Below are 113,557 nucleotides of genomic sequence, written 5' to 3' on the forward strand. Positions count from 1 at the left end.
CGCGGCGGTGGACTCCCGCTCCGCGAGGTCGGGCTCGAAGTCGAGCCGGCCGGCCGGGATGGCCCCGCCGTGCACCCTGCGCACCAGACCGGCCCGGTCGAGCGCCTTCAGATCGCGCCGGATGGTCTCGGCGGTGACCTGGAACTCGTCGGCGAGCGAGAGCACCTCGACCCGGCCGCCTTCACGGGCGAGACGGAGGATCTCCTGCTGGCGCTCCGGTGCGTACATGCGGGTGTACGTCCCTTCTATGCCCGAACCTGTGGTACCGGCGCCAGCCTACGCCCCGATTTCCCCAAAGTAAACATACTCGGACTTGAAACGGGCACAGTCGGGCGCCCCGGCCGGAGATGGCTCCCGAAGCTCCCGGCCACCGGACCGCAGCCGACCGGGCATGTGCCGGAGTGCGCACGGCCGTCGCCGCCGCGCACCGGGCCTGCACCCGTCGTACGGGCCGGGCCGTGGACGACGAAGGCCCGGTCCCGGGTTTCCCCGGCACCGGGCCGCGCGGGGCGCAAGCGGCAGCGCCCTCGGACCGGACGGCTCAGTGCGACAGCGCCGGCTGCTGCCGTTCCCCCTCCGCCCCCGCGTCCGGGCCCCCGTCCGCCGCCGTACCGGAGTCCGCCCCGGAGGCGCTCTCCTCCGTCCCGGCCGTGCTCCCCGCGCCTTCGAGGTGCTGAGCGGGGCGCGCGGGCAGGGCGAACATCATCAGGAAGATCACGGCGAGCACCGCCACGACCCACCACAGCGAGCCCTGGAAGGCGTCCGCGAACGCCCGGCCCACCGCGCTCTGCGAGGTGAGCGGCGTCTTGTCCACGACCGTGAAGAAGACGACCGAGACCAGGCCGAGGCCAAGGGCGTTGCCCATCTGCCCCGTGGTGTTGATCAGCCCGGACGCCGAGCCCGCGTGCTCACGCGGCACGTCCGACAGGACCGCGTCCGTCAGCGGCGCCACGATCAGCCCCATCCCCAGGCCCATGATCACCAGCGGTGCCGTCATCTGCCAGGGCTCGATGCCCGTGCCGTACCGGCCGGCTTCCCAGATGTAGAGGAGCAGCCCGGACGCCATGGTCAGCGCACCCGCCTGCAGCACCTTCCGACCGAAGCGCGGCACCAGCTTCTGCACGGAGATCCCGGCGGCCAGCGAGACCGCTATGGAGAACGGCACGCCGGTCAGTCCGGCCTTGAGCGGGCTCCAGCCCAGGCCGATCTGCATGTACAGCGTCCACACCAGGAAGAAGATGCCCAGGACCACACCGAAGGTGAGCTGCACGGCGACACCGGCGGCGAAGCTCTTCACCCGGAACAGCGACAGTTCCACGAGCGGGGAACCGTCCTTGCGCGTCTTGTGCCGCTCGTAGGCCACGAACGCGGCGAACACGAGCGGGCTCGCCGCCATGCACAGATGACCCCACAGCGGCCAGCCGAGCTCCCGTCCGCGCGTGAGCGGGTAGATCAGCATCAGCAGTCCGGTGGTCACGAGCGCGACACCGACGAGGTCGAGCCGGAGCGCCTTCTCGGCACGGGACTCGGTGATGAACTTCCGGCCGAGCAGGAGGCCGGCGACACCGACCGGCAGGTTGATCAGGAAGATCGGCCGCCACTCCAGGCCGAACAGGTTCCACTGGGTCAGCAGGGCGCCGAGCAGCGGACCGGAGACCGCTCCGAGACCGACGACCGCCCCGAACATCCCGAAGACCTTGCCGCGCTCGTGGGCGGGGAAGGTCACATGGACGATCGCGAGGACCTGGGGGACCATCATCGCGGCCATCGCGCCCTGCAGAAGCCGCGAGGCGACCAGCATCTCGGGTCCGGCGGCCAGTCCGCAGAGCGCCGAGGCGATCGTGAAGCCGCTGATTCCGATCAGGAAGAGCCGCTTGCGGCCGTAGATGTCACCGAGCCGCCCACCAGTGATCAGGCCGGCGGCGAAGGCGAGTGCGTAGCCGGCGGTGATCCACTGGATCGCGCCGAACGACGCACCGAGGTCGTGCTCGATCGACGGGATCGCGATGTTGACGATGGTCACGTCGACCAGGTCCATGAAGGCCGCGGTCATGACGATGGCGAGGGCGGTCCAGCGGCGCCGGTCGGGAGCGGCCGTGAGGTCGGGAGCCGTATCCGGTACGGCGGCGTGGGAGCTCATGCGGAGGAAGCTAGTGCGGATGTAGGACAGTCTGTGTCCTAGAAGCCTGGCAGTCTGGCACCCATGACGGATACGCCGGCACGACTGCTGAATCTGCTGTCCCTCCTCCAGACGCCGCGCGAGTGGCCGGGCAGCGAACTCGCCGAACGGCTTCAGGTCAGCCCGCGCACGATCCGCCGGGACATCGACCGGCTGCGTGACCTCGGCTATCCCGTCGAGGCGACGAAGGGAGCGGTGGGCGGGTACCGGCTCGTCGCGGGAGCCGCGATGCCGCCGCTGCTCCTCGACGACGAGGAGGCCGTCGCGATCGCCGTGGGGCTGCGGGCAGGCGCCGGCCACGCCATCGAGGGCGTGGACGAGGCTTCCGTACGGGCCCTGGCCAAGCTGGAGCAGGTGCTGCCGGCCCGGCTGCGCCACCGCGTGTCCAGCCTCCAGAACGCGACCATCCCGCTCACCCGCGGCGACGGAGCCACCGTCGACCCGCGCACCCTGACCGCCCTCGCGGCGACCGTGACCGGACGGGAGCGGCTCCGGTTCGACTACCGCTCCGGGGAGGGCGCGGAGTCGAAGCGGCTGGTCGAGCCGTACCGGCTGGTCTCGACCGGGCGTCGGTGGTACCTGGTGGCGTACGACCTGGGTCGCGAGGACTGGCGGACGTTCCGGGTCGACCGGGTCCGGGACCCGTTCGCGACCGGTGCCCGCTTCACCCCGCGCGAGCTGCCGACGGGCGGCGACGCGGCGGAGTTCTTCTCCGCCTCCATGGCCCGCAACCAGCCCGAACTGGCCCTGGACATCAGCTTCGCGGCACCGGCGGAACGCGTCTCCTCCCGGCTGCCCGGCTACCTCGGCACTCCGGAGCCGACGGGGCCGGACACCTGCCGGCTGCGCAGCCGGTCGCAGGACTCACTGGAGTGGATCGCGCTGCGGCTGGCCCTGGTCGACTGCGAGTTCACCGTCCACCACCCCCCGGCGCTCTCCGAGCACCTGAGGGAGATGGGTGCGCGCCTCACGCGGGCGAGCGCCTAGGGAGTGCTGCGGAAGGGGATCGCCTGTCAGACCCGCCTGGGATGCTCCGAGCATGGAGATGACCGTGCAGCTGACGATCGACTGCTCCGATCCGCAGAGAATGGTGGCTTTCTGGGCCGAGGCCCTGGGCTACGTGCCTGAGCCTGCGCCGGGCGGGCACGCCACGTGGCGTTCCTACTGGGCGGCAGTGGGGGTGCCCGATGCAGAGTTGCCGGCCGGTGCCGGGGACATTCCGGAGTCGATCATCGATCCCGCAGGACGTGGACCGAGGGTGTGGTTCCAGCAGGTCCCCGAGCCGAAGGTCGCCAAGAACCGGTGGCACTTCGACCTGAAGGTCGGTGGGGGCCGTGACGTCCCGCTGGACGTCCGCGCACAGCGGGTCAACGCTACGGTGGAACGGCTGGTCAAAGCTGGTGCCACCGTGCTGCGGATCAAGGATGAGCCGGACATGGGGCTCTACGCCGCCGCCATGCAGGACCCCGAGGGCAACGAATTCGACATCGTCTGAGGGCCGTTGCAGCGGCGCTGGTCACAGCCGCTCCATGAGGGCTGCGAGCAGCACGGTCGCTTCGTGGCGGACGGCGGGTTCGTCGTACCGAGTGGCAACGGCCCGTCGGCGCTCGAGCCGGTTGGTCCCGCACTCGACCGCGTGCCGCTGCTTGGGCCGGCAGACGGTGGAGTCGACGTTGACCTCCCACGTGGTCACGCCCTTCGCGCCCGCCTCGGCCTGGAGCTGGGTCAGGATCCTCGCCCAGGTGCCGTCCCGCTGCCAGCGCCGGAACAGGTGGCGAAGACCCGCGGGAAAGCAGCGGGAGAGCACGGGAGCGCGAAGGCCGCCGGGGCGGCGGCAGGAGTCGACGGGATCCGGACGGGAAGACCCCGACACCGGGCATTCGGACAGCGGAAGACCCCGGCACCGGGGGGGAAGGGTGCCGGGGTCGTTCAGGGGGTGGCAGGGGCACGGCCCCCGCCGCCGTCATGCCGCTTCGTCGAAGCCCGTGTCACGGGCCATCCGCTTCAGCTCCAGCAGAGCGTGCTTCTCGATCTGCCGGATGCGCTCACGCGTGAGGCCGTGCTCCTTGCCGACCTCGGTCAGCGTGCGCTCGCGGCCGTCCTCGATGCCGTACCGCATCCGGATGATCGAGGCGGTGCGGTGGTCGAGCCGGTCGATGAGGTCGTCGAGCTCCTCACTGCGCAGCAGCGTCAGCACGGACTGCTCCGGGGACACCGCGGAGGTGTCCTCCAGCAGGTCGCCGAACTGCGTCTCGCCCTCGTCGTCCACGGACATGTTGAGCGAGACCGGGTCGCGGGCCCAGTCCAGTACGTCCGTGACCCGCTCCGGAGTCGAGCCCAGCTCCTCCGCCACCTCGGCCGGCTCGGGCTCGCGGCCGTGCTCGCGGTTGAACTCGCGCTGCACTCGACGGATCCGGCCCAGCTCCTCCACCAGGTGGACGGGAAGCCGGATCGTGCGGGACTGGTCCGCTATCGAGCGGGTGATGGCCTGGCGGATCCACCACGTGGCGTACGTGGAGAACTTGAAGCCCTTCGTGTAGTCGAACTTCTCCACCGCGCGGACCAGGCCGGCGTTGCCCTCCTGGATCAGATCGAGCAGTGGCAGTCCACTGCGCGGATAGCGCCGCGCGACGGCCACCACCAGGCGGAGGTTCGACTTGATGAAGATGTCCTTCGCGCGCTCGCCCGCGGCGACGAGCGCCTCGAGCTCCTCGTGCGTGGCACCGGCCGCGTCGCTCTCCACCTCACCGTCGAGGATCTGCCGGGCGTAGACACCCGCCTCGATCGTCTGGGAGAGCTCGACCTCCTTGGCGGCATCCAGCAGCGGCGTACGCGCGATCTCGTCGAGGTACATGCCGACCAGATCGCGGTCGGCGATCTCCCCGCTCGTGGAACGAACGCTGTCTGCTCCATCAGCCCCGGTCCCCTTGGCGGGCTTACGACGGGCGACGGCACGGGTTGCCATGCGTGCTCCCTTGCTGAGTAGGTCGCGACACCCTTCCGGGTGCCCTGCATCCGAGGGAAACAACGACTGGAATCCGGACAGAATTCCCACGGGTGCATGGATTTTTGTGATCTTGCAGTACCCTGCCCCCGCCGCGGCGCTCATCCGTGCCGTCGCCCCTCCGGCAGACCCATCGCAGGCGCAGGTCAGAGGCACCTCTCGCCGCCGCATCCCCCACTCGTCAAGACGACGCGGGCCGCACTCCTGGTTGCTCCGTATACCCAGAAGGCCGGGATCATTCCGCCACCCGGGCGATCGCCCGCGCCGCCGCATCGGAACGGTCGCTCAGCCGAACTGGACCGAGCGCTTCGCGAGCCCCATCCAGAACCCCTCGATGACGCTGCGCCCGCTCGGAAGATCGCCCTCGGAGGCGCCGAGGGTGACGAACAACGGGGCGAAGTGCTCCGTACGGGGGTGGGCGAGCCTGCCGGCCGGCGCCTTGCGCTCGAAGTCCAGCAGGGCGTCCACGTCCGCGGCGGCCAGCGCCCGCTGCCCCCAGTCGTCGAACTCGGCCGACCAGCCGGGCACTCCCGACTGCCGCAGCGCCGCCAGGTTGTGGGTGAAGAACCCGCTGCCGACGATCAGCACACCCTCGTCGCGCAGCGGCGCGAGCCTGCGCCCGATCTCCAGGAGCCGCTGCGGGTCGAGCGTCGGCATGGAGACCTGCAGGACGGGAATGTCGGCGCCGGGAAACATCTCGACGAGCGGGACGTAGGCCCCGTGGTCGAGGCCGCGGTCCGGGACGTCCTGCACGGGCGTACCCGGGGCGCGCAGCAGCTTGCGCACGGACTCGGCGAGCTCGGGCGCGCCGGGCGCCTCGTACCGCACCCGGTAGTAGTGCTCGGGGAAGCCCCAGAAGTCGTACACGAGCGGCACGGTCCGCGTCGCGCCGATCGCGAGGGGCGCCTCCTCCCAGTGGGCGGAGATCACGAGGATCGCCGTGGGCCCGGGCAGGGACGCCGACCAGTCGGCGAGCTCACCGGGCCACACCGGGTCGTCGGCGAGGGGCGGTGCGCCGTGCGAGAGATAGAGGGCGGGCATCCGTTCCGCGGGGGCGGCGGCGGTGATGCCGGCGGTGTCAGCAGCGTTCACGCGGGAGCCTCCCGGTACATGGACCGTAAACTTGAACCTTCAAGTTCCTCACCATGCACCCTACGCCGAGCTAGTTCAATATTCAAGAATTGGCCGTACGATAGATGCATGACCACGGCACCGAACTCGGGCGAACCCCGCTGGCTCACCGACGAGGAGCAGCGTGTGTGGCGCTCGTACCTGCACGCCACCACTCTTCTCGAGGACAGTCTCGACAGGCAGCTCCAGCGGGACGCGGGCATGCCACACGTCTACTACGGCCTGCTCGTCCAGCTCGCCGAGGCCCCGCGTCGCCGTTTGCGCATGACGGAACTCGCCAAGGACGCCAAGATCACCCGGTCCCGGCTCTCACATGCGGTCGCCCGACTGGAGAAGAACGGCTGGGTACGACGCGAGGACTGTCCGAACGACAGGCGGGGGCAGAACGCCTGCCTGACGGAGAAGGGCTTCGAGGTCCTGCAGAAGGCGGCGCCGGGTCATGTCGCGGCCGTACGGCAGGCGGTCTTCGACCGGCTCAGCTCCGAGCAGGTGCGCCAGCTGGGCGAGATCACCCGGATCATGGCCGAGAGCCTCCAGCCGGACGGCACCGACGTCGACCTCCCCTGGCTGCGCTGACCGAGGGAAGGACCTGGTCCGTACCGGACCGGGGTGTTTGACCAACGTGGCCCTCGGGGCCGTTCACTCCGTACGGGTACGGACGGAGTGAACGGCCCCGAGGGAGCGGCCCCCGCGCACCGTCGGCACCCAGCCTCAGCACGCGGCTCAGCGCTCGGCGCCACGGCGGCGTCTCACGACTCCGTGTCACGGGTCCGTGTCACGGCTCCATGCCACGACTCCAAGCCACGGGTCCGTGTCACGGCTCGGCGTCAGTGCGCGATCACCGGGATCTTCACGTCGTCCTCGGAAGCCGCTCCGGAGGACGCCACGGTCGTGGAGCCGGGGCGCCCGGAGTTGATCAGTGTGAGGGCGATGACGGCCGAAGCCGCAAGGATGCCGACCGCCCACCAGATGGCGCTCGCGTAACCGTGCACGATGCCCTCCAGCTGGAGGAGCCGCTGCGCCTCGGCACCGGTCACGCCGGCCGCGTGGGCGGCGAGGTACGAGGTGGTCGCGGAGGCGGCGACGGTGTTGAGCAGGGCCGTGCCGATCGCGCCGCCCACCTGCTGCGAGGTGTTCACCATGGCGGAGGCGACTCCCGCGTCCCGCGCCTCGACGCCGTGCGTCGACAGCGACATCGCCGGCATGAAGGCCGTACCCATGCCGAGGCCGAGCAGCAGCTGCGCCGGGAGGATGAGGCCCGCGTACGAGGTGTCGACCTCCAGCTGGGTCAGCAGCAGCATGCCCGTCGCGGCGACCAGGAAGCCGGGGCCCATGAGCAGCCGGGGCGGCACCCGGGTCATCAGCCGGGCGCCGATCTGGGTGGAGCCCGTGATCATGCCCGCGATCATCGGCAGGAAGGCGAAGCCCGTCCGCACCGGCGAGTAGCCCTTCACGATCTGCAGGTAGTAGGTGAGGAAGAGGAAGAGGCCGAACATCGCGATGACGGCGAGCCCCAGGGAGAGGTAGACCCCGCCGCGGTTCCGCTCGGTGAGCACGCGCAGCGGCAGCAGCGGCGACGCCACCCTGGCCTCGACCGCGACGAAGGCGGCGAGCAGTACGGCGGAGGCGACGAACAGCCCGACGGTCGTCGCGTCGGTCCAGCCGTGGGACTCGGCGCGGGTGAATCCGTAGACCAGCGCCACCAGGCCGAGGGTGGACAGGAGGACACCGGGGACGTCGAGCGGCGAGCGGTTGCGGCCGCCCGCGGGCTCGCGGATGACGAGCCAGGCGCCCACGGCGGCGACCACGGCGAAGGGGATGTTGACGTAGAACGTCCAGCGCCAGTCCAGGTACTCGGTGAGGAAGCCACCGAGGATCAGACCGACGGCGCCGCCGCCGCCGGCGATCGCACCGTAGACGCCGAAGGCCTTGGCCCGCTCCTTGGCGTCGGTGAACATCACGGCGAGCAGCGACAGGGCGGCCGGGGCGAGCAGCGCGCCGAAGGCGCCCTGGAGGGCGCGCGATCCGAGAAGCATGGCCTCACCGGTCGCGGCACCGCCGAGCGCGGACGCGGCGGCGAAGCCCGCCAGACCGACGACGAAGGTGCGCTTGCGCCCCCACAGGTCGGCTATGCGGCCGCCGAAGAGCAGCAGCCCGCCGAAGGCCAGGGCGTAGGCGGTGATGACCCACTGCCGGTTGCCGTCGGAGATGCCCAGGTCCTGCTGGGCGGAAGGGAGGGCGATGTTCACGATCGTCGCGTCGAGCACGACCATCAGCTGGGCGAGGGCGATGAAGACGAGCGCTCTCCAGCGGCTCGGATCGGGCCCGGTGGAGCCGTCGGGAAGGCGTGTCTCGGCGGTTTTCGACATGGAGGTAGCCACCTAGGTGTGCGAAGCGGAGAAGACGAAGAGAAGGAAGGAAGGAGTGGAACGACGGTGAGGCGGCGACGCGGCCGGCTCCGGCAGCCCTCGCCCCCTTCAGCGGACGGTCAGGGGGTCACGAGGCAACGAGTTCACGAGTCGCACGGGTCGCACGGGTCGCACGGGTCACGTGAGTTCACGGGTCGCACGCGTCCACGTATTCACGAACGCATCACGAGCACATGAAGTAACGAGGACACCGAGTCACGAGGACGCGAAGTCATCCGTCTCACGGCGAGCGCCTCAGATCCTCCAAGGTCACGGCCGTACCCGGCAGTTCGGAGCGCGCCGGCGCTTCGAGACCGTCGAGGAACAGCTGCAGATGGCGGTGCGTGAACTGGTCGATGGACAGGCAGGCGGTGCCCGGGAGCGGCCGGGTGAGCTGGGAGAGCATGACCATCAGATCCCCGACCGCGACGTCGGCGCGCAGCCTGCCCGCCTCGTGAGCCTCGTCGACGAGCGTCTGGACGGCCCCTTCGAGCCGGTCGCGCTGGGCGACCAGGTCGGGATGGTCCTTGTCGAAGTCGCCACTGAGCAGCGGGCAGAGGGCCGCGACCCGCTCGTCGGCGGCCGCGTGGGTGAAGCGGCTGAGCGCGGCGAAGGGATCCGCCTCCGTCACGGCCGCCTCCTCGGCGCGCTCGGCGGTGCGCCGGAGGACGGACAGGACCACCTCGTGGACGAGGGTGGAACGGTCCGGGAAGTTCCGGTACAGGGTCGCGTTGCCGACGCCGGCGCGTCGGGCGATCTCGTCGAGCGGCACCTCGGGGCCGAACTCGACGAACATCTCCCGGGCCGCCGTCACGATCCGCTCCCGGTTGCGCAGGGCGTCCGCCCGCGGCCGGGTGGCGCGGCGCGCCGCGGTGTCGGTGGCGGGGCTCACGGCTCCACGTCCTCTCGGTCGACTGGGTGACACGGCCCCTGACTGCGGCCGCGTTCCGGTGCCCGCCGGGAACCGGGGAACGCCTCCCCGTTTCCTGCGGACATCCACGGCAAACGGGGAACCAGTCCCCGGTTATTTCCCGTACCCCGAATGACCCAATGTGATCTGAATCACGCTGCCGTTCCGGCGTGTCCCACGATCGGACCTCCCGGCGCGCGCCCCGTCACACCTCCGAACAGGCTGAACAGCACGAGCGCAGCCCGGGCCCGGCCGGCTGCCGCCGAGCCGAAGGCGGACGACCGCATGCAGCAGACCCGCCGACGGATACGCAGACCCGGCACGCTCGGCGCCCTCGCCGTCATCACCCTCGCCACCCTCACCTCGGCGAGCTCGATGCTCCCCGGCGGCTCGCGGAACACAGCGGGCCCCGTCGCCACGGCAGAGGAATCGGCGCTCGAACCGTGCCGTCTCACCTCCACGACCGGCGTCCAGATGTCCGAGGGCGTTCCGACCCCGTCCGGGTACGTGCGCTCCACGGGCGAGATCCGCGCCCTCAACCTGATGATCGACTTCCCCGACGCGGAGGGGGCGGGCTCCGCCCTGGACCGGTTCGCGGAGTTCTTCCCGCAGACCGAGCAGTGGTTCGCCACCAGCTCCTACGGGAGGCTCGTCTACCGGCCCGAGACGCCACTGCCGGGGTGGCTGCGGATGCCGATGGCGTTCAGCGCGTACGGGATCGACCGCGGTTCACCGTACGAGCCGGGCTACCGCCAGCTCGTGCAGGACATCGTGGCCGCCACCGACCACCGGGTGGACTTCAGCTCGTACGACCTGGTCAACGTCCTGGTCACACCCAACGCCGGGCCGTCCGCGCTGGACACCGTGCTGTCGGTGACGTTCTCGGGCAACCACGAGGCGCCGTACGCGGACGGGGTGCCGCTCGCCAACACGAGCTTCGTCTACAGCCGCCAGGACGACGGCTCGGGCAGCTACTCCGAGACGGGTTACCGGGTGCTGCCGCACGAGAACGGCCATGTGTTCGGCCTGCCCGACCTCTACACGGCCGAGGGCGGCGGGGCGGTCGGCCACTGGGACATCATGTCCGAGGACTGGGGGGCGAACAACGACCTCCTCGGCTGGCACAAGTGGAAACTGGGCTGGCTCGACAACAGCCAGATCCAGTGCGCCGCCGCGACCGGCAGCAGCGAGTACAACCTGACCCCGCTGGCCCTCAAGGGCGGCCGCAAGCTGGTGGTCGTCCCGCTGGACTCCGAGTCCGGCTACGCCATGGAGGTCCGTACCCGGGCCGGCAACGACGAGGCCGTCTGCAAACCCGGCGTCCTCGTCTACCACGTCAAGACCGACGTCGACACGGGCCAGGGGCCGGTCGCCGTCGCCGACAGCGACAAGAACAGCGGGGGCTGCACCCGCCGGCCCAATGTGCACGCGGAGCTGTCGGACGCCCCGTACCGGCCGGGCGAGACGTTCGTCGACCAGAAGCACAGGGTCCGCATCACGGTGCTCTCGGAGAACGCGAACGGGACCTACCGGGTGCGGATCACCCGTACCTGACCTCGCGAGCACCCCGGCACGGCCCGGGTGACCACCCCCGCGGCATCCGCCCTCCCGCGGGTCGGCGCGACCACCGCCACGACCCTGGGGCGGCCCGCCGTCATCTCCGGACCGCGCGCCTCATCCGCCCCGTACGCCACGTTCGCCGCACGAACGCCACACCGTCCCCGTACGCGCGTCGGCGCGGCTCACCCCCGGCTGCTGCTCCCGGCCTGCCGCGTCAGCCGCCCGCGCAGCTCCCGCTTGAGGATCTTCCCCGTGGGGTTGCGGGGAAGTGGTTCCTCCCGTACGAGCACGTGGGCGGGGACCTTGAACGGGGCGAGCGTCCGCCCGACGTGCGCCCGGAGCTCGTCGGCCGTGACCGCGGCGCCCGGGCCGAGCTGGACCACGGCCGCCACCTCCTCACCGAGGACGGGGTGCGGCACGCCCAGCACGGCGGCGTCGACCACCGCGGGGTGCTCGTGCAGAGCGGCCTCGACCTCCACGCAGTACACGTTCTCGCCGCCACGGACGACCATGTCCTTCAGCCGGTCGACGATCGAGACCCGGCCGTCCCGCAGGGTCGCGAGGTCGCCGGTCATGAACCAGCCGTCCGCCGTGAAGGCCTCCGCCGTGGCGTCCTCGTCCCGCCAGTAGCCGCGCACCAGGGACTGGCCGCGCAGCCACAGCTCGCCGACCTCCCCGTCCGGGAGCGGTCCGCCGTCCGGACCGGCGATCCGCGCCTCGACGGCCGGGGTGGGTCGGCCGACGCTGTCCGGGAACTCCCGGTACGCGGCACCGAAGTTGGCCGTCACGCCGCCGCAGGTCTCGGTCAGGCCGTAGCCGTTGCGGGGCTCCACGCGCTCGCCGAAGCGCGCGGTGAGCCGGGCGACCAGACCGGGCGGGGCGGCCGCGCCACCGGTGTTGAGATGGGTGAGGCTCGGCAGCGGGCTCCCGTTCCGCTCGGCGGCGTCCAGCAACTGGAGCGCGGTGGTCGGCACTCCGGAGTAGTGGGTGACGCCGTGCCGGTCGATCAGCGCCGGGGCCTGCTCGGCGTCCCATTTGCGCATGAGGACGAGCGTGCCGCCGACCGCCATCACCGAGTAGACCGTGGTGAACGCGGCCACGTGGAAGAACGGGAAGGTCATGAGGCTCACCGGCGCCGGCCCCTGCCCGGGGAGGACGCCCCTGGCGAGGGCGGACGCGGCGGCCGTGTAGCGGGGGTTCATCGCTGCGCCCGCCTGGGCGAGCTGGGTGGCGACGGCCCCCTTGGGCCGGCCCGTCGTGCCGGAGGTGTAGATGATCGTGGCGTCGTCCTCGGGGCGCACGTCCACGTCCGGCGGCGCGGTGCCCGGGTCCGGTACGGGCAGGTCCCCGTAGCGCTCGACGCCCGGGGCCGGCTCGCCCGCACCCTCACCGGTCGGCCCCTCGTCGTGGAAGACCACCACGGGGACCCGGTGGCGTGACGCCCACGCCCGGACCCTGGGCAGCCGCTCGCCGTCGACGAGCAGCACCCCGGGCTCGCAGTCGTCGAGTGCGTACGTGAACTCCTCCTCGGTCCACCACGCGTTCAGCGGAACCGACACCAGTCCGGCCAACTGCGTCGCCCAGAAGGCGATCTGCCACTCGGGGTGGTTGCGCATCCCGACGACGGCGCGGTCGCCGGGACGGAGTCCGTGCACCTCGACGAGACGGTTCGCCAGCGCGGAGGCGGCCGCGAAGAACTCCCCGTACGTGTACGTGCCGGTCTCCGCGACCAGGAACGGCCGGTCCCCGAACGCCCAGGTGGCCTCGACGAACTCACGCAGCGTGCGCGGGCCCGACACGTACACCCCGCCGTCGACCGCGAACGGGGCGCCCGGCGCCGTGAGACGGTCCGAAGGGTCCCCGGAGAACGGCATGTACGGTCCCTCCCCAAGCGCCTGCTCAGCTCGCGGGCCGACGCTATGCCGCGCCCCGCGACCCGTCAAGGCAGGCCCGCCCCGCGCCGGGACGCCCGTACCGGCCGGTGCCCCGTCCGTCCTCGCCCCGCCCACCTGCGGTGACGTCGATCACCCACACCTCGGCGTCCTCGTACGGCCCCGCACGACGAGGCCCGCCGACAGCTCCGCAGGGGCGCGGTCAGGGCGACGGGCACCGGGGCGGCGATCACCATTCCCCCGCACGAAGGACTGACGTTTCATCAACTCCTGCCGTTAGCTTGTCCCTTGCATCCGGACAGGCCGACCGACCTGGAGACGAACCCGTGACCGAGCCCCCGGCAGGCCCCGAAGTCCTGCGCGACAGGGTCAACACCGCACAGCCGCACACCGCCCGCATCTGGAACTACTGGCTGGGCGGCAAGGACAACTACGAGATCGACCGCGAGACCGGGGACCAGATCCGCACACTCCACCCGGGCATCGGCGACTACGCCCTCGCGGACCGGCAGTTCCTCGGCCGCGCCGTGAGCCACCTGGTGAGCGAACGCGGCATACGCCAGTTCCTCGACATCGGCACCGGGCTCCCCACCGCCGGCAACACCCACGAGGTCGCCCAGCGGCTGGCCCCGGAGTCCCGCGTCGTCTACGTCGACAACGACCCGCTGGTGCTCGCGCACGCGCGCGCCCTGCTCACCAGCACCCCCGAGGGCAGCACGGACTACCTCGACGAGGACCTGCGCAACGTCGACAGCATCCTGGAGCACGCGGCGAAGACCCTTGACCTCAGCCGCCCGGTCGCGCTCATGCTGCTCGGCGTCGTCATCTTCATCGGCGACCACGAGGACCCCCACGGCCTGGTCCGACGCCTCATGGACGCCCTGCCGCAGGGCAGCCATCTGGTGCTCTCCCACACGATCACCAGCCCCGCCATGCCGGACGTCGACGAGGCGGTCGCCTTCTGGAACGAACACGGCACCCCGAGACTCACCCAGCGCACCCCGGCCGACGTCACCCGCTTCTTCGACGGCCTGGACCTCCTGGAGCCGGGCGTCGTCTCCTGCAACCACTGGCGCCCGGACGGGGCCGACGAGCCGCTGCCGGACGAGGTGGCGATGTACGGCGGGGTGGGCCGGAAGGCCTGACCGGCACCGGGGTTCCCTCACCCGAAGCCGGCCCCACTCCACCCCGCACCGACCCCGTACACCCCCTGAACAGGCGAAACGTGAATCTTGCCGGGCGGCTGCCGGGATCCGCTAGGCTAGACGCCGGATCTCACGGAGATCCACGCCTTCGTAGCTCAGGGGATAGAGCACCGCTCTCCTAAAGCGGGTGTCGCAGGTTCGAATCCTGCCGGGGGCACAGCGCATTACATCGCTGACCTGGGTTTCCTCCCCAGGGAGGCGCTCTATTCGGCCTCGGACTCCTCGTCCGGGGCCGTTTGTGTGAGCGGTGCGTGAGCGGACGGGGAGTTGATCTCCCGAATATCGCCCAACGCATCAGCATCATCCGGCGCGGACACCGGGTCGGGCTTCTTCGCCTCGTCGGACTCTGGCTCCGCTTCGGGAGCGGTGTTCTCGGAGGTGGTGCGGGCACGCGGTACGAGCCGGGCTGCGGCCTCGGCGATCGCCAGATCCGCCTCGGGCAGCAGGCTCGGTGGATCCGGGTTTTAGTACTCGACTTCGCGGAGCCGCTCTGGGCGCACCTTGGACTCCACGAAGGCCGCGAGCCGGCCGAGGGTGTCGAAGGTGTCACCGACGATCTCCATCTCGATCTCGATCCCGAACCGTTTCTGCAATGCGACGATGAGCTTGACGACGGTGAGCGAGTCGAGCTCAGGAAGACTGCCGTACAGTCCCGTCTCCGGCCCGAGGTCATCGGCCTGGTCCTCGATGTCCAGCGTGACCACCACGACGGCCTTGACGTCCTCGAAGATCGCCTGCGAAATCTCTGGCGAGCGAGTCATATGGCTTCTCCTCATCGGTCGTGCAGACCCGGCGGCCTGCGATCTACACCAACACCTCCGTCGGTGTCGGATGCCCGAGGAACGCTGTGGGACTGGCCGTCATCCCGTAGGCGCGGGCCTGAAAGACCGCCACAAGGTCGCCGATCTCGCCACGCGGGAGGCAGACATCACGTGCGAGCCGCCGCCGAGGCGCACGCCCGAGCCCTTGACCTGGAAGTCGGGGTTGACGCGGACCGCGACGCGGGGCCGCACACCCAGCCACTCCCCGATGGCCGCCACCCGCAACGCTTCAGTCTCCGATTCGAGGCTGATCGTCACCCTGGCCGCCACGGCGCGACTCAGCTCCGCAGGAGTCTTGCCTGGTTCTGCGAAGCTCACTCGGTCAGCGGCGAACGGCGTGTCCAGCGCGACAGCCTTCTCGCCTGCCGATGCAACATCGAAGCCGTCGACCTGCCTGCTGAAGTGCTGCACCCCGGCGGGCATCGGATCGGCCTTGACCGCGTGTCTGAGGTGGATGCCGTCCGGCAGGGCGCGGCGCAGTTCCTCGACACGCCGGGTGAGGCCGGTGCGCTCGTAGGTGAAGAACGGGGTGGCACCGGCGCGCTCAGCGAGCAACCCCACCGGAAGGCCGCCGATGCGGAGCATGCCGTCGGCGATCGCGAACCGGCTGATCGTGGGGTGCGCGTAGGCGCCTGCGGTCATGCGGGCTCCTGAGGGCGGGAGGCGGTGAGCTCGTGGCGAAGGAATGCCCGGTCGAACTTGCCGTTCGGCGATCGGGGCAGGACACCAAGGACCACCACCTCGGCGGGCACCATGTAGCCGGGTAGTTCCTGCCGCAGGCGTGCGGTCACCGCGGCCGGGTCGAAGCCGGCGGGATCGCAGGGTGTCACGACGAGGACGACCCGGTGGCCAAGTGCCTCGTCCTCGAGGCCGAGCGCGACGGCATCGTGGACCAGGCCGGTCTCGTACGCCACTTCCTCGATCTCTTGCGGACTGACCCGATATCCCGATGTCTTGATCATGTCGTCACGCCGTCCGATGAAGTACAGGAAGCCCTCCTCGTCGCGGACGACGACATCGCCGGACCAGACCGCCAGTTCGGGCGTACACAGCTCGACCGGACGGTTCGGCGGCGGCCGGAACCGCTCGGCCGTGCGCTCCGCGTCATTCCAATAACCCAACGTGACAAGCGGACCTCGGTGCACCAGCTCACCCGGTTCTCCCGGACCACACAGGCCGCCGTCCTCCCGGACCACGAGGATCTCGGCATTCGGGATGGCCTTGCCGATCGAATCGGGCCGTCGGTCGACCTCCCGGGGATCGAGGTAGGTGGAGCGGAACGCCTCTGTCAGGCCGTACATCAGGTATGGCGTTGCGGTCGGGAAGATCGCTCGCAGTCGTTGCAGGGTAACGCGCGGGAGTCGCCCCCCAGTGTTTGCGAAGTAGCGCACCCCGGCCACGGCCTCGGACGGCCACGTCTGGGCTGCGAGCTGGATCCACAGCGGCGGTACGCCCACCAGCCCGGTGATGCGGTGCTTCGCGCACGCCCGGACGACATCCCCCGGCAGCAGGTAGTTGGCGAGCACCACATGGGCGCCGACGCAGAAGCCGGTCGTCAATTGGCTCAGTCCGGCGTCGAAGCTCAGCGGGAGAACGGCCAGGATTCGGTCCTCCGCCGTGTTGTTCAGGTAAGTGCTGACGCTCTCCGCGCCGACGACGAGGTTGCGGTGCGACAGCACGACGCCCTTCGGGGCCCCGGTGCTCCCCGACGTGTAGAGGATCGCGGCCACATCCGTGTCGACGCCGCCCGTCGGAGGACACACGGCCTGGCTCGCGGTCTCGGCGACCTCCGACCAGGGGAGCACGCGGTAAGGGGCTTCCTCGTCCTCAACAAGCGAGTCGCCCTGCACGAGGACGTGGGAGAGTGACTTGCAGGATGCGAGCTCGGCGCGCAGGGTCCGCAGCCGGTCCGTGGAGGTCACCAGTACCTGCACCGCGCAGTCGTCGAGGATGTGCCTCACTTGCCTGGCCCGCAGCACGGGATTCACCGGGACGAACACGCCACCGGCCCGCGAGCAGGCGAGCAGCGCCACGACGGTCTCGATCCCCTTGTTGAGGAAGACCGCGACGCGCTCGCCACCATCGAGGCCGAGACCGCGCAGGCCGGCGGCCGCGAGCTCCGTCCGCTCGTGCAGTTCGGTGTAGGAGATCGTGGTCGTCCGTGCGGTCAGGGCGGGCGCGCCAGGGTTGCGTTGGGCGGACCTCGCAACGAGGTCCGGCAATCGGGTGATCATTTCGGCGGATTCCTTTCTGCCGCTTTTGCCTGGCAGCCGACGAATCCCAGCCCTGTGCCCTGCGCCGGCTCGTCTCCGAGGGCAGGGCCAAATACGGCTCGATCGGTAGACACGTGCCACCGGCCTTGAAGATCGAGATGACGGAGGCCATCCAGTCCAGGCTCCGCTCGGTCACCACCGCGACCACGCCCTCGCGGCGCAGGCCACGCGCCAGCAGCGCCCGCGCCAGCTGGTTGGCGTGCGTTGAGCTCCCGGTAGGTCCACTGCTGCTGGTTGCGGTGCACGGCCGCGACGGCGTCCGGGTGCATCCGCACGCGCTGCTCGAACAGCTCGTGGAACCGGCGGTCCGGCAGCTCCCGGCGCGGCCCGGCCAGCCGGTAGAGCTGGAAGCGCGGCTCCTCGTCCGACGGCAGGCTCGCCCGCCCGTGCTCGGCGCCCGGGTCGGCGACCATCAGCGCGAGGGCGGTGAGGTGGTAGCCGGCGATCCTCTCGGCGCTGCCCGCGTCGAGCGCGTCGGTGCGGTAGTGCAGGTGCAGCGCGAGGCGGCCGCCGGGGGTCGCGAGCGCCACCCGGAGCACGGCGTCCTCGGCAAGGTCAGTGCTGATCTTGCCGCCGGTGTCGAGGCTGCCGATCCGGTCGAACTCGGTCTCGAACGCCGGCCCGGCCACGCCCAGCTCGCGCTTGAGCTCGTCCACCGCGAAGTCCCTGTGCTGGAGCAGGTCCGACTCGACCTGAGCGGTGTCCTGCAGCAGCGACCGCCGGGAGCGGGCTTCGGTCGTGAGCGGGCAGGGCAGCGGCCGCCCACCGGGCCTGGCCGCGTAGCCGATCACCACGTCCTGCTCGCCGGACAGCGCCGCCAGCACCTTCGAGTGCGCGGCCAGCGCCACCGAGTGCAGCGGCAGCTCCAGCTCATAGGCCAGCCGGCGCACGCCTGCCGCGAGGTCGTCATCAAGGGTCGCGACGTGCTCGGCGACGCCCGGTGCCGGGTCGAGCGTCCACCGCGGGATCGCGGCCGCGCCGCCCGCCCGCAGGACAGCCCGCCAGGACTCCCGGCCGGTTTCAACCCGATTGTCCATCGAATCGTCCCTACGTTCCACGTTTGCCCGGTGTCAGTCGCCGCGGACGAGCACGGCGGCGCAGTCGTCGAGACTGATCCCGCGCACCTGAAGGTCAGCCGACTGCTCGCGCATCTTCTTGGCGGGGTTTCCGCCCCACAGTTCGTGCGGTGGCATTTCCTCGCCCTTCATGAGGAAGGAGGCGGTGGCCAGCACCGCGCCGTCGCCCATCGTCACGCCGTAGTGGACCCATGCGCCGACGCCGAGCGTGCAGCCGGCACCGATCGCGGTGCGGTCGGACTTGAATCCGCCGTCCTCCTGCGAGTGGCACTGGATGACGCTGTCCGCATTGAGGGTGCAGTCGTCGCCGACCGTGGCGAACGTCCGCTCGGGCGCGCGGAAGCCGTCGTCGAAGACTCGGCGGCCGATTCGCATACCCGCCAGCCGCCAGAGCACGTTCTTGAGCGGGGTGCCGTTGAAAACGTTGAGATAGTTGTTGTTAGACAGCTTCCAGAAGCGTTCGTGCCGCCAGAAGGCGCGGTCGTAGATCGAGCAACCCTGCGGCCGCAAGGCCTGCAACGGCCGGATCAGCTGTTCGATCAGGACGTTGTAGGCGACAGTGAAGACGAAGATCCCGGCGGTGGCCAGTGCGAACGCGAGCACACCCAGGGAGGCCCAGAGGTCGATGGCGGCCAGGTAGAGCACCGTGCCGACGAAGAACAAGATCCAGCGCATCAGCAGCAACAACGCCATGGAGATGCTGTTGTGGACGTTCTTGGCCCGGAGGCGGTCGCGCAGCTCGTCCTCGCTATCCACCTCCAGCTGCTGGTCGCGCTTGACCGACCGCGGGATCTCGAAGCTGGGCGCGCCGAGCAGGCCTACGCCTTCCCGCAGCTGTCCGTCGAGGGGAACCAAGACCTTCGTCGCGAGGAGGCAGTTGTCGCCCGTCTTGCCCTGCGCGGTATAGGTGATCATGTTCCCAAGGAAGTTCTCTGCCCCAATCGACACGCGGGACAGCCGGAACGACGTGTTCGAGAAATCGGCATTGATGAGGGACAGCCCGTCCGCGACCTGCGTTCCGCTGCCGACCGCGCTGAGGAACGGGGTGTCGTGCTTGACCATTTCGCCGAAGTTCGAACCGGTCTGCCGCACCCCGCGAAGGTCGTAGCCCAGCCAACGCAGGTAGTGGACGATGTAGGAGGTGCCGCCGAAGAGAACGTTGTAGAACTTGACGTTCGTCGTGCGGGCGATCGCGCGGTGGATCCAGTAGTGGAATCCGTACAGCGGGTAGACCTTGTCCGGCTTGATGAAGAGGTTCAGCACGCGCGGAACGGTTCCCACGAACACGAGGCCGACGAGCAACGCGCCGAAGAAGGACACGGCGGATATGACCAGCGCGTCGTCGCGGTAGAACGCCCAGCTCGTGAAGGAGACCGGTCCCGCGGCCAACAGCGTGACGAGCTGCGGGATCTTCGTGAGCGCGCGGACCACGACGAACGTCAGCGGCGTACCCACCAGAAGCAGGTTCACCAGCTGCAAGGTCGCGAAGACGACCCGTCGCCGGGTGCTGACGTCCATCGTGGGGATCCGCTGGCAGTCAACGTCGGTCGGCTGCGCGGGGGAGCCGTGCCAGCGCTCCCCGTCGGGCACGGTCTGTCCGGCGTGCAGCGAGGAGGAGTGCCCCAGCTGGGCCCCGTCACCCAGCGAGGTCCAGATGTCGAGCACCGTCATCTCGCCGACAAGCGCGTCCTTGCCGAGGCTGACCGCGCCCGTCTGAATAATGCCGTTGTGGGCCCGGTAGCCGTTGAAGAACGAATCCTTCCGGATCACCGCGCCGTCGCCGATGCTGAGCAGGTCGGTGCACACGGGCACGTTCCTGGAGAAGATGACGGCGCCGCGCCCGACCTTCGCGCCCAGTGCCCTCAGGTAGAGAACGTAGAGCGGTGAACCGACGAACAGCGCCATCGGGTTCCGCTGGACCAGGGTCTTGACGAGCCAGAAGCGGAAGTACGCCATGCTCCAGACGCGGATCTGCTGCCGCTTCCACCGGCCAATGAGCACCCACTTGAGCAGGATCGGAAGGGCGCAGAGGCCGAGGAACATCGCGCCGCCGTACGCGACCGCCCGCAGGTAGGTGTCGACCAGGTTCGGGCTGGCCGAGACCCATTCGTAGCCCTTCACCGCGACGCTCACGGTAAGGGCGGGATAGCCGAGGAGGAACAGGAGCTGCAACGCCCCGCAGAGGACGTACTCACCATTGCGCGCCCGCCTCGGCGGCTCACTGAGAGCCACCGGAGTTGCTGGCTGCGAGGCAGGCCTGGTTTTGGTGTCGGTTTTGGGGTCGGTTTTGGTGTCGGTTTTGGTATCGGCGAGGGCGGCCGCAAGCCCTCGAATCGTCGGGTGCTTGTAGATGTCCGGCATCGACACCGAAGGCAGATCGGCCTGCTTGCGCACCCGGGCGCAGAAGCGGGCCATCAACATCGAGTCGGCACCGAGATCATCAAAGAAATGGCTGTCAACCGACACGTGCTCGGTGCCCACGATATCGGTCAGCACCTCCGCGAAGCGTTGCTCACATTTGGCGAGAGTGATCAGATTGCCAGCCGGATCAGCGATCAAGACGTCGCCGGCGAGGGCGGCCGCAAGCCCTCGAATCGTCGGGTGCTTGTAGACGTCCGGCATCGACACCGAAGGCAGATCGGCCTGCTTGCGCACCCGGGCGCAGAAACGGGCCATCAACATCGAGTCGGCACCGAGATCATCAAAGAAATGGCTGTCAACCGACACGTGCTCGGTGCCCACGATATCGGCCAGCACCTCCGCGAAGCGTTGCTCACATTTGGCGAGAGTGATCAGATTGCCAGCCGGATCAGCGATCAAGACGTCGCCGGCGAGGGCGGCCGCAAGCCCTCGAATCGTCGGGTGCTTGTAGACGTCCGGCATCGACACCGAAGGCAGATCGGCCTGCTTGCGCACCCGGGCGCAGAAACGGGCCATCAACATCGAGTCGGCACCGAGATCATCAAAGAAATGGCTGTCAACCGACACGTGCTCGGTGCCCACGATATCGGCCAGCACCTCCGCGAAGCGTTGCTCACATTTGGCGAGAGTGATCAGATTGCCAGCCGGATCAGCGATCAAGACATCGTGGGAGTTCCCCATCAGCTGGGTCCCTTGCAAAATCAGAGTGGTCGATGCAGGCGCGCTGAACTACATGAAAGAGGTCCACGCACTTACATGGACTGCTATGGGAGCTGGGGCCGGAACACAGCTAAGTGATCGCCCACCTTGACCGTGGCGGTTTTGGCTGGCCTTACTCAACGGTCTGATCCGGCCGACTAGATCGACAATCACAACGCTTCCCTCGGCCGCAGCGGAAAGGGGCTGGCCATGCATCTTCCGCCCCCATCGGCAACCGCCGCTGCCGTTCATCCAGGTGCGGAAAGATCACACCGAACTTCGCGGCCAGTCCCGCCTCGATCTGCCCCGTCCCCGTAGCCAATCCTGGTCTCCTGAACAGTGGCCGCCAAACAGAAAACCACGGTCTTTGTCTCAGGGTACGACTGTGTGCGGTACGCGCAAGAAGGCGAGCTGACCCCCGCCGAGCAGGAGAGGCAAAAGCGGGTGCGGCTGGAGGCGGCCGAGCGGTTCGATGCCGCGGAACCTGTAACCGGGTGATCGAGGTGCCGCCTCGTCAGGCTGGCATGTAGTCAGCCCGTAACCTCGGGGTTTCCACCCCGGCCTATGAGCCCAATGCCGGAAGGTTACGGCCTGCGGATCATTGACTCGCTGTCTTGATCTTTGATGGGAGGGCGATGCCGGTCGCGCTCGCGTGGTCGTAGAGGTGTTCCAGGGCGGTGAGCTGGCAGTCGGCGGGTTCGGCCCTCGGCTGTGCGGTGAGACACATGAGGGGCAGGGCGGGTCCACTCCACGGCTCGGCCTGCGGTGCGCATCAGTTCACGGATCTTGTACCCGTAGGTCTCGGCGAGACCCTCCACGGCGTAGCACAGCACCTCGTCGCCGTCGTAGTCGCCTTCGCAGGCGTCCAGGCCGTCGAGTACGCCGAGGGCCACGGCCTCGGCCGCGTCAGGCATGCCCAGCGCCGGACGGCGACGGACATCGGCCTCGTACTGCTCGATGATCGGCTCGATCAGACGGCTCACGGCCTCGTATCCGTCGGTGTACCCGAAGCCCGGGCGATATCCGGTGCCCAGATGGTCGCTGTCCAGCGTGCGCAGGGCCTGCTCGACCTCGGCCGCCGTCCCCTCCTGAAGAGCGGTTAGTTCGACGCGGGCACGCGGGGCGAGCAAGTGGACGGCCAATCCGTCGGGATCCCGCCGTACCTGACAGGCGGCCGGGGCGCATCACCTGTCCGCCGTGAGCCGACTGCAGGGAACGGCTGCGACGTTCGCGACCAGCGAGACAGCGATGCCGGTTCGAACACTGGCGGGTTGGCACTTCAAAGGTGTAGACGGCCTCCACGGTGATCCGCGATCGCAGTGACCACCGCACACCACCGCCACCCCGCCCCGATCCCTGCCCTCGCGACCGTCCGGGGCCAACGCCGGGCACGCACGCACGAATGAAAGCCCACTCTTGAATAAGTCCAGGTTGGCGCGCCGGCTTATGACGGGGCGGATCGCGGTTAGCTCACACGGGTCCCGCCGCCGGGCCGGCCCCCGGGCGCCACGGCAGTATCTCCAGTTCGAGCTGAAGACTCAGCGCCAGCTGTGCGGTGCCCGGAACCCGGGCTCGCGCTCCAGGCGGCGCCAGCCCGCCTTCGCGCGGCCCCGGTGGGCCGGGGTCGGGGCGGAGGGCCGGACGGCCGCGCGGGCGAGCAGGATCGCCGTGATGGCGGCGACTTCCTCCGGCTCGGCGTGACCTTTCTCGACGCGAATGTCAGGGAGGTTCATGGGTGTCAGTCTCCGTGGACGAGGTTTCCGCGGGGGTACCGCGAAGGATCCGCTGGGTTACTGCGGGGGGTTGCCGTGCTTGCGGGACGGCAGGTCGGCGTGCTTGGTGTGGAGCATCGCGAGGGACTCGACGAGGACCTCGCGGGTCTCCGCGGGGTCGATCACGTCGTCCACCAGGCCGCGCTCGGCCGCGTAATACGGGTGCATGAGCTCGGACTTGTACTCCTTGACCATGCGGGCCCGCATGGCGTCGGGGTCGTCGGCCCCGGCGATCTGACGGCGGAAGATGACGTTGGCGGCGCCCTCCGCGCCCATCACGGCGATCTCGTTCGTCGGCCAGGCATAGGTCAGGTCCGCGCCGATGGACTGGCTGTCCATGACGATGTAGGCGCCTCCGTACGCCTTGCGCAGGATCAGCGAGATCCGCGGCACCGTCGCGTTGCAGTAGGCGTACAGCAGCTTCGCGCCGTGCCGGATGATCCCGCCGTGCTCCTGGTCGACACCCGGGAGGAAGCCCGGCACATCGAGAAGGGTGAGAAGCGGGATGCTGAACGCGTCGCACATCTGCACGAAGCGTGCCGCCTTCTCGGACGCCTCGATGTCCAGCACACCGGCCAGCACCTGCGGCTGGTTGGCGACGATGCCGACCACCTGGCCGTCCAGCCGGGCCAGCGCGCACACGATGTTCCGCGCCCAGCGCTCATGGACCTCCAGGTACTCGCCGTCGTCGACGATCTCCTCGATCACCCTCGCCATGTCGTACGGCCGGTTGCCGTCCGCCGGGACCAGGTCCGGCAACACCTCGCTACGACGGTCGACCGCGTCCGTGCACTCCACCCGGGGCGGGTTCTCGCGGTTGTTCTGCGGCAGCAGCGACAACAGGTAGCGCACCTCGGCGATGCACGTCTCCTCGTCGTCGTACGCGAAGTGGCACACACCGGAGGTCTCCGCGTGCACGTCCGCGCCGCCCAGGCCGTTCTGGGTAATGTCCTCGCCCGTCACCGCCTTGACCACGTCCGGGCCGGTGATGAACATCTGCGAGGTCTCGCGGACCATGAACACGAAGTCCGTCAGCGCCGGGCTGTACGCCGCGCCGCCCGCGCACGGGCCGAGCATCACGCTGATCTGCGGGATCACCCCGGACGCCCTGGTGTTGCGCTGGAAGATGCCGCCGTAACCGGCCAGCGCCGAGACACCCTCCTGGATACGGGCACCCGCACCGTCGTTCAGCGACACCAGTGGCGCGCCCGCCGCGATGGCCATGTCCATGATCTTGTGGATCTTCGTGGCGTGCGCCTCGCCCAGCGCACCGCCGAAGATCCGGAAGTCATGGGCGTAGACGAAGACCGTACGACCCTCCACCGTGCCCCAACCGGTGATCACACCGTCGGAGTACGGCTTCTTGGCCTCCAGGCCGAAACCGGTCGCGCGGTGCCGGCGCAACTGCTCGACCTCCCGGAAGGAGCCCGGGTCCAGGAGCAGCTCGATCCGCTCCCGGGCGGTCAGCTTGCCCTTGGCGTGCTGCGCCGCGGTCGCCTTCTCGCTCGGGCCGGCCAACGCCTGCGCACGGATCTCGTGCAGCTCGGCGATCCGTCCGCGCGCGTCGGCGGGCATCGTTTCCGTGGTCACCGCGTCGCCTCCATGTCCTCGTCCGTCGTCGTCGGTGGGTCGGTCAGGTGACGACGGCGTGCAGTCCGCCGTCGACGTGCAGCACCTCACCGGTGGTCATGGGCAGCCAGTCCGACAGCAGGGCGACGCACGCCCGGGCCGCGGGAGCGGGATCGTGCACGTCCCAGGGCAGCGGAGGCCGGCTGCTCCAGATGTCCTCCAAGCGCTGAGAGCCCGGGATGGCCCGGGCGGCCATGGTGCGGACGAAGCCGGCCGCCACGAGGTTGACGCGGATGCGCCGCGTGCCCAGGTACAGCGCGAGATAGCGGGTCACGGACTCCAGCGCCGCCTTGGACACCCCCATCCAGTCGTATCCCGGCCACGCCTGCCCGGCGTCGTAGTCGAGCCCCACCACCGAGGCCCCCTCGGACATCACCGGCAGGCAGGAGGTGACCAGGGACTTGAGGGAGTAGGCCGAGATCTCCAGTGCCGTCGCCGCGTCGGACCAGGAGGTGTCGAGGAAGGCCCCGCCGAGCGCGGTCTGCGGGGCGAAGGCCACCGAGTGCAGGATGCCGTCCAGGCCGCCCAGTTCGGCGCGCACCGCCTCGGCCAGTCCGGCCAGGTCCGCCTCGTCGGTGACGTCCAGCCGGAGCACCTGCGGTGGCTGCGGGAGCCGTTCGGCCATGCTCTGCGTGATGGACATCGCGCGCCCGAAGGAGGTGAGCACGATCCGTGCGCCCTCCTGCTGGGCGAGCCGGGCCACGTGGAAGGCGATCGACGTCTCCGTGAGGACACCGGTGATCAGCAGCCGTTTCCCGGCGAGCAACCCGGTCACGAGCCCATCCCCAGGCCGCCGCCGACCGGGATCAGGCCGCCCGTGACGTAGGACGCCTCCTCGCCGGCGAGAAAGCGGACCACGCTCGCCACCTCCTCGGGAGTGCCCGCGCGTCGCAGGGCCGTCATGGAGATCAGCTCCTCGCGCCGACGGTCGCTGACCCCGGCCGACATGTCGGTGCTGATGAATCCGGGGGCGACCACGTTGACGGTGATCCCGCGTCCGCCCAGTTCGTGGGCGAGGGACCGGGCCAGCCCGATCAGCCCGCTCTTGGACGCCGCGTAGTTCGCCTGCCCGGGGGAGCCGAGCGTGCCCATGACGGAGGAGACGAACACCATCCGCCCCCAGCGGTTCGCGAGCATGCCGGGAACGGCCCGCCTCGCCACCCGGAACGTCCCCACCAGATTGGTGTCGAGCGGGACGGTGAAGTCCTGGTCGGTCATCTGGACGGCCAGCTTGTCGTGGGTGACTCCTGCGTTGGCGACCAGCACGTCGACCGGCCCGTGGACCCGCTCGACCTCGGCGAACGCGGCGTCCAGCGAGGCGGCGTCGGTGACGTCGCAGCGGACACCGAGGACGCCCTCGGGCGCGGGTCCGTCGCGGTGGCTCACCGCCACTTGGTCGCCCTGCTCCGCGAAAGCCCGGGCGATGGCCAGGCCGATGCCCCGGTTGCCTCCGGTGACGAAGACCGACCGGTCGCTCATGACGCGCGGAAGGCCGTCGTGACGGCGTCGTACAGGTCGGCGACGGTTCCGCTGGTCTTGAGGTCCTCCGTCGGCACGTCGAAGCCGAACTGCTTCTTCACCGCCAGCGCGACCTCGATGAGGGCCAGGGAGTCCAGCTCCATGTCCTCGAGCACGGCGTCGGAGACGATCCGGTCACGGGGCACGTCGAACTTCTCCACGATGATCTCTGCGATCTGCTCGAACGTCGGCTGCGTGGCGTCACTCATGTCGGTCGCCCTTCCAGGTGGCGTGAACGTGTGGGATCAGTGGGTTTTCAGACGGTTCTCAGGGAGGGCCAGGTCAGTGCCGTGGCTCCCCAGGTCGCGCCACCGCCGAAGGCGGTCAGCACCACGCGGGCGCCGGGGAGGAGTTCGCCGGCGGACTGGCCATGGGCCAGGGCGAGCGGGATCGACGCGGCCGCCGTGTTGCCGACCTTGTCGAGATGGATCACGATCCGGTCCCGGGGGACGTCCAGCTGCTCCCCCACCGCGTGCAGGATGCGCGAGTTGGCCTGATGGCCGACGAGCCGGTCCACTTCCTCCGTGCGCCATCCGGCGTCCGCGAGCGCCGTGCGGGACGCCTCGGCCATCCGGGTCACCGCGTGGGCGAAGACCTCCTGCCCCGCCATGGAGAAGTGGGCGTCGGCACGGGTGGGCGGCACGTCCGTCGAGCGTGTCTCGGAGCCGCCGGCGCGCACGGTGATCAGGTCGGTGAGCGACCCGTCGGCGCCCAGCTCGACCCGGCCGACCGCGCCCGGTTCCGCCGACTCCCCCGCGCGCAGCACGACCGCGCCCGCGCCGTCGCCGAACACCACGGCCGTGGACCGCTCTTCGGGGTCGACGATCGTGCTGAAGGCATCGGCGCCGATGACCAGAACGCTGTCGGCCGAGCCGGCGGCGATCAGCCCCGACGCTGTGGAGAGCGCGTACAGGAATCCCGTGCACACCGCCGACACGTCGAACGCGGGCCGCCCCGTCAGGCCCAGGCGGTGCGCGACCAGCGGAGCCGTGGCCGGGCACGGCCGGTCCGGGGTGGTGGTGGCGAGCACGACGGCGTCCACGGTTTCGAGCCCGGCCGACGCCAGGGCGCGCGCGCCGGCCTCCGTCGCCAGCCGGGAGGTCGGCATGCCCGGGGAGACGAAGTGCCGGGTGCGGATTCCGGTGCGCGAGCGGATCCATTCGTCGGAGGTGTCGATACGGGCGGCCAGCTCGTCGTTGCCGACGGCCCGGGGCGGCAGCCACGCGCCCAGCCCGCAGATCACCGCGGCCCGTCCGCCGCCGGAGGGGGAAGTACGCATGCCGCGAGCATCACCAGCGGCGCTGAACGGGAACTCGACATCCGCTCGAGGCCCCTGCCGCCGGACGCCACCGCGGACCGCGAACCGAGGTGCGTCGAGCGGCCCTTGAGCGCGACTTCCCACTCTCGGTCCTCATGGCACCCGAGAAGGGGCGGGGCCGACCCATCGATCGAGGCCCTGACGGGCACCGGGAGAAGAACGGGATGAAAGTACTCAACTTCGCACTGTCCACCGTGGCCTACGGGGACACACTCATCGGCATCGGCCTCACCAATCAGCTCCGCACCGCGGGCGTGGAGAGCCATTACGTGATCTCCCGCGCGGCGGAGGCACTGATCCGGCACCACGGCTATCCCTACACGGTCGTCGAACCGGAGCAGGGGCGGAAAGTCCGGGACGTCATCGACTCGGTGGTGCGCGAGGTCCAGCCCGACGCCTTCGTGCTCGCCGACTACCTCAACTACTGGGGCACCCTGATCCGCCGGTTCCACACCGATCCCTGGTTCCTCGACGACTACCAGCTGCCCGTGCTGCCCATCGACATCTGGGAGTGGGAGAACACCTCCTTCCGCTTCGATGTGTGCGGCCGGGAGTACGAGCGCGAGGTCAGCCGGCGCATCCTCGACATGCCCGCCCATCTGCGGCCGGTCCCGGTGTGCCACCTGGACGCGGGGGCCTCCGGGCGGGGCTTCCCGTACCGGATCCTGCCTCCCGAGCAGCGGTTGTCCGAGGCCGGTCGGCGGGCGGTCCGTGCGGAGCTGGGCCTTGCCGCGACGGACCGGCTGCTGATGGTCCCGGTGTCCGCCTGGCAGCAGCCGGGCAAGGACGAGCCCGGCATGACGGAGATGATCACCCGGCTCGCGGACGGCGTGCCGGGGCTGCTCGCCTCCTATCTGCGCCGGCTGCCCTCGAACACGCACTTCCTGTTCATCGGGCAGCATGTGCCGGCCCCGTTCCGGGCGCTGCCGGCCGAGCAGTTGCACCTGCTGCCGCTGTGCCCGCCGGACCGGTACCACGCGCTGCTGTGCGCGTCGGACGCGGTGCTGTCGCTGACCACCAACGCGGTGACGGTGATCAGGGCGCTCCTCATGGACATCCCGGCCATGCTCCTCACCAACCGCTTCCATGTGCCGGACGCGGCGGCGATCGAGGCAGTGGACGGCGAGCTGGGCGGGCTCGGCCCTGCGGCCCGGACCTGGCTCGGGCACACCGTGCCGATCGAGCCCTTCCGGCTGTGGCCCAAGGGCCTGCACGCGTTCATGGAGCCGCTGCTCAAGGGCAACGGCTATCCGGACGCCATCGCGCGCCGTGAACTCCTCGACGAGGAGGGGGTGGTGAGCGGTCTGGAGGCGCTGCTGCACGACCCGGCGACCCGGGACCGGCTCGCGCAGGACCGGGCCCGCTACGTGGCGGCGGTCGAGGCGCTGCCGCCGACGTACGAGGTGTTCGCCGCCGCCGCCCGACGGGCGGGCCTGCCGTCGAGGGCCCTGTGAGGGGATGCCGGTCATGAAGACGCCTCTGCGGATCGGGCTGCACGGTCACGGCTGGTGGGCCCAGCGGTATCTGCTGCCGCCGCTGCTGGCATCGGACGAGGTCGAGGTGCGGGCGGTGTGCGGTCGCGACGCCGGTCGCGCGGCCGCCGCGGCCCGGGAGAACGGCATCCCGGAGTCCTTCGACGACCTCGACACCATGCTGGAGAAGACCGAGCTGGACGCCCTGCTGATCGGCTCGTCCCCCGCGGCGCACCCGGCGGCCGTCGCCGCCGCGGCCCGCCGCGGGCTGCACGTCTTCTGCGAGAAGCCGCTGGCCGGGAACGCCGAGGACACCGCACGTATGGTGCGTGACTGCGCCGGCGTACGGACGATGGTCGGTTTCACCCAGCGCTGGCATCCCGCGGTCGGCACACTGCGGCGGCTGGTCGTCGAGGGTGAGATCGGGGAGATCCGCCATCTGCGCTACGTCACCCGGGCCGCGCTGTCGGGGGATCCGTCGGCGCCGTGGACCTGGCGTTACGACGACGCCGAGTACGCGTACGGGGTGCTGAGCGATCTGGGGCCGCACGCGGTCGACCTGGTGCGCTGGCTGGGCGGGGAGATCAGCTCGGTCAGCGCGGACGCCGTCACGGTCGTCGCCGAGCGCCCGGACGAGTCCGGCCGCCCGGTGCCCGTGCGCAACTGGGACGACTGCACCGCCACGCTCCGACTGGCCTCCGGCATCCGGGCGTCGGTCGTGCTGAGCAGGATCCTGCCCCCGACGCCCCACCGGCGCTTCCACCACGAGCTGGACGTCGTCGGCAGCAGGGGCGCGGTCACCTTCACCTCGGACCGGCCCACCGAGGTGGTGCTGGCCAGGGCCGGCGAGGGTCCCGTCGTCGTACCCGCGGACGGGGTGGACACGCGGGGGACACGGCCGGGCTCGTTCGAGGAGCTGATGCTGGTGCACCGGACCGGCTCGGCCCGGCAGGCGGCCGACATGATCGCGGCCTTCTGCGGCCGGGATGTGCCGGGCCTGCCGACGATCGGCGACGGGCACCGGGGCCAGCAGGTGCTCGACGCCGCCGCCCGTGCGGCACGCGAGGGGGGGTGGTCGCCGTGTCCGTGACCAGCACCCGTGCCACGCCGGCCGGGCCGCGTCCGGCGCGGCGCGGCGACGGCCCGGAGCGCCGGTTCACGCTCTCCGCGCTGGCCGACTGCGGCAGGGTGGTGACGGACGCTCAGTTCCACGCGTGGCTGGGTGAGATGGGCCGCCGCGAGGCGTCGCACGTCGAGCGCATCGCGTTCAAGGAACTCGACCAGTGGAGTTTCGACGACGCGACGGGAAACCTGGGCCACGACAGCGGGCGGTTCTTCACCGTCGAGGGCGTGACCGCGCACACCGGCTCGCCCGCCCACGGCGTATGGCGGCAGCCGGTGATCCATCAGCCGGAGGTCGGCATCCTCGGCATCCTGGTGAAGGAGTTCGACGGCGTCCTGCACTGCCTGATGCAGGTCAAGATGGAGCCCGGCAACGTCAACCGGCTGCAGTTGTCGCCGACCGTGCAGGCCACCAGGAGCAACTTCACCACGGTGCACAAGGGGAAGACCCCTCTGTACCTCGACCACTTCACCAGGCCCGGCAGTTCCACGGTCCTGGTGGACGTCCTGCAGTCGGAACAGGGCTCCTGGTTCTTCCACAAGCGCAACCGCAACATGGTCGTCGAGGTGACGGGCGACCTGCCCGTGCACGAGGGCTTCTGCTGGCTGACGCTGGGACAGCTGCGGCGCCTGCTGGCCGTGCCCGACCTGGTCAACATGGACAGCCGGTCGGTGCTGTCGTGCATACGGTTCACCGACCCGTGTGAACTCGGCGACCTTTCCGGCGCCACCGCCCTCCAGGCGGTGCTCCGCCGCTCGCTCGCGCCGGGTGACGCGGGGGCGCTGCACACCACCGTCTCGCTCGCGAGCCGGATCAACGACACCCGGCTGCGTCACCCGCTCACCGCCCGGCGCATTCCGCTGGCCGAGGTCCCCGACTGGCACCGGTCCGCGGACGAGATCGCCCGCGAGGACGGCAGGTTCTTCCGCATCGTCGCGGTGTCGGTGCACTCCGGCAACCGCGAGGTGAGCAGCTGGACCCAGCCGCTGCTGGAACCGAACGGCGTCGGTGTCGTCGCCTTCCTCGCCCGCAGGATCGACGGCGTCCTGCACGTACTGCTGCGCACGACGGTGGAGCCGGGCTGCCGCGACACGGCGGAGCTGGGCCCCACGGTGCAGGCGAACCCGCACGACAACCTCGCCCCACCGGACGACGACCCGCCGTATCTGCGGTACGTGCTCGACGCGCCGCGGGAGCGGATCCACTACGACGTTGTCCAGTCGGAGGAGGGCGGCCGCTTCCACCACGCCCGCAACCGCTATCTCGTCGTCGAGGTGGACGACGCCTTCCCGGCCGAGGTGCCCCCGGACTTCCAGTGGGCGACCCTCGGCCAGCTCATGGAGCTCCACCAGCACAACGGCTACGTCAACATGCAGGCCCGCAGCCTCGTCGCCTGCATGCACTCCCTCTGGTAGCCCGGAGGGGACCACGCGCCCGCCGGCCCGTCCGCGGACCTTGAGGCGCCCGCGAGCCGAGTTCGATCGCCCAGCCCCATCGTGAGGCTGGGAACCGTCACAAGAGAGGCAGGGTTTCATGTCCGAACAGCAGCCGATCGCCGGCGAGCTGGAGACCGCCAAGCTGGCAGACGGCCGGGAGATCGTCGCGCCGAGCGCGGAGCAGGCGGTCATGCTCTGGCACGCGGTGAAGGGCGACGAGTACTACCTCGAAGGGATACGCGGCCTCTCCAAGGGCGATGTCGTCCTCGACATCGGCGGCAACATCGGCCTGACGGCCATGGTGTACGCCGACCTGGTGCCGGGCATCCGCATCATCTCCGCCGAGCCGGCCCCGTCGTGCTTCGCGGCCCTGCGGCGCAACCTGGAGCGGTACGTGCCGGACGCGGTCGCGGTGAACGCGGCCGTGGGCAAGGCCCCGGGGACCATGGAGCTGACGTACTACCCGGAGTCGCCCGCCAACTCCACGCTGTACGCCGATGTCGAGGACAACATCAACATCAGCAAGGCGTACATGCGCACCACCGGGATGCGCGAGGAGTTCATCGAGCTGCACCACGACTCGATCGCGGCGACCTTCGAGAAGGGCATCGTGTCCACCGTGGACGTGGTGACCGTCGGTGAGCTGGCGGAGCGGCACGGGGTCGACGAGGTCGCCCTGCTGAAGATCGACGTGGAGCGGGCCGAGCTGGATGTGCTCGAGGGCGTGCCGGAGCAGCTGTGGCCGAAGGTCCGCCGGGTGGTGACCGAGGTGCACGACGTCGAGGGACGGCTCGCGTACGTCCGCACGCTGCTCCAGGACAAGGGATTCACGGTGAAGGACGGCCAGGAGGACCTCATGGCCGGCACCAATGTGCACATGCTCATCGCCACGCGCGACTGATCGTCCGATCACCGCGCAAGCGGCCCGGCCCGCCGGCTCCCCTTCCCGGCGGACCGGGCCGCTGTGCTCTGCCGTCACCTGCCGCGCAGCATCCGTTCCAGCTCCGCCGGGAAGGGCTCCGCGCACAGCCGTTCTGGATGGCCCGGTGGGGGGCCGTCGAGGCGCTGCCAGAGTGCGGCGACAGCCTGCGGATCGTACGGGTGGAGCCAGTGGGGCTCGCCCGCCATCAGCCGCCCCTGTACGACCAGCCCCGCCCAGAACGGCCGTACGCACCGGTCGATCAGCGCCTCCGCGCACCTCGACCACGTCCTGCCGCGCTGCTTCATCCATGCCTCCTCGTCGAGCCGCGGAACGCTCCGATGCACGGGTGCGGGAGTGTCGGCACCTGCGCATGAGGACAGTGCGCCGGGCCGCTCGCGCGGCGCTCGACGGGGCCAGGGCCCGTCGGCGGATCACGCCGCCGTCGCGGGGCATGGCGCGCCCCTCTGCGGCGTCGCCGCCGGTCACCGGCTCCCCCACTCTCGACTTCGCTCGAGCGGGGGACCCCCTCGCGTCGCCCGCCGCGGCTGCGGCGGATGTCACAGCCTCCTCCGCTTTGCAACCGGACGCACCACGCCCCGCTCACCTGCGTGGACGAGATGCCGTTCCTTTGCGGCCGGCGTGCTCCGCCGGACAGTCCCTGGACCGCTCAACCCAGGGTTGACGCCGGTTCGAGTCCGCAGTGCCACCTTTGACGACCACGTGCCCGGCACCACGGAGGAGATCATGTCCGACACCGATGCCCCGGTCAGCCGTGAGCGGCTGCTCGAGATGATGACGGCCTTCAAGGCGACGTATCTGCTGCGCGCCGCGATCCGCCTGAAGGTCTTCGACGCGCTGGCCGCGGGTCCCGCCGATCCCGACGACGTCGCCGCGATCCTGCGGACCGACCCCAGGGGCACCCGCGTCCTGCTGCGGGCCCTGGCCGCGGCCGGGCTGCTGGTGGCGGAGGGGGAGCAGTTCAGCCTCCCCGAGGGCGCGCGCGAGCTGCTCGTGACCGACAGCCCGCAGTACAGCGGCGGCATCGTGAACGTCGCGGCGAGCGACTGGGAGTGGGACACGATGCGTGACCTCGCCGACGTCGTCCGCCACGGCGGCACGCTCCTGGACACCAACGGGGAGTCGCCGGACTTCCCGTACTGGGTGGACTTCGCCACCCATCTGACCTTCGCGACCCGGCCCGGAGCCCAGTTCGTCGCGGACACCGTCCTGCCGTGGGCGAAGGAACGTGACTCGCTCGACATCCTCGACATCGGCTGCGGGCACGGCCTGTTCGGCTTCACCCTGGCCGAGCAGGACCCCCGGGCCACGGTCGCCTGCCTGGACTGGCCGCAGGTGCTCGAGGTCGCGAAGGGGCACGCGGAGCGGGCGGGGCTGGCCGACCGCGTCCGCTATCTGCCCGGCGACGCGTTCGAGACCGACCCGGACGGGGAGTACGACGTGATCGTGCTCGGCAACTTCCTGTTCCAGTTCTCCGCCCGGCGCTGCATCGACCTGGTGCGGCGGCTGGCCGAGCGGCTCAGGCCGGGCGGCCGGGTGGTGGTGGTCGGCTTCACCACAGGGGATCGGCCGCCCGCCCGGGACTACCACGCCCACATGCTCAACCTGCTGATGCTGGCCTGGACCCGGGAGGGCGAGCTGCACTCCCCGACGATGTACCGGAAGATCCTCGCCTCGGCCGGGCTGACCGGTCTGGAGACCGTCGAGCGGCCGGGGCTCCCGCTGCGCATCGTCGCGGGCCACCGGGCATGACCGCCGACGCCGAAGACACCACCCAGGAAAAGGAGTTGCCCATGACCCCGGACGCGGGGAAGAGCACCGGGGCGGACGCCGCCGCCGACCTCACCACGGACGTCGTGATCGCGGGCGGCGGCCCGGTCGGGCTGATGCTCGCCTGTGAGCTGGGCCTCGCCGGGGTGCGGGCGGTGGTGCTGGAGCGCACCGCGGGGCGGCCCACCGTCGCCCGGGCCTGGGGGCTGCACGCCCGTACCGTGGAGACCCTGGACCGCCGCGGGCTCCTCGACGGGCTGATGCACGAGAAGGCTCCCTGGCCGAAGATGCCGTTCGCCGGGCTGTGGCCGCTGCTGGAACTCGACAGGATCGACGCCGACCATCCGTATCTGCTCAACGTGCCGCAGACGAAGGTCGAGGAGGTCCTGGAGGCCAGGGCGCGGGCGCTCGGTGTGACCGTCCTGCGGGAACACGACGTGGTCGGCCTGGCGCAGGACACGGACGGGGTGATCGCCGAGGTCGCCGCTCCGGACGGCGAGCGCCGGGTGCGCGGCCGCTGGCTGGTGGGCTGCGACGGCGGGCGCAGCACGGTCCGCAAGCTCGCCGGCATCGCCTTCCCGGGCACGGACGCCACGGTGGGCGGGATGCTCTGCGACTGCTCCCTGCCGACGATGGCCCAGGAGCGGCGCGGCATCACCCGCACCGAGGTCGGCACGGTCAACATCAACCCGCGGCCCAACGGTGTCGTACGGATCGTCACCAACGAGTTCGGGCGCCCCCACCCGGACCGCGACGCCCCGGTGACCTTCGAGGAGTTCCGCGGCGCGGTCCGCCGGATCCTCGGCCGCGACCTGGCGATCACCGACCCCACCTTCATGACGCGGTTCGGCGACACCACGCGCCTGGCGGAGCGGTACCGCGCCGGACGGGTGCTGCTCGCCGGTGACGCGGCGCATGTGCACTTCCCTTACGGCGGGCTGGGGTTGAACCTCGGTCTGCAGGACGCCGCGAACCTCGGCTGGAAACTCGCCGCGCTGGTGCACGGCTGGGCCCCGGAGGGGCTGCTCGACAGCTACGAGACGGAGCGGCGGCCGGCCGCCGAGGCCGTCCTGGACTACAGCAGGACCCAGCTCGCCCTGCTGAACCCGGACCGCAATGTCACCGCGCTGCGCACGCTGTTCTCCAGGCTGCTGGAGTTCCCGGAGGTCAACCGCCATCTCGCGGAGCTGGCCACCGGGGCGGCCACGCGCCTGGAGCCGACCGGGGACCACTCCCTGACCGGGACGTTCGCCAGGGATCTGACGCTGAAGACCGCGGACGGCGACACGAGCCTGGTCCGTCTGCTGCACTCGGGCCATGGACTGCTGCTCGACTTCTCCGGCAAGGCGCAGGGCGTCGCCGAGGCCTGGTCGCCCCGAGTGCGAGCGGTGCGGGCCGACGGCGTCGCGGCCCCGCCGGCCGACGCGCTGCTGATCCGGCCCGACGGCTACGTCGCCTGGGCCGCGGGTCCCGGGGACACGGAGCCCGAGGGGCTGCGTGAGGCGCTGACCACCTGGTTCGGGTCTGTCCGACGCCACACATGAAGCCGCAGGGGGTGATCCGGTGACGTGGTCCCGGATCACCCCCTGCACCTACGAGCGGCACGGCGTGCCGGTCAGCCGTCGCGGTCGGCGCCGGCTTGCTTGCGGTGGGCGGGGTGGCGTGATCCCGCCACCCGGCCGGGCCGGAAGATGCCCTCCAGTCGCGCGGTCTGCTCCACGGACAGACGCAGTTCGGCCGCCGCGGCGTTGTCCGCCAAGTGGGCGGGCCGCCTGCTGCCGGGGATCGGGACGATGTCCTCGCCGCGGGACAGCAGCCAGGCGAGCGCGAGGCGGGCACGGCTGACGCCCAGCTCCGCGGCGGTCTCGGCGGCCTCGTCGACCATCGCGCGGTTGTGCCGGAAGTTGTCTCCCTGCCAGCGGGGGTGGTTGCGGCGGTGGTCGCGCTCGCCCAGTTCGCCGGGGCTGCGCAGAGCTCCCGTCAGGAAGCCCTTGCCCAGCGGGGTGTGGGCGAGCAGGCCCACCCCCAGCTCCCGGGCGGCGGGCAGGATGTCGCCCTCGAGGTGCCGCTCCCACAGCGAGTACTCGCTCTCCAGGGCCGTGACCGGGTGCACCGCGTGCGCTCGCCGCAGTGTCTGCGCGGACACCTCCGACAGCGCGATGTGCCCGATCTTGCCCTCGGTGAGCAGTCCGGCCAGCGCCCCCATGCTCTCCTCGACCGGTACGTCGGGGTCGACCCGGCCCAGGCAGTAGACGTCGATGTGGTCGACGCCGAGCCGCCGCAGCGAGGCCTCGCACGCCCGGCGCAGGTAGGCGGGGCTGCCGTCGAGGACGGTGGGCGGCCCACCCGGGGTGCGGGCGCGCACGCCGCCGCGGGTGACGATCACCGCCTCGGCGCGGCGGCCGGCCAGTGCCCTGCCCAGCAGCCGCTCGTTCTCGCCGTCGGCGTAGAAGTCGGCCGTGTCGAAGAGGGTGATTCCGAGGTCCAGCGCGTGCCGGACGGCGCGTACGCACTCGCCGGGGTCGGCGGCGCCGTACCCGCCCGACATCCCCATGCAGCCCAGCCCGATGGCGGACACCTCGGGTCCGCCGGTTCCCAGCTTTCGTTCCTTCACGGTGCTTCCCGTCCCGAGTCGATGGTGTATCGACCCCACGGTCACCGGCCCGTCTCGATCCGGGCTCGAAGCCTGCCGTCCGCCCTGCCGGGCCCGGCAGACGGGCGTCCAGCACGCCTGGAGCCGGTCTCGAGCGGGGCTTGGCAGATTCGCCCTCCGAGCGCCGCATGTTCGTGCTTGCCGTCGCGGCGCCAACGCGTAGAGGAGCGAATCCGTGTCGAGCATCACCAAGGGCTCCGCCCACTCCGTCACCGTCGAGGCTCCGGTCGAGGTCGTCTTCGACCTGGTCGCGGACGTGGAGCAGCACAGGCGGATCTTCAACTCGGTCATTCACACGGCGTACGCGGAGCGCGGCGAGGACAGCGACCGGGTGGAGCGGTGGTCCTGGATCCAGCCGCTCGACTCGGTGCGCACCTGGCGTGCCCACCGGGAACTGGACCGCGCGGCCGGGCGGATCACCTTCGTGCACGAGAACCCCGCCGCCCCGCTGACCGCCGCCACCGGCGAGTGGTCCTTCAAGCCGCAGTCCGGGGGCGTCACCGTGGTGGAGCTGCGCCACGAGTACACCCTCGACGGCACGGCGGCCGGCGGCGAGGAGGCCGTCCAACTGCTCGACCGCGGTGCCACCGCCCAGCTTGAGCAGCTGAGGAGCTTCGTCGACGCCCGCGACGACATCGCCGAGCTGGAGGTCTCGTACGAGGCGCAGTTGGTCATCGACGAGCCGATCGAGGACGTCTACAACTACTTCTACGAGGTGGACCGCTGGAACGAGCGCATTCCGCACTGCCTGAGCGCCTCCGCCAAGGAGGACGTCGAGCACCTCCAGGTCGTGGTGATGGACGTGCAGGTGCCCAGCGGCGCCCTCCACACGACCAAGCAGGCCCGGGTCTGCTTCCCCAACGAGAAGATCATCTGGCGGCAGCTGGAGGGCCTGCCGCCGCTCGACGACATGCTCTACGGCTACATGTACTTCGAGCAGACCCCTGAGGGCGTGCTGGTGCGCACCGGCCAGACCGAGCTGCTCAAGCGCAACGGCGTGGCCAAGCGCGGCTGGACCGTGGAGGAGGCCAAGGGCCATGTCGCCGAGGTGCGCGGCGGACGCAACCTCGATTCCCTCAAGAGCGCCCAGGAGTTCCTCCGGCGCCGGCGGGCCTGAGGCTGGAGGACACAGACGCCATGGCTGAGTCAGTGGCACAGCGCGTCCGGCACTCCGTGACCGTGAAGGCGCCCGCCGAGGCCGTCTTCGCGCTGATCGCGGACGTGGAGCGGTGGCCCTACGTGTTTCCACCCACCGTGCACGCCGAGCGGCTCGAGCTCACCGGCTCCGACGAGCGGATCCGGCTGTGGGCCCTGGCCAACGGCGAGGTGAAGACCTGGACTTCGCGCCGCAACCTGGACCGCGACCGGCTGTCGGTCCGGTTCCGCCAGGAGATCACCCAGCCGCCGGTGGCGGCGATGGGCGGCGAGTGGGTGCTGGAGCCCAGGTCCGAGCAGGAGACCCTGGTCGTCCTGCACCACGACTACCGCGCCGTCGGCGACGACCCCGAGGGCCTGCGGTGGATCCGGCAGGCCGTCGACCGCAACAGCCGGGCCGAGCTGGACCGGCTGCGGGGCGCCGCCGAACTCGACGGCGGGATCGAGGAGCTGACGCTCTCCTTCGACGACTCCGTAAGGATCCGCGGCGCGATCGGCGACGTGTACGCCTTCCTCGCGGACGCGGCGCGGTGGCCGGAGCGCCTGCCGCATGTCGCCCGTCTGGAGCTGCGCGAGGATGTCGCGGGCATCCAGGAGATGGAGATGGACACCCGCACGGCAGACGGCACGACGCACACCACGCGTTCGGTGCGGGTCTGCTTCCCCGAGCACCGCATCGTCTACAAGCAGACCGTCGTTCCCGCGGCCATGGCCGGCCACACCGGCGAGTGGCTGCTGCGGGAGCAGCCGGACGGCACCGTCCTGGCCACCTCGCGGCACGTGGTGCTCGTCGACCGGGCGGGTGTCGCCAAGGTCCTCGGCGACCAGGCCACGGTCGACGAGGCGAAGACGATCATCCGTACCGCGCTGGGCAAGAACAGCCGGACCACGCTGGAGCACGCACGTACGTACGCGGAGGAGCGCGCCCATGGCTGAGTCCGTCACCACCGTCGACGACCTGCTGTCGGCCGCCGCCCGCGCCCACCCGAGGAAGACGGCGATCCGCGCCGAATACGGCGACATCACCTACGCCGAGATCGACCGGGCCGCGACCATGTGCGCCGCGGCCCTGCGGGGTCTGCTGGGCGAGGAGCGCTGTGTGGTGGCGATCGCCTCGCCACTGCACCCCGACTTCATGGCGGGGTTCTACGGGATCATCCGCAGCGGCAACATCGCCGCGCCGATCAATCCGATGCTGCCGCCGCACGTCCTGCACCACCTGCTGTCCGTCTCGGGCGCCCGGCTGGCCCTCGTGACCACCGAACTCTTCGCCCAGCTGCGCCGGGTGCGGGACCGGCTGCCCGAGCTGCGCGAGGCGGTCCTGGTGGGTCCGGGACCGGTCTCGGACGCCAACGACATCCGGACCATCGACGACCTGAGCGCGGCCTACGAGGTGCGCGGCAACGCGATGGCGGCACCACCCGCGATGTCGCCCGAGGACGTGGCGTGCGTGCAGTTCACCAGCGGAACGACCGGTCTGCCGCGCGGAGTTCTGCTCACCCACCGCAATCTGACCGTCAACGCCGCCCAGGTGGCCGAGGCGCACGGACTGGGGCCGGACTCGGTGGTCCTGAACCACCTGCCCAAGTTCCATCTGATGCACATGAACGCGGTGGTCCACGCCGGTGCCGTCCATGTGCCGTGCACAGCGCCGGAGAACCGGGCGGCGATCGAGACGGCGAACGCCGCGGGCGCCAGCCACTTCTACACGATCCCGATGAAACTGAACCGGCTGGCCACGGACCCGGAGCTGCCGGAGCTGCGCCTGGACACGGTCAGGATGATCGCCTCGGGGGGCAGCGCGCTCTCGCCCCGGGTCGGAACCCGGCTCGCGGAGCACTTCGGGATTCCGGTGTTCCAGGGGTACGGGCTGGCCGAGACGTCCCCGCTGACCCACTCGGCGGGGCCCGGCGACCCTCGGCCGGGCTCGGTGGGTCCGGTCGTGCGGGACACCGAGTGCCGGATCGTGGACATGAGGACGCGTCAGGTGCTCGGACCCGGCCGGCGCGGCGAGGTGCTCGTCCGTGGGCCGCAGGTGATGAAGGGCTACCTCGACCCCGAGGAGCCGAGCCCGGTCGACGCCGACGGCTGGCTGGCCACGGGAGACATCGGGTACCTCGACGAGGACGGCTTCCTGTTCGTCGTCGACCGCATCAAGGACCTGTTCAAGTGCGACAACTACATGGTGTCGCCCGCCGAGATCGAGGAACTCCTCGACGCCCACCCGCTGGTGAAGGAGTCGGCCGTCATCGGCTATCCGGACGAGGTCAGCGGCGCGGTCGCCCATGCGGTGGTCGCACTGCGGGAGGTGCCGGACGGGGCCGACGCCCTCGCCCGCGCCCTCGCCGCTGTCGCCGAGGACACCGGCCGGGACGTCCCGCACTACCAGCAGGTGCGCCACATCGAACTGGTCGACGCCGTGCCGCGCTCGCCCAACGGCAAGGTGCCGCGGCGTGAGCTGCGCGCGGAGCTGATCACGCGCAAGGAGCTGACGGTGCGGCCGGCTGCCGGGGCGCCGGGCGGCGCCCGCCGGGGCACGGCGGTCCTGGACGAGACACGGGACCTGAGCGGTCTGATCACCGTGGTCGCTCGGTTCGCCACCAAGGGGAACCCGAAGGACTTCGAGAAGTTCTTCCTGGAGCACGTGGAGTTCATGCGCACCCAGGAGGGCTTCGCCTCCCAGCACGCGCTCACCCTGGCCGACGACCCGTCGGTGTACCTCAACTTCGGCTGGTGGCACAACCAGCGGGCGTTCCAGGGCGTCGTACAGAGCGTGGAGTTCCGTGAGCACCAGGTGACGATGCGGTCGATGCTCGAGGACGCCGCGGTCGATCCGTGCAAGAACCTCTTCCGGGTCCGCCCGCCGGAGCCGGCGGGGGAGCGCGACGAGCCGCGGGCGCCGCTGATCGAGGTCACCACCTACCGGCTGACCGGATCGGCCGAGGAGCTCGAGTCCGCCTTCGTCGATCACGCGAGGACGATGCGGACACTGCCGGGGTTCGGCTACGCGGACCTGAACCGCTCACTGCAGAGCCCCGACCACTACACGGGCATCGGCTACTGGTGGGATCCCGCGGACCGCGACCGGGCACGCGAGGACGCCTCCTGGCACCGCCTGGAGGGCTTCGCCGACGTGCGCACGGAGCGGCTCACCCATGTCGCCCGGAACGCACCCGCATGAACCGGAACACACACACGAGAGGGCGGTACTGATGACCACGGCTCACGAGGACCACGACACCACCGGCTCCGCGCAGGAGGCCGACTCCGACGAGGGAATGGTCGTCTTCTGGCATCTCAGGACCCCGGACACCGACGCCGCCCGCGCCTTCTACGGCGAGCTGTTCGGCTGGCAGTTCCACGAGATCAACTACCTGACCTTCGCGGTGCTGAACCGGGGTCGGATGATCGGCTGCATGGTCGCGGACAAGGACCGCTCAGAGGCGCCGGGCAGTGTGCTCTACGTCCAGGTGGCGGATCTGCCGGGCGCGTTGAAGCACGCGACCGCGCTGGGGGCCGCGGTGGTGACCGAACCGATGAACGTTCAGGGCACCCAGGCCTTCGCCGATCTGCGGGACCCCACGGGCACGGTCTTCGGCCTGTGGACGGAGAACTGGCAGGGCTGACGGCACCCGGGCCGCCCGGCCCGGACCCGCGTCCGGGCCCACGCCCCCGGAGGCCCGGACGCGGTATTGGTTCAGACCTCTTGTGCCGGTACCGGCCTCGTCGGACGCTTGTGACGAGGCCGGACCTCGGCGAGACTCAACCACCACAGCTTGGCGAACGGGGACGAAAGAGATGGACAAACGGGGGAATGCGGTCCGTGTTCTTATTGCCGAAGACATGCACATGCTGCGCAAGGCGCTGGTGTCGCTCCTCGAACTGGAGTCCGCCATAGAGGTGGTGGCCGAGCTGGGGGACGGGGCGCAGATCGTGCCCCGCGCCCAGGAGGTCCGCCCCGACGTGGCCATCCTGGACATCGACCTGCCCGGCATGGACGGACTGACCGCCGCGGCGGCGCTCAAGACCGCGGTCCCGGAGTGCCGCACGCTGATCCTGACCAGTCTCGGGCGGCCGGAGAACCTGCGCCGGGCCCTGGCGGCCCATGTGTACGGCTTCCTGCTGAAGGACAGTGACCCGGAACAGCTCATGAAGGCCATCCACGCGGTGGCCGAGGGCAAGCGGGTCATCGATCCGGAACTGGCGCTCGCCGCGCTCGACGCCCAGCCGCATCCGCTCACCGCGCGCGAGCTGCAGGTACTGCGGCTGACGGCCGAGGGCGAGGGAGCACGGCAGATCGCCAAACTGCTGACCCTGTCGAACGGCACGGTCCGCAACTACCTGTCGACCATGGTGACCAAGCTGGGCGCCCGCAACCGCGTGGACGCGATCCGTATCGCCAGGGAGGCGGGCTGGCTCTGACCGCCCCCTGGCTCCGGCCATCCCCCGCGGGCAAGGCCGCGGACGAAATCCTTGCCGTGCTCGGGCGGCCGGCCGCCCTGCCGCGGCCGGGTCACGTCGCGGGGACCGGTCTGCGCATCACCCGGTCCGAGCCCGTCCGCCCCGTACTTCCAGCGGGAGGCCATCAGGGAGGCAGGCCATGCGCGGGGCGTCGAACCGGCGTCGAAGACGACCAGGATGCCTCGGTCCCCCGTCTCCCACTGGCCACCATGGGTCGGGGCGGTGACGACGCCGCGGACCTGGGCGGCGGTGACCTCGGCGGCATCGTCGTCGGGGCCGACGCGGACGGCGTCCAGCAGCCGGCACCACGACGTACTGCCCGTTTCCAGGGCGGCGACGAACGAGTACGGCCGGCCGGGAACGCAGTGGTCGCTGAAGCGTCCGTTGCGCCCGTGAACAGGGCAGAACAGGCGGTCCGGGCCGGTCGGGGCGTCCGGGCGAAGCAAGTTGCTCACGTCGACGGCGGGCCGGTCGCCGGCGGCTTGGGCCGTGGCGGAACCGTCAGTGCCCGCCGTGACCCGTCCACGTCGATGCGGCCGTGGTCCAAGGCGTCGTCCCCGTCGTTCGCCCGGGGGGCGGGCGCCGCGGCGTCTGGTGCGTGCGTGCCGGGCATCGCGGCACGGGCGGGGATTTCCTCACGGGCTCTCAACGGCCCTTGAGCGAGGCTCGACCGTCGCCCAGCACGCTGCGCAGGCAGGCGGACAGGACCGGTAGGGGCGGACGGGGAGGAGGCTGCGATGGCCTTCGGCGACAGGGTGGTGGTCTTCGGCGGTACGGGGTTCGTGGGACGCCATGTGTGCACGGCGCTTCGCGCCGCGGGCCACGAGGTGGTGACCGTGGCGAGGCGGCCGCCGCGGCCGACGCCGGCGTACCGGTTCGCCGCGCTGGATCTGGGCACCGCCGCCGTACGCGAGACCGCCGCGTTCCTGGCCGCCGAACGGCCGCCGGCCGTGGTCAACTGCGTCGGCAGCATCTGGGCCCGGAACGACGAGGCCATGTGGGCCGGCGCCGCCGAGCCCACCTTCCGGCTGCTCGACGCGCTGACGCTGCTGCCGCGGCGCCCCCGACTGGTCCACCTCGGCTCAGTGCTGGAGTACGGCACCCTGCCGCCGGGCAGCACGGCGGGCGCGACCACCCCGACCGGCCCGACGACCGCGTACGGCCGGGCCAAACTCGCCGCCACCCGCGCCGTACTGGAGCGCGCTCGGGCCGGGCAGCTCGATGCCCTCGTGCTGCGCATCGCCAATGTGGTCGGACCGGGGACACCGGCGGTGAGCCTGCTGGGCCGGGTCGCCGAGCGGCTGCTCGCCGCCGACGCGCACGCGAACGGCCCGGCGGTCGTCGAACTCGCGCCGCTGCGCGCGCATCGCGACTACGTCGACGTACTGGACGTGGCCGACGCGGTCACCGCGGCCGTGGCGGCCTCGGTGACCGCGGAGGTGCTGGACATCGGCCGTGGCGAGGCGATTTCCGTCCGCTCCCTGGTCGATCTGCTCATCGAGGTGAGCGGGGTGCCCGCCCGGGTGGTGGAGCGCGAGGAGCCGGCCGGGGTGCCGTCCGGCGGCCGGGCGGAGGACTGGCTCCAGGTGGACGTCCGGCCGGCCGAGCGGCTCCTGGGCTGGCGGCCGCGCCGCACCCTCACGGACGCCGTGCGCGCCCTGTGGCAGGACCTCGCCACCACCACTCCGACAACCACAGCGCATTCGAACCGCATTGGAGGCTGAGGCCCGCATGCCCACCTATGTATGGGACTACCTGCCGGAGTACCACAACGAGCGCAAGGACATCCTCGACGCGGTCGAGACCGTCTTCGCATCCGGACGACTCGTGCTCGGCGCGAGCGTGCAGGGGTTCGAGGAGGAGTTCGCGGCGTACCACGGTGCAGGGCACTGCGTGGGCGTCGACAACGGGACCAACGCCGTCAAGCTCGGGCTGCAGGCGCTCGGCGTCGGTCACGGCGACGAGGTGATCACCGTCTCCAACACCGCGGCACCCACCGTGGTCGCCATCGACGGCTCCGGCGCCACACCGGTCTTCGTGGACGTCAGGGCCGACGACTTCCTGATGGACACCGAGCAGGTCTCCGCCGCGATCACGCCCAGGACCAAGGCGCTGCTGCCGGTGCACCTTTACGGCCAGTGCGTGGACATGGCGCCGCTGAGGCGCCTGGCCGACGAGCACGGGCTGCACATCCTGGAGGACTGCGCCCAGGCGCACGGCGCCCGTCACCACGGCAGCCCGGCAGGGACCCTGGGCGACGCGGCCGCGTTCTCCTTCTACCCGACCAAGGTCCTCGGCGCGTACGGCGACGGTGGCGCCGTGCTCACGGACAGCGCGGACGTCGAGCGGGCCCTGCGCAAGCTGCGCTACTACGGCATGGACAAGGTCTACTACGTCGTCACCACGCCGGGCCACAACAGCCGGCTCGACGAGGTGCAGGCGGAGATCCTGCGCCGCAAGCTCACCCGGCTCGACGCCTACATCGAGGGCCGGCGAGCCGTGGCCCGCCGCTACGAGGAGGCGCTGGCCGACCTCACCGGCGACGGCGGTCTCGTCCTGCCGTCGGTCAATCCGGGCAACACCCACGTCTACTACGTCTATGTGGTGCGCCATCCGCAGCGTGACGAGATCATCGAGCGGCTGAAGCGGTACGACATCTCGCTGAACATCAGCTACCCCTGGCCGGTGCACACCATGACGGGCTTCGCCCACCTCGGCTACGCCAAGGGCTCGCTGCCGGTCACCGAGGCGCTCGCCGACGAGATCTTCTCGCTGCCGATGTACCCCTCGCTGCCCGAGAGCCTCCAGGACCGGGTCATCGAGGCGCTGCGCACGGTGCTCACCTCGCTGTGACGGCGGTCCCCGGGCATGGGCCGGCCCCGTCTCCACCGCACGGGCGGAGAGACGGGGCCGGCTCGTGTCAGGGATCAGTCAGTCCGGGGCGTTCAGGACGGGGATGAGCTGCTCCTCCTCGTAGGTGAAGTGCTCCTCCAGATCGGCGGTCAGCCGTATCACCTCCTGAAGCACCGCCTCCGGCTCGGCCTCACCGGCCTCGAACGAGGCCACGAGGGCCCGCAGTTCCGTCAGGGACCGGGCCACCACCTCGTGCTCCTCGGTCAGGCGGTCGATGGCGGGGCCGAGCTGCGGGAACTGCTCCTTGAAGTAGCCGAAGGCGCCGTCCTCGTGGGTGTGGTGGCCCGACAGCAGATCGCACACGGCAAGGCAGTGGAAGGCGAGCTGCGCCCGGATGCCGGGCTGTGGCGCGGGCTTCACGGGTCGGCCGGCGACCACGTCCTCCAGGTCCCGGCGGATCGTGGCGAGCTCGCGCCGTAGATCGGCGTGGACACGCAGGAGGAAGTCACCCGCGGCCTGAGCGCGCTCCCCCGTCTGTGACTCTGGCATGAGGGCTCTCTCTCGCAGGATGAGTGGTGAGTATCCGTTGGGGCGTATCAACCCGTGGTGCTGTCCACCACGAGGACCGGGGTGTGCCCGGCAGAGTCGGCCGGACAGCCCCTGGGGCGGGTGGCGAAAGTCCCTCCTGGCCCGCGCCGCCCGGCTCGCACGCTCGCTGCGTCGCCGGAGTCATCCGAGCACGTCCAGGACGAGGACGTGCGCTCGCACGCACCGGACGCCGCAGGCCCCGCCCTGCGGGCGGACGGAGCTGCTTTCGCCACCCGCCCTAGGCGGAGCGCTCGCCGCTCCCCAGCCGGGGGAACGGCGAGGTCGAGAAGACGACCTCGACCGGCACCTCGAAGTACTCGGCGATGCGCAGGGCGAGATACAGGCTCGGGCTGTACTCGCCCCGCTCGAGGTAGCCCACCGTCTGGTAATGGATCCCCAGGGCCTCGGAGAGCTGCCGGCGCGAGATCCCGCGTTCCGCGCGCAGCATGGCGATCCGGTTGTAGACGGTGTCACTCATCGTGGTTCGTGCGTTTCTCTTTCGTTCAGCCGACACGTTGCATGGCCTGCTGCCGTCGCTGCTCCATCACCGACCCGGATTCGCGGCGGGCCATACGGCGCAGGATCGTGGGTGCCAGCAGGAGCCCGACGACCGCCCACGCCCCGATCACGCCGAGGGTCTCCAGGTGCCGCCAGGAATCGCCGATCTCCGCCGCGGCGGCGGAGTCCGGCAGCAGGGCCGAGCGCGTGCCGAGCCCGAGCCAGTAGATCGGGAAGATCTGGGCGATCACCTGAAGCCAGTCCGGCAGTCCGGAGATCGGGTAGAAGATACCCGAGATGCCGGTGATCGCCATGATCGGCAGCATCGTGAAGCCGAAGGGTGAGGCCTGGGGGCTCTTGGCCAGCGAGCCCATGATCACCCCCCACGGCAGGGTGGCGAGCAGCCCGAGGGCGAGCACCCACACCAGGGTCAGCCAGCCCGTGATGCCGGCCTCCGACAGTTCGTGGACCAGGAACAGGCCGGGGATGAGGATGATCAGCATGCTGACGATCGTGTCCAGCGACACCTGGACGACCCGGCCGACGAGATAGCCGATCATGCCGTTGGGCACGGCCTTGGCGCGCAGGAGCGTGCCGTCCTCCCGGTTCGTCGACAGTTGCGAGGACGCCCCCGCGAAGCCCCCGAAGGCCACCAGCATGCCGAGCATGCTCGGCAGCGTCACCGCGGCCAGCGACACGTCGGTGCCCTCCAGCTCGGCGTCGCGCTGGAAGACCAGCACCGTGACGAAGACGACGGCGATCAGCACGTTGAACATCTGGTCCGCGCTGGCCAGGGTCTGGCGGAACTCGTGCCAGCCGCGGCTGACGCCGACCCGGACGGCGTGCGTGGTCGTGTTCACAGCGACGTCTCCTCCTCCGCCCGGCCGCTCTCATGGCGCTGGACCAGGGCCATGTACGTGTCCTCCAGGCTGCTGCGCCGCACTTCCAGGTCGGCGATCTCGTCGCCGTACTGGGCGAACAGCTCGCGCACGAACCGGGTGGCGTCGTCCGTGGCGTGGGCGAACCGCTCCCCGGCCCGGCTCCACCGCACCTCCGCCTGCCCGGCGACCTGCCGGCTGAGCTGGTCGGCGCTGCCGTTGGCGATGATCCTGCCGCCCGCGAGGATGACGATGCGGTCGGAGAGCTTCTCGGCCTCGTCCAGGTCGTGCGTGGTCAGGAGGATGGTCATGTCCTCCAGGTCGGCCAGCCGGTGCACCAGGTCGTGGAAGTCCCGGCGCGCGTGCGGGTCGAAGCCCGCGGTGGGCTCGTCCAGGAAGAGCACCTCCGGCCGCCCGACGATGCCGATCGCCACGTCGAGCCGGCGGCGCTGGCCGCCGGACAGCGAGCTGATCTTCTTCTGCGCGTGATCCTCGAGCCCCACGGTGCGGATCAGCTCGTCGGTGTCGAAGGGCCGCTTGCGCTGCGGTGTCGAGTACGGCACGTAGTAGCGGCCGAGATGGTCCAGCAGCTCCCGCACCCGCCACCGGCCGTGGTCGCGCCAGGACTGCAGCACGACGCCGATCTTCGAGCGCCAGGCCTCGCCGCCGTTCGCCGGGTCGACACCGAGCACGCTCACCTCACCCGCCGAGCGCATGCGAAAGCCTTCGAGGATCTCGATGGTCGTCGTCTTGCCGGCTCCGTTGGGCCCCAGCAGGGCGAGCACTTCACCGCGGTCCGCAGTGAAGTCCACCCCGCGCAGCACGTCCTGCGAGCCGTAACGCATCCGCAGGTCGCGCACCTCCAGGGCCAGGTCCTCATCCGGTCGGGACTCGCCACGCGCTCCGGCCAGCTCTGTCACCTCGATCAAGTGCACTCACCCCCATTCCTCCAGTGCTCTTACGACAAGCTATCCAACTACCCGTGTGTTCCGTAGTAGGACTACTATCGACTTGTATAGCACACCTCGTACATTCCGTACGAGAGAGACTGAGAAGGGCAGAACAGAAGCGCCGGAACGGCGAGCGTCCCCATGCGGCGCCCGGCCGCATGGGGACACGTCGGTGGCGGCGCGGTCAGGGAGTCCAGGAGAAGACCCCGTCGACGCGCCCGTCCTTGCGGCCGCTCACCCGTGAGGCGACGTCGCGCACGGGCCCCCGCAGCACCGCGGCCCTCTGGTCCCGGGCCCCTGCCGGCGCGACTGCAGGACGATCTCCCGTTGAGCACCACCGGCACGGCGCCGTCGCCGTGGTCGACCCGGACGGCGGCCGCCGTCCGGGTCGACGACCGCCGGCCGGTCGGTGCCGAGTGCCCGTCCGTCGCCGTGGACCGGCCACCGCCCGTCCGGGCCTCCCTGGCACTGCAGCCGGGCCACCTCGACCAGGTCGTGCCCGGACGCGAGGCCGCCCACGTGTCCATCGTTCCGGCACCTACCGTGGCCCCTCGAAGTGGCCGTGCGGGCGGGTCAGTCGCGGGTCGCCTCGATCACGCTCACGGTGGCCTCGCCGGTCCAGGCGGGCCGTGCGGGCACCACGCGCGTCAGGCCGAGTCCGGCGTCCGCCAGCAGCTCGGCGTACTCCCGCTCGCTGCGCTCCGCACCGCCGCCGAGCAGCATGCCGAGGTGGCTGTACGCGGTCAGGGTGCTGGCGACGCCCGTGTCGAACCGGGCCGGGCGCACGCTCTCCACCAGCAGCAGCCGGCTCTCGGGCTTCATGGCGTCACGGATGTTGCGCAGCAGGGTCAGACTGCGTTCGTCGTCCCAGTCGTGCACCACGTTCTTCAGCAGATACGCGTCGTGGCCGGCGGGTACGGCGCTGAAGAAGTCCCCGCCGAGCACCTCGCCGCGTTCGGCGAGCCCCGCGTCGGCGAGGGTCCGCTCCCCCGCCGCCACGACGGACGGCAGGTCGAAGAGCACGCCCCGCAGCGCCGGTGTGGCCCGGAGGATCGCCGCGAGCAGGGACCCCTCACCGCCGCCGACGTCGACGAGGCTGCGGAAGCCGCCGAAGTCGTAGGCGTCGATGACCGCCTGGGCGGTGTGGCGACTGAAGAAGGTCATCGCGCGGTTGAAGATCGCCGCGATGTGGGGTGGCATCTGCGCGAACGGGTTGGCGCCCTCCTCCGCCCCGCGGGTCTTCGGGGCCGACTTCAGCCGCTCGCCCAGCTCGAACAGACGCTGGACGTGCCCGGGCCCGGCGTGCATCAGCGCCACCGCGTGCAGCGAGTCCTCACCGTCCTCGCGGAGCAGCCGGCCTGCCTCGGTGAGGGAGAAACACCCGTCGCCCTCGTCGGTGACGAGACCGGCGGTGGCGAGCAGGCACAGCAGCCGCAGCAGCGACTCCGGATGGGTGCCCGTCCGCTCCGCCAGCACGGTGTGGCTCACGGCCGGCTCGTCCATGGCATCGGCCAGGCGAAGTCCGGCCGCCGTGTGGATCGCGGTCGACAGATAGTGGCCGGTGATCATCTGGAACACCGCGGCCGTCGTGGTCGGCGCCTCGGGAATGGATACGTCCGCACGCGTCATGGTCGCTCGCCCTCAGTCGGAAATCAGCGACCGCACTGTCGGCCGAGCCGCTCGACACCGGGTGGAACGCGTCTCGAAACGCCGCCCGCTCCTCTGGCACGCGGCGCCGGCCGGGCCCCCTCAAGTGGCCCTCGAAAGGACGTTGAGACCGGCCTAGGACAGTCGGGCGAGTTGCCGCATCGCTTGCAGGAAGGCTGAGAATGTCGCAGGAACACTACCCTGTCCTGGTCGTGGGTGCGGGGACGGTCGGCTTGTCCATGGCCGCCGCCCTCTCCCACTACGGCGTGCCCGTGCTGCTCGTGGAGCGGCACGCCGGAACCACCGCACACCCCAGGGCCACCGGGGTGCAGCCTCCGGTGAAGGAATTCTTCCGGAGCATCGGACTCGACGACCGCATCCGCGCGGCCAGCGGCGATCTGTTGCCCAGCAACGGCAAGGTCGATGTCGAGACCCTGGCCGGCACCGACCTGGCCACGGCCCCGCGCATCCCGACACCGCCCAAGGACGTGGCCGAGCTGACGGCGAAGATCAGCCCGACCCCCATCGGCCCCATCGCCCAGGACCGCATCGACCGGGTGCTGTGCGAGGCCGCCACGGAGCACGGCGCGGTGATCCGCTTCAACACCCGGCTCGTCGCCGTGGAGCAGGACGAGACCGGTGTCACGGCGACCCTCGCCGACACCGACGGCGGCGAGCCCCGCACCGTCCGCGCCGACTACCTGGTCGCGGCCGACGGCTCCGCCAGCGCCGTACGACGAGCCCTGGGCATCGAGATGAAGGGGCCGACCGGCCTCGGCAATCCGATGATCAACGTGCTGTTCACCGCCGACCTCGCCGAGTTGGTGAAGGGCAACGAGTTCGCCTTCGCGCAGATCACCAACCCCGACTCGGAGGGGATCCTCCTCACCGTCAACAACCGGGACCGGTGGATCTACCACATCAGCTACAAGGAGGGCGAGGAGGAGCTGTCCGACTACCCGGACGAGCGCTGCGTGGAGCTGATCAAGGCCGCGATCGGCCGCGACGACATCCCCGTCGAGATCGTCAGCACCATTCCGTGGCGCATGTCCGCACGGGTCGCCGAGCGGGTCGTCGAGGGCCGGGTGATCCTGGCCGGCGACTCCGCCCACACCATCCCGCCGATCGGCGCCTTCGGCATGAGCAGCGGTGTGGCGGACGCCTGCAACCTGGCCTGGAAGGTGGCGCACGTCGTCAAGGGCAGGGCCGGTCAGGGGCTGCTGCGCAGCTACGAGACCGAGCGGCTGCCGATCATGCGCTTCACCCGTGACCAGGCGATGCTGCGCTTCTCCCACCTGGACCTGCACTGGGATGCGGAGAAGTACGGCGAGCGCTCCGCGGTCGAGATGGCGGACCCGCTGGTCACGGCGCTGGCCTACCAGTACCACGAGGGCGCGCTGATCGACGCGCCCAAGGAACTGCGCTCGCTGATGCGGGCCGACGAGAACCTCGACGGCTCGCCCGGGACGCGGGTCCCGCACGCCTGGGTCGAGCACCGGGGCAAGCGGATCTCGGTGCTCGACCTGCCCGAGGGCGGCTTCGCTCTGCTGACCGGTCCGCGCGGCGCGGACTGGCTGGCCGCCGCCGAGGCCGAGGCCGCCCGCACGGGCCTGGAACTGCGCGGCTACCGCGTCGGCCCGGGCTGCGAGGTGGACGACCCGGAAGCCGGCTGGCTCGCCGCCGCCGGGCTGGACCCGGACGGCGCGCTGCTGGTGCGGCCCGACATGTTCGTGGCCTGGCGCTCCACCGGGGCGCAGGACCGGCCGCAGGAACGGCTCGCCGAGGTGCTGGACCGCGTTCTCGACCGCGCCTGACCGCCCCGCTCGACCCCTCGTTCCGGCGCTGTGCCCGTGCGTTCCGTGACGCACGGGCACAGCCCGCCCCGGGGGCCACCACCCACCAACCAGGAGCTCGATGTGACGACCACTCCCTTCCTCTCCGACGCACAGGGACGGACCGCCGTGGTGACCGGAGCGACCCGCGGTGTCGGCCTCGCCGTCGCGCGCAGGCTCTGCGCGGCGGGAACCCAGGTGATCCTCGACTACGCCCATGACGACGACGCCGCGGCGCAGGCGGTGCGCCTGCTCGGCCACCTGCCCGGCAAGGCGGTGGCGGTCAAGGCCGACGTCTCCGACCCGGCGGCGCTGGACGCTCTGCTGGACGAGGCCCAGGAGCGTTTCGGCGGCCTGGACTTCTTCGTGCACAACACCGCCTTCTTCACGCCCTCCCCGACCCTGGACACCGCACAGGAGGCCGTCGACCGCTCGCTGTCCGTCGCGCTGGCCCCGCTGCTGCAGGGCGGCAGGCGGCTGTCCGAGCTGATGGCGGGCCGCGCCGGCCGAATCGTCGCCGTGTCGAGCCTGGGCGCCCACCGGGTCGTACCGGGCTATGTCAGTGCCGGTGTGGCCAAGGCCGCCCTGGAGGCGCTGGTCCGCTATCTGGCGGCGGAGCTGGCCGGCAGCGGCATCACCGTGAACGCGGTCTCCACCGCGAAGATCGACAAGGGCAACGGCAGCGCCTCGCCCGAGGCGCTGAAGGCACTGGCCGCGCGGACCCCGGCGGGACGGCTGACCACCCCGGACGACGTGGCCGGGGTCGTCGCGCTGCTGTGCGCCGACGAGGCGGCGTGGATCCAGGGGCAGGTCATCACCGCCGACGGCGGCTTCAGCCTGTCGGCCGCCTGAGACGAGGGAGGCGTACCGACATGCACGTCATCGACCTTTCCTCGCCGGTCGACGCGAAGGCGTGGGAGCCCGACCCGATCGTCCACGAGATCCTGACGCCGGCCCAGGGAGCCGTGCACATGGCCGAGGAGATGAAGAGGCACCTGGGGGTGGAGTTCGACCCGGCGGTGCTGCCGGGCGGCGAACTGCTCTCCCTCGACACCTTCACCCTGACCAGCCACACCGGTACCCACGTCGACGCGCCCTCGCACTACGGCTCGGTGGCCGAGTACGGCCGTCCGCGTCACATCGACGAGATGCCGCTGGACTGGTTCCACCGCCCGGGCCTCCTGCTCGACCTGCGGGACCAGCCGACCGGCGCCGCCGGTGTCGAGGTGATCGAGAAGGAGCTGTCCCGCATCGGCCGTACCCCCGAGCCGTACGACATCGTCCTGCTGCACACGGGGGCCTCCGAGTACGTCGGCACGCCCGGGTACTTCAGCGAGTTCACCGGGCTGGACGGCGCGGCCGTCGACTTCCTGCTGGACTTCGGAGTGAAGGTGATCGGGACCGACGCGTTCAGTCTCGACGCGCCGTTCGCCCACATGATCGGGCGGTACCAGGAGACCGGTGACACCGGGGTGCTGTGGCCCGCCCACTTCGCCGGGCGCCGCAGGGAGTACTGCCAGATCGAGCGGCTGCACAACCTGGCCGCGCTGCCCGGCCCGTACGGCTACACGATCTGCTGCTTCCCCGCCAAGCTGGTGGGCTCGGGAGCGGGCTGGACGCGGGCGACCGCCCTCGTCGACGAGTGACACGGGAAGAGAAGAGGTGTGTGCGGGCGGCCCGGGCCGCCCGCACACACCTCTTCTCTTGTCCGCCCCGTGGGGTCAGCCGGCCGCCCGCACCCGGCGATCGGCCAGGAAGCCCATGTCCCGGGCGATGTCCTCCAGCCGGCCCACGGGACGGCCCAGCCGCTCCTGGGCGCGGACGAACACCGAAGCTTGCAGGAGGCTGTCGTGCGTCCCGGTGTCGAACCAGATCGCCTCGCTGCCCAGTGGCACGAGCCGGGCGTTGCCGGTCTCCACGAACGTACGGTTCAGATCGGTGATCTCCAGCTCGCCGCGGTCCGACGGCTTCAGCTCCGCCGCCCTGGCGACCGCCTCGTTGTCGTAGAGGTACAGCCCGACGACCACCAGGTTCGAGCGGGGGTTGTCGGGCTTCTCCTCCAGCGACAGGATCCGGCCCGAGGCGTCGAGTTCGGCCACGCCGAAGCGGTGCGGATCGGGCACGGTGCAGCCGAACAGGGTGCAGCCGGCGAGCCGTCCGCGCTCCTCCTGCAGCAGCGCGCCGAGGCCCGGGCGGTGCAGCACGTTGTCGCCGAGTATCAGGGCCACCTGCTCGCCGCCGATGAACTCGGCCCCGATCAGCAGCGCTTCGGCGAGTCCGCGTGGCTCGGGCTGGGCAGCGTACTCCAGCCGCAGGCCCAGGTCGGCTCCGGTCCCCAGCAGGCGGCGGTAGGCGTCGAGATGGTGCGGATTGCTGATGATCAGGACGTCCCGGATGCCTGCCTGCATGAGCACGGACAGCGGGTAGTAGACCATCGGCTTGTCGTAGACGGGCAACAACTGCTTGGAGACGGCCCGCGTGACCGGGCTGAGCCTGCTTCCGGATCCCCCGGCCAGGATGATGCCGCGCATGGCATTCCTCGTTTCACGGTCGTTCAGGGCTCACGGTCGGTTCTCGGCGACCTTCGTGGCGATGTCCTTGAGCGGTTCCCACCAGGAGCGGTTCTCCCGGTACCAGCGGACCGTCGCGGCAAGCCCCTCCTCGAAGCCGATGCGCGGGGTGAAGCCCAGGTCCCGGAGCTTTCCGCCGTCGAGCGAGTAGCGGTAGTCGTGCCCGGGCCGGTCCGGTACGTGGCGGATGCTGTCCGCCGGGCTTCCGCAGGCCTCGATCAGCTGCCTGGCGATGCTCGTGTTGGTGAGTTCCCGCCCGCCCCCGACGTTGTAGACGGCGCCGGGCTCGCCCTTGTGGAGGACGAGCTGGACGGCACGGCAGTGGTCCTCGACATGGATCCAGTGCCGGACGTTCTCCCCGTCTCCGTACAGCGGGACCGGTCGGCCCTCCAGGAGGTGGGTGATGAACAGCGGGATCAGCTTCTCCGGATACTGCCGGGGGCCGTAGTTGTTGCCGCAGCGGGTGATGGACACGTTCAGGCCGTGCGTACGGGCGAAGGCGCACGCCAGCATGTCGGCCGCGGCCTTGGTCGCCGCGTAGGGCGAGTTGGGCTGCACCGGGCTGTCCTCGCTCCAGGAGCCCTCGGCGATGGAGCCGTAGACCTCGTCCGTCGACACCTGGACGAATCGCTCGACCCGCGCGTCCAGAGCGGCCTGCAGCAGGGCATGCGTGCCCACGACGTTGGCGTGCACGAAGTCCTGTGAACCCGCGATGGAGCGGTCGACATGGCTCTCCGCGGCGAAGTTGACGATGGCGTCGTGGCCGGGGACGAGCCGGGCGAGCAGGTCGTCGTCGGCGATGTCCCCCTCCACGAACGTCAGCCGCGGATCGCCGGTGACGGGGTCCAGGTTCGCGAGGTTGCCCGCGTAGGTGAGCTTGTCGAGGACCGTGACGCGTATGTCCGGCGGCGCGGTCAGCGCCCCGGACAGCAGTCCGCACACGTAGTTGGATCCGATGAAGCCGGCGGCTCCGGTGACGAGTAGACGCACGGGTTTCCCTTCCCGTCGGGTGGTCGCGGGATGTCAGCCGCTGTTGTGGAGGGCGGAGCGCACGGGTGTCCCGGGACCGAGCGGGCTGCGCCGCGGCTGCCCGGTGGCAGCGGCCAGGGCCGAGCCGAGCAGCGCCCGGTCCGTGCGCCTGCCACGGGCGCTCACATAGCCGTCCGGCCGCACCAGGAGCCAGCCGCCCGCGGACAGTCCGAGGGCGTCGGCGAGCGGCGCGTCGGTGCCCTCCAGTGCCCGGATCCGCAGCCAGTCACCGGCGCCGTCGGCGAGACTGCGCACCTGCTCGCCCGGCGTACCGGCGGTGAACAACGTCCATACGGGCTGACGGAGTTGTTCGATCAGGGTTCGGTGCGCCGCCGCGTCCCCGGCGAGCGGGACCGCGGTGACGCGCTGCCCGGGCGCCGGGCCGTTCCCGGGCGCGCTCCCGATGTGGGTCAGCACGCTCTGCGGATAGCCGATCCGCAGCCCGGAGACGCCGCCGAGCACCTTCCGCTGGATCTTCACGCGCAGCGCCGGGACGGCGCGGACGACCGAGAAGACCACGGGCAGCGCGACCCCGGCCAGCGCGTTCTTCAGCTGCACGAGGAAGGTCGCGCCCTTGGTGGACTGCAACAGCGCCCGGCCGATCGGCACCCGCTCCTGCGAGTAGCTGTCGAGCAGCCGCTCGTCGGCCTGGCCCCGCAGCACCATGGTGAGCTTCCAGCCCAGGTTGAACGCCTCCTGGATGCCGGTGTTCATCCCCTGCCCCGAGGCCGGGCTGTGCACGTGCGCGGCGTCCCCGGCGAGCAGCACGCGGCCCTTGCGCATGCTCTCGATCATCCGCTGCTGGAAGGTGAAGACCGACACCCACACGGGTTCGGCCACCTTGACCGGACGGCCGAGGCCCCGGCTGAGCTCGCGGCTGAAGCGCTCCGCGACCGCGGCCGGGCGGCCGTCCCTGGAGACCGTGTCCAGCAACCGCCACCGGCCGGGCGTGCTCATCGGGACCATCATCATCGTGACGCCGCCCGCGCGGACCCAGTGGATGCTGTTGCGCGGCAGGTCGACGTCGATGTCGGCGTCGGCGATCAGCCAGGTGTCGCTGGACTCGCCCAGCAGCGGCATCGCCAGCTTCTTGCGGACCGCACTGTGCCCGCCGTCGCAGCCGGCCAGCCACGCGACCCGTACGGACTCCACGCCGCCGTCCGCAGCGGTCAGGTCGGCGGTCACACCGTCCCCGTCGTGCGTGAAGTCGGTCAGCCGCACACCCCATTCGACCTCGACGTCGAAGGCGCGCAGCGCGGCGCGCAACACCTCCTCGGTCTTGACCTGGTCGATGCAGAGCGTGAACGGATAGCGCGTCGGCATCTGCGTGTAGTCGGCGTCCAGCCGCGCGAGCCGGCGCCCGTTGTGGTGCAGGGTGAAGGCCTCGATGCGCTGCCCGCGGGCCAGCATCTCGTCGACCACGCCCATCTGGTCGTACGTCTCCAGCGTCCGGGGATGGGTGGCGATCGCCCGGCTCGTGGTGGCGGGCGCGTCGCTCGCGTCGACGACCCGGACGCGCACGCCGCGGCGCAGCAGCTCATGGGCCAGGGTCAGCCCCACGGGCCCGGCTCCCACCACGAGGACCTGCGGGCTCGCGGACGGCGGATCGGCTGGGTTCGGCATGTCTGTCTCTCCTCATCGAGAACGACGGCAGGATCGTTCGGCGGGGACGGGGGCGCGGGTCAGTCGGTCGAGCAGCCCAGCCGGGCGCAGGCCGCGTGGAATCGGGCCACCTCGTCGCCGGGGTCCGCCGTGCGGGGCCCCAGCAGGGCGAGCACCTGGGCGTCCCCGGACCGGACCGCCGGGTGGCGGCGGGCCAGCGTGACCAGCCCCTGGCCGGGGCCGCACTCGACCAGCAGGCGCGCCCCCGAGGCCAGCACCGACTCCAGGGCGGGCCAGAACAGCACGGGGTCCACCGGGTGCCGCGCCCAGTAGCCCGGGTCGGTGGCCGTGGTCGCGTCGAGGAGGGTCGCGGTGTAACCGGAGACGACGGGTATCGCGGGCGGACGCAGCGGCACGCCGGCCAGGCTGCGGTGGCCGGTCTGCACCGCGCTTTCGAGGGCCGCGCTGTGGAACGGGGTCAGGGAGGGGACGGGGGCGCAGGTGAAGCCCGCCGCCCGCAGCGCCTCCGCGGTGGCGGCCAGCGGTTCGGCCGGGCCGGCGAGGACGGTCTGGCGCGGGGCGTTGACCGCGCCCACGTCCACGCCGGGGCACAGCTTTCCGGCCAGCTCCGCCCGGGAGGCGGCGACCGCGAGCATGCCGCCGGGGGGAGCGGACGTCAGGTGGTCCACGCGGTCGAGCACGAGCCGCACCGCGTCATGAAGGCGGAAGACTCCGGCGAGCGTGGCCGCCGCCACCTCGCCGATGCTGTGCCCGAGCAGCAGGCCGGGCCGCAGCCCGCGGTCCAGCAGCACCCGGCCCAGCGCGTGATCGAGGGCGAAGAGCAGGGGCTGGGAGCGGGTGACGTCGTCCATCGGCATGGCGGGCCGCTCGGCGAGCCAGTCGGCCCGCAGCGCGGTACCGGCCGGCCCCATCGCGGCGAACACCTCGTCGACCGCCGCCGCGAAGCCGGGCTCGGCCCGGTACAGCCCGGTGCCCATGCCGGGGTACTGCGCTCCCTGCCCCGGAAGCAGCAGTACCGGCGAGGCGACCGGCAGGACGGTCCGCTCTGCGGCCTGCTCCCCGGCCGGGTCCCGCGCTGTGTCGAGCATGGCCTGTCGTCCCCTCGGATTCTCGGCGGCGTACGAAGTGTGCTCTCAGCGGCGTACGAAGTGGTCCTCGGCGACGGCGATGTCCGGGTCCCCGTAGGCGACGTGCCGCAGGATCGTGCGGAACAGCGGGGTCCGGGAGACGACTCCGGCGAGCCTGGGCCTGACCCGGGCCGCCACCGGGTTCTGCGAGAGCATCGCCTTGCTCTGCAGCGCCTGGAACCGCATCACCTTGCGCACGGCGGGGCGCCGCCTGCGGGTGAACTCCTCCAGCGTCTGCGCCGAGGCGTCGCCGCCGCGCAGGGAGGCCATCAGCACCGGGTGCAGCACCACCGCGTCCTGGATGGCGAGGTTGATCCCCTGCGCCCCGATCGGGCTGTGGGTGTGGGCGGCATCCCCGATCAGCACCAGCCCGTCGGCGGTCCAGGAGCGTGCCTCCTGGGTGAAGACGTCCAGCAGGGTCAGGTCCGACAGCCGGCCCAGGTGCGCGGCGATCCGGTCGGCGTACGGCGGCAGGGCCTTGGCGATCTCCGCCTTGACGTGCTCGATGCCGCGCTCGGCCACCGCCTGGTAGCCGCCGTGCGGCAGCGTCCAGCCCACCTGGAGGGTGTCCGGGAAGGACCGGTAGACGAGCACCGGGTTGCCGCCGGCGCGGAAGATCCGTACCCGGGGATCGGCGTCGTCGTCCGCGGGCAGCCTGAACCAGAGCACGTCGTGGTCGAAGGCCTCCGCGCGGTCCACCCCGATGTTCGCCAGTCGGCGGATCTTGGAGTACCGTCCGTCGGCGCCCACCACGCAGTGGGCGCGCACCTCGACGCGCCCCGCGCCGGTGGCCACCACGCCCCGCACCACCCCGTCGGCATCGCGCAGCAGTTCGCTCGCCCGGTGCCCCGGCAGACAGCTGAACGCGGTGAACTCGCCGCACAGCTCCAGGAGTTCCTCCAGCAGATGCCGCTGGGGCAGGCTGAGGAGGTGGTTGTACGGCCCGGGCAGCCGACCGTAGTCGGCGTCGAGCAGAACCCGTCCGCGGTCGGTGAGCTGGAAGCCGGGGTGCTCGTGCGCGCCCCGCTTGCGGGCGCCCGCGAGAACGCCGAGCCGGTCCAGCAGGGCCGCGCCGCCGGGCTGCAGGATCTCGCCGCGGTACTCCCGCTCCAGCGACCGGCTGCGCTCCAGCACCGTGACCGAGGCTCCGGAGCGGAGCAGCAGCAGGGCGAGGGTCAGCCCGGCGGGTCCCCCGCCGACGATGCAGAAGTCGCTCAGCGCGACGTCGGCTCCGGTGTCCGTCACTGTCGGTCGTCCTCTGCTCCGGGTGCGCGGTTCCACGCCAGGTGCTCGACACGCTCCACCGTCACGTCGGCCAGCTCGGCCAGGGCCTGATAGGTCGGGTGCGCGGTGGCCGTGGGGTAGGCGGCCGGATCCCACCAGTAGCCGATGCCGGTGTAACGGCCCGGCTTCTGCAGGGACTTGTTGAGATCGGCGTAGCCGAAGCCGTGCAGGGACTTGACGTGCTCGGCGTGGGCGGCGAACGCCTCCTCGAAACGCTGCTCGTCGCCGTCGACCTGGAAGACGGTGATGTTCATCAGCGGCTTGTCGAAATCCTCGCGCTTGCCGGCGGAGTCGGCGGCGTTGACCCGGAAGAGGTTCTTGCACAGGTCGAGTTCGGCGCCGTCGAGCATGCTGTGCATCACGCCCTGGTGGGCGCGGAACTGCTCGCTCCGCACGACCTTCTGGAACGCGTCCTTGGACGTCCACCAGCCGAAGTTCACGTAGACCGAGGGGTTCTCGGAGAGCGTGACCGCCTGGTGCGCGCCGAAGCCCTCCTGGGCCCGCATGTACTCGACGTGTTCCAGGAAGAAGCGCTCGAACTCCTTGGGGTCGCCCTTGGTGGTGAAGCGGGCGATCACGGTGATGAGGTTGCTGAGATCCTTCTCGTTGCTGCCAGTCATGGTGCGCGTACCTCCGTCGTGGTCCGGACCCGGCCGCCTCCCGGCCGGAAGGCGGTCAGTAGTTGCCGAGTCCGCCGCAGACGTTGATGGCCTGCGCGGTCACGGGGGCGGCCGCGTCGGAGACGAGGTAGGCGACCATCGCCGCCACCTCGTCCGGCGCGGTGTAGCGGCCGAGCGGGATCTTGGCCTGGAAGCGCTCGAGCACCTCCTCCTCGGAGGTCCCCCAGTGGGCCGCGTAGCCGCGGCGGACCTGCACCGCCATCGGGGTCTCGACGTAGCCGGGGCAGACCGCGTTGACGGTGATGCCCGTCTTGGCCAGCTCCAGCCCCAGAGCCTTGGTGAACCCGACGACGCCGTGCTTCGAGGCCGAGTAGGGGGCGCCGAGGGCCACGCCCTGCTTGCCTCCCGTGGAGGCGATGTTGACGATCCGCCCGCTGGGGAGCTCCCGCATCCGGCCGGTGGTGAGCACCGCGCGGGTCATCCGGAAGACGCTGTTGAGGTTGGTGTCGATCACGTCGTCCCACAGCTCGTCGGGGATCTCGGCGGTGATCCCGCCCCCGCTGCGCCCCGCGTTGTTGACGAGCGTGTCCACCGGGCCCATGCGGTCCACGGCGGCCTCGACGAACGCCGTGATCTCGGCACGGTCCCGGATGTCGCAGGTCCTGCCGTCCGCATCGAGCCCGCGGCCGGTCAGATCCTTCACGACCGAGGTGAGCTCGCCGCTGTCACGCGCGCAGACGAAGACGCGGAATCCTTGCTCGGCGAGTGCGGTCGTCACGGCCAGGCCGATCCCCCTGGTGGCCCCGGTGACGATCGCCGTACGTGACTTCGGGTTCATCCCATCTCCTTGTCGCGCGGTGGTGCCCGGCTCGGCGAGAGACTGCGCGGCGGTGCTCGAACCCCGCTCAAGGAGCGATGGACGACCCGACGGCCTCCCGCCCGTCCGCCCGAGCCGCCCGCCCGGCCCTCGCCGGCGACGGCCGGAACTCGGACACCGAGCCCCCCGCCCGGCTCCGCCGCACGCTCGGCGGCCTCGACCAGAACCCGGCGGCGGGGCTCTCGACGCCGTCTTGAGCGGGCCTCTAGGACGTGTCGCGAAAGTGGCTCCGCCCGCCCGCAGGGCGGGGCCTGCGGCGTCCGGTGCGTGCGATCGCACGGCGGAGGATCATCCTCGTACTGGACCTACCTGGACGACTCCGACGACGCAGCGAGCGTGCCTGGCGTCGCGGGTCAGGAGGGACTTTCGCAACACGGCCTGGACGGCGTGGCGAGGCTCGCAGGTGCGGTTCACCCCTGACGCGGTGGGCCGGCAACAGCCGAGCAGGCCCGTAGAAGGAGCCGAAGGGAGCCGGTATGACGCTGCCGTTGCAGCAAGCGGCACACGCAAGCCACGCGGACGGCACGGCACAGTCCGTGACGGCCGGCCTGTACCACGAGGTCCAGGGCTTCTACGCCCATCAGATGCAGCTGCTGGACTCCGACGAGGTCGACGCCTGGGCCCGGACGTTCACCGAGGACGGTGTGTTCAGTGCGAACGCGCACCCCGACCCGGTGCGCGGGCGCACGTCGATCGCCGCCGCGGCCAGGGCGGCCCGCGCGGCCCTGGCGGAGAAGGGGATCCGGCACCGGCACTGGCTGGGCATGGTCGACGTACGCCCCCTGGGAGACGACCGCCTCCTGGTGCGCTCCTACGCGCTGGTGCTGGCGATCCCGCGGGGCGGCCAGGCCACCGTGCACGTCCACACCACCTGCGACGACGAACTGGTCCGCAGGGACGGGCGGTGGCAGGTGGCCACCCGTCACGTGACCCGCGACGACCTGGAACCGGGGACCGAGTGATGACCGAGGTGCTGCGGGTGCAGCTCGCCGAGAGCCCGATCGCCGTGGCCGATCCCTACCCTGGTCTGGACCGGCTGCGGGAGGCGGGGCCCCTGGTGCGGGTCGAGACCACGTTCATGGGCGAGGTGTGGCTCGTCACGCGGTACGACCTCGCCCGCGAGCTGCTCGCCGACATGCGGTTCAGCAGGCGCCGCGCCGATGACAGCGAGGTGGCCGCCGTCGACTCCGACCCGCCCGACCACACCCGGATCCGGCGTCTGGTGCGCAAGGCGTTCACCCAGCGCCGGATCGAGGACCTCCGCGCCTGGGTGCAGCAGCTGGTGGACGGCATGCTCGACGGTCTGGAGACGGACCGCCCGGTCGATCTGCTGGACCGGTTCGCGTATCCGCTGCCCATCGCCGTCATCTGCGAGATGCTCGGCGCCCCGGCCGGGGACCGCGCCGATGTGCGGGCCCGCACCGAGAAGATCCTTGCCGGTGAGGTGGCGGAGAACCGCGAGGAGGTCTACGAGCGGACCAAGGAGTACATCGTCGACCTCATCGCACTCAAGCGGCGCGAGCCGGGCGACGACCTGATGAGCGCGCTGATCGCCGCCCGGGACGGCGGGGACCAGTTCACCGAGCCCGAGCTGGTCGAGCTGGGGATCGCCCTGATCGCCGCCGGGTACGCCACCACGACGAACCTGATCGGCAACGGTGTCCACGCCCTGCTGACCAACCCCGGTCAGCACGCCCTGCTCAAGGAGCGTCCCGAGCTGATCAACTCGGCGGTGGAGGAGTTCCTGCGCTACGAGAGCTCCTTCAGCGCCGCCGGCCAGATCGCCAAGGAGGACGTGAAGGTCGAGGACCTGGTCATCCGTGAGGGCGACGTCCTGCTCGTCTCCTTCTGCGGCGCGAACCGGGATCCCGCGAAGTTCCCCGACCCGCACCGCCTCGACATCACCCGTGACGCCAGTGGGCATCTGGCGTTCTCCCACGGCATCCACCACTGCCTCGGGGCGCCGCTGGCGCGGATGGAGGCGCAGGTGGCGATCGGCACGCTGGTGCGGCGCTTCCCCGGCGTCAAGCTCGCCGGCCCGACGCGCTGGCGCGAGAACATCATGCGCGGCCTGCACGAACTCCCCGTGATCCTCGGGGACTGACACACGCCGTGTGGGGTGCGGGCCGGGAGGAGTCCTCCCGGCCCGCACACACGTCGACGCACTCAGCGCTCCCTCGGCTCCAGGTCCGGCTCCAGGTCCAGATAGGCGGCGGCCTGCAGGGTGAACAGCGCGGCGTAGTCGCCGCCGCTTTCCATGAGCCGCGTGTGCGTGCCCTCCTCCACGAGCCGGCCGTCGCGCAGCAGCAGGATGCGGTCCGCGCGGCGCACGGTCGAGAAGCGGTGCGAGATGTACAGGGTGGTGCGCTGCGCCGCCAGTTCGCGCAGCCGGGTGAACAGCTCGTGCTCCGCCTCGGCGTCGAGCGCGGAGGTGGGCTCGTCGAGCAGCAGCACCGCGCTGTCGCGCATGAAGGCACGGCTGAGCGCGATCTTCTGCCACTCGCCGCCGGACAGGCTGACGCCGTCGGCGAACCACCGGCCGAGCGTGCTGTCCAGGCCCTGCGGCAGCCGGTCCACGATCGTCCTCGCCCCGCCCCTGTCCACCGACTCCTCGATACGGGCGCGGTCCTCGACCGCCTCCAGGCTGCCCAGCCCGACGTTCTCCGCGGCCGTGCCCTGGTACATGACGAAGTCCTGGAACATCGCGCTCATCCGGCGCCTGAGGTCCTCGGGCTCGTACTCGGTGACCGGTACGCCGTCGAGGAGGATGCGGCCCTCCGTGGGTTCGTAGAGCCGGCACAGCAGCTTCAGCAGCGTCGACTTGCCGGCGCCGTTGCGGCCGACGACGGCCACCGTCTCACCGGGACGTATCTCGAAGCTGACGTTGCGCAGTGCGGGGCGCCGCGTCCCGCGGTAACGGAAGGAGACGTTCTCGAAGACGACGTGGCCCCGCACCTTCTCGGGCACCGGCCTGGGGCGCTCGGGAGCGGTGATGGCGGGCCGGGTCGCCAGGAACCGGTCGAGGTTCGTGAGGTAGAGGGAGTTCTCGTACAGGCCGGTGATCCCCTGGAAGATCGACTGGAGCGAGGACTGCACGGAGCTGACCGCCATGGTGTACAGGGCCATGTCGCCGAGCGTCATCCGGCCGTGCATCGCCTCCAGCGCGATGTACAGATACGCCAGGCTGCCGACGAGCATCGACAGCAGCCCCCAGGTCACACCGACCAGGTTGCGTGCCCGCACCAGGCGCGCCTGCCACTGGTAGTAGACCTCGCCGAGCCTGCGGTAGCGCTCGACGAAGTACCCGCCGAGCCCGGAGAACTTGACCTCTTTCGCATAGGTGTCGGTCGTCACCAGCGTGCTCAGGTAGTCCATGCGCCGTGCGACGGGCGAGCTCCACAGGGTCATCATGAACCCGCGCTGGCTGTACTGGGACTCGGCGAGGAACGCCGGCAGCGGGGCCAGTAGGGCCGCCAGCACCAGCACGGGGCTGATCACCAGCATCAGGCCCAGCATCCCGACGAAGGTGATCAGCGTCCTGATGAGGTCGAACACTCCGGTGACCATGGACACCGGCCGGGTCGCCGTGCCGTCCCTGGCCTGTTGGAGCAGGTCATAGGAGTCCGACGCCTCGAAGTAGGCCAGGTCGAGGCCGACGGCGTGGCTCATCACCCGATGCCGGATCGTCAGGGCCACCTTCTCCTGAAGCAGTTGGCGGCAGATCGTGGACAGCGCCGTGCACAGCGCGTTGAGCGCGAAGACCAGCAGCTGGGCCCCGGCCACCACGACCACCTTGGTGGCCGGAGTCACCGTCGCCGACCAGCCGGTCAGCGGCACCTCCAGCAGGAGCCGGGCCCCGCCGTCACCGGCCCGGGCCCGCACCCCCTCCACCACCGTGTCGGTGAGCAGCTTGGCGACGTACGCGGCGGCCGCGGGCGTCAGTCCGCCGAGCACGGTGGCGGCCATCAGCCCCAGGGTCAGGCCCCGGCTCGTGCTCCAGGTCAGCCTGAGCACCTGGGGAAGCCCACGCACCGTGCCGACCAGGGCGGTACGGAACGCGCGCAGACGTTCCGCCGCCCCGCGCCGGCGTCGCGGCCGGGGAGGCTCACCGATCTCCAGCGGGCCGGTCAGGCCGCTGTCGCCCACGGTCACCGGTTCGTCGAACGGTCCGCGCCGCATGCCGCGGCCCTCCGGTCTCCCCCGGTTCACGGGGCCACCCCCACGCGGCGGCACTGCCCCGGACGCCCCCTCACGCCGCGTCGAGCACGAGTCCGTTGACGTGCTCCACGAGTTCCCGTGGCGTCGTGACCTGCTCGAAGGTGTCGTCCGGGAACTTCACTCCGTACTCCCGCTCGATCCGGCTCTGCGTCTCCAGCAGCGCCAGCGAGTCGTATCCGAGATCGGTGAAGAGACGGTCGGCGCCGTCCTCCAGCGGCAGGCCGGAGTCGTCCTCCCCGGCGCACTCCCGCATGATGTCCTGCAACTTCGACAGCGTGATCTCTCGCATGGCCACTCTTCTCCTCACTGTTGTCGTCGGCTCGATCCGGCCCAGGACCTCAGGCCGCCCGGCGCAGGACGAGCGCGGCGTTGAACCCGCCCGCGCCCCGGGCCAGCACCAGCGCGGCGCCCGGCCGCCACGGCCGGGGTGCTCCGGTCACCAAGTCGATGTCGTACTCCGGCGCGACGGAGCCGATGCCCGCCGTCGGCGGGATCACCTCGTCGCGCAGGGCCAGCAGGGCACAGGCGGCATCCACCGGCGCCGCGCCCGAACTCATGCGCCCCGTCAGGGTCTTGGGAACGGTCACAGGCACGCCACCGGGCCCGAACACCGCGGCGACGGCCTCGGCCTCGATCCGGTCGGCCGCCAGGTCGCCGGCCCCGTCGGCGAACACCACACCGATGTCCGACGGGTCCGTCCCGGCGTCCTCGAGCGCACCCTCGAGGGCACGCCGAAGAACGGGGGTTCCACCGTGCCGGGGGGCGGCGTCGAACGTCGTGGCGTAGCCGGCGATCTCGCCGTAGACCCGGGCCCCCCGGTCCCGGGCGCGGGCCGCGTCCTCGACGACGAGGATGGCGCCGCCCTCGCCGGGCACATACCCGTCCGCCCCGGCGGTGAAGGGCCGGTAGGCATCGGCCGGGTCCTGCCGGGCGCTCATGTGACCGCCCTTGATGCGGGCCACCCAGCCGTACGGGCTGAGGGAGCTCTCCATGCCGCCGGACAGGACCAGCGGGGTGCCCTTGCGGATGTTCCGGCGGGCCTGGGCGAGGGCGTCGAGACCGCCCGCCTGGTCACCGACGAATACCCCGGAGGGGCCGCGCATGCCGTGCCGGATGGAGATCTGGCCGGAGTTGACCGCGTAGAACCATGCGAAGGACATGTAGACGCTGACGTGCTCCGGACCGGAGCTCCACAGGGCGGTGAGCTCGCGCTGGCCGTACTCGAAGCCGCCCGAGGCCGCGGAGGTGGCCACGCCCATCTCCGTCGTGTCGTACGTCCCGGGCGTCACCTCGGCGTCGGCCAGGGCCCATTCGGAGGCGGCGAGGGCGAGCTGGGTCATCCGGTCGGTCTGCGGGATCAGCCGGCCCGGCACATGCTCCTCGGGGACGAAGTCGTCGATCTCCCCCACCAGTGTGGCGGGGTACCGGCTCGCGTCGAACCGCCGGACCGGCCCGATGCCGGACTCCCCCCGCAGCGTCGCCTCCCAGAACGGCCCGACCCCCAGGCCGTTCGGTGCCGCGACGCCGATTCCGGTCACCACTGCCGATGTCACGCTTCTCCCTTCTCCGGGTGGGTCAGCACCATGGCGCTCTGGAAGCCCCCGAATCCGCTGCCCACGCTCAGCACGGCCGACAGGTCCCGGTCGCGCGCGACCAGCGGCACATAGTCGAGGTCGAGCTCCGGGTCGGGTTCGTTGAGGTTGGCGGTCGGCGGGACGACGCCCTGGTCGATGGCCAGGGCACAGGCGGCGATCTCGATCGATCCGATCGCCCCCAGGGAGTGGCCCACCATCGACTTGATGGAGCTGACCGGCGTGCGGTACGCGTGGTCGCCCAGACTGGTCTTGATGGCCGCCGTCTCGTGCCGGTCGTTCTGCTTGGTGGCGGTACCGTGCGCGTTGACGTAGTCGATGTCCTGCGGGTTCAGCCGGCTCTCGTCGAGCGCCGCCGTGATCGCGGCGGCCAGCTCCGCGCCGTCGGGCCGCAGCCCGGTCATGTGGTACGCGTTGCTGCGGGACGCGAAGCCGGTGATCTCGGCGTAGATCCGGGCCCCGCGGGAGCGCGCGTGGTCCAGCTCCTCCAGGACGAGCATCGCGGCCCCCTCGCCGAGCACGAAGCCGTTGCGGGTGCGGTCGAAGGGCCGCAGCGCGTGCTCGGCGTCGTCGTTGCGCGGCGAGGTCGCCTTGATGGCGTCGAAACAGGCCACCGTGATGGGCGAGATGGGCGCGTCGGTACCGCCCGCCAGCATCACGTCCGCCCGCCCCTCCCGGATCAGCTCGCAGGCGTGGCCCAGGGAGTCCAGGCCCGAGGTGCAGCCCGCGGAGACGACGGTGACCGGTCCCTGGGCGTTCGCCTCCCAGGCCACCTCCGCGGCGAGCGAGCTGGGCACGTAGTAGTCGTAGAGGTGAGGAACCGCGTAGCCGTCGTCGACCAGCCAGTCCTGTCCGGCGTCGCTGAGGACGACGTACTCCTCCTCGAGCCGGACGGTGCAGCCGACGGCGCTGCCGACGCTGACGCCGACCCGTGCGGGGACGAGGCCGTCCGTTTCGAGGCCGCTGTCCCCGAGGCTCTCGCGGGCGGCGACGAGCGCGAACTGCGCGGCCCGGTCCAGCCGCCGGATCTCCCGTGCGGAGAGCCCCTGCCGGACCGGGTCGAAGTCGACCTCGGCTGCGATGCGCGAGCGGAAGGCCGACGCGTCGAAGGCGGTGATCAGCCTGGTCGCACTCCGCCCGGCGGTGATCATCTCCCAGAACGCCTTGGTGCCCACCGCACCCGGAGCGACCACGCCGACGCCGGTGATCACGACCCTCCGGCTGCTCATCGCCGCCTCCTGGCGGTTCTCCTGCTGCTCTGCATTCCCATCGGTCTCTGCTCTCCTGATCGTCCAGGGACGGAACGGGTCGAGCCTGCGCGCCGGCCCTGGAGGGTCACTCGAAGAACGCAGGAGCCCTCGACCGGGAATCGAGCCGCTCCGGGGACGGTGGGGCACCGTCCGGCACCCGGCACGAGAGCCGCCTGAGCTGCCAGGAGGGAATGAGCGGTGTCCGGCTTCGAGACGGACAGCCTCGGTGGACGGACAGGCGCGGGTGGTGCGCGGAGTCGACCTCGGCGGTCGGCGCCCGGACGCGGTGCGACCAGATCCGGGCGCGCTGCCGGAGTACGAGGTCCTGGCTTTCCGGCACCAACGGCTCGACGACGAGGCACCGCTGGCCCTCGCCGGCCGGCCGGGCCCGCTGACGCCGGGCGGGTGCTTCTTCGGTGACCCGGGCGTCAGGGACCAACTGGAGCCGGCGGTGCGGACGGTCGTGGAGCAGGCCGCCGCGGCGGGCATCGCCTGCGGAGCGCACTGCGTGGACGGGGCGCAGGCCGCGCGCGGCGCCTGTCGGAGTGCTTCACCTTCGCGGCCGTCTCCGGCGACGTCACCCGTCTCCGGCAGGTCGCGGCCGGGCATCCGGCCGCCGCGCGAGGGGACGGCGCATGAGCAACGCGGGAAAGCGAGCTCCGCCCGGCCGGCGGCCGCGGTCGGGTCCGTCGAGGATCCCGGGGGCGGGACACCGATGGTCCCGGTGCCGCTGCCCGGCCTGCCCGGAGGGGCGATGCCACCGGGCCCGAGATCCGGGACGCGGTCGGTGCGGACGTCGATGTCCTGGTGCTCGGCGTGGGCACCGAAGGCTCGCTGACGGGCGGGGCGCGTCTTCGGATGGGACGCACGACGTGCTTGTGGTCGCGGTCGAGCCGGCCAGGTCGGGGGTCGTGTCGGGCGGGGCCGCCGGGCCGCACGGCATTCCCGGCATCGGCGCGGGCTGTGTCTCGGAGATCACCGATCTCCCGCTGGTCGACGAGATCGTCGCGGTGACGGACGAGGACTCCGCGGCGACGGCCCGCGAGAGCGCGGCCACCACGGGCGTCCTGGTCGGCGTCCCCTCGGGTGCGGCCGCCCGCGCCGCACGGCTGGTCGCCGGCGCGCCCGTGGCGGCGGACGGCCGGAGCCGGGCGTCGTGACGGTGTTCCCCGACTCCGGGGAGCGCTGTCTGCCGAAGGCGGCGCACCGCCCCGAGGACTGAGCCACCCCCGGGGCGGTGCTCACCGGTCGCCCACGCGCAGCACCCGTACCAGGGCACTGTCCTCGGGGTCGCGCACCGCGGCCTGCCGCACCTTCACGGCGCCGCTGCCCTCGCTCTTGGACAGCAGCGGTACGTGGACGGCCAGCTGGAAGGTCCCCCGCTCCGGGGAGGTGACGCCGAGGCTTCCCCCGAAGGACTCCACCCGGGCGCGGAGGTTGCCGATGCCGCTGCCTCCGGCGTCGTCGTCCGCGCTGAGGACGCCGGACTGACCGCCGGCGCCGTCGTTCCACATGACGAGCCAGACCTGGTCGTTCTTGCGCCAGGCTTCGATCCGGCAGTGGGTCGCCTTGGTGTGCCGCAGGATGTTGGTGAGACCTTCCCTCAGCACGGTGGCGAGCAACGCGTCCACACGGGACGGAAGTTCGCCGGGTTCCACGTCGGACTCCACCCGGATGCCGAGCGCGGCGAGCAGCGACTCGGCCGTCTGGAGTTCGGTGGTCAGGGACATCGCCACATAGCCCTGGGCCACCGCGCGGACATCACCCAGCGCCCGCCGGGAGGCCTGCAGAAGGTCGCGGATCTCCTCCCGGGCGCGCCGGTGCTCCTCCGGAATCAGCCGATAGGCGAGTTCCCCTTTGAGCGTGATCGTGGAGAGGCTGTAGCCGAGCAGGTCGTGCAGGTCACGAGCGAAGCGCAGTCGTTCCTGCGCAATGGCCAGTTCGGCGAGTTCGACCCGTGAGGCGTACACCTCGCCGACCAGTCCGGTCAGCCGCGACATGCCGAAGACCACGATGCCGGTGAGTCCGGTGGCGACCGACGTGTAGGCGACGGCCCCCAGTCCGTGTCCCAGCTCCACGAGGATCAGGTCCGTGGCCAGGATGACCAGGAAGAAGCAGATCCAGGCGGGTAGCGGCCGCAGCCGCAGCAGAGCCGAACCCGCCAGGAAGCCCGGCATGCCGAGCCATGCCTCCTCGAGAAGGACGAACGGGACATAGGTCAACACCGCCTGGATCGCCAGCATCACCCGAACCGGGAAGTACTTGGCCGACACCAGACGGGGGAAGGAGTGTCCGATTTGAAGGGTCAGAAGAAGGCCGAGCAGGACCAGCCCCAGCGCCAGCTGGAGGCGCGTGGGCTGGGCTCGCACGACGTAGGTGACGGCAACTCCGAAGTAGCACAACAGAGTTGCCCCGGTGATCGACACCGCGATGCGTGGCGCGATGTCGTACGCCTCGGTCGAAATCAGGCGCGGCACTTTCATGGTTCCCACGAAACCCCCGCTTCGTGCGCACATTGTTACCAATGCCATCACACATCTTACGGGTTTGTCCGGTCACCCAGCGTGCTTCGAACATATTGAGACAGCGCGGCTGAGCAGCCGGCTGTCACAGGAACAGCGCGATGGGATTGAGCTGCTCGTACGGGGTGGGGACGGAGAGCCGGCCCAGGCGCACCGGCACGTCGAACAGCCGGCCCGGCGCGAACCGCGCCCAGTGCGGCCGCAGCCCGGGAACGATCACCTTGACGACGGGAAGGCCCATGTCCGGACGGGTCTGATCGAGAACGAGCATCTCCAGGCCGCGTTCGCGCAGCAGGCCGACCGCATGGTCGATGTCGTCCAGCAGGTCGTGCCGCCGGGGCTGTGCGAGGCGTGACAGGTCCGACGGTGAACTCGCGCGCAGGTACGGCTGGTTCTCGAGCGTCGCGTGCTGCAACCAAGCCAGCGCGTGCGGATCGCGGCACTCGTATCCGCTGCCGTCGGCCGTGGCCCCGAGGACCGGCGGGAGCAGTTGGTTCAGCTCCGTGAGCGCACGCCGTACGGCCACGGCCGGGTCGAAGTGGGCTCCGAAGCCGAGCATGACGTCCTCGGCCGGCTTGTCGATGCGCCGCGCCAGCGCGGCCACCACGGGGATGCCGAAGTCGGAGGTGAGGTCCAGGGCCCACACCTCACGCCCGAGCTGCGCGTGCACCTCGTGGCAGCGGGTGATCCAGCCGTCGTCGAAGACCGCCAGGTCGACGGCCGGCTGCACCGTGCGGTTGTACCACCACAGGGCGACGGCATCGCGCTCCACCAGCTCCAGGAAGCCCTGGAGCACCGCGTCCTCCAGGCTGCCCCCGGCCGCCGCCCCGTTGGAGTTGGCGAAGAACCACTGCCGGCCCTCGGGCTGCGGCACGTGGTAGTAGAGCAGCGCCGTGGGCAGGAGACGTCGGCGCTGCTCGGTCAGCGACCACACCGGGGTCCAGTCGACCTCGGCGTCGGCGTCGAACGGGTCGCACACGTGGTGGTGCGCGGAGTGCCGGGCGTTCCACTCCTTCCGCTCCGCGAGCTGGCGGGGGTGGAACAGCTGCACCGCGTCCGGATGCACGGCCTCATCGGCCAGGTCACGGTAGCGGGCGCGCACCCGCGGCTCGGTGCCGTGCAGACAGCCGCTGAGCCGCTCGACCGCCTCGCCCAGCGCGCTGACCCGCGCCTGCTCCTCGGTGGCGCCCTTGCCCGAACTGGTGCCGCGCAGCCCGGCGCGCACCGAGTCGAGGCCCGAGTCCGGCCCCAGCACCGGGTTGTACCCGGCATGGAAGCAGTTCAGGAAAGCCGGGCCGCGGGTGTCCCGGCGTATCTCCCGCACGGGCCCGGTGACGGGATCGACCAGATGCCGGTACGTGTCCCACATCTGCTCCGCCGACAGCGCGCGATGGCCGTTTCCACCGGCCTCCGTCTTCGGCCGGGAGCGCAGGACCACGGGCGCCTCGACGCGGGCCCGCTCGATCCGGGGATCCCCGCACGCCTCGCACTGCGGGCGACGCACGACGGCGTGCCGACTCCCTTCCAGCGTGAGCGTGTCGAAGATGAACAGTCTGCCCTGGTCCGCCCCGCGATGGCCCTGGAGCCACTTGGCCGCCTCCAGAAGGGCGAGCTGGAGGGCGGCGGCACGGCTCGCGGGCAGTTCCGCGACGGGCTGCGGCACCGGCCGTTCGAGCCCCAGCCGGTCGCGCAGGTGTGCCTCGACCGGCCTGACCTGCCACAGGCGGACGGCCAGGCAGTGCCGGCACGGCCCGTCCGCGAGCCCGAAGAACGGCCCCAGCCACGCCACGCGTCCGCCGGGCCGCACCGGCAGCCAGGGACGGCCTTCGGCCCGGTGCTCCGCGTCCAGGCGGGCCAGGTCCGGATCCAGGTAGTCCGCGCAGACCACGACGGTGAGTCCCGCGGCCGATGCGTCCGGCACGACCCGCAGCCCGGCGGCACGCACGGCGTCGTGCACACCGGCCGCCCGCGCGGCGTCCTCCCCGGCGCCCGGACCGCCGCCGCCCAACACCCGCACGTGCACCGCGTCGGTCCGCGGCGCCTCGGCGGTCGGTGCCCCTGCCCCGGCCAGCTCCCAGTAGGCGTCCTGGGCCGCCCGTCCGGGATCGACGGCACGCTCGTGGAGCAGGCCGGACGCGACGAGCCGGTCGAGCGTGCGTCCCACGCTGTGCGGATCCAGCCAGGCAGCCGACTCGTTCAGTACGCCGGCCCGGTCCCGGGTACCGTCCAGCAGCGGAACGATCCGCTCGATGTGCGGTCCGCGCAGCGCCACCACCCGGTCGTCGGCGAACACGTAGACGGCCTCGCCCGGCACAGCCGCTGCGCGCAGTGGCGGACGAAGACCGAGCACGGGCCCCGGCGCACCGGAGCCCGTGTTCTCCTGACCCGGGTGGGTCAAGAGCCCGCCCCCGGTGACGCCGACTCGGCCGTGTCCGCCGGTGTCTGTCCGGGGCCGCCCTTCCAGCAGATGCAGATGCAGATGCCTGCGGCCGGTGCGTACTGAAGGTCGGCAGAGAGCTCCTCGATCAACAGCAGGTCGTCGTTGTCGTTCAAGAGATTTCCTCTGGGATGTGAGGGGTGGAGAGGCGGCAACCGGTCAGCCGCCGCACCCGAGTCTGCCGGTGATCGCGCCGTCTGCACAGTGCGCTCTGCACCCCCGCACCGTGAGAATCTCACGGTCGGCCCCCCGCGGATTCCACGGTGACTGTCGGGACGTTGGCACTGGCAGGAAACTCGACGGTGGGTGGACGCTCGATGAGGGACGCCGGCGCGTCGACGTTCGCGGCAGAACGTCGTTCCCCCGAGCGCGGCGGTTCCCCCGGTCTCGTGATGAACCGCACAAGCGCCGGCCGCCGACCGTGGCCAGCACCCCACAGACACGACTCACGGCTGTTGACCACCATCGACCGAACGGAGTCCACCATGAGGTTCAGTCTGCTCGGCCCCTTCGAGATCACCACCGACGACGGGAAGCCGTTCGCCCTGCGCTCACCGAAGGTTCGGCAGGTCCTCGCGCTGCTGCTCGCGCAGCCGGGCGGAGTGGTTCCCGTGGAGACACTGATAGGGGAACTGTGGGGGGAACATCCGCCCCGAAGCTCCCTGACGACGCTCCAGACGTACATCTACCACGCCCGCAAGGCCTTCGGCCGGGAAGGCGTCGCGCCGGGACGCGAGCTCCTGGTCACGGCTCCGCCGGGCTATCGGATGGACGTGTTCGACCACGAGGTGGACAGCATCGTCTTCGAGGACCTCGTCAACCGGGGCCGGGCGGAGCTGCGTGACGGGAACGACGAAGCGGCCTCCCGCCATCTGCGGCAGGCGCTGTCGATGGGCCGCGGCCGGGTGCTCTCCAACATCGAGGTGGGCGATGTGCTCTCGGCCCATGTCGCCTACCTCGAGGAACTGCGGCTGCGTGCCACGGAACTGTCGATCGAGACCGACGTCCGGCTGGGCCGGCACCGCGAACTCATCCCCGAACTGCGCGCACTCGTCAAAGAACACCAGCTCAACGAGTGGTTCCACGGCCAGCTGATCTCGATCCTCAGTGTCTCGGGGCGACGGGCCGAGGCATTGAAGGCCTACCAGAACCTGCGGCGCATCCTGGACGACGAACTGGGCCTCGAACCGTCGGACGAACTCCAGCGACTGCAGTACGAGGTGCTCAACTCCTCCGGCCCCGAGCCCATGCGTCTGCTGAGGCCGTCTCCCGTCCGCTAGAAGGCTGCTGAAAAGGTCGAAGGTCTTGTCCGGCCGTGGGCCGGGCGGCCTTCTGCCTCCGTCTGGTGCTGTCCACGGCGTGCTCGGTGCCGGCGGTCACCCCCCGGCGGCACCGGCTCCCGCCCCGGGGGACCTGCCGCCCAGCCCCGGGATCAGCACCGCCGCCACCGCCAGGTGCATCAGAGCGAGGGAGACCCGGGTGCCGCCGTCCATGCCGTCGCCGATGAGCGGCAGGAAGGACACGGCCAGTACGGCGCCGGCCACACCGGTCCAGACGGCGCGGGCACGCCGTACCCCGAACCGCTCCAGGGCGGCCAGCAGTCCCCAGCCGGAGAGCGACGCGAGCAGTGCGACGACCGCCACGGGCACGGCGCCGATGGCGAGCGTCTGCTCGCCGTCGGCGAGCCGCAGCCGGTGCCCCAGCAGTGGGTCCGCGACCAGCCACACCAGGACGGGGGCCAGGACGGTCAGGGCCGTAACCCTCAGGCGCCTTTTCCGCGCGCTCACCTGGCGCCCCCCGAGAGCGCCCCGTGCAGGAAGACCTCCACCAGTTCCTGCGAGGTCAGGTCGGGCTCGTCCTCCGTACGCGGCTGGGTGAAGAGCAGCCCGATGAAGAGGGCCGCGATCTGCTCCGGCGGCCGACGCAGGGCGGCCTTGTCGGGCTCCAGCAGCTCCGCGAGGGCCGCGCGGATACGGGTCGTCGACTCGTCACGGCCCGCGCCGCGCACCGTGCCGGGGTGCTTGCCGCCGCCGTGCCCCAGCGAGCCGATGATCGCGCCAAGCCGGTCCATGTGCGCCTGCAGCGCCTCGGCCGCCTCCGCGAGCCGGTCGGGCAGCGGCTGGAATACGTCGATCGTGCCCAGTTCGCGAATCGCGTGCTCGGGGGAGAGCGCCTCCGCGATGCAGGCTTGCAGCAGCTCGTCCTTGTCGGCGAAGACGCGGAAGATCGTGCCCTCGCCGATGCCCGCGGCGCGGGCGATCTTCGCGGTCGTCACGGCGGAGCCGTACTCGGTGATCAGCGGGATCGCGGTCTGGATGATCATTTCGCGGCGCTGCTCCGGCGACATGCCGGGGGCGCGGCGGCGCGTGGTCTGGTTCTCCTTCGGTGCTGTCATAACGGCGATAGTACGGAGTGAGGACTCACTCCGTCAATGAGTGAGTACTCACTCCGCCGACTTTCCGGTACTCGCCGCCTGTCGACGGCAGCCCGCCAAACCCACCACGCAGTCATCGGCAACCGCCACGGGAGTGCGCTGTGATGCGCCCGGCACGACACCGAGGTGCCTCAGGCGCGTGAGCGAGCCGACCCGCGGAGGCGCCCCGCTCGGCCCTGCTGGCCCTCGTGTTCGTGCCGGCCCGCGAAGACATCGCCCCGGACGAGGTGGGCCCGCTGCCGACCACCCGCTACGCGGACGATCCGGCCGGTGCCGCGGACCTGGTGCGGCTGGTAGCGCTCCTCGTCCGGGCGTCGGCACGGCGGTCCGGGCGTTGACGTTCCGGTCACGTGCCGCACCGCTCGCCGCCGCGGTCCCCCGTCGCCCGGAGGTTCACCCCCGGCGGGCCGAAGGGGCCGTACGGTGCAGCCGCCAGACCACCTCGACCCCCACCTCGCCGGAGGTGACCGGCCCCTCGGGAAGTGGTCTGCGTGCGATCTCCGTGAAGCCCAGCCGGCGGGGAATCGCCTCGCTCGCGTGGTTGGCCTCGTCATGGCGGATCTCGATGCGGTCGATCCCCGGTAGCGCGAGGCCCTGGCGGACGAGTGCCGTGACGGCCATGGTGGCCAGGCCCTGTCCGGTCCACCGGGGATGGAGCCAGTAGCCGATGTCCAGGCCGCCCGGGCCGATGCGGGGCATCAGTCCGCAGCCGCCGACGAGCGAACCGCGGGTCGTGATCGCGTACTCGTACGCTTCGCCCGCGTCCCACTGCTTCTCGGCGTGGTGCAGGAAGTCCGCCGTCTCCTGCCGTCCCTCGGTCTCGGCCCAGGGCATCCACGGCAGGAGGTGGTCGCGGGCCTCGACGAACGCCCGGTCCAGTGCGTCGACGTCGCCCACCCGCCAGCGGTGCAGTACGGCCTTCTCGTGGCGGAGCGTCTCCGCGGGAGGTCCCATGCGCGGGATGCTCCCCCAGGCCCGGGCCGGCCGCCAGGGCTTTTCTCGGCAGCCGGCACGCGAGCCCGCGCCGCGGGAAACCCGTGTTCCGCGCGTCGGCGTATCGGCGCGTCGACCTGTCGGCCCGTCCGGACGTCGGCGCGGGGGCTCAGCGGCCCTCCGGCTCCAGGTCCCCGATCACTCCGATCCGGATGCCGAGCCACGGGTAGGTGTGCCGGTAGAAGTAGTTGTCCTGGGGCTGGAGTCCCACGGCGGAGGGCCACATCTGGTAGGGCGCCGAGTTCGACACCCCGCCGTGGAGCCGGCGCCAGACCCGGCCGAAGTCCTGGCCGGTCGGGGGCGGGGTGATGGTGTCGGTCCACTCGACCGCGTTGCCGCCCTGGTCGAGGGTCCCCCACGGGGAGGTGGTGCGCGCCTGGCCGACCGTGCTGAGGCTGCCCTGGTACACCTCGGCGTAGGTCGTGGGGTCCAGGCCGAGCGGGTTCACGGTGGTGCAGTCGTCCGGCGGCACCTGGGCCGGGCACCAGGTGGGGGCCGCGCCGCCGGAGGGCCGGTACGAGGCGAGCGGCTGGGTCGACGCGTTGGTGACGTCGCCGGTCGTGGGGTTGAGGACGGTGGGGCTGGGGGCGGTCGCGTCGCCGTCGCCGAAGACCCCGGCGTTGGTGGGGTACTTCCAGTACGCGTTCGTACCGCCGCCGTTGGGGTCGTAGTACGCCGCCTTGACCCACTCGTTCTGGCTGGGCACGACGAAGCCGGAGTCCTCGGTGCGGGTGGTGTCCGGGCGGTCGAGGTCGTACATCCCCCGCTCGGTGCGCGGTGAGAGCCGCACCTGGTAGGTGACGTACGTGAAGCCGCCCTCGTTACGCGTGCTCTTGGACAGGATGCGGCCGTTGACGAGGGAGTTGACGAGGCGGGCCGCGTCGAGGAAGTCGGCGAAGCCGTACGGCTTGTCCGCCCACTCCGGCCGGGCCGGCGCGTAGTGGCGGCCCCTGCGCGCGTCCTCGGAGAACTCGACCTGGCCGTACTTGGGCCAGGACGCGCCGCTCTCGCTCTCGTCGTAGAGGTCGAAGGGGTCGCGTCCTTCGGGGTCGGCGGTGTTCAGGAACGCCACCCACTGCGCGACGGTGATCTCGAGCCTGCCGATCTCGTACGGGTAGCCGACGGCGCCGACCGTGAGACAGCCGCGCGACGTCTCGGGGGCCGCGTCGCAGTCCGTGTAGACGGCGTCGGTGAAGGGGACGACGGCCACCGGAGGGTTGCCGGGGGCGCCGACCCTGGTGGTCGTCACGGAGATGACCACACCGGCCCGGTGACGATCGCCTTCGTCGGCGGGCGTTCCCGCGGCAGCGGCCGGGGCGAGGGGCGCCGACAGCACGCACGCCGCTGCGACGGCCTTGAGCAGGCGGGGGCGGGGGGATGCGAGACGCATGGGCGTACCTGTCCGATCGTGGCGGGCCGCCCCGCGAGCCGGAGGCGGGCGGGACGGCCCGTTGATCACAACAACAGCGGCCGCCACAGTAACCCCACCGGTCGCTCATCGCGTCGGAGGCGGCACCGAACGCATCGAATGGCGGACAGGCAGGGGAGGAGCCGGGAGGGTCCGGTGCCCGAGTCCCGCCCGACGGCGCGCGTCGCCCGGGCTCACACCGGACGCCGTCCCCGCCCGTCCGTACGGCCCGGCAGGCGCGTGGCCACGAGCGCGCCCAGGGAGGCCACCGCGGCGAGGACGACGAGCGCGGTCCCCATCGCGGCCGTGAAGGCCGGTCCGCCGACGGGTCCAGGACCGGCCCCCGGCGCCGCGGCACCCATCAGCATCGTCACCAGCGCCACCCCCAGCACCGGACCGATGTTCATCGCGGTCTGCTGGAGCCCGCCGGACACGCCTTCCGCGCCGAGGGGCGCCTCGCGCACGACGACGGCGGTCGCCGTGACCATCACGAGGCAGAAGCCGGCGCCGACGACCAGGAAGGCCGGCCCGGACGCCCAGGGCGTCGACTGCCCGTCGAGGCGGGACGTGAGGAGGATGCCCAGCGCGAACAGCGCCATTCCCGCCACCGCCGTGCGCCGGTGGCCGTACCGGCGCTGGAGCGGAGCGGCCGCGGGGGCGCCGAGCACCATCACCACCGCCAACGGCAGCATGCGCAGCGCACTCGCGAACGGGTCCAGCCCGAGGACGTGTTGGAGCAGGTACGTGCCGAGGAAGAGGGTCCCGAACAGCGCGGCGGACGCCGACACCAGCACGGCCAGTGACGCCACGAGGGGCACCGACCGCAGCACGGCGGGCGGTACGAGCGGACTCGCGGTCCGCCGCTCGCAGGCCGCGAAAGCCGCCCCCGCGACCGTGGCGGCGAGGACCGCGAGGGTGGTCGACGCCGTCCAGCCGGCCCCGGGCAGTCCCACGAGGGCGTGCACCAGGCTTCCGAGACAGACCGCGAACAGACAGGCGCCCGGCAGACCGAGACCGGCTCGGGAGTCGTCGGCGCGCTCCGGCTCCGGTGTCCGCACCAGGAGGACGAGCACGCCGACGGCGAGTGCGGGTGCGACGCTCAGGAAGAAGACGGAACGCCACCCCAGCCGGACGGCGAGCGCGCCGCCGACGAGCGGCCCCGCGGCGACCGCCAGCCCGATGGCGCTGGTGCGCAGCGCGATGGGCATGGCCAGCCTGCCGGGGGGATACGCGGCGCGGAGCATGCCGAGCGTGGCCGGCTGCAGCAGGGCGCCGAAGACGCCCTGGAGCACCCGCAGTCCGATCACGAGCCCGGCGCTCCCGGCGAGGCCGATCCCCGCCGATGTGACGGCGAAGCCCAGCGCCCCCGCGGTGAAGACGCGGCGGTGGCCGAAGCGGTCCCCGAGCCGGCCCGCGAACACGAGCAGGCTCGCCACGGCGATCAGATAGCCGGTACTGGTCCACTGGACCTGGGTGAACGACGCGTGGAGCTCACGCTGCATCACCGGCTGGACGACGGTGAGCACGGAGCCGTCCACGGCGACGACCACGGCACCGGTGATGCTGCTGGTGAGGGTCAGCCGCTGGAGGCGACGTCGGTCCCCCGGCCCCGTGGTGGTGCCCGTCCGCGCGACGGTCATCGGGTACGCGGACCGAGGTGGGCGTCCAGGGTGGCGCGCAGCAGGGGCCCGACGTCGTCGCCGCCCGTGGCGAGCTGGAGGCTGCCCCAGCCCCACAACTGCGCGATGCCGTGCAGGTTCGCCCACAGCGCCCCGGCGACGACCACCGGCTCGGCGCCGGTCCCGTTGCGGCTGCTCGCGCCGGATTCGGCCCGCGCCCGGCCGACGAGGTCCACGAGGGCCCGGTACAGCGGGAGGCTGGTCTCACGCAGCCCCAGTTCACCGCTCTCCAGCAGATCGTGACGGAACATCAGCTCGTACATGCCGCGATCGGTCCGGGCGAAGTCGAGGTACACCCTCCCGAACACGGCGAGCTGTGCCCGCGGATCCTCCTTCGGCCCGTAGGCGGCGACGGCTTCGGTCGCGCGTGCGGCGAGGTCCTCGAACCCGCGGCGCGCGATGGCGGACAACAGGGACAGATGCGTCGGGAAGTAGCGGCGGGGCGCACCGTGCGAGACACCGGCCCTGCGGGCGATCTCCCGCAACGACAGGGCCTGCATGCCCTCCTTCGTCACGAGTTCGACGCCGACGTCGACCAGCCGGGCGCGCAGGCCCGTGTCCTGTTCACTCATGGGCCCTGTCTACAGGCCGGGAGTAGACACTGTCTACTCGCCGGGCCGGGAGGAACGCGGGACGGGCATCCGGGCCCGGAGGAAGTGGCGGGGAGAAGGGGCGGGGGCGGGGTCTGCGGGCAGCGGGCGTACCGCCCTACGCCGCGCCGCAGGTCAGCTTCATCTGGGCCGCCGCGTGGTGCGCTCCGATGCGTGCGGCGCTGCCCCAGTCCCGGCCGCGGTCGAGGAGTTGCACCGCGAAGACCTTGTCGCCCTTGACCGGGTAGCTCCTGACGGACACGAGCTCGCCCCGGTGGACGGTCTGGCGGACGCCGAAGCCCGTGTAGCCGGACCGCACGTCGTCCGGGTCGGCGAGGACGCGGTAGAACGTGGGATCACCGGCGGATTCGGACGCGCGGTTCGTTTTGGGGACGAACACCTCGAGCGCACAGCTCTTGTAGTCGTCGTCCAGCTCCCAGCTCCAGATCGCCGTGCCACGGGTGTCCTTGGCCGCGCTGCCCGACATGGGGACGGCCGTGAAACTGCCGTCGCAGTCGGAGTTGCTGCGGCCACCGTTGCGCACCGTGTACCAGGCGGCGTCGCCGTTCTCGAACCGGCCCACCTCGCGGTAGGCGCCCGTCGCGCACCCCGGGCCCGCCCACTGCTCGAACTGCCCGCCACCGGGCAGCTCCGTGGGCCCCACCCGGGTCGGTATCGCGCGCCCCGGGAGGTCGGTCTCGGCGGCCTGCGCGTCTCCGCCGCCGCCGCCGTCGCCGTCGGAGCCGGTGAGGAGTGCCGCGGCGGCGACGAAGCAACCCAGCACGACCACGGTCCCGGCCGCCAGCAGCGCCTTGCGGAAGCGGGAGAGCAGGGAGATACGGCCGGCCATCGTCTCGCGGGCGACCCAGGACGGCCCGGCACGCCGCTGGTCCCCGACCACGTAACCGCAGTCGGGACAACTCATACCGGGCAGTGGCGTGTGCCGTTCACTGCCGCACCGTTCGCACGCCATACCAGCCCACTATGCAGGAACCTCGGGCGTCACGGGCGGGAACCGCCATGATCCGCGGTCCCCTCACCATCCGCAGTCGGGTCGTGACCTGCGGTCGGGTCACTGCCCGACCGCGGTCGGGCCCAAGCCGCGCAGTGGGTCACGACCTGCAGTCGGCCCGGATCTGGGCGGCCGCGTGATGGGCGCCGTACCGGCCGTCGTACCCCCAGTCCTGACCGCGGTCCACGAGCTGCACCGTCAACTCGCCTTCCCGCACGGGAACATCGTTCACGACGACGACACCGCCGCGCATCGCCCGCTGACCGATCTCGAAGGCGGCCAGCACGGATCCTGGGTCCCGGTCGTCGGCGAGGACGTGGTACCGCGTCGGTGCGCCGGCGACGTCCTCCTCGCGGTCGCTCCACGGCACGCTCACCGCGATCGAGCACCGCGAGTAGCCACTGCCCGGGTGCCAGTTCCAGGTGACGGTGCTGCCGCGGTCCTGGTCCCGGACGCCGGACATCGGCACGGCGAGGAACCGGCCGTCGCACCCGTTGCCCCGGTGGCCGCCGGAGCCGACCTCGTACCAGCCGTCTCGGCCGTCCGCGTAACGTCCGCGTGTACGGACGCCGTTCGGGCAACCGGGTCCGGCCCACTCGCTGAACCAGGCCGCGTCCCCGCCCGGGCTTCCGGACCGCGGCGTGGACGGCGCCGGCCGGGGCGCGGGTGCGGACGCGGACGCGGACGGCTCCGGCTTCCCCGCTGTGGGACCGGGCTTCGGTCGCGCGGACGTCGTGCTCGGTTCGGGCAGGTCCTCCGGGAAGAACGTCGGACCGATCCTCTGCGGCATTCCACCCAGCGCGATGTCGTCCACGACCGGCCGCGCGTCGTCGGCGCGTTCGCCGTCACCACCACCGCCGGCGGTTGCGAGGAGCGTGACCCCGAGTGCCAGCAGACACAGCGAAAGGGCAACTCCCGCCCCCGCCAGCAGCTTTCGCTCGAGGGGCGGTTCACCCGGCACCCGGTGTGCCGGCACGGGCTCCACGGTGCACGAGTCGAGCACCATCCCCGGCAGCGCGCCCCGGTGCGTCCCTCCGCATCTCTCGCAAACCATGCGGGTCACTATGCAGCGGGCGGAATACCGGCCGGTAGGCGTCGGCGCATATCAACGCGGTATCAATCCAAGATCCGTCCGGTGGACGGACGGCGGACCCGCGGGTCGCCCACCGGCGGCCGGGCCGGCGGACGTTGACCTTGCCCCAGGGGCAGGCCGGATCGTCCTGTTCACCGGGCGGACCTTCCGCCCGGTGACGGAGGATGGGCCCGTGCACGACGACTCCCTGCTCACCATCGGAGCGTTCGCCGCGCGGGCACGGCTCTCGCAGAAGGCCCTGCGCCTCTACGACCGCCTCGGCCTGCTCACACCGGCGTACGTCGACGCGGTCACCGGCTACCGCTGGTACCGCACCGAACAGGTCGACCGCGCCCGGCTCGTCGCGCTCCTGCGGCAGATCGACATGCCGCTGGCGCGGATCGCCGACGTGGTCGAGATGCCGGGGCCGCAGGCCGCCCAGGCGCTGACGGCGTACTGGGCGGAGGTCGAGGAGCGCCGTGCCGTGCAGGGTGCCGTCGTGGCCCATCTCCGTGACCGGCTTTCGGGCAGGAGACAGACGATGTACCAGATCAGGACGGTGGACGTGGCCGAGCAGGCGGTGCTGACCGAGCGGCGCAGCCTGCCGGCGGACGAACTGCCCCGCTGGATCCCGGCGGCACTCGGCCGCCTGGAGCGGGCGGCCGGGGAGTGCGGGGGCGTCGCGGGCCCGCCGTACGTCGTCTACCACGCCGAGGTCGGCCCGGACAGCGACGGCCCGGCGGAGGCGTGCGTACCGGTCGCCGACGTCCGGGCGGCACAGCTCTGGATCGAGAAGCACCGGACCGGTGCGGTCCTCCGCGTCGAGCCGGCTGGCCGGCTCGCGTACACCCGGGTCACCAAGGCGCAGGTGGCCTACCCGCAGATCGGGTCGGCCTTCGACGCCGTCGAACGCTGGACGGCCCGGGAAGGCCTGACGATCACGGGCCCGTGCCGCGAGGTGTACTTCGCGGACTGGGACGCGGCCTCGGCGACGGACGAGGTCTGCGACGTGGCGTTCCCGGTGACCTGACGGCGTCGGCCGGGGCGGCGGCACGGGCGGCGGGTGGCGGGGGCGCCCCGCGGGAGTACCGCCGGGCGTACGGTCGGGCCTGCAGCCGCCCGCCGCCCCGAACCTGCGTCCGCCGGACGCCCCGCCCTCGGGCGCCGCCGACCCGCAGCCGGCGCGATCGGCGGGCAGTCGGCGCGCGGTCGGGGACGTCCTCAGCGGCTTCCGCTCAGTTCCTCCGGGCACGGCGTACCACGCGGGAGCTGGTACGGGGCGGCCAGCCGGTAGACACCCGGGCGCGGGGCGAGGAGTTCCGTCCACTCGTCCCCCGCCGTGTCCTCCTCCGCCTTCATCAGACAGCCGGCGACATTGACGAACACCTTCGGCTCGTCGTCCTCCCGGAGCTTCGAGGCCGCCGTCTCCTGCGGCTGTTCCACGCTCCCGCCCTGCTCGTCCACGAGCCCCAACCACGGCGAGTACGGCACCCGGATCAGCACCCGGCCCGCCTCGCGCACATGGATCCGCAGCTCTCCGGCGCCCGCGCGGTCCACCGTCGCCGGCGGGTCCGCGAGCGGCGTCGGCTCGCGGACGGCGAAGAGCCGCCAGTTCGCGTCCGACCACACCGGCTTGAGATAGGGCTGGCCGCGCTCGACCAGTTCCGCCTCCTGCCGGGCGCCCGAGTCCGGCTTGCCCTTGGGCAGCACCACGTAGTGGACGGCCCAGCGGTCCAGCCACTCCCGGTAGTTCGCGGAGTTGAGCGTGTCGTCGTAGAAGAGCGGATTGCGCTCCATGTCGGCCTGCCGGTTCCAGCCACGCGCGAGGTTGACGTACGGGGCGAGCGCGGACGCCTCGCGGTGGCTGCTGGCGGGGACGACCTCCACCCGGCCCTTCTCGGCGCCGACCTCCTGGAGTTCGTTCACCAGCGGCGCGAGCTCCCGCGTCCAGGACGCGGCCGGCGCGGTGCGCACGATGTCGTCGACGCTCTTGAAGCCGATCCACACGTTGAGCCCGGCGAACGCCACGACGACCGCGTACCACCTGCGCGAACGCGGCACGGCGTAGGGCAGGGCCGCCAGCAGCACGACCCCCGCGAACAGCATCGCGAGCCGTGAGACGTTCGAGCCGATCTGCGAGTCCACCAGGAAGGTCAGCAGCGTCCCGGCGGAGTACACCCCGGCCGCGGTGCGCACGGTGCGCCACTCCCGTGGCACGAGGACGAGGACGAGCACTCCGAAGAGGAACGGCAGCGAGGTCGACCCGAGCGACATCGGCTGCGTACCGGAGAACGGGAACAGCCACGCCGACACCGCCACGACCACGACCGGGGCGATCCCGAGCGCACAGGCACCCGGACGGCGCTTGTTCAGGAACAGGGCCGCCGCGACCACTCCGAGGAACAGTCCGGCGACGGGACTGGACGCGGTCGCGAGACCCGCGAGCGGAGCGGCGAACGCGGCCTTCGCCCACCGTTTCCTCCGCCAGCGGTACGGCCAGCAGAACACCGCGGCGACCGCCCCGAGGGCGAACACCATCCCCAGCCCGAACGTGACCCGCCCCGACAGCGCGTTGCAGAGGAAGGCGAACACCCCGGCCAGTGAGCAGGCCAGCGGGTTGCGGACCGCCCGTACGCGCGTCAGGATCAGCGCGGTCAGCGCGGCGGACAGGGTCCCGACGACCATCATCGTGGTACGCACGCCGAGGAGCGACATCAGGTACGGGGACACCACGCTGTACGAGACCGGGTGCATCCCGCCGTACCAGGCGAGGTTGTAGGCCGAGTCGGGGTGCCGGCCGACGAACTCCGCCCAGGCGTCCTGGGCGGCGATGTCACCGCCGCTGTTGGCGAAGAAGAAGAACCACCCGAGGTGGAGGAAGGCCGCCAGCGCGGTCGCCACGAGCACGGAACGGCGCGACAGCGCCTCGGTGAGGCGCACGCCGCCGGACCACGAGCTGCCGAAGCGCGCGCCGCCGGACCGCGCGGTGCGCGGGGCCGAGGCCGGCGCCCGCGGCGGCTCCAGAGCCCCGTGGGGCACGGCGACCTCGGCGGACGCGGCGACCTCGCGAGCCGCCGGGACCCCGGGGGCCTCCATGGCCCCGGGAGCCGCCGGGGCCTCGCGCGACGCGGGGACCTCGGGGGCGCCGACGGGCCCGTGAGGCGCGGGAATCCCAGGGGACACGGCCACCTCCCCCGACACGTCGGTCTCCCGCACCACCGGAACCACAGCGGACGGAGCACAGGCGGCGGACGGAGCGGACGCGGAGGGCCCGGCGGCTCCGACGGCCCCGGCGGACTCGTGGGGCGCGGCGCACCCGGGGGCGACGGGGCACGCGACGGACTCAGGGGAGCCGGATCCGGGTCCGGAAACCTCCCCTATTCGTGGGTCCTTCGCGGCTCGTGGCCCCCTCACGGCGCTGCTCTCGTCCGCGTGTGTCGGCTCGACGGTGGTCACTGCGGCTCCCGTGGTCGCTTCCCGTGCTCGGGGACGCCGTCCCGGCTTCGCGAGTTGCCCCGGCCCGGGGACGCCGCGATCCGGGGACGCTAGCACGGTGCTGATGCGGCGGACGGGGGCACGGACGTCCGTGCCCCCGTCCGGCTGCCCGATGTCAGCCCAGGCGGGTCAGCTTGGCGCCGAACCCGGGCTCCACGAGCGCCTCCTGGAGGGCCACCGGAACGGTGACCTGGCTGGCGCCCTCGCCGACGGTCAGCGATCCGACCACCGTGCCGGCCGCCGCCTCGTGCGGCGGGACCTTGCCGCCGTTCGTCAGCTCGAGCTTGACGGTGAGCCCGGACCAGCCGACCGCCCGGACGTCCTTGGTGGCCACGACCGGGACCGAACCGCCGAGACCGTCCTCGACCACACCGACGACCTGGCCCTTCTTCACGATCGTCGCGTTCTTCAGGGCGTCCTGGGTCGCGAGCATCAGGTCCCTGCTCGCCTTGATCGCGGTACCGAGGATCGGGGTGTCGTGCTGCGCGAGCACGGCGCCGACGATCAACTGGTCCGTGTCGCCGACCATCTTGTGGGCGGCGAAGAGCAGGTTGCCGCCGGCCTTGGTGGTGCTGCCGGTCTTGATGCCGAGCGCGCCGTCGTACGGCGGCAGCTCGTTGTAGTTCCGCCACTTCTTGCCCGACGGGTCCGTCCACTCGGGCAGCTTGGTGATGTCCATCAGGGCCTTGATCTCGACCAGCTTCAGACCCAGCTTGACCTGGTCCTCGGCCGTGCTGACCGTCGTCGCGTCCAGCCCGGACGGGTCCGTGTAGGTCGTGTTCTTCATCCCGAGCTCCTCGGCGGCGGCGTTCATCTTCTCGACGAACGCCTTCTCCGAGCCGGAGTCCCAGCGAGCCAGCTGACGCGCGATGTTGTTGGCGGACGGAATCATGATCGCCGCCAGCGCGTCCCTCAGGCTGATCTTGTCGCCCTTCTTGACGGTGTTGAGCGTCGACTCGTTGTCCGTCTTGTCGAGCTGACCGTCCGACTCCCCCTTGGCGTCGATCTCGATCATGGGCCCCGCCTCGCCCGGCTTGAGCGGGTGGTTCTTGAGGATCACGTACGCCGTCATCGACTTGGTCACGCTCGCGATCGGCACGGGCTTCTGCTCCCCGGAGGAGCCGAGCGTGCCGAGCCCGGACGCCGCCATGTAGGCCTGGCCCTTGGCGGGCCAGGGCAGCTGCGGTGTCGAGCCCTCGAACGCGTACGTCGGCTCCGCCGTCAGCGAGAGCGCGGGTTCCGGGAGCGGGCGCAAGGACTGTGCGACCGCGAAGACGATCAGGAGCAGGACGACGAGCGGCGTCCAGATCCTGACCCGCCGCACCACCGTGCGGACAGGAGTCTGCGGCGGCGGAGGGGTGTTCGTCAGCTCGGCGAGCAGGTCGAGCGGCGGCTTCGGGGGCAGCGGCTGCTGCTTCGTGCGCTCGGGCTCGGTCAGCGACGCGGGCGGGGTGGTGGAGGGCGTCCCGGGCCCGGCGGGCTTCGCGGTGGCAGGGGCCGACTGCGCGGCGGACGCGGCGGGCCGTGCGTCGTCACGACGCAGCGGTACGAAGGTGCTGGTCCGCTCGGCGGCGGACTCGGGAGCATCGCCCGAACCCCTGCCGGAAGCGGGCTTGGACGCCGGTGCGGCCGGGGCGCCGTCACCGGCCGCGCCTCCGCGGCCGGACGGGGTCCGGGCGCCGGTGCCGTCCCCGGACCCGCCCCTGGACCCGGGACCGCCGTCGGGCTCCGCCGCCGGCTTCGCGCCGGTCTTCGGCTCGGCCTTCGCCCGATCGCCCGGAGGTGCGGTGATCCGGAGCGCCGTGGTGCGCTCGGCCTCCTTCTCCGAACCCTCGGATCCGGATCGCTCCGAACGCGAACGCTCCGGGCCCGTGCGCTCGGCATCGGGTCGCCCCGTACCCGACTGTGCGGAGGACGCCGAGGACGCCGAGGACGCCGAGGACTCTGCGGGCGCGGAGGACTTCGTGGTCTGCTTCGGTGCCGTGGGCGGCGGGGTGATCTTCAGGGCGGTGGTCGGCTGGTCGACCGCAGGCCGAGGCAGGGCCTTGAACACCGCCGTCGGCTGGTCCACCGGGGTCCGGTCGTCGGCGTCGTCCTCTTCGGCGGCGGCCTTCGCGGGGTCCGCGGACACGACGGACCCGGCGCCGTGCGAGGAGGCGCCCTGCGCTGCACCGGCGCCCTTGCCGGCCTTCCGGGCAGCGGCCCAGCTGGGCGTCCTGGCCCCGGAGTCCGCCTCGCCGTCACCGCCCTCGTTCCCACCGCGCTCGTTCTCGCCGTGCTGCTGCTCGTCGTCCTCGCTCCCGCCGTCCTCGGTCCCGCCCGATTCGGCCGGCGGTTCCGCGTCGAGGGATTTGCGGGGCGCGGGAGTCGTGGGCCTCTTCCCGGCCCTGCCGGCCTCCTCGCGGGCGCTGGGGGCGACTTCGGAGGTGCCGCAACCCTCGGCCGCCTCCGGAGCCTCAGCGTCCGCCTCGTCGCCGTCGGAGGCCCCGCCCTCGGACCTGGCGGCACCCGCCTTCACGGACTCGTCGGCGGACTCGTCGGCGGCCTCATCGGCGGACTCGTCGGCGGACCTGTCGGATGCGTCCACGGACCCGTCAGCGGACCCGTCAGCCGAGTCGTTCGCGCCCTTCTCCTTGCCGGAGACCCAGGCGGCGACGGCAGCGCGGAGGCGGTCGTCGCCGTCCGGCGCCCGCTCGTCACCGCCTTCGGACCGCTCCTCGGACGGCCGCTCCTCGGAAGCCCGCTCCTCGTGAGCCCGGTCCTCGGACGAGGGACCCTCGGACGGCCGTTCCTCGGGGGCCTCGGGCTCGGCCGCGGCTCCGGAACCGGACACGGCCGCGGGTGCGTCCCCGTCCGTGTCCTCGTCCGTCACCGAAGACGCCGGCTCGGACGACTCCGCGGGCTCGGTGCGCTCCGCCGGCTCCGACGGCAGCGTCCTGAACACCGCCGTCGGCTGGTCGACACGCCCCTCGGTGGACGCCCCCGCCGAACGGGCCACGGCAAGCCGCGGATCACGTTCGCCCGGAGTCGTCTCCCCCGACGACTTCTGCTGCTCCGACTTGTCGGGGGACTCGCCCGCCACCGTGCCTCCTCCGTGCCTCAACCTGAACCCGCCGTGGCGCTGGTACCACCCGCACCACTGTCCGAACCATCTACCAGTGTCCTGTGTGAGCCCCTTGGCCCCCGTGCTAGACGAGAACGACATACCTGCCGGTTCCCGTACGAAGCACCCAGGCACTCTCGACAGACCAATGTGAGAGGCGTCACCCTGTCATTCATCCACGCGGGGAGGCATGGATGGGCAGGAGCCGCAGAACAATTCCGGAGGAGCTTCTGCTGCTCGCTCTGGACCCGGCCACGGGTACCACAGCGCAGCCGCAGTCGCTCGACCTCGGCCTGGCCGGAGCACAGCTAGTGGAGCTGGCCCTGGCAGGACGGATAGCCCCAGACGGGGATCGTATCGCCGTGGTGATGCCACGGCCGACAGGAGATCCGACACTGGACTCCGCACTGGAGCTGCTGCGCAGGCGCGGCAGTCCGGTCCGGGCGGTCCACTGGATCGGCGGGCCCCGACTGGGGTTGCGCCAGACCTACCTTTCACATCTGGAAAGGTGCGGCATGGTCCATGCCGTGGCGGGCCAGATGTGCGGGGTGCTGCCGACGACTCGCTACCAGGCGACGGACACGGCGATCAGCCGGGAGATCAGGGCCCGGCTGGACAGCGCGATCCGCACCGGCGTACCGCCGGACCCGCGGACGGCCGCGCTCGCCGCACTGGCGCACGCGGTCGGCCTGGGCAAGCACCTCTACCCGGGCAACGAGGGGCGGTCCTCCCGCTCCCGGCTCCGGGACCTGATCAGGCACGACCCCATGGGCGGACTCGTGGCGCACGCCGTGATGGACGTCCAGAACGGTGCGGCGGCACAGCCACGCCGCGGCACGGCGGCGCCCGGCCGGCAGCCGGCCGTCCAGATGCCGTCACGACGCGGCAGCATGGCCCGCGCCGCCGCTCACTAGGCGTGTCGCGAAAGTAGCTCCGTCCGCCCGCAGGGCGGGGCCTGCGGGCCAGGAGGGACTTCCGCGACCCGCCCCAGGACGCGCTCGGGCAACGGGCCCGGCGCACGGAAGCGGTCACGGCCACGGGTGCGCACCGGTGTACCCGTGGACCGTGGACGCGGCCGTGAACCACCCGTTCGCGTGCCCGCCGGGAGAACCACCGCACCGACGTCGCCCAGGACCGGTTCGGGAGCCGCAGAGGGCGCGGGGCCGTCGCACGAGCGACCGCCCCGCGCACTCTCCCTTCCGCATGCCTCTTCCCGTGCGCCTGCTTTCGGTGCGCCCGCTTTCCGTGCGCCTGCTTTCGGTGCGAGGACGGACCGCACCGCGCCCTCTCTTCCGCATGCCTCTTTCCGTGCGCCCTCTGTCCTTGCGCGCACGCTGTCCTGGCGCGCACGGACCTCGCCGCGCACACCTTCCGCACGCGTGCGTCCTTCCACGCACCCGCGTGCCCGCCTCCGCGACGTGCGGGCACGGCGATTCGCCGCGCACCGCCGTGTTTTGTCCCCCGCTTTGTTCGTGCGTGTCGTCGTTTTCCAGCGCGAGCAGCACCTTTGGTGGCAGTCTGCTGAGACGTAGATACGCACAGCAACAAGGACAGCACAGCAGTCCACAGCCGGAGGTGCAGTTCCCGTGGCGTCCAACGTCAACCCCACCGTCAGGCGCCGCCGTTTGGGCCAGGAGTTGCGCCGGCTCCGCGAACTCAAGGGCATGACCGCGGAGGAGGTGGCGGATCGCCTGCTCGTCTCCCAGTCGAAGATCAGCCGACTGGAGAACGGCCGGCGGTCGATCAGTCAGCGCGATGTGCGCGACCTCTGCGGAGTGTACGAGGTCGAGGACCACCGCGTGGTCGACTCCCTGATGCAGATGGCCAAGGACTCCCGCCAGCAGGGCTGGTGGCACGCCTTCGGCGACATCCCGTACAGCGTCTACATCGGCCTGGAGACGGACGCGGCCAGCCTCCGGGTCTACGAATCCCTGATCGTGCCCGGCTTGCTCCAGACCCGCGACTACGCCCACGCCGTCATCGAGGGAATGTGGCCCGAAGCCACCCAGAGCGAGATCGACAAGCGCATTCAGATCCGGCTGAAGCGACAGGACCGGCTCACGGATCCCGACAATCCGCTCCGGTTCTGGGCCGTCATCGACGAGGCACTGCTGCGCCGCGTGGTCGGCAACGAGCAGATCATGGCGGACCAGCTCGAGCACCTCGCCCAGCTCAGCCAGCAGCCGCATGTGACCCTGCAGGTCCTGCCCTATGCCGTAGGGGCCCATCCCGGTATGTACGGGAAATTCGCCATCCTGGAGTTCCAGGACGCCATGGACGCGAGCGTCGTCTATCTCGAGGGCGTGACCAGCGATCTGTACCTAGAGAAGCCCAACGACGTACAGAGCTACACCGTCATGTACGAGCATCTCCGGGCCAAGGCCCTCAGCGCGGAGGAGTCGTTGGCGTTCATCCGCCGGGTCTCCGAGAGTTACGGAGGCTGACCCGAGGGAGGCCGCGCACCATACACCTGCGGCCTCGGAACTGAACAGATCTCGATGGAATATGCCATCCGGATGGGTGAACGCGCCCTGCCCCAAGCGATGTTGGAGCGTAGCTTCGATCTCAGAGTCGTTGGGGACAGCGGCTCGAGGCACCCGCACACCTGGCACAACCATCGGAGTCACTATGCACATCCGGCAAGCTGCGTCACTGACGGAGTGGACCAAGTCCTCGTACTCCGCCGTCAACGGCGACTGCGTGGAGGTCAAGGCAGAGGAGCACAGCTCGGTGGCCGTTCGCGATTCGAAGGCGATCCACCGCCCTCACCTGGACTTCACCGCTGAGACGTGGTCGGCATTCATCATGGGGATCAGTCACGCCGACTGAAGGGCAGCCCCCTGCCGACCACGTGTCCGCAGAACCTTCAGTCAAGCCCTCTCGACCGGCCCGCCGTCCTGGCCGAGGGGGCTGCCTTCTGCCCGACCGCCGCCCAGTTCATCCACGAGTGCCCGGGATGTTCCGGTCACGGAAGCATCCGGACCGAGAACCCGCTCGCACAGAGGGAGGTTCCGAGCCGCCAGGGCAAGCGCCTCGGCGGCGCCGCCGCTCGCAGCGAGCAGAGCGGCGAGGCCGGCGCGATTTGCCAGCACGTACGGATGGTCGGCACCGAGCGCACTTTCCTGACCCGCGACGACCCGCCGTGCCAAGGTGATGGCTTCCTCGCGTTGCCCGCACTTGTCCAGAACCCAGCTCAGGAGGACAGCCGCGGAGAGGGTGAGGTAGTGCTCCGGACCGTGAATCCGCTCTCGGTCCGCCAGCGCCGCACGAGCCGCTTCCTCCGCTTGCGCCCACCGCCCGAGGACGTAGAGCCCATAGGCGTAGTTGTGGCGGGCGGTCACCGTGGTGAAGGAGTCCTCCCCCAGCCGCTCCTCGCACAGCGCGACCACCCGGGGCCCGATCGTGTCGAACTCCTCCTCGGTGTCCGGATGGGCCACGTACTCGATGAGGAGGGCGCGAACATGGAGGGTGTCGGGGTGGTCGGCGCCCTGGATCCTCGTTCGGATCGCCTCCGCCGCCCGTAGGGCCGCCACGCAGTCCTCGAGTCTGCCCAACTGGCCGAGGGACTGGTGACTGTCCTGCAGGCTCGTCAGTGTTTCCTCGTGCTCCTCGCCCAGGACCCGTCGGCGGCTCTCGAGGACCTTGCGGTCCAGGCTCTCGGATTCCTCGAAGCGGCCGAGCCTGAACAGTGCACGGGCCAGCCGGTGACCGGCCCTCAGGGTCACCGGATGGTCCGCACCCAGCAGCCGTCGGCCGACCTCGTCGGCGGAACGGGCCACGGACAACGAGGCGTGGAAGTCGCCCAGGTCGAACGTCAGGGACGCCAACCGCACGGCCAGACCGACGGCTTCCGGCGCGAGATCCGCGTCGGACACACGGCGCAGCAGGCTCACCGCATGAGGCACCGTCCACGCCACACCGCCCAGGGCCCGGGCCGCACGGAGGTCTTCGGGCACCTCCTCGTCGAGCAGGCGAACCGCCGACGCCATGAGCAGCGGCCTCTGGCCGTCCGGCACCGCGGCGGCGATGCTGTCCAGCAGCACTCCGTGCGCCTTGACGCACCGGCTCCCGGTGCCACCGCGCTCGACGTCCACGAGGGTGACCAGGGAATGATCCAGCAGTCCTCGCAGGGCGCCTTCCACCCGCTGCGCCGTCAGAGGAGGAGCGGCGGTGCCGAGAGCCGTGGTGGCCAGTTTCCGGGGATGGAGCAACGCCAAGGGCAGCGGGTCGGCGCTGAAGCACGACAACAGGCGCATGAGCGTGAGGAATTTCGGGCACGCCGGCCCTCTCGAGCCTGTCGAGGGAGATCTGCCAGGTCCGGCCGACCAGGTGCCGGGTGTCCCTGTCGGAATCCGCCCCCCGGTCGATCAGCTCCGTCGGGTCGTCCTCCAGATGACGTTGGTAGTCGGTCATGGACCAGCTCTCCAGAAGTTGCCGGGACAGGAACGACCCTGCCAGCGTCAGGGCCAGCGGCAGGCAGTCCAGGCGCAGTGCCACGGACCGGGCCTCTTCGAACGTTCCGGAATCAGGCGCGAGATCGCGAAGGACGAGAGCGGCGTCCTCCACCGGGAGAGGGCCGACCTGGTGCAGGTCCGCCCCCTGCCACACCGGCGAGGTCCCCTGCCGCGTGGTGACGACGACGGTCCCCTGCCGGCTCGTCCGCAGCCACCCTCCCTCTTCCAGCACCGCGGGGTCGTCCGCGTTGTCCAGCACGAGCAGCCATCGCTGCGGAGACCCGTCCAGGTAGTGCCAGACGAGATCGGCCGCCGCGCGCCGGCCCGCGTGCGCCGAGGCCAGCTCCACGGCCTCCGCGCCGCGATCCGCTGCCACGGCCAGCATGCCCGCCCGGAACGTGGCCCGTTCGGATGCGTTGACCCAGAGACCCACGGTGTCCCGGGGTCCTGTCACCGTGTGGAAGAGCGCCTGTGCGACCGCCGTCTTGCCGCACCCTCCCGTGCCGTGGAGCACATGGACGCCGCCGTGCCCGCCGGCGGCCTCGAGCAGCCTCCGCATGAGGTCCTCGCGGTCCCGGAGCCGCCGCGGCGTCCTCCAGACGAGCGGCATCCGCACCGAATCGGGCGCGGGCAACTCGTTCCGCAGCACATCCGAACGGGGGTGGACGACACTGCGCGGCACCGAGGAGGCGAACAGGGACGTGGCCTCGTCGGCCCCGTAGTAGTGGTGGTGTTCCGTGATGTGCTGATCGCCCGTCGTCTGATACACGCGCCCCTGGCCCGACGCACGGCCGTGAACCGTACCCCCGGGCTCGCGTGACGGTTCGGTCACCTCTCGGCGATGTGCTGGTCGCGGCCGGCCTGGTAGACACGGCCGCTCCCCGACGCCTCAGCCCTCATCTGCACCGTCCCGGGCCGGGCCGGCTCCTCCGGGTAGAGGTCCGCGAGAATCCGGCGAAGCTCCGCGGCGACCTCCGGGCGGTCACGGAGGAGACGTCGGAGGCGGCCCGCCCACTCCTCGCCGAGCTCCTGCTCGGCCAGCTCGTCGCCGTTCTCCCGGGCGAGCAGGAGATCGTCCCGCGTGGCCTCCAGCTCTCCCTCCACGCCGTCGGCGCGCGAGGGGCTGACCCGCCGCCACAGCGCGACGATGCCGTCACGGGTTCTCTCCCAGGCGTCCGTGGCCATGAGCGTCACCACGGTCGTCCCGGCGGTGCGCGCGAGATCCATCATCTGTGCGTCCACCCAAGTCCCCCTCGCCCGGCAAACCGCCCGTCGGATACAGGTCCGAACGACCACCTTAGGTGGGACGGCGATCACTGTCAGGTGGTTACCGGCCTCGCCGAGGGGGCGTCACCGCCGGACCGCGGGACCTGCCGGCCCGGAGCCCGCCCGGCCGCCCCTCACCTCTCGCAGCTCGTCCACGTAGCGGTCCGTCCCGGGGACCGTCGGGATGAACGGCGCGACCAGCTCGACCCTTCCCAGCTCCCCCGCGTCCAGACCGGCGAAATGCTCCTCCCAGCCCTCCCTCGGGTCCTGTTCGAGGAACCACAGCAGCGTCAGCCGGGTGTCCACGCCCTCCACCTGCTTCACGTACGTCATCCGGTCCAGCGGGAGCGGCGTCGGCCGGAAGGCGGTCACCATCGCCGCCGGGGACCCGGCGCCCCGCTTCGGCCGGAGCCGCCTCGGCAGTTCGCTCGACCGCAGCCACTCCAGCAGGTCGGCCCGGCGCTCCGGGCTCTCCGCGTCGACGACCTCCAGGACCAGCCCCGCGTACGGGTGATCGAGTGCGTGGTGGTCCCGAGGGCCCGCGGCGCCGTCCCGGTAGACGGTCGCGACGTGGTCCTGGAACGCGGTGAACACATGGGTACGGGCCTGGTGGACACGGCCGTCGCGGTTGAGCCGCTTGTTGATCCCGACCGTCCACCGCATGTGGTCGTCGTAGCGCCCCTCGGTGATCCAGTAGGTGGAGAGGTAGCAGCCGGCGGTCACGGGCCGGGCCACCGCCGACTTCTCGGGGTAGCGCAGCAGCTGCAGTTCGCGGGTGGCGACCCAGCGCCGTCCCGCGAACATCCAGGGCATCGCCATCGCACCGGCGTAGTAGTGGTCGTCCTCGTACCAGCGGTTGTACGCGTACTCGTGGCCGAGGTGCGGCTCGACCATGGTGATCAGCGCATGGCCGGGGCGGACCCCGTACGGGCCGACGGCCGCCAGTTCCGCGTACACCCCGGACCGGGTGTCCTCGCTCACGACGCTCCCCTTCCGTCCTTCGGTGGACGGACCTACTCTGACGCGCCGTCAGATAAAGGGCCAGAGCCGGGAGGCGCCGAGATGCTGCTGCAGGGAAAGACCGTCATCGTGTCCGGCGTCGGCGCCGGGCTCGGGCACCGCGTCGCCGAGACCGTCGTGCGCGACGGCGGCAACGCCGTCCTCGGCGCCCGCACCGAGGCCAACCTCGTGAAGACCGCCGGCGAGATCGACCCCGCCGGCACCCGCACCGCGCACCGCCCCACCGACATCACCGACGAGTCCCAGTGCGAGGCGCTCGCCACCCTCGCGGTCGAGCGCTTCGGCCGCATCGACGCCGTCGTCCACGTGGCCGCCTGGGACAGCCACTTCGGCGGCATCGAGGACGCCGACTTCTCCGCCTGGCAACAGATCCTGGACGTCAACCTGCTGGGCACCCTGCGGATGACGCGCGCCTGCCTGCCCGCCCTGAAGGAGCGCGGCGGATCGGTCGTCGTCATCGGCACCCAGTCCGCGGTGGCCGCCCCCTCCCAGGTCCGGCAGGCGGCGTACGCGGCGTCGAAGGGCGCGCTCACCTCCGCCATGTACTCCCTGGCCAAGGAGCTCGGCCCGCACCGGATCCGGGTCAACACCGTGCTCCCCGGCTGGATGTGGGGCCCGCCGGTCCAGGCGTACGTCCGGTTCACCGCCGACACCGAGGGCGTCACGGAGTCCGAGGTGCTCTCCCGGCTGACGGAACGGATGGCCCTTCCGGAGCTCGCGACGGACGGGGACGTCGCGGAGGCCGTCACCTTCCTCGCCTCGGACCGGGCCCGCTCGATCACGGGCCAGTCCCTCCTGGTCAACGCCGGTGAACTGATGCGGTAGCCGACGCCGTTCACCGGGCTGCGCGCAACGCCCCGGCTCGAACGGCACCACCCACGGCACGGGCCGCACGGGCGAACGCCCCGTGCGGCGCGTGTGCCGGGTGCAAGGGCTGCGGCGTTGCTCAGCCGCGCGGGTAGCGCTGGAGCCAGCCGGGGGCCGAGGAGGCGGGGCCGTGGAGCGCGGGCCCCTGCGTCATCTCCATGGCGAAGTCGTCGGCGAGTTCCAGGATGGTCGAGCGGCCCTCGAGCTCCGCCAGCCAGGCGGGCGGGAGGGCCGTCTCGCCGTGCAGCGCGCCGAGGAGGGCGCCGCAGAGGGTGCCGGTGGTGTGGGAGGGGCCGTCGTGGTTGACGGCGAGGCGGAGTCCGTGACGGACGTCCTCACTGACGAGGGTGCAGTAGACGGCGACGGCCAGGGCGTCCTCGGCGTTCTCCGGATCACCGAGGGCGTCGATACGGGTGGGGCTCGGGATGCCCTGGCGTACGGCGCCGAGTGCCTGCTTGAGCGCATCGCTGACGGGCTGGTGGCCCGGTCTGGGCGTCAGGAGCGACAGCGCCCGCTGGACGGAGCCGTCGACGGTCTCACCGCGGGCCAGCCCGTGGACGATCACCGCGAAGGCGCCGGCCGAGAGATACGCCGTGGGGTGGCCGTGGGTCTGCGCGGCGCACTCCACGGCGAGCTGGCAGACCAACTGGGGTTCCCAGCCCACGAGCAGTCCGAAGGGCGCGGAGCGGACGAGCGCGCCGGCGTCGCGGGCGGTGGGGTTCTTGGGCTTGTCGACGGTGCCGAGGACCTCGTCGGCCAGGCCGGTCAGGCACGCGCGCGTCGGGTCGCGCCGGGTGTAGAGCCATTCCTCGCGGGCGAGCCAGCCGTTGTCCTTGCGGCGCTCGTCGGGCCCCCAGTCCCGCTGGGTGGCCGCCCAGCGCAGATGGGCCCGGTGGACGTCGGTCGGCGGGTGCCAGGCGCCGGTGTCGCGGCGGACCTGGGCGCGTATGAGGCCGTCGACCGTGAAGAGGGTCAGCTGGGTGGCGGCGGTGACCGCGCCGCGGCGGCCGTAGGCGGGGACGAGGTCGGAGACCCCGTCCGAGCCGTGGGCGGAACGTATCTCGTCCAGCGACAGCGCGGCGACTCCGGCGCCCAGCGCGTCGCCGATGGCCCCGCCCAGCAGACAGCCGCGCACCCGGGCGCGGAAGTCCTGCTGCTCGGCACGTCCCCAGACGGCTGCGGCTCCTGTGGTCACGCGGCTCCCTCCCTTCTCGTGCGCAGCACTGTAATCGACCGCGAGAGATCGCTTCATGGGCGCAATCCAGCCGGGAACGGCTTATGAAGCGGAATGCGCCGGTCACCTTCAGGCCGGTTCCGATCACCGCGCGAGGGACGTTCCGGCGGGGCGGTGGATCGTTCCGGCGGGGCGATGGGCGGCGTGAGCCGTGGCATCGAGAGTGCCGTGGTGGGCGCGCGCCGTCGCGGACACGGAGGCGCGCCCGGTCGTGGCCGTGACGGCCGGGGCCGCACGGGCCGCGGGACACCGGCCGGACACCGGAGGGCGGATGCGGGACCTCGGTGCCGGAGGGCGGAGCCGGGCCTCGGGCTCCGGAGCACGGGGGCCGGGCCTTGGTTGCCGGGCTCCCGTGCCGGGCCTCGGATGCCGGAGCGCGTGTCCGGGTGGCGTGACTCAGATCACGGGACCTCGACCGGTGCCGAACTCGGCAGCCACCACGGACGGACCCGCATCCGGCACCGGGAGGACCCGCCGCTCCTGTCAGCCCTGTTCCAGCACCGGCAGCAGCGCCGGGAGGTGGCCGTCGGAGTCCGCCGCGGCGCGCTGCCGCTCCGCCGGGACCTCGCCGTACAGCGTCGTACGGGGCCTCGACGGGCGCCCGGCCGCCTCGGCGATGGCGGTCAGGTCGCGGACGGAGCGGTACGAGCCGTAACTCGACCCGGCCATCCGGGAGATGGTCTCCTCCATCAGCGTGCCGCCGAGGTCGTTCGCGCCGGAGCGCAGCATCTCCGCGGCGCCGTCCGCTCCGAGTTTCACCCAGCTGGTCTGGATGTTGGGGATGTGCGGGTGGAGCAGCAGCCTGGCCATCGCCGTGACGGCGCGGTTGTCGCGGGTCGTGGGGCCGGGGCGGGCGATGCCGGCGAGATAGACGGGGGCGTTGGTGTGGATGAAGGGCAGTGTCACGAACTCGGTGAACCCGCCCGTCTCCTGCTGGATGCGGGACAGGGTGCGGAAGTGGCCCAGCCAGTGCCGGGGCTGGTCGACGTGCCCGTACATCATCGTCGACGACGAGCGGATGCCCAGTTCGTGGGCGGTGGTGACGACCTCGATCCAGGTGGCGGTGGGCAGCTTGCCCTTCGTCAGTACCCAGCGCACCTCGTCGTCGAGGATCTCCGCGGCCGTCCCGGGGATGGAGTCCAGCCCGGCCTCCTTGGCCGCGGTCAGCCACTCGCGGATCGACATGCCCGTGCGTGTGGCGCCGTTGACGACCTCCATGGGCGAGAAGGCGTGCACGTGCATGCCGGGGACGCGCTGCTTCACGGCCCGGGCGATGTCGAAGTACGCGGTGCCGGGCAGGTCGGGGTGGATACCGCCCTGCATGCACACCTCCACCGCGCCGACGTCCCAGGCCTGCTGGGCGCGGTCGGCGACCTGGTCCAGCGACAGGGTGTACGCGTCGGCGTCGGTGCGGCGCTGGGCGAAGGCGCAGAAGCGGCAGCCGGTGTAGCAGACGTTGGTGAAGTTGATGTTGCGGGTGACGATGTACGTGACGTCGTCGCCGACGACGTCACGGCGCAGGTCGTCGGCGATCGAGCAGAGCGCGTCCAGCGCGGGACCGTCGGCGTGGAGCAGCGCGAGGGCCTCGTCGTCGGTGAGCTTCGTCGGATCGTCCGCCGCCGTGGCCAGGGCGTGCCGTACGTCGGTGTCGATCCGCGACGGGACCATGCCGGGCGCCGCGGCCTCGCGCAGGGCGCCCCAGTCCCCGTACACCTCGTCGAAGTCGTCCCGGCGGTCGGCGGTCCTGCCGTCGGTGTCGATGGTGCGGTGCAGATCGGTCCGCCCGCTCGCGACGAAGCCCTCGTCGGGCTCCTGCCAGGGCAGACCGGCGGGCAGCGCGCCCTCGTTCGCGAGACCGGTCTCGGGGTCGGCGAGGGCCCGTACGTGCGGGAGCAGCCGGGGGTCCAGCCAGGGTTCGCCACGCCGGACGAACTCCGGGTACACGGCGAGCCGTTCGCGCAGCCGGAAGCCCTCGGCCGCGGACCGCTCGGCCAGCAGGTCGATCTGGGGCCACGGCCGCTCGGGGTTGACGTGGTCGGGCGTCAGCGGCGACACCCCGCCCCAGTCGTCGATGCCGGCGGCGATGAGGCGTCCGTACTCCTCGTCCACGAGGTTCGGGGGCGCCTGGAGGCAGCCGGAGGGTCCCATGATGTGCCGGGCGACGGCGATGGTGGCGACGAGGTCGTCCAGTTCGGCGTCCGGCATGCCGCGCATCGCCGTGTCGGGCTTGGCGCGGAAGTTCTGGATGATCAGTTCCTGGATGCCGTGGTAGGCGCGCGAGACCCGGCGCAGCGCGAACAGCGAGTCCGCGCGCTCCTCGTACGTCTCACCGATCCCGATCAGCAGCCCGCTGGTGAACGGGACGGAGCTGCGCCCGGCGTCCTCCAGCACCCGCAGCCGCACCGCCGGCTCCTTGTCGGGCGATCCGTGGTGCGGGCCGCCGGGCTCGGACCAGAGACGGGTGGCGGTGGTCTCCAGCATCATGCCCATCGAGGGGGCGACGGGCTTGAGCCGCTGGAAGTCCGTCCAGGTCAGCACGCCCGGGTTCAGGTGGGGAAGGAGTCCCGTCTCCTCCAGGATGCGGATCGCCATGGCGCGTACGTAGGCGATGGTGTCGTCGTACCCCTCCGCCTCCAGCCACTCGCGCGCCTCCGGCCAGCGGTCCTCCGGCTTGTCGCCGAGGGTGATGAGGGCTTCCTTGCATCCCAGTTCGGCCCCGCGCCGCGCGATGTCCAGCACCTCGTCGGGCGACATGAACATCCCGTGGCCGGCGCGACGGAGCTTGCCGGGGACGGTGGCGAAGGTGCAGTAGTGGCACTTGTCCCGGCACAGTCTCGTGAGCGGGACGAACACGCTCTTCGAGTACGTGATGACGCCGGGCCGCCCCGCCGCCTCCAGCCCGGCGTCCCGCACACGCGCCGCGGACGCGCACAGGTCCTCCAGGTCCGCGCCCCGCGCCTGCAGCAGGACGGCGGCCTCGCCGGTGTCGAGCGCGACCCCGTCCCGCGCCCGCCTGAGGGCACGGCGCATGGCGTTGGCGGTCGGACGCCCCGCCTGGTCTCCGACCCGGTCTCCGGCCTGGTGATCCGTCATGCAGCGAGCATACGAGCGCGGACGGACAGCGGGACGGGGGGTGGGGGCGTATGCGCCGAAAACGGTCGGTGAGAGGGGGTGCGCGGGAGCGCGGGCCGAGAACTCGCGGGCGGGGCGGACGCACCATCCGGGGACGCGGAGGTACGGGGCGCGGGCTCCGGCGGGGGCGGGGTCCCGGTGATCGGCGGTCGAGCACCCGGCACCGGGGTCCGAGGTGCACGCCTCGGTACGGAGGAGGAGTACGCGTGTCTCGCGTTCGTGTCGACGGGACCTGGGCGGGAACGCCGATGTGCGAGGAAGCCGTCGCGAGACCACTCGACTGCCGCCCTCGACGCGTTCGCGCCGTGATCCCAGCCGCCGGAGGAGATCCTGGAGCCGGCCGACGGCAGTGACCCGGCAGCCCGGCCCTCGCGCGGAGCCGGCTCCCTCTCCCGCAGGAGAGGCCGCCCGAACACGACCCAATCGCCCTGTTTTGAGGCGCAATTACGCGTTGCATTCGGGAACGGCCCCATGACAGCATTCCGCCGTGAGTGACAACGGGGATGACACTTCGCGGACCGATCGGGCCTCAAAACTGGCCGACTTGGCCGACTGGACCGCACCCGCACCGCCGGCCGGCGACTCCATCGACCACACTGCGCCCGAAGTGCCGGAAACACCGGGTTCGGGGGCGGCGGGCACTACGGCGGGCGTGACCGCCGGCGACGCGGCCGACGGAGAACTGGCTGCGGCGAGGCGGGAGTTTGCGCGGTTGCTCGGGGAATTCCGGCGCACCGCCGTACTCGTACCGTTCGACGAGCACGACAGTCCGTGGACCGCCGATCTGAACGGCGTCCGCTGGATCTGCGCCTTCTCGAACGAGGAGGCCCTGGCGCGCTTCGCCCTGGCGCGGGGAGAGACGCGTCGCGAGTGGAAGTACCGGAGGATCCTCGGCGCCCGTCTGCTGGACGTGATGGTGCCCCTGCTGCCGGGACCGGGCGGTGTGGCCCTGGACGCGGGCAGCGACGACGGCATGCTGTTCCCGCCGGTCAGGGGCATCGTGCCCGACGCGGTGGCGGTCGATCTCGGGGAGACGGGGAACGGAACGGGGGAACGGAATGACCGGGCAGGATCCTGATCTCAAGGCGCCGCCCGAGGCGCTCGCCGCCATCGTGAAGGGCATCGACCTCGCCCATTCCGAGCTCAAGGACCTCGGCATGATCGGCGAGGCGACCGCGGGGCGCGGCTTCTCGGAGCTGTCCCTGTCGGGCGTTGAGCTCGGACACGGCGGCCTCGCGGACGGGTTCCGCACCTTCTGCGAGCGATGGGAGTGGGGCGTCCGGGCGCTGACGCTGAAGGGGAACGGGTTCGCGCAGGCGGTCGGTCTGTCCGCAGGGTCGTTCGCCGAGCAGGAGCAGTACGTCAAGGACTCGATCAAGATCGGCGTGAACTCGCTCAACGGCAACCCGCACCTCAGCGAGGACGAGGTCAAGGGCAAGAGCTGGGACGAGATCAGCACCCAGTCCGCGATGGACGCCCCCGACTGGAGCGCCGAGTCCTTCTCCGAGGCGCACCAGGAGGTCAAGCAGACCTGGAAGAACACCGGTTACGACGTGATGGACGCGCAGATGGACTCCTTCGAGCGCCAGGGGCTCATCGACCCGAAGCTGCGTGAGGCGACGGACGCCGAGCTGCGCGAGACGCTGGATCCGTCGCAGGAGACGATCGCGCAGGCCGAGGAGCCGCGTTGGGGGGAGCGCCGCTGATGGTGGATCTGGGCGATCTGGGGAAGGCCCTCGACAAGGGCATCGACGTCGTCGACAGCGGCATCGACAAGGCCAAGGAGAAGGTCGGCGAGGGAGTCGACTGGACGACCGACCGGATCGGCGAGGGCCTGGAGAAGGTCGGTGCGGACGACTGGGCGGACAGCGTCGAGGACTGGGGCGACGAGACCGCCTCCTCGCTCGGCGCCGACGTGGGTGAGCAGCAGCTCGGGCAGACCGAGGAGGCCAACGAGCTCATCCACGGGAACCCGGAGGCGATCACCTCCACGGTGAAGAACCTCCGCGACTTCCAGAAGGCGTTCGACCTCGTCGGCGGCGGGATGAAGAGGCTCGACTCGGCCCACTGGAAGGGCGAGGCGGCGGACACCTTCCGCAAGAAGATCCAGACGCTGCCGACGGACTGGCTGCACGCCGCCGACGCCTTCGAGGCCGCGGCGAAGGCGCTGGAGACCTATGCGAAGGCGGTCACCTCCGCCCAGGGCAAGGCGCGAGAGGCCATCGCCCTCTACAAGGAGGGCGACGCGGACTCCAGAACGGCGGCCGACGCCTACAACAAGAAGGTCGACGCCTACAACGCCGCCCGCAACAGCGACAGTCCCCCGCCCCGGCCCGGCCCGTTCACCGACCCCGGCAAGGCGAAGCGGCAGCGGGCGCAGGAGATCCTGAAGGAGGCCCGCCGGCACCGCAACGAGGCCGCGGACACCGCGAAGACGGCGGTCACGGCGGCCATGGCCCATGCTCCGGAGGAGCCAACGGGCCGCGACAAGGTCAAGCTCGAGCTGGCGGACTACAGCCTGGCCCAGGGCGTGGAGATGACCCATCTGACCGGTGGCGTCGTCAAGGGGGCGGCCGGCCTCGTCAACTTCGTCCGCTCGGTCAACCCGCTCGATCCGTACAACCTGACGCACCCGGCCGAGTACTACAAGGGTCTCAACACGACCCTCGCCGGGCTCGTCTCCACCGCCGCGAACCCCGACCGCGCGCTGAAGAACGCCTGGGACGCGGCGAAGGGCGATCCGTCGGAGTTCCTGGGGCGCCTCATCCCGGAGATCGTCGGCAGCAAGGGCGCCGGGCTGGTCCGGGGCGGGATCAGGGCCGGGATGAAGGGCGTTCCCGACAGCCCGTCGAAGGTCCGCGACGGGCACACCAAGGACCCCGACGGCAAGGGCAAGCAGTGCAGTGAGACCAAGTGCGACGGGGACCCGGTCGACATCGCGAGCGGCCGCGTCCTGCTGCCGCAGACCGACATCGCCCTCCCCGGCTCGCTGCCGCTGGTGTTCCGGCGCACCTTCGACTCGTCGTACCGGGCGGGCCGCTGGTTCGGCCCGACGTGGTCCAGCACCGTGGACCAGCGTCTGGAGATCGACTCCGAGGGCGTCGTCCTCGCGTGCGACGAAGGCAGCCTGCTCGCCTACCCGCATCCCGCGCCGGGCGTCCCGGTGCTGCCCACGCACGGCAGGCGCTGGCCCCTGGCACGTACGGACGGCGGTTACACGGTCACCGACCCGGACACCGGCCGGGTGTGGCACTTCACCGACCACACCGACGAACTGGCCCTCCTGGCACAGCTCGACGACCGCAACGGCCGCTGGATCAGCTTCGACCACGACGAGTCCGGCGCACCGACGTCGATCGTGCACCACGGCGGCTACCACCTGAAGCTCACGACGGACGAGGGCAGGGTCACCGCCCTGCACCTCGCGGGCGCGGCCGCCGACGGCTCGGACCAGGAGATCCTCCGGTACGGCTACACGGACGGCCATCTGACCGAGGTCGTCAACTCCACCGGCCTGCCGGTGCGGTACGGGTACGACGACCTCGGCCGCATGACGTCGTGGACCGACACCAACGGCAGCCACTACGACTACGTCTACGACGGGCTCGACCGGTGCGTGTACCAGTCCGGCACGAACGGCCACGTCGAGTCCCACTTCACCTGGGACGACACGGACCCGGACACCGGCCTGCGCACGACCTCGATGACCGACGGCCTCGGCCACACCAAGCGCCATGTGATCAACGAACGCCAGCAGGTCGTCGCCGAGATCGACGCGAACGGCGCCGTCACCCGCTTCGAGTACGACCCGTTCAACCGGCTCCTCGCCACCGCCGACCCGCTCGGCCACGTCACGAGCACCTCGTACGACGAGGCCGGGCGGCCGGTGACCGTGCGGCGTCCGGACGGCCGGGAACTCTCGGTCGAGTACGACGCCCTGGGACTGCCGGTACGCGTCCGGGGCGCCGACGGGACGGTGGTGCGCCGGACGTACGACGAACGCGGCAACCGCATCTCCGCGACGGACGCCGCGGGCGCGACGACGCACTTCACGTACGACGGAGCGGGCCATCCGACGTCGGTCACGGACGCCCTGGGACACACCACGCGCGTGCGCTGCGACCGTGCCGGGCTTCCGCTGGAGATCACCGACCCGCTGGGTGCGACGACACGCTGCGAACGGGACCCCTTCGGCCGGCCGATCGCGATCACGGACCCGCTCGGCGCGGTGACGCGGCTGGAATGGACGGTCGAGGGCAAGCTCGCGCGACGCGTCGAGGCGGACGGCAGCGTGCAGTCGTGGACGTACGACGGCGAGGGCAACTGCACCACCCACACCGATGCGATGGGCGGTGTCACCACCTTCGAGTACACGGACTTCGACCTCCTCGTGGCACGGACGGGGCCGGACGGGGTGCGGTACGAGTTCACCCACGACTCCAATCTGCGTCTGACCCGGGTGACCAACCCCCAGGGCCTGACCTGGGACTACGAATACGACCCCGCCGGCCTGCTGAAGTCCGAGACCGACTTCGACGACCGGACCCTCGCGTACGAGTACGACGCGGCCGGCCGCCTGGCGTCCCGCAGCAACGGCATCGGCCAGCGCGTGCGGTTCACTCGCAACGCGCTCGGCCAGGTCGTCCGCAAGGACGCCGAGGGATCCGTCACCACGTACGCGTACGACGTCTTCGACGAACTCGCGGTGGCGGCGGGCCCGGACGCGACGCTGACGCGGCTGCGCGACCGCTACGGCCGGCTGAGGTCGGAGTCGGTGGACGGCCGCGAGACGACGTTCGCGTACGACGTCCTGGGCAGGCGGACCGGGAGGACGACCCCCGGTGGCGCGGTCAGCTCCTGGTCGTACGACGCCGCCGGGCACCGCGCGGAACTGACGACCTCGGGACGCACGATCGGCTTCGACCGTGACGCGGCGGGCCAGGAACTCGCCCGCCGCATCGGCGGCACGGTCACGCTCCACCACGCCTTCGACGTGATGGGCCGGCTCACGGACCAGCACGTCACGGGCGCGAGCGGCAGCCTCCAGCGGCGCGGCTACTCCTACCGCGCGGACGGCCACCTCGTCGGCATCGACGACCGGCTCTCCGGCACGAGGACGTTCGACCTGGACGCCGACGGACGCGTCACCGCGGTCCACGCCGCGAACTGGACCGAGCGCTACGCCTACGACGCGGCGGGCAACCAGACCGACGCGTCCTGGCCCGCCACGCACCCCGGCCAGGAGGCAACGGGCTCCCGCGCCTACACGGGCACCCGCATCACCCGCGCCGGCAACGTCCGCTACGAGCACGACGCGCAGGGCCGCATCGTGCTGCGCCAGAAGACCCGCCTGTCACGCAAGCCGGACACCTGGCGCTACGCGTGGGACGCGGAGGACCGGCTCACATCCGTGACCACACCGGACGGAACGGTGTGGCGCTACCACTACGACGCGCTGGGCCGCCGCATCGCGAAGCAGCGCCTCGGTGACGACGGCGTCACGGTGGTCGAACGGGTGTCGTTCACCTGGGACGGCGCGACGCTGTGCGAACAGACGACGGAGTCCGTGGACCTGCCCCGTCCGGTGTCCCTGACCTGGGACCACGACGGCCTCCGCCCGCTGGCCCAGACGGAACGCATCCTCCCGGCGGACGGGCAAGAAGCTTCGCAGGCGTCCCAGGAGGCGATCGACGAGCGCTTCTTCGCCATCGTCACGGACCTGGTGGGCACCCCGAGCGAACTCATCGACGAGTCGGGCGAACTGGCCTGGCACACGCGCAGCACGCTGTGGGGCACGACGACCTGGGCGAGGTCGAGCACGGCGTACACGCCGCTGCGCTTCCCGGGGCAGTACTTCGACCCGGAGACGGGGCTGCACTACAACTTCCACCGGCACTACGACCCTGAAACGGGACGGTACGTCAGCTCCGACCCTCTCGGGCTCGAACCCGCACCAAGTCCGGCCATGTACGTGGCCAACCCCCTCACTTGGTCCGATCCTCTCGGCCTGAAACCCTGCAAGATTCGCGTTTCCCCTGTGGCCTCCGACTGGGCGACGAAAGGAGCACACATCCACATTCCGTTGAAGAAAAAGCCAGGGCTCGAAGACGAAGTTCGAATCTATGTCGACGATAGTGGAACCATCGTCGGAGAGCCGATCAGGCTCGAGACGGGATGGGCGTCCGATAAGAGCGTCAAGGCAGCCGTCGATGCCGTCAACAGTGACCCTAAATTGCGCGATGACCTCCTAGCCAAGGCCAAGTCCGCACAAGAGCATATGCTCGATCACAACTGGGGAAACAAAAAGAACCGCTCTGCGGAAATGCAAGCGCTGATCGAAAAGCTGGAGAACTGGCCGTGAACGCTCTTCAAGTAATTTCCTCGTTTATCGCATCAGGGCGACTGCACGGGGTAGGGATCGGTTCGACACTCACCCAGGTAGACGAGGCAATCCACTCCGACTTCATCGACGTCATTGACGAAGAGGGTCTCTCACTGCGCAGGGACTACGGCTTTGTAGAGTTCTACTTCAACCCGGGCCCCGACTGGGTCGTGACGGGAGGCTCGCTAGAGCTGCACAAACTAGCCAGGAACCACAGCTTGTCCGGACGGTGGCGAGAGGACATGCACGTCGATTTTCCCCAGTACGTCACATGGGATGAGCTGAACGAGGCGCTTTCCTGCCTGCAAGACCCTCTGGAAGATCCGAAGGTTACTGATCAAGGCGACTTCATGGAGTATCGCTTCGTTTCGACCAAGGTATCCGTGCTGGTTTCAAACGACCACGAAGAGCGTGACGATTGGGTTGGGCACGGCGACGTGTGGAGTGTCAGCCTGGGGTGACGGGGGCCTGGCGTGAAGGCCGGTCCAGACTCGCCCATAGGATGTCTCACGGCGAGGGCCGCAAGATGATCGCGGGTCTCACGGGGAACGTGAATCGCCGGTTACGCCGTGAGGCGCCTATGGCCGGCGAGGACATCGGAAGGTCCTCGCCCCTTCGCAGGCCTCGCAGGAGGCGATCGACGAGCGCTTCTTCGCCATCATCACCGACCTGGTGGGCACCCCGAGCGAACTCATCGACGAGTCGGGCGAACTGGCCTGGCACACGCGCAGCACGCTGTGGGGCACGACGACATGGGCGAGGTCGAGCACGGCGTACACGCCGCTGCGCTTCCGGGGCAGTACTTCGACCCGGAGACGGGGCTGCACTACAACTTCCACCGGCACTACGACCCTGAGACTGCTCGTTACACGACTGTCGACCCACTCGGCCTGTCACCATGCATTCCGCCGAAAACGGTGATCAACACACCGGAGGTCGTCGCCCCGAAGCCCCTGAAGCCGCACCAAGTAATGAGCGAGTGGGAGAATTTCCTCGGGGATTGCGTCACGTGAGGACCCTACAAGTCGGCATGGGCGAGCTCGCATTGGAACTCGATGACGCATTCCGGCACATTTACGGACGGGTAGCAGCAGGAGGGCCGCCGAAGCCGTCGGGGAAATGGCGCAAAGCCGCGTCGCCCCGTGCGGCTCGAACCTTGTCCGCCGCGATCTTGCAAATGTTGCCGAGGATGTCCGGCGCCTGGTCGAACTCGTCGTCGGTCATGTCCGCCCCCATGTTCCGGCGCGCGGCGTCGCGATCGGTGCGGAGTCGTTCGGCCATCTGCGCCCGCGTCAGCTCACGCTCCGCAAGCTGCTGGACGAGTTGCCCGAGGGCGAGACCGCGTTCGGCAGCGAGGGCCGCAAGATGATCGCGGGTCTCACGGGGAACGTGAATCGTCGTCGACGCCATGAGGCAACTATGGCCGACGAGGACGCCGGAAGGGCCTCGGCCCTCGCCTCGCGCCCCGAGCGGAACCGGGCGAATCCACCCGCCCCCACGCTCCGCGGCTACCCTGAGCCAGGCACCCCTTGCAGGACACCGTGAGCGGCATGAGCCCTGAGCAGATCCGGCGCATGCAGGAGGTGGCCCGGCACCTCTCCAAGTACGCGGAGCACCTGGAGAAGGGCTGGAGGGTGGAAACCACGGACGGCGAGGTGAAGCTCGTCATGATGAGCCTCGATCTGCCCCACACCACCAATGTCGACGCCTTCCGCGAGCAGATCAGGGCGCAGACTCCGGGCATCTCCGCGGTCAACGACACCGACAGACGGATCCCGTCACCGGTCTGGAGAAGGTTCCCGCCCTGATCGCGCTCCCGACCGAGGACGTCGACCCGCAGGCCGAGTCCGTCAATCCGCGCGCGGTGCTCCTCGTGGTCGAGATCGTCTCGAAGAGCAACCCCAAGAACGACCTCGTCACCAAACTGGATGACTATCCGCGGATGGGCGTACCGCTGTACGTCGTGGTGGACCCCCGCAACGGCTCCATCGCCGTCCACTCCGAGCCCAAGGACGGACCCGAAGGGCTCAGGTACCGGTGCTCCGTGCCCTACGGGTTCGGCGAAGTCGTGCCGGCCGGGCGGTGGACGTTCGACACGTCGGCGCTCGTCCGCTACCGGTGACGGGCGCGCGAGGCGCCGGCGGACGCGTCGCCGCTGTCCACGCCTCGAACCGGACCGGGCAGCTCGGCCCAGACCGTCTTGCCCACAGAGCGGTCCGTCGCGCCCCAGTCCGTGGCGAGCGCGGACACGACGAGAAGGCCGCGGCCCGCCTCGGCGTCGGTGGGTGGGGGTGTCGCGGGAGGGAGCGGGGCACGTTCGCATCGGGTGTCGGAGACCTCGATACGGAGGGCGGCCCCCGTGAGCCGCAGACGCAGTTCGAAGTCGCGGCCGGGGACGCGGCCGTGGGTGACCGCGTTCGCTGCGAGTTCGGCGACGATCAGGGCGGCGGAGTCGGAGAGTTCGCTGCCGTACGGGATGCCCCAGTCGTCGAGGCAGTGGAGGGCCAAGCGCCGGGCGAGGCGGGCGCCACGGCGGGTGGTGCTGAGGCGTTGGGTGAACTCGACCGTGGGGGAAGCGGTTTCGGCTTTCATGTCACTGAGCGTGGTTGGTCGTGGATACCCTGACCAGGACTTGCGACACGACGGAGCGTAGCCGTACGAGTACGGCCGGAGCGCTGTACGGGTCGTGGACCGTGACCACTGCGGCAGGTGTGAGGGCGGTACGGGGTATGGCGGACGCGGAACGCGAGGAACGGCCGGAACGGCCCGCCGAGGAGGACGGGACGGCGCTGCTCTTCAACTCACTCGGCAAGCAGATCAAGGTGTTGCGTGAGGCGGCCGGACTCAGCCAGAAAGAGCTGGGGGCCGCCACGCATTGCGGCGAGGCGCTGGTCTCTTCGATGGAGCGCGGGGTACGGACGCCCCAGCCGGCCTTTCTGCGGCTGGCGGACGAGGTGTTGGGGGCGCGCGGTGTGCTGAACGCGGCGATCCCGGACGTGGAGAAGGCGCTCGCGAAGGCGCGGACGCGGCATCCGGACTGGTTCCGGGACTACGCGAAGGCCGAGGCGGAGGCCCTCGCGGTGCACGACTACAGCAATCAGGCAGTGCCCGGTCTTCTCCAGACTGAGGGGTACGCGCGGGCCGTGTTCACCCAACGGCGACCCCTGCTCGACGAGCGGACCATCGAGAAGCGTGTGGCCGACCGGCTCGCTCGCCAGCAGATCTTCGAGCGCTGGCCCGCGCCGACGTTCAGCTTCGTGGTGGAGGAGTCCGTACTCCAGCGCCCCATCGGCGGGGCGACCGTTCACGAGCACCAGTTGCGTCGGTTGCTCCACATCGGTCGGCTGCGGACCGTCGAGCTCCAGGTGATGACCACCGATCGCGAGGAACATCCCAGCATGGGTGGCGCGTTCATCCTGCTGACGCCCAAGGGACTGCGACAGGTGGCGTACACGGAAATCTACGGGCATTCCCGCCTGATCACCGACCATGAGGAAGTCAGCGTCTTCACGGAACGCTATGGGATCATCCGAGCGCAAGCCCTCACACCCCGCGAGTCACTGGCCCTGATCGAGAAGAAGCTGGGAGAACGCCGATGAGCAGCGAGCAGATCCGCTGGTTCAAAAGCAGCTACAGCGACGGGGAAGGAGGCGCCTGCGTCGAGGTCGCCGCCTGCCCCTCCACCGTCCACGTCCGCGACTCCAAGAACCCCGCCGGCCCTCAGTTGGCCTGTGCCCCCGCCTCCTGGGCCTCGTTCGTCTCCTACGCTCAAGGACACATCACGCAGGGCTGAGAAGAGGGCTGGGGCCATGTGGCCACGAGTGAACGGCATGCGAGCGCTGGAGCTCGGCACGGCCGGTGAGCTGCGGGAGAGGCTGAACGCCCTCGTTCTGGCGGGGAGAAAGACCGCCACGACCGGCCTGCTCTCCGAGTACGTCGAGGAGACGGAAGGGCTGGAGTTCACCGGCGAGCGTCTCGCCCTCCTCGACAGCGATGGCGACTGCGTCGCCACGGTCGAGATCACCGGCGTGGAGCTGACCACGTTCGGCGACATCACCTGGGAGCATGCCTCGGCCGAAGGTGAGGGCGACCGTTCGCTCGATGAGTGGCGCGCCGGTCACCGCCGATTCTGGGACTCCGTCGGCACACCCGTGGACGACCGCACAGCCCTCGTGTGCCTGGCCTTCCGGCTCGTCGCGCCTGCGCAGTAGGACGATCTCTTGGTTGGTCGTGGCTCGTTGCCGGGTGAGATCAGGATCGCCGCCGCTCTGCGGGAGCCGGAGGAGCACGGTTGCCTCGCGCGCACGGGCCCGTCAGGCGGCGTACCGGACACGAAACCCCTGCCGGCCCCGGCGCTCGGCAGCCCGCTGTCAGCGGCTGACCGAAGCCGCACCGTCCGCCGGGACCGGTAGCGGGTCACACGTACTTCCCGTACTCGTCCAGCACCCGCAGCACCTCCCCCTCCCCCGCCGGCGGCAACTGCAGCACGACCTCCTCGCAGCCCAGTTCCGCGTAGTGGGCGAGCTTGCCCGCCGAGGGAAGGACCGCGTACGGGACGATCTGGAGGGCCTTCGGGTCGCGGCCCGCCGCCGACCAGGTCTCCCGCAGGACGGGGACCGATTCCGTGAGGCCCCGGCCGCCGATCGGGAGCCAGCCGTCGGCGTAGTCGGCGATGTGGGAGAAGAGCTTCGGGCCGGCCGCGCCGCCGACCAGGGTGCGGGGCGCGGGGCCGCTCGCCGGCTTCGGGTAGGCGTAGGAGGCGCGCACCGAGCCGAAGTCGCCGTCGTACGCGGTCGGTTCGGCGGCCCACAGGGCGCGCATCAGGTGCATGCGGTCGCGGCTGAGATCGCGGCGCGTCGACCATTCCACGCCGTGGTCCGCCGCCTCCTCCCTGTTCCAGCCGAAGCCGACGCCGAGGGTGAAGCGGCCGCCGCTGAGGTGGTCGAGGGTCGCGATCTGCTTGGCGAGGGCGATGGGGTCGTGCTGCGCGAGGAGCGTGATGCCCGTGCCGAGACCGAGGGTGGTGGTGACGGCCGCGGCCTGGCCGAGGGCGACGAAGGGGTCGAGGGTGCGGCCGTACTCGGGCGGGAGTTCGCCACCCGCCGGATAGGGGGAGGTCCGCTCGACCGGGATGTGGGTGTGCTCGGGCAGGTACAGCCCGGCGAAGCCGCGTTCCTCCAGTTCCCGCGCCAGCCGCAGCGGGGTGATCGTCTCGTCCGTCAGGAAGATCGTGGTCGAGATCCGCACAGCGGCTCCTCCGCCCTCGTCGGCTGTGGTGGTGGCGGGGCCCAAGCTACGCGCTGCGCCGCGAGATTCCGAGAGTGCGGGACCGGAAGGGGGACGGCGCGCGTCCCCCGCGCGTGACGGCGGAACGCCATGTCCCGGTCGTCCGTCGATCCCCGCCCCTTGCCGTCCCGTTCACGGCCGGGTACGAGGTTGAGGACACCAGGCACCAGTACCACTCCTGTCCCTCTCACCACCCCGGGGAGCCGACGGCATGTGCAACGAGGACGACGCGAACCTCAGCAGACGCGGACTGTTCGTGACGGGAGCGGCCGCCGCGCTTACGTTGGGCGGCGTGAGCTTCGCCGAGGCAGCGGGCACCGCGGCCGGACAGACCACGAAGGTCGTGCGCGGCACCCTGCCGCCCGGCTCCCCCGACTTCGTGTACCTGCCCGTCGAGGTGCCGCGCGGGGTCGCGGAGATCCGGGTGTCGTACACGTACGAGAGGCCGCAGGTCCCGGCCGGGACCCAGGGCAACGCCCTCGACATCGGCATCTTCGACGAGCGCGGCACCGCGCTCGGCGGCGAGGGCTTCCGCGGCTGGTCGGGCGGGGCGCGCAGCGAGTTCTTCATCCGCGGCGACGAGGCGACGCCCGGCTACGTCGCGGGGCCGGTACGGGCGGGCACGTGGCACATCGCGCTCGGCCCGTACACGATCGCGCCGCAGGGCCTCGCGTACACCGTGACCGTCACGCTCACGTACGGGAAGCCGGCGCCCACGCCGAAGCCCGTGTACCCGCCGGAGCGGGCGCAGGGCCGGGGGCGTGACTGGTACCGGGGCGACTGCCATCTGCACTCCTGGTACTCGGACGGCCGCCGCACCCCCGAAGAGATCGCGGCCCTCGCCCGGGCGGCGGGGCTGGACTTCGTCAACAGCAGCGAGCACAACACGCACGCGGCGCACGGGGCGTG

At 71.3% G+C, this 113,557-nt stretch carries 101 protein-coding genes, 1 tRNA gene and 2 pseudogenes (2 of these 104 only partly in view); 44 read left to right on the forward strand and 60 right to left on the reverse strand.

All coding sequences use genetic code 11. The features are described from left to right. Window positions 1-228, reverse strand: the beginning of a protein-coding gene (locus QRN89_RS14585; RefSeq protein ID WP_290349822.1) for a DeoR/GlpR family DNA-binding transcription regulator. The gene continues 534 nt to the left of window position 1, outside the view; 228 of the gene's 762 nt are visible here — the first part of the coding sequence; its start codon is at window positions 226-228; its stop codon lies beyond the left edge, outside the window. A gap of 313 nt (window positions 229-541) precedes the next feature. After that, window positions 542-2,140: an MFS transporter gene (locus QRN89_RS14590; protein ID WP_290349823.1), complete on the reverse strand. Its 1,599-nt coding sequence runs from the start codon at window positions 2,138-2,140 to the stop codon at window positions 542-544. Window positions 2,141-2,203: 63 nt separating this feature from the next. On the opposite strand from QRN89_RS14590, the gene QRN89_RS14595 reads away from it, so the two are divergent. Together QRN89_RS14595 and QRN89_RS14600 are read left to right on the forward strand one after the other, a co-directional pair. Continuing rightward, a complete protein-coding gene (locus QRN89_RS14595) occupies window positions 2,204-3,166 on the forward strand; it encodes a helix-turn-helix transcriptional regulator (RefSeq protein ID WP_290349824.1) in 963 nt (320 codons plus the stop codon). Window positions 3,167-3,218: 52 nt separating this feature from the next. Beyond that, complete coding sequence (locus QRN89_RS14600) at window positions 3,219-3,674, forward strand: VOC family protein (protein ID WP_290349825.1); 456 nt, start codon at window positions 3,219-3,221, stop codon at window positions 3,672-3,674. Window positions 3,675-3,695: 21 nt separating this feature from the next. Here the strand turns inward: QRN89_RS14600 and QRN89_RS35820 are convergent, their stop codons facing one another. The 3 genes from QRN89_RS35820 to QRN89_RS14615 form a co-directional block, all read right to left on the reverse strand. Beyond that, window positions 3,696-4,052, reverse strand: a complete 357-nt coding sequence (locus tag QRN89_RS35820) for a hypothetical protein (RefSeq protein ID WP_390701517.1) — start codon at window positions 4,050-4,052, stop codon at window positions 3,696-3,698. 90 nt (window positions 4,053-4,142) lie between these two features. Further along, on the reverse strand, window positions 4,143-5,144 hold the full coding sequence (locus QRN89_RS14610; RefSeq protein WP_290349826.1) for a sigma-70 family RNA polymerase sigma factor: 1,002 nt from the start codon (window positions 5,142-5,144) through the stop codon (window positions 4,143-4,145). A gap of 324 nt (window positions 5,145-5,468) precedes the next feature. Then, window positions 5,469-6,224: a dioxygenase family protein gene (locus tag QRN89_RS14615; protein WP_290353711.1), complete on the reverse strand. Its 756-nt coding sequence runs from the start codon at window positions 6,222-6,224 to the stop codon at window positions 5,469-5,471. Between the two features lie 159 nt (window positions 6,225-6,383). Here QRN89_RS14615 and QRN89_RS14620 point away from each other — a divergent pair, with 159 nt between their 5' ends. Next, the gene (locus QRN89_RS14620; RefSeq protein WP_290349827.1) at window positions 6,384-6,890 is read left to right on the forward strand and encodes a MarR family winged helix-turn-helix transcriptional regulator; all 507 of its coding nucleotides are present in this window, start codon (window positions 6,384-6,386) and stop codon (window positions 6,888-6,890) included. Between the two features lie 251 nt (window positions 6,891-7,141). On the opposite strand, the gene QRN89_RS14625 is transcribed toward QRN89_RS14620, so the two are convergent. Together QRN89_RS14625 and QRN89_RS14630 are read right to left on the reverse strand one after the other, a co-directional pair. Beyond that, window positions 7,142-8,683 carry an MFS transporter gene (locus QRN89_RS14625; RefSeq protein ID WP_290349829.1) on the reverse strand — a complete coding sequence of 514 codons (1,542 nt, stop codon included), beginning with the start codon at window positions 8,681-8,683 and terminating at the stop codon, window positions 7,142-7,144. Window positions 8,684-8,963: 280 nt separating this feature from the next. Continuing rightward, window positions 8,964-9,614: a TetR/AcrR family transcriptional regulator gene (locus tag QRN89_RS14630; protein ID WP_290349830.1), complete on the reverse strand. Its 651-nt coding sequence runs from the start codon at window positions 9,612-9,614 to the stop codon at window positions 8,964-8,966. A gap of 303 nt (window positions 9,615-9,917) precedes the next feature. Here QRN89_RS14630 and QRN89_RS14635 point away from each other — a divergent pair, with 303 nt between their 5' ends. Beyond that, a complete protein-coding gene (locus tag QRN89_RS14635) occupies window positions 9,918-11,186 on the forward strand; it encodes a M6 family metalloprotease domain-containing protein (protein WP_290349831.1) in 1,269 nt (422 codons plus the stop codon). Between the two features lie 188 nt (window positions 11,187-11,374). Here QRN89_RS14635 and QRN89_RS14640 read toward each other — a convergent pair whose 3' ends face one another. After that, the gene (locus QRN89_RS14640; protein ID WP_290349832.1) at window positions 11,375-13,066 is read right to left on the reverse strand and encodes a class I adenylate-forming enzyme family protein; all 1,692 of its coding nucleotides are present in this window, start codon (window positions 13,064-13,066) and stop codon (window positions 11,375-11,377) included. A gap of 344 nt (window positions 13,067-13,410) precedes the next feature. Here QRN89_RS14640 and QRN89_RS14645 point away from each other — a divergent pair, with 344 nt between their 5' ends. Continuing rightward, entirely contained in the window at window positions 13,411-14,229 is an 819-nt protein-coding gene (locus QRN89_RS14645; protein WP_290349833.1) for an SAM-dependent methyltransferase, read from the forward strand. 144 nt (window positions 14,230-14,373) lie between these two features. Further along, window positions 14,374-14,446: transfer RNA gene (locus tag QRN89_RS14650), tRNA-Arg, on the forward strand. Between the two features lie 307 nt (window positions 14,447-14,753). On the opposite strand, the gene QRN89_RS14655 is transcribed toward QRN89_RS14650, so the two are convergent. The 11 genes from QRN89_RS14655 to QRN89_RS14705 all read right to left on the reverse strand — a co-directional run bounded on the left by QRN89_RS14655 (window position 14,754) and on the right by QRN89_RS14705 (window position 27,777). Then, a complete protein-coding gene (locus tag QRN89_RS14655) occupies window positions 14,754-15,050 on the reverse strand; it encodes an acyl carrier protein (protein WP_290349834.1) in 297 nt (98 codons plus the stop codon). 99 nt (window positions 15,051-15,149) lie between these two features. Further along, a complete protein-coding gene (locus QRN89_RS14660; RefSeq protein ID WP_290349835.1) occupies window positions 15,150-15,752 on the reverse strand; it encodes a type III PLP-dependent enzyme domain-containing protein in 603 nt (200 codons plus the stop codon). Then, complete coding sequence (locus QRN89_RS14665) at window positions 15,749-17,344, reverse strand: acyl-CoA ligase (AMP-forming), exosortase A system-associated (RefSeq protein ID WP_290349836.1); 1,596 nt, start codon at window positions 17,342-17,344, stop codon at window positions 15,749-15,751. The genes QRN89_RS14660 and QRN89_RS14665 overlap by 4 nt, the downstream gene beginning before the upstream one ends. Before the next feature lie 1,109 nt (window positions 17,345-18,453). Next, window positions 18,454-21,537, reverse strand: a complete 3,084-nt coding sequence (locus QRN89_RS14670; RefSeq protein WP_435833302.1) for a Pls/PosA family non-ribosomal peptide synthetase — start codon at window positions 21,535-21,537, stop codon at window positions 18,454-18,456. Between the two features lie 626 nt (window positions 21,538-22,163). Beyond that, window positions 22,164-22,721 carry a hypothetical protein gene (locus QRN89_RS14675; RefSeq protein WP_290349838.1) on the reverse strand — a complete coding sequence of 186 codons (558 nt, stop codon included), beginning with the start codon at window positions 22,719-22,721 and terminating at the stop codon, window positions 22,164-22,166. A 396-nt stretch (window positions 22,722-23,117) separates the two neighbouring features. Continuing rightward, the gene (locus QRN89_RS14680; protein ID WP_290349839.1) at window positions 23,118-23,312 is read right to left on the reverse strand and encodes an acyl-CoA carboxylase subunit epsilon; all 195 of its coding nucleotides are present in this window, start codon (window positions 23,310-23,312) and stop codon (window positions 23,118-23,120) included. Between the two features lie 57 nt (window positions 23,313-23,369). After that, window positions 23,370-24,926: an acyl-CoA carboxylase subunit beta gene (locus QRN89_RS14685; protein ID WP_290353712.1), complete on the reverse strand. Its 1,557-nt coding sequence runs from the start codon at window positions 24,924-24,926 to the stop codon at window positions 23,370-23,372. A gap of 58 nt (window positions 24,927-24,984) precedes the next feature. Next, window positions 24,985-25,755 (reverse strand): enoyl-ACP reductase FabI, encoded by a 771-nt coding sequence (fabI, locus tag QRN89_RS14690; RefSeq protein WP_290349840.1) that lies wholly within the window; start codon window positions 25,753-25,755, stop codon window positions 24,985-24,987. Continuing rightward, window positions 25,752-26,459 carry a 3-oxoacyl-ACP reductase FabG gene (fabG, locus tag QRN89_RS14695; RefSeq protein WP_290349841.1) on the reverse strand — a complete coding sequence of 236 codons (708 nt, stop codon included), beginning with the start codon at window positions 26,457-26,459 and terminating at the stop codon, window positions 25,752-25,754. The genes fabI and fabG (QRN89_RS14695) overlap by 4 nt, the downstream gene beginning before the upstream one ends. Beyond that, window positions 26,456-26,707: an acyl carrier protein gene (locus QRN89_RS14700; RefSeq protein ID WP_290349842.1), complete on the reverse strand. Its 252-nt coding sequence runs from the start codon at window positions 26,705-26,707 to the stop codon at window positions 26,456-26,458. The genes fabG (QRN89_RS14695) and QRN89_RS14700 overlap by 4 nt, the downstream gene beginning before the upstream one ends. A gap of 47 nt (window positions 26,708-26,754) precedes the next feature. Beyond that, the gene (locus QRN89_RS14705) at window positions 26,755-27,777 is read right to left on the reverse strand and encodes a beta-ketoacyl-ACP synthase III (RefSeq protein WP_290349843.1); all 1,023 of its coding nucleotides are present in this window, start codon (window positions 27,775-27,777) and stop codon (window positions 26,755-26,757) included. A gap of 203 nt (window positions 27,778-27,980) precedes the next feature. Between QRN89_RS14705 and QRN89_RS14710 the strand changes: the two genes are divergently transcribed. The 4 genes from QRN89_RS14710 (at window position 27,981) to QRN89_RS14725 (ending at window position 32,748) form a co-directional block, all read left to right on the forward strand. Continuing rightward, entirely contained in the window at window positions 27,981-29,270 is a 1,290-nt protein-coding gene (locus QRN89_RS14710; RefSeq protein ID WP_290349844.1) for a DUF6365 family protein, read from the forward strand. Between the two features lie 13 nt (window positions 29,271-29,283). Then, entirely contained in the window at window positions 29,284-30,378 is a 1,095-nt protein-coding gene (locus tag QRN89_RS14715) for a Gfo/Idh/MocA family protein (RefSeq protein WP_290349845.1), read from the forward strand. Next, a complete protein-coding gene (locus QRN89_RS14720) occupies window positions 30,375-31,826 on the forward strand; it encodes an NDP-hexose 2,3-dehydratase family protein (RefSeq protein WP_290349846.1) in 1,452 nt (483 codons plus the stop codon). The genes QRN89_RS14715 and QRN89_RS14720 overlap by 4 nt, the downstream gene beginning before the upstream one ends. A 118-nt stretch (window positions 31,827-31,944) precedes the next feature. Further along, on the forward strand, window positions 31,945-32,748 hold the full coding sequence (locus tag QRN89_RS14725; RefSeq protein ID WP_290349847.1) for an FkbM family methyltransferase: 804 nt from the start codon (window positions 31,945-31,947) through the stop codon (window positions 32,746-32,748). A 74-nt stretch (window positions 32,749-32,822) separates the two neighbouring features. Here the strand turns inward: QRN89_RS14725 and QRN89_RS14730 are convergent, their stop codons facing one another. After that, complete coding sequence (locus tag QRN89_RS14730) at window positions 32,823-33,074, reverse strand: DUF6059 family protein (RefSeq protein WP_290349848.1); 252 nt, start codon at window positions 33,072-33,074, stop codon at window positions 32,823-32,825. 439 nt (window positions 33,075-33,513) lie between these two features. Between QRN89_RS14730 and QRN89_RS14735 the strand changes: the two genes are divergently transcribed. Together QRN89_RS14735 and QRN89_RS14740 are read left to right on the forward strand one after the other, a co-directional pair. Further along, window positions 33,514-34,539, forward strand: a complete 1,026-nt coding sequence (locus tag QRN89_RS14735; RefSeq protein WP_290349849.1) for a class I SAM-dependent methyltransferase — start codon at window positions 33,514-33,516, stop codon at window positions 34,537-34,539. Between the two features lie 41 nt (window positions 34,540-34,580). Beyond that, window positions 34,581-36,101: an FAD-dependent monooxygenase gene (locus tag QRN89_RS14740; RefSeq protein WP_290349850.1), complete on the forward strand. Its 1,521-nt coding sequence runs from the start codon at window positions 34,581-34,583 to the stop codon at window positions 36,099-36,101. Between the two features lie 71 nt (window positions 36,102-36,172). Here the strand turns inward: QRN89_RS14740 and QRN89_RS14745 are convergent, their stop codons facing one another. Next, the gene (locus QRN89_RS14745) at window positions 36,173-37,171 is read right to left on the reverse strand and encodes an aldo/keto reductase (protein WP_290349851.1); all 999 of its coding nucleotides are present in this window, start codon (window positions 37,169-37,171) and stop codon (window positions 36,173-36,175) included. Between the two features lie 214 nt (window positions 37,172-37,385). On the opposite strand from QRN89_RS14745, the gene QRN89_RS14750 reads away from it, so the two are divergent. The 5 genes from QRN89_RS14750 (at window position 37,386) to QRN89_RS14770 (ending at window position 42,787) form a co-directional block, all read left to right on the forward strand. Then, window positions 37,386-38,327 carry an aromatase/cyclase gene (locus QRN89_RS14750; protein WP_290349852.1) on the forward strand — a complete coding sequence of 314 codons (942 nt, stop codon included), beginning with the start codon at window positions 37,386-37,388 and terminating at the stop codon, window positions 38,325-38,327. Window positions 38,328-38,347: 20 nt separating this feature from the next. After that, a complete protein-coding gene (locus tag QRN89_RS14755) occupies window positions 38,348-39,301 on the forward strand; it encodes an aromatase/cyclase (protein ID WP_290349853.1) in 954 nt (317 codons plus the stop codon). Then, complete coding sequence (locus tag QRN89_RS14760) at window positions 39,294-41,546, forward strand: AMP-binding protein (protein WP_290349854.1); 2,253 nt, start codon at window positions 39,294-39,296, stop codon at window positions 41,544-41,546. Before QRN89_RS14755 ends, QRN89_RS14760 begins: the two co-directional genes overlap by 8 nt. Window positions 41,547-41,577: 31 nt before the next feature. Further along, entirely contained in the window at window positions 41,578-41,991 is a 414-nt protein-coding gene (locus QRN89_RS14765) for a VOC family protein (RefSeq protein WP_290349855.1), read from the forward strand. A 172-nt stretch (window positions 41,992-42,163) separates the two neighbouring features. Beyond that, window positions 42,164-42,787, forward strand: coding sequence for a response regulator transcription factor (locus QRN89_RS14770; RefSeq protein ID WP_290349856.1), 624 nt, complete (start codon window positions 42,164-42,166; stop codon window positions 42,785-42,787). Here the strand turns inward: QRN89_RS14770 and QRN89_RS14775 are convergent. Further along, window positions 42,703-43,281 (reverse strand): transposase, encoded by a 579-nt coding sequence (locus QRN89_RS14775; RefSeq protein ID WP_356948634.1) that lies wholly within the window; start codon window positions 43,279-43,281, stop codon window positions 42,703-42,705. The genes QRN89_RS14770 and QRN89_RS14775 overlap by 85 nt on opposite strands. A 282-nt stretch (window positions 43,282-43,563) precedes the next feature. On the opposite strand from QRN89_RS14775, the gene QRN89_RS14780 reads away from it, so the two are divergent. After that, window positions 43,564-44,550 carry an NAD-dependent epimerase/dehydratase family protein gene (locus QRN89_RS14780; RefSeq protein WP_290349857.1) on the forward strand — a complete coding sequence of 329 codons (987 nt, stop codon included), beginning with the start codon at window positions 43,564-43,566 and terminating at the stop codon, window positions 44,548-44,550. A gap of 7 nt (window positions 44,551-44,557) precedes the next feature. Continuing rightward, window positions 44,558-45,679 carry a DegT/DnrJ/EryC1/StrS family aminotransferase gene (locus QRN89_RS14785; RefSeq protein ID WP_290349858.1) on the forward strand — a complete coding sequence of 374 codons (1,122 nt, stop codon included), beginning with the start codon at window positions 44,558-44,560 and terminating at the stop codon, window positions 45,677-45,679. A 78-nt stretch (window positions 45,680-45,757) separates the two neighbouring features. On the opposite strand, the gene QRN89_RS14790 is transcribed toward QRN89_RS14785, so the two are convergent. From QRN89_RS14790 to QRN89_RS14810, 5 genes are all read right to left on the reverse strand, one after another. Then, window positions 45,758-46,228: a hemerythrin domain-containing protein gene (locus QRN89_RS14790; RefSeq protein WP_290349859.1), complete on the reverse strand. Its 471-nt coding sequence runs from the start codon at window positions 46,226-46,228 to the stop codon at window positions 45,758-45,760. A gap of 277 nt (window positions 46,229-46,505) precedes the next feature. Continuing rightward, the gene (locus QRN89_RS14795) at window positions 46,506-46,745 is read right to left on the reverse strand and encodes a helix-turn-helix transcriptional regulator (RefSeq protein ID WP_290349860.1); all 240 of its coding nucleotides are present in this window, start codon (window positions 46,743-46,745) and stop codon (window positions 46,506-46,508) included. Between the two features lie 25 nt (window positions 46,746-46,770). Next, entirely contained in the window at window positions 46,771-47,625 is an 855-nt protein-coding gene (locus tag QRN89_RS14800) for an ABC transporter permease (protein WP_290349861.1), read from the reverse strand. Beyond that, a complete protein-coding gene (locus tag QRN89_RS14805) occupies window positions 47,622-48,554 on the reverse strand; it encodes an ABC transporter ATP-binding protein (protein ID WP_390701581.1) in 933 nt (310 codons plus the stop codon). Before QRN89_RS14805 ends, QRN89_RS14800 begins: the two co-directional genes overlap by 4 nt. 612 nt (window positions 48,555-49,166) lie before the next feature. Continuing rightward, a complete protein-coding gene (locus tag QRN89_RS14810; protein ID WP_290349862.1) occupies window positions 49,167-50,222 on the reverse strand; it encodes a methyltransferase in 1,056 nt (351 codons plus the stop codon). Between the two features lie 200 nt (window positions 50,223-50,422). Here QRN89_RS14810 and QRN89_RS14815 point away from each other — a divergent pair, with 200 nt between their 5' ends. The 3 genes from QRN89_RS14815 to QRN89_RS14825 all read left to right on the forward strand — a co-directional run bounded on the left by QRN89_RS14815 (window position 50,423) and on the right by QRN89_RS14825 (window position 53,718). Further along, entirely contained in the window at window positions 50,423-52,054 is a 1,632-nt protein-coding gene (locus QRN89_RS14815; protein WP_290349863.1) for an FAD-dependent monooxygenase, read from the forward strand. A 102-nt stretch (window positions 52,055-52,156) separates the two neighbouring features. Continuing rightward, window positions 52,157-52,924 carry an SDR family oxidoreductase gene (locus QRN89_RS14820; RefSeq protein WP_290349864.1) on the forward strand — a complete coding sequence of 256 codons (768 nt, stop codon included), beginning with the start codon at window positions 52,157-52,159 and terminating at the stop codon, window positions 52,922-52,924. 20 nt (window positions 52,925-52,944) lie between these two features. Next, window positions 52,945-53,718 carry a cyclase family protein gene (locus tag QRN89_RS14825; protein WP_290349865.1) on the forward strand — a complete coding sequence of 258 codons (774 nt, stop codon included), beginning with the start codon at window positions 52,945-52,947 and terminating at the stop codon, window positions 53,716-53,718. A 75-nt stretch (window positions 53,719-53,793) separates the two neighbouring features. Here the strand turns inward: QRN89_RS14825 and QRN89_RS14830 are convergent, their stop codons facing one another. The 7 genes from QRN89_RS14830 to fabG (QRN89_RS14860) are packed head-to-tail and all read right to left on the reverse strand — an operon-like array spanning window position 53,794 to window position 61,163. Continuing rightward, entirely contained in the window at window positions 53,794-54,603 is an 810-nt protein-coding gene (locus QRN89_RS14830) for a sugar nucleotidyltransferase (protein WP_290349866.1), read from the reverse strand. Window positions 54,604-54,633: 30 nt separating this feature from the next. Beyond that, a complete protein-coding gene (rfbB, locus tag QRN89_RS14835) occupies window positions 54,634-55,632 on the reverse strand; it encodes a dTDP-glucose 4,6-dehydratase (RefSeq protein ID WP_290349867.1) in 999 nt (332 codons plus the stop codon). A gap of 33 nt (window positions 55,633-55,665) precedes the next feature. Further along, the gene (locus QRN89_RS14840; protein WP_290349868.1) at window positions 55,666-57,294 is read right to left on the reverse strand and encodes an FAD-dependent oxidoreductase; all 1,629 of its coding nucleotides are present in this window, start codon (window positions 57,292-57,294) and stop codon (window positions 55,666-55,668) included. Window positions 57,295-57,353: 59 nt separating this feature from the next. After that, a complete protein-coding gene (locus tag QRN89_RS14845; RefSeq protein WP_290349869.1) occupies window positions 57,354-58,382 on the reverse strand; it encodes an acyltransferase domain-containing protein in 1,029 nt (342 codons plus the stop codon). A gap of 45 nt (window positions 58,383-58,427) precedes the next feature. Then, window positions 58,428-59,666, reverse strand: coding sequence for an FAD-dependent monooxygenase (locus QRN89_RS14850; protein ID WP_290349870.1), 1,239 nt, complete (start codon window positions 59,664-59,666; stop codon window positions 58,428-58,430). Further along, entirely contained in the window at window positions 59,663-60,325 is a 663-nt protein-coding gene (locus QRN89_RS14855) for an antibiotic biosynthesis monooxygenase family protein (protein WP_290349871.1), read from the reverse strand. The genes QRN89_RS14850 and QRN89_RS14855 overlap by 4 nt, the downstream gene beginning before the upstream one ends. A 55-nt stretch (window positions 60,326-60,380) precedes the next feature. Further along, entirely contained in the window at window positions 60,381-61,163 is a 783-nt protein-coding gene (gene fabG / locus QRN89_RS14860) for a 3-oxoacyl-ACP reductase FabG (protein WP_290349873.1), read from the reverse strand. 77 nt (window positions 61,164-61,240) lie between these two features. On the opposite strand from fabG (QRN89_RS14860), the gene QRN89_RS14865 reads away from it, so the two are divergent. From QRN89_RS14865 to QRN89_RS14875, 3 genes are all read left to right on the forward strand, one after another. Then, entirely contained in the window at window positions 61,241-61,399 is a 159-nt protein-coding gene (locus QRN89_RS14865) for a hypothetical protein (protein WP_290349874.1), read from the forward strand. Window positions 61,400-61,678: 279 nt separating this feature from the next. Further along, complete coding sequence (locus tag QRN89_RS14870; RefSeq protein WP_290349875.1) at window positions 61,679-62,164, forward strand: nuclear transport factor 2 family protein; 486 nt, start codon at window positions 61,679-61,681, stop codon at window positions 62,162-62,164. Then, complete coding sequence (locus QRN89_RS14875) at window positions 62,164-63,306, forward strand: cytochrome P450 family protein (protein ID WP_290349876.1); 1,143 nt, start codon at window positions 62,164-62,166, stop codon at window positions 63,304-63,306. The genes QRN89_RS14870 and QRN89_RS14875 overlap by 1 nt, the downstream gene beginning before the upstream one ends. Window positions 63,307-63,368: 62 nt before the next feature. Here QRN89_RS14875 and QRN89_RS14880 read toward each other — a convergent pair whose 3' ends face one another. From QRN89_RS14880 to QRN89_RS14895, 4 genes are all read right to left on the reverse strand, one after another. Then, complete coding sequence (locus QRN89_RS14880; protein WP_290349877.1) at window positions 63,369-65,381, reverse strand: ABC transporter ATP-binding protein; 2,013 nt, start codon at window positions 65,379-65,381, stop codon at window positions 63,369-63,371. A gap of 70 nt (window positions 65,382-65,451) precedes the next feature. Next, a complete protein-coding gene (locus QRN89_RS14885) occupies window positions 65,452-65,709 on the reverse strand; it encodes an acyl carrier protein (protein WP_290349878.1) in 258 nt (85 codons plus the stop codon). Window positions 65,710-65,758: 49 nt separating this feature from the next. Further along, window positions 65,759-66,973 carry a ketosynthase chain-length factor gene (locus QRN89_RS14890; RefSeq protein WP_290349879.1) on the reverse strand — a complete coding sequence of 405 codons (1,215 nt, stop codon included), beginning with the start codon at window positions 66,971-66,973 and terminating at the stop codon, window positions 65,759-65,761. After that, entirely contained in the window at window positions 66,970-68,241 is a 1,272-nt protein-coding gene (locus tag QRN89_RS14895; protein ID WP_290349880.1) for a beta-ketoacyl-[acyl-carrier-protein] synthase family protein, read from the reverse strand. The genes QRN89_RS14890 and QRN89_RS14895 overlap by 4 nt, the downstream gene beginning before the upstream one ends. A gap of 893 nt (window positions 68,242-69,134) precedes the next feature. Between QRN89_RS14895 and QRN89_RS14900 the strand changes: the two genes are divergently transcribed. Beyond that, window positions 69,135-69,422, forward strand: a complete 288-nt coding sequence (locus tag QRN89_RS14900; RefSeq protein WP_290349881.1) for a PALP domain-containing protein — start codon at window positions 69,135-69,137, stop codon at window positions 69,420-69,422. Between the two features lie 81 nt (window positions 69,423-69,503). Here QRN89_RS14900 and QRN89_RS14905 read toward each other — a convergent pair whose 3' ends face one another. From QRN89_RS14905 to QRN89_RS14915, 3 genes are all read right to left on the reverse strand, one after another. Then, complete coding sequence (locus QRN89_RS14905; protein ID WP_290349882.1) at window positions 69,504-70,745, reverse strand: sensor histidine kinase; 1,242 nt, start codon at window positions 70,743-70,745, stop codon at window positions 69,504-69,506. Window positions 70,746-70,869: 124 nt separating this feature from the next. Next, complete coding sequence (locus QRN89_RS14910; RefSeq protein WP_290349883.1) at window positions 70,870-73,134, reverse strand: TOMM precursor leader peptide-binding protein; 2,265 nt, start codon at window positions 73,132-73,134, stop codon at window positions 70,870-70,872. A 44-nt stretch (window positions 73,135-73,178) separates the two neighbouring features. Next, window positions 73,179-73,337 (reverse strand): hypothetical protein, encoded by a 159-nt coding sequence (locus QRN89_RS14915; protein ID WP_290349884.1) that lies wholly within the window; start codon window positions 73,335-73,337, stop codon window positions 73,179-73,181. A gap of 369 nt (window positions 73,338-73,706) precedes the next feature. Between QRN89_RS14915 and QRN89_RS14920 the strand changes: the two genes are divergently transcribed. After that, window positions 73,707-74,501: an AfsR/SARP family transcriptional regulator gene (locus QRN89_RS14920; RefSeq protein WP_290349885.1), complete on the forward strand. Its 795-nt coding sequence runs from the start codon at window positions 73,707-73,709 to the stop codon at window positions 74,499-74,501. A 96-nt stretch (window positions 74,502-74,597) separates the two neighbouring features. Here QRN89_RS14920 and QRN89_RS14925 read toward each other — a convergent pair whose 3' ends face one another. Continuing rightward, entirely contained in the window at window positions 74,598-75,008 is a 411-nt protein-coding gene (locus tag QRN89_RS14925) for a DUF6069 family protein (RefSeq protein WP_290349886.1), read from the reverse strand. Next, complete coding sequence (locus QRN89_RS14930; RefSeq protein WP_290349887.1) at window positions 75,005-75,616, reverse strand: TetR/AcrR family transcriptional regulator; 612 nt, start codon at window positions 75,614-75,616, stop codon at window positions 75,005-75,007. Before QRN89_RS14930 ends, QRN89_RS14925 begins: the two co-directional genes overlap by 4 nt. A gap of 233 nt (window positions 75,617-75,849) precedes the next feature. On the opposite strand from QRN89_RS14930, the gene QRN89_RS14935 reads away from it, so the two are divergent. Beyond that, a complete protein-coding gene (locus tag QRN89_RS14935) occupies window positions 75,850-75,993 on the forward strand; it encodes a hypothetical protein (protein WP_290349888.1) in 144 nt (47 codons plus the stop codon). 55 nt (window positions 75,994-76,048) lie between these two features. Here QRN89_RS14935 and QRN89_RS14940 read toward each other — a convergent pair whose 3' ends face one another. The 6 genes from QRN89_RS14940 to QRN89_RS14965 form a co-directional block, all read right to left on the reverse strand. Continuing rightward, entirely contained in the window at window positions 76,049-76,609 is a 561-nt protein-coding gene (locus QRN89_RS14940) for a GNAT family N-acetyltransferase (protein ID WP_290349889.1), read from the reverse strand. Between the two features lie 148 nt (window positions 76,610-76,757). Further along, complete coding sequence (locus QRN89_RS14945; RefSeq protein ID WP_290349890.1) at window positions 76,758-78,038, reverse strand: SUMF1/EgtB/PvdO family nonheme iron enzyme; 1,281 nt, start codon at window positions 78,036-78,038, stop codon at window positions 76,758-76,760. Between the two features lie 212 nt (window positions 78,039-78,250). Further along, window positions 78,251-79,696, reverse strand: a complete 1,446-nt coding sequence (locus tag QRN89_RS14950; protein ID WP_290349891.1) for an MFS transporter — start codon at window positions 79,694-79,696, stop codon at window positions 78,251-78,253. Beyond that, window positions 79,693-80,307, reverse strand: a complete 615-nt coding sequence (locus QRN89_RS14955; protein WP_290349893.1) for a TetR/AcrR family transcriptional regulator — start codon at window positions 80,305-80,307, stop codon at window positions 79,693-79,695. Before QRN89_RS14955 ends, QRN89_RS14950 begins: the two co-directional genes overlap by 4 nt. 136 nt (window positions 80,308-80,443) lie before the next feature. Further along, a complete protein-coding gene (locus QRN89_RS14960; protein WP_290349894.1) occupies window positions 80,444-81,250 on the reverse strand; it encodes an adhesin in 807 nt (268 codons plus the stop codon). A 187-nt stretch (window positions 81,251-81,437) separates the two neighbouring features. Beyond that, a complete protein-coding gene (locus tag QRN89_RS14965) occupies window positions 81,438-82,391 on the reverse strand; it encodes an adhesin (RefSeq protein WP_290349895.1) in 954 nt (317 codons plus the stop codon). Between the two features lie 193 nt (window positions 82,392-82,584). Here QRN89_RS14965 and QRN89_RS14970 point away from each other — a divergent pair, with 193 nt between their 5' ends. Next, on the forward strand, window positions 82,585-83,439 hold the full coding sequence (locus tag QRN89_RS14970; RefSeq protein WP_390701488.1) for a MerR family transcriptional regulator: 855 nt from the start codon (window positions 82,585-82,587) through the stop codon (window positions 83,437-83,439). A gap of 191 nt (window positions 83,440-83,630) precedes the next feature. Here the strand turns inward: QRN89_RS14970 and QRN89_RS14975 are convergent, their stop codons facing one another. Both QRN89_RS14975 and QRN89_RS14980 read right to left on the reverse strand, forming a co-directional pair. Continuing rightward, window positions 83,631-85,505 carry a DUF8823 domain-containing protein gene (locus QRN89_RS14975; protein ID WP_435833303.1) on the reverse strand — a complete coding sequence of 625 codons (1,875 nt, stop codon included), beginning with the start codon at window positions 85,503-85,505 and terminating at the stop codon, window positions 83,631-83,633. A 514-nt stretch (window positions 85,506-86,019) separates the two neighbouring features. Next, complete coding sequence (locus QRN89_RS14980; RefSeq protein WP_290349897.1) at window positions 86,020-88,986, reverse strand: hypothetical protein; 2,967 nt, start codon at window positions 88,984-88,986, stop codon at window positions 86,020-86,022. Window positions 88,987-89,201: 215 nt separating this feature from the next. On the opposite strand from QRN89_RS14980, the gene QRN89_RS14985 reads away from it, so the two are divergent. From QRN89_RS14985 to QRN89_RS14995, 3 genes are all read left to right on the forward strand, one after another. After that, window positions 89,202-89,921, forward strand: a complete 720-nt coding sequence (locus QRN89_RS14985; protein WP_290349898.1) for a GOLPH3/VPS74 family protein — start codon at window positions 89,202-89,204, stop codon at window positions 89,919-89,921. A gap of 672 nt (window positions 89,922-90,593) precedes the next feature. Further along, window positions 90,594-91,451 carry a helix-turn-helix domain-containing protein gene (locus QRN89_RS14990; protein ID WP_290349899.1) on the forward strand — a complete coding sequence of 286 codons (858 nt, stop codon included), beginning with the start codon at window positions 90,594-90,596 and terminating at the stop codon, window positions 91,449-91,451. 184 nt (window positions 91,452-91,635) lie between these two features. Continuing rightward, on the forward strand, window positions 91,636-91,836 hold the full coding sequence (locus QRN89_RS14995) for a DUF397 domain-containing protein (RefSeq protein ID WP_290349900.1): 201 nt from the start codon (window positions 91,636-91,638) through the stop codon (window positions 91,834-91,836). A 41-nt stretch (window positions 91,837-91,877) separates the two neighbouring features. Here QRN89_RS14995 and QRN89_RS35595 read toward each other — a convergent pair whose 3' ends face one another. From QRN89_RS35595 to QRN89_RS15010, 4 genes and pseudogenes are all read right to left on the reverse strand, one after another. Continuing rightward, on the reverse strand, window positions 91,878-93,263 hold the full coding sequence (locus QRN89_RS35595; protein WP_356948635.1) for a tetratricopeptide repeat protein: 1,386 nt from the start codon (window positions 93,261-93,263) through the stop codon (window positions 91,878-91,880). A gap of 424 nt (window positions 93,264-93,687) precedes the next feature. Continuing rightward, a pseudogene (locus QRN89_RS35950) lies at window positions 93,688-94,071 on the reverse strand (NB-ARC domain-containing protein); the annotation flags it as partial. A gap of 218 nt (window positions 94,072-94,289) precedes the next feature. Beyond that, window positions 94,290-94,703: a hypothetical protein gene (locus tag QRN89_RS15005; protein WP_290349901.1), complete on the reverse strand. Its 414-nt coding sequence runs from the start codon at window positions 94,701-94,703 to the stop codon at window positions 94,290-94,292. Window positions 94,704-94,811: 108 nt separating this feature from the next. Continuing rightward, window positions 94,812-95,708 (reverse strand): hypothetical protein, encoded by an 897-nt coding sequence (locus QRN89_RS15010; protein ID WP_290349902.1) that lies wholly within the window; start codon window positions 95,706-95,708, stop codon window positions 94,812-94,814. Between the two features lie 81 nt (window positions 95,709-95,789). Between QRN89_RS15010 and QRN89_RS15015 the strand changes: the two genes are divergently transcribed. Further along, window positions 95,790-96,572: an SDR family oxidoreductase gene (locus QRN89_RS15015; RefSeq protein ID WP_290349903.1), complete on the forward strand. Its 783-nt coding sequence runs from the start codon at window positions 95,790-95,792 to the stop codon at window positions 96,570-96,572. Between the two features lie 121 nt (window positions 96,573-96,693). Here the strand turns inward: QRN89_RS15015 and QRN89_RS15020 are convergent, their stop codons facing one another. After that, complete coding sequence (locus QRN89_RS15020; protein WP_290349904.1) at window positions 96,694-97,809, reverse strand: ADP-ribosylglycohydrolase family protein; 1,116 nt, start codon at window positions 97,807-97,809, stop codon at window positions 96,694-96,696. A 522-nt stretch (window positions 97,810-98,331) separates the two neighbouring features. Continuing rightward, on the reverse strand, window positions 98,332-100,941 hold the full coding sequence (locus tag QRN89_RS15025) for a bifunctional FO biosynthesis protein CofGH (RefSeq protein WP_290349905.1): 2,610 nt from the start codon (window positions 100,939-100,941) through the stop codon (window positions 98,332-98,334). Between the two features lie 583 nt (window positions 100,942-101,524). Between QRN89_RS15025 and QRN89_RS15030 the strand changes: the two genes are divergently transcribed. From QRN89_RS15030 to QRN89_RS15050, 5 genes and pseudogenes are all read left to right on the forward strand, one after another. After that, entirely contained in the window at window positions 101,525-102,058 is a 534-nt protein-coding gene (locus tag QRN89_RS15030) for an SseB family protein (RefSeq protein WP_390701482.1), read from the forward strand. Then, entirely contained in the window at window positions 102,039-102,686 is a 648-nt protein-coding gene (locus QRN89_RS15035) for a hypothetical protein (protein WP_290349907.1), read from the forward strand. The genes QRN89_RS15030 and QRN89_RS15035 overlap by 20 nt, the downstream gene beginning before the upstream one ends. After that, window positions 102,686-107,341 (forward strand): putative T7SS-secreted protein, encoded by a 4,656-nt coding sequence (locus QRN89_RS15040; RefSeq protein ID WP_290349908.1) that lies wholly within the window; start codon window positions 102,686-102,688, stop codon window positions 107,339-107,341. The genes QRN89_RS15035 and QRN89_RS15040 overlap by 1 nt, the downstream gene beginning before the upstream one ends. Further along, complete coding sequence (locus QRN89_RS15045; RefSeq protein ID WP_290349909.1) at window positions 107,338-107,823, forward strand: hypothetical protein; 486 nt, start codon at window positions 107,338-107,340, stop codon at window positions 107,821-107,823. The genes QRN89_RS15040 and QRN89_RS15045 overlap by 4 nt, the downstream gene beginning before the upstream one ends. 166 nt (window positions 107,824-107,989) lie before the next feature. After that, window positions 107,990-108,294, forward strand: a pseudogene (locus tag QRN89_RS15050) (RHS repeat-associated core domain-containing protein); the annotation flags it as partial. Window positions 108,295-108,436: 142 nt separating this feature from the next. Here the strand turns inward: QRN89_RS15050 and QRN89_RS15055 are convergent. Continuing rightward, window positions 108,437-108,772, reverse strand: coding sequence for a hypothetical protein (locus QRN89_RS15055; protein WP_290349910.1), 336 nt, complete (start codon window positions 108,770-108,772; stop codon window positions 108,437-108,439). 140 nt (window positions 108,773-108,912) lie between these two features. Between QRN89_RS15055 and QRN89_RS15060 the strand changes: the two genes are divergently transcribed. Further along, a complete protein-coding gene (locus QRN89_RS15060) occupies window positions 108,913-109,170 on the forward strand; it encodes a hypothetical protein (RefSeq protein WP_290349911.1) in 258 nt (85 codons plus the stop codon). Continuing rightward, window positions 109,170-109,484, forward strand: a complete 315-nt coding sequence (locus QRN89_RS15065) for a Uma2 family endonuclease (protein ID WP_290353715.1) — start codon at window positions 109,170-109,172, stop codon at window positions 109,482-109,484. The genes QRN89_RS15060 and QRN89_RS15065 overlap by 1 nt, the downstream gene beginning before the upstream one ends. On the opposite strand, the gene QRN89_RS15070 is transcribed toward QRN89_RS15065, so the two are convergent. Further along, the gene (locus QRN89_RS15070; RefSeq protein ID WP_290349912.1) at window positions 109,475-109,954 is read right to left on the reverse strand and encodes an ATP-binding protein; all 480 of its coding nucleotides are present in this window, start codon (window positions 109,952-109,954) and stop codon (window positions 109,475-109,477) included. The genes QRN89_RS15065 and QRN89_RS15070 overlap by 10 nt on opposite strands. Before the next feature lie 137 nt (window positions 109,955-110,091). On the opposite strand from QRN89_RS15070, the gene QRN89_RS15075 reads away from it, so the two are divergent. The 3 genes from QRN89_RS15075 to QRN89_RS15085 are packed head-to-tail and all read left to right on the forward strand — an operon-like array spanning window position 110,092 to window position 111,573. After that, the gene (locus tag QRN89_RS15075) at window positions 110,092-110,961 is read left to right on the forward strand and encodes a helix-turn-helix domain-containing protein (protein ID WP_290349913.1); all 870 of its coding nucleotides are present in this window, start codon (window positions 110,092-110,094) and stop codon (window positions 110,959-110,961) included. Further along, complete coding sequence (locus tag QRN89_RS15080; protein ID WP_093657669.1) at window positions 110,958-111,155, forward strand: DUF397 domain-containing protein; 198 nt, start codon at window positions 110,958-110,960, stop codon at window positions 111,153-111,155. The genes QRN89_RS15075 and QRN89_RS15080 overlap by 4 nt, the downstream gene beginning before the upstream one ends. Before the next feature lie 37 nt (window positions 111,156-111,192). Beyond that, complete coding sequence (locus QRN89_RS15085) at window positions 111,193-111,573, forward strand: ASCH domain-containing protein (RefSeq protein ID WP_290349914.1); 381 nt, start codon at window positions 111,193-111,195, stop codon at window positions 111,571-111,573. A gap of 205 nt (window positions 111,574-111,778) precedes the next feature. On the opposite strand, the gene QRN89_RS15090 is transcribed toward QRN89_RS15085, so the two are convergent. Beyond that, window positions 111,779-112,609 (reverse strand): LLM class F420-dependent oxidoreductase, encoded by an 831-nt coding sequence (locus QRN89_RS15090; protein ID WP_290349915.1) that lies wholly within the window; start codon window positions 112,607-112,609, stop codon window positions 111,779-111,781. A gap of 250 nt (window positions 112,610-112,859) precedes the next feature. Between QRN89_RS15090 and QRN89_RS15095 the strand changes: the two genes are divergently transcribed. Further along, a protein-coding gene (locus QRN89_RS15095) for a CehA/McbA family metallohydrolase (RefSeq protein WP_290349916.1) crosses the window boundary here: on the forward strand, window positions 112,860-113,557 show its 5' portion. 823 nt of this gene lie beyond the right edge of the window; the window shows 698 of its 1,521 coding nt (coding positions 1-698); its start codon is at window positions 112,860-112,862; the stop codon falls past the right edge of the window.

The organism is Streptomyces sp. HUAS CB01 (assembly GCF_030406905.1).
GTDB classification, from domain to species: Bacteria; Actinomycetota; Actinomycetes; order Streptomycetales; family Streptomycetaceae; genus Streptomyces; species Streptomyces chengbuensis.

What these genes read in the sequence shown, in the direction of transcription:
- QRN89_RS14590 (WP_290349823.1), bottom strand. Translation starts at nt 2,140, where the DNA reads ATGAGCTCCCACGCCGCCGTACCGGATACGGCTCCCGACCTCACGGCC.
- QRN89_RS14595 (WP_290349824.1), top strand. Translation starts at nt 2,204, where the DNA reads ATGACGGATACGCCGGCACGACTGCTGAATCTGCTGTCCCTCCTCCAG.
- QRN89_RS14600 (WP_290349825.1), top strand. Translation starts at nt 3,219, where the DNA reads ATGGAGATGACCGTGCAGCTGACGATCGACTGCTCCGATCCGCAGAGA.
- QRN89_RS14610 (WP_290349826.1), bottom strand. Translation starts at nt 5,144, where the DNA reads ATGGCAACCCGTGCCGTCGCCCGTCGTAAGCCCGCCAAGGGGACCGGG.
- QRN89_RS14615 (WP_290353711.1), bottom strand. Translation starts at nt 6,224, where the DNA reads ATGCCCGCCCTCTATCTCTCGCACGGCGCACCGCCCCTCGCCGACGAC.
- QRN89_RS14620 (WP_290349827.1), top strand. Translation starts at nt 6,384, where the DNA reads ATGACCACGGCACCGAACTCGGGCGAACCCCGCTGGCTCACCGACGAG.
- QRN89_RS14625 (WP_290349829.1), bottom strand. Translation starts at nt 8,683, where the DNA reads ATGTCGAAAACCGCCGAGACACGCCTTCCCGACGGCTCCACCGGGCCC.
- QRN89_RS14635 (WP_290349831.1), top strand. Translation starts at nt 9,918, where the DNA reads ATGCAGCAGACCCGCCGACGGATACGCAGACCCGGCACGCTCGGCGCC.
- QRN89_RS14640 (WP_290349832.1), bottom strand. Translation starts at nt 13,066, where the DNA reads ATGCCGTTCTCCGGGGACCCTTCGGACCGTCTCACGGCGCCGGGCGCC.
- QRN89_RS14655 (WP_290349834.1), bottom strand. Translation starts at nt 15,050, where the DNA reads ATGACTCGCTCGCCAGAGATTTCGCAGGCGATCTTCGAGGACGTCAAG.
- QRN89_RS14660 (WP_290349835.1), bottom strand. Translation starts at nt 15,752, where the DNA reads ATGACCGCAGGCGCCTACGCGCACCCCACGATCAGCCGGTTCGCGATC.
- QRN89_RS14665 (WP_290349836.1), bottom strand. Translation starts at nt 17,344, where the DNA reads ATGATCACCCGATTGCCGGACCTCGTTGCGAGGTCCGCCCAACGCAAC.
- QRN89_RS14680 (WP_290349839.1), bottom strand. Translation starts at nt 23,312, where the DNA reads ATGAACCTCCCTGACATTCGCGTCGAGAAAGGTCACGCCGAGCCGGAG.
- QRN89_RS14685 (WP_290353712.1), bottom strand. Translation starts at nt 24,926, where the DNA reads ATGCCCGCCGACGCGCGCGGACGGATCGCCGAGCTGCACGAGATCCGT.
- fabG (WP_290349841.1), bottom strand. Translation starts at nt 26,459, where the DNA reads ATGAGCGACCGGTCGGTCTTCGTCACCGGAGGCAACCGGGGCATCGGC.
- QRN89_RS14700 (WP_290349842.1), bottom strand. Translation starts at nt 26,707, where the DNA reads ATGAGTGACGCCACGCAGCCGACGTTCGAGCAGATCGCAGAGATCATC.
- QRN89_RS14705 (WP_290349843.1), bottom strand. Translation starts at nt 27,777, where the DNA reads ATGCGTACTTCCCCCTCCGGCGGCGGACGGGCCGCGGTGATCTGCGGG.
- QRN89_RS14710 (WP_290349844.1), top strand. Translation starts at nt 27,981, where the DNA reads ATGAAAGTACTCAACTTCGCACTGTCCACCGTGGCCTACGGGGACACA.
- QRN89_RS14715 (WP_290349845.1), top strand. Translation starts at nt 29,284, where the DNA reads ATGAAGACGCCTCTGCGGATCGGGCTGCACGGTCACGGCTGGTGGGCC.
- QRN89_RS14725 (WP_290349847.1), top strand. Translation starts at nt 31,945, where the DNA reads ATGTCCGAACAGCAGCCGATCGCCGGCGAGCTGGAGACCGCCAAGCTG.
- QRN89_RS14730 (WP_290349848.1), bottom strand. Translation starts at nt 33,074, where the DNA reads ATGAAGCAGCGCGGCAGGACGTGGTCGAGGTGCGCGGAGGCGCTGATC.
- QRN89_RS14735 (WP_290349849.1), top strand. Translation starts at nt 33,514, where the DNA reads ATGTCCGACACCGATGCCCCGGTCAGCCGTGAGCGGCTGCTCGAGATG.
- QRN89_RS14740 (WP_290349850.1), top strand. Translation starts at nt 34,581, where the DNA reads ATGACCCCGGACGCGGGGAAGAGCACCGGGGCGGACGCCGCCGCCGAC.
- QRN89_RS14755 (WP_290349853.1), top strand. Translation starts at nt 38,348, where the DNA reads ATGGCTGAGTCAGTGGCACAGCGCGTCCGGCACTCCGTGACCGTGAAG.
- QRN89_RS14760 (WP_290349854.1), top strand. Translation starts at nt 39,294, where the DNA reads ATGGCTGAGTCCGTCACCACCGTCGACGACCTGCTGTCGGCCGCCGCC.
- QRN89_RS14765 (WP_290349855.1), top strand. Translation starts at nt 41,578, where the DNA reads ATGACCACGGCTCACGAGGACCACGACACCACCGGCTCCGCGCAGGAG.
- QRN89_RS14770 (WP_290349856.1), top strand. Translation starts at nt 42,164, where the DNA reads ATGGACAAACGGGGGAATGCGGTCCGTGTTCTTATTGCCGAAGACATG.
- QRN89_RS14780 (WP_290349857.1), top strand. Translation starts at nt 43,564, where the DNA reads ATGGCCTTCGGCGACAGGGTGGTGGTCTTCGGCGGTACGGGGTTCGTG.
- QRN89_RS14785 (WP_290349858.1), top strand. Translation starts at nt 44,558, where the DNA reads ATGCCCACCTATGTATGGGACTACCTGCCGGAGTACCACAACGAGCGC.
- QRN89_RS14790 (WP_290349859.1), bottom strand. Translation starts at nt 46,228, where the DNA reads ATGCCAGAGTCACAGACGGGGGAGCGCGCTCAGGCCGCGGGTGACTTC.
- QRN89_RS14795 (WP_290349860.1), bottom strand. Translation starts at nt 46,745, where the DNA reads ATGAGTGACACCGTCTACAACCGGATCGCCATGCTGCGCGCGGAACGC.
- QRN89_RS14810 (WP_290349862.1), bottom strand. Translation starts at nt 50,222, where the DNA reads ATGACGCGTGCGGACGTATCCATTCCCGAGGCGCCGACCACGACGGCC.
- QRN89_RS14815 (WP_290349863.1), top strand. Translation starts at nt 50,423, where the DNA reads ATGTCGCAGGAACACTACCCTGTCCTGGTCGTGGGTGCGGGGACGGTC.
- QRN89_RS14825 (WP_290349865.1), top strand. Translation starts at nt 52,945, where the DNA reads ATGCACGTCATCGACCTTTCCTCGCCGGTCGACGCGAAGGCGTGGGAG.
- QRN89_RS14830 (WP_290349866.1), bottom strand. Translation starts at nt 54,603, where the DNA reads ATGCGCGGCATCATCCTGGCCGGGGGATCCGGAAGCAGGCTCAGCCCG.
- QRN89_RS14840 (WP_290349868.1), bottom strand. Translation starts at nt 57,294, where the DNA reads ATGCCGAACCCAGCCGATCCGCCGTCCGCGAGCCCGCAGGTCCTCGTG.
- QRN89_RS14845 (WP_290349869.1), bottom strand. Translation starts at nt 58,382, where the DNA reads ATGCTCGACACAGCGCGGGACCCGGCCGGGGAGCAGGCCGCAGAGCGG.
- QRN89_RS14855 (WP_290349871.1), bottom strand. Translation starts at nt 60,325, where the DNA reads ATGACTGGCAGCAACGAGAAGGATCTCAGCAACCTCATCACCGTGATC.
- fabG (WP_290349873.1), bottom strand. Translation starts at nt 61,163, where the DNA reads ATGAACCCGAAGTCACGTACGGCGATCGTCACCGGGGCCACCAGGGGG.
- QRN89_RS14865 (WP_290349874.1), top strand. Translation starts at nt 61,241, where the DNA reads ATGGACGACCCGACGGCCTCCCGCCCGTCCGCCCGAGCCGCCCGCCCG.
- QRN89_RS14870 (WP_290349875.1), top strand. Translation starts at nt 61,679, where the DNA reads ATGACGCTGCCGTTGCAGCAAGCGGCACACGCAAGCCACGCGGACGGC.
- QRN89_RS14875 (WP_290349876.1), top strand. Translation starts at nt 62,164, where the DNA reads ATGACCGAGGTGCTGCGGGTGCAGCTCGCCGAGAGCCCGATCGCCGTG.
- QRN89_RS14880 (WP_290349877.1), bottom strand. Translation starts at nt 65,381, where the DNA reads ATGCGGCGCGGACCGTTCGACGAACCGGTGACCGTGGGCGACAGCGGC.
- QRN89_RS14885 (WP_290349878.1), bottom strand. Translation starts at nt 65,709, where the DNA reads ATGCGAGAGATCACGCTGTCGAAGTTGCAGGACATCATGCGGGAGTGC.
- QRN89_RS14895 (WP_290349880.1), bottom strand. Translation starts at nt 68,241, where the DNA reads ATGAGCAGCCGGAGGGTCGTGATCACCGGCGTCGGCGTGGTCGCTCCG.
- QRN89_RS14905 (WP_290349882.1), bottom strand. Translation starts at nt 70,745, where the DNA reads ATGAAAGTGCCGCGCCTGATTTCGACCGAGGCGTACGACATCGCGCCA.
- QRN89_RS14920 (WP_290349885.1), top strand. Translation starts at nt 73,707, where the DNA reads ATGAGGTTCAGTCTGCTCGGCCCCTTCGAGATCACCACCGACGACGGG.
- QRN89_RS14930 (WP_290349887.1), bottom strand. Translation starts at nt 75,616, where the DNA reads ATGACAGCACCGAAGGAGAACCAGACCACGCGCCGCCGCGCCCCCGGC.
- QRN89_RS14940 (WP_290349889.1), bottom strand. Translation starts at nt 76,609, where the DNA reads ATGGGACCTCCCGCGGAGACGCTCCGCCACGAGAAGGCCGTACTGCAC.
- QRN89_RS14945 (WP_290349890.1), bottom strand. Translation starts at nt 78,038, where the DNA reads ATGCGTCTCGCATCCCCCCGCCCCCGCCTGCTCAAGGCCGTCGCAGCG.
- QRN89_RS14950 (WP_290349891.1), bottom strand. Translation starts at nt 79,696, where the DNA reads ATGACCGTCGCGCGGACGGGCACCACCACGGGGCCGGGGGACCGACGT.
- QRN89_RS14955 (WP_290349893.1), bottom strand. Translation starts at nt 80,307, where the DNA reads ATGAGTGAACAGGACACGGGCCTGCGCGCCCGGCTGGTCGACGTCGGC.
- QRN89_RS14960 (WP_290349894.1), bottom strand. Translation starts at nt 81,250, where the DNA reads ATGAGTTGTCCCGACTGCGGTTACGTGGTCGGGGACCAGCGGCGTGCC.
- QRN89_RS14965 (WP_290349895.1), bottom strand. Translation starts at nt 82,391, where the DNA reads ATGGTTTGCGAGAGATGCGGAGGGACGCACCGGGGCGCGCTGCCGGGG.
- QRN89_RS14975 (WP_435833303.1), bottom strand. Translation starts at nt 85,505, where the DNA reads ATGGAGGCCCCCGGGGTCCCGGCGGCTCGCGAGGTCGCCGCGTCCGCC.
- QRN89_RS14985 (WP_290349898.1), top strand. Translation starts at nt 89,202, where the DNA reads ATGGGCAGGAGCCGCAGAACAATTCCGGAGGAGCTTCTGCTGCTCGCT.
- QRN89_RS14995 (WP_290349900.1), top strand. Translation starts at nt 91,636, where the DNA reads ATGCACATCCGGCAAGCTGCGTCACTGACGGAGTGGACCAAGTCCTCG.
- QRN89_RS35595 (WP_356948635.1), bottom strand. Translation starts at nt 93,263, where the DNA reads ATGCGCCTGTTGTCGTGCTTCAGCGCCGACCCGCTGCCCTTGGCGTTG.
- QRN89_RS15015 (WP_290349903.1), top strand. Translation starts at nt 95,790, where the DNA reads ATGCTGCTGCAGGGAAAGACCGTCATCGTGTCCGGCGTCGGCGCCGGG.
- QRN89_RS15025 (WP_290349905.1), bottom strand. Translation starts at nt 100,941, where the DNA reads ATGACGGATCACCAGGCCGGAGACCGGGTCGGAGACCAGGCGGGGCGT.
- QRN89_RS15035 (WP_290349907.1), top strand. Translation starts at nt 102,039, where the DNA reads ATGACCGGGCAGGATCCTGATCTCAAGGCGCCGCCCGAGGCGCTCGCC.
- QRN89_RS15040 (WP_290349908.1), top strand. Translation starts at nt 102,686, where the DNA reads ATGGTGGATCTGGGCGATCTGGGGAAGGCCCTCGACAAGGGCATCGAC.
- QRN89_RS15055 (WP_290349910.1), bottom strand. Translation starts at nt 108,772, where the DNA reads ATGGCGTCGACGACGATTCACGTTCCCCGTGAGACCCGCGATCATCTT.
- QRN89_RS15060 (WP_290349911.1), top strand. Translation starts at nt 108,913, where the DNA reads ATGAGCCCTGAGCAGATCCGGCGCATGCAGGAGGTGGCCCGGCACCTC.
- QRN89_RS15070 (WP_290349912.1), bottom strand. Translation starts at nt 109,954, where the DNA reads ATGAAAGCCGAAACCGCTTCCCCCACGGTCGAGTTCACCCAACGCCTC.
- QRN89_RS15075 (WP_290349913.1), top strand. Translation starts at nt 110,092, where the DNA reads ATGGCGGACGCGGAACGCGAGGAACGGCCGGAACGGCCCGCCGAGGAG.
- QRN89_RS15080 (WP_093657669.1), top strand. Translation starts at nt 110,958, where the DNA reads ATGAGCAGCGAGCAGATCCGCTGGTTCAAAAGCAGCTACAGCGACGGG.
- QRN89_RS15085 (WP_290349914.1), top strand. Translation starts at nt 111,193, where the DNA reads ATGCGAGCGCTGGAGCTCGGCACGGCCGGTGAGCTGCGGGAGAGGCTG.